This window comes from Edaphosphingomonas laterariae (assembly GCF_900188165.1).
Lineage (GTDB): Bacteria > Pseudomonadota > Alphaproteobacteria > Sphingomonadales > Sphingomonadaceae > Sphingomonas_E > Sphingomonas_E laterariae.
The window spans coordinates 1-112,687 of sequence record NZ_FZOS01000008.1; the positions used below are offsets into that span (position 1 = coordinate 1).

Annotated in this window: 106 protein-coding genes, 1 tRNA gene and 2 pseudogenes (1 of these 109 cut by a window edge); 39 read left to right on the top strand and 70 right to left on the bottom strand. The window is 66.7% G+C overall.

The genetic code is table 11. The features are described 5' to 3' along the window. Together CHB74_RS21600 and CHB74_RS08970 are read right to left on the bottom strand one after the other, a co-directional pair. Nucleotides 1-110, bottom strand: a pseudogene (locus CHB74_RS21600) (IS5/IS1182 family transposase); the annotation flags it as partial. Between the two features lie 133 nt (nt 111-243). Next, entirely contained in the window at nt 244-588 is a 345-nt protein-coding gene (locus tag CHB74_RS08970; protein WP_089219306.1) for a hypothetical protein, read from the bottom strand. 289 nt (nt 589-877) lie between these two features. Here CHB74_RS08970 and CHB74_RS08975 point away from each other — a divergent pair, with 289 nt between their 5' ends. Then, nucleotides 878-1,579, top strand: coding sequence for a TorF family putative porin (locus CHB74_RS08975; RefSeq protein WP_089219447.1), 702 nt, complete (start codon nt 878-880; stop codon nt 1,577-1,579). 63 nt (nt 1,580-1,642) lie between these two features. On the opposite strand, the gene CHB74_RS08980 is transcribed toward CHB74_RS08975, so the two are convergent. Genes CHB74_RS08980 through CHB74_RS09020 form a run of 9 tightly spaced genes read right to left on the bottom strand, consistent with a single transcriptional unit; the run spans nt 1,643 to nt 11,061 of the window. After that, on the bottom strand, nt 1,643-3,193 hold the full coding sequence (locus CHB74_RS08980; protein WP_089219307.1) for an ATP-binding cassette domain-containing protein: 1,551 nt from the start codon (nt 3,191-3,193) through the stop codon (nt 1,643-1,645). Next, nucleotides 3,190-3,975, bottom strand: a complete 786-nt coding sequence (locus CHB74_RS08985; RefSeq protein WP_089219308.1) for an ABC transporter permease — start codon at nt 3,973-3,975, stop codon at nt 3,190-3,192. Before CHB74_RS08985 ends, CHB74_RS08980 begins: the two co-directional genes overlap by 4 nt. Then, nucleotides 3,975-4,940, bottom strand: coding sequence for an ABC transporter permease (locus CHB74_RS08990; protein WP_245842770.1), 966 nt, complete (start codon nt 4,938-4,940; stop codon nt 3,975-3,977). Before CHB74_RS08990 ends, CHB74_RS08985 begins: the two co-directional genes overlap by 1 nt. A gap of 46 nt (nt 4,941-4,986) precedes the next feature. Next, the gene (locus CHB74_RS08995; RefSeq protein WP_089219309.1) at nt 4,987-5,409 is read right to left on the bottom strand and encodes a DUF3035 domain-containing protein; all 423 of its coding nucleotides are present in this window, start codon (nt 5,407-5,409) and stop codon (nt 4,987-4,989) included. Then, the gene (lspA, locus tag CHB74_RS09000; protein WP_089219310.1) at nt 5,402-5,923 is read right to left on the bottom strand and encodes a signal peptidase II; all 522 of its coding nucleotides are present in this window, start codon (nt 5,921-5,923) and stop codon (nt 5,402-5,404) included. The genes CHB74_RS08995 and lspA overlap by 8 nt, the downstream gene beginning before the upstream one ends. Beyond that, nucleotides 5,916-8,777, bottom strand: a complete 2,862-nt coding sequence (gene ileS / locus CHB74_RS09005; RefSeq protein WP_089219311.1) for an isoleucine--tRNA ligase — start codon at nt 8,775-8,777, stop codon at nt 5,916-5,918. Before ileS ends, lspA begins: the two co-directional genes overlap by 8 nt. Before the next feature lie 36 nt (nt 8,778-8,813). Continuing rightward, on the bottom strand, nt 8,814-9,755 hold the full coding sequence (locus CHB74_RS09010; RefSeq protein ID WP_089219312.1) for a bifunctional riboflavin kinase/FAD synthetase: 942 nt from the start codon (nt 9,753-9,755) through the stop codon (nt 8,814-8,816). A 38-nt stretch (nt 9,756-9,793) separates the two neighbouring features. Continuing rightward, nucleotides 9,794-10,270 (bottom strand): dihydrofolate reductase, encoded by a 477-nt coding sequence (locus tag CHB74_RS09015; RefSeq protein WP_089219313.1) that lies wholly within the window; start codon nt 10,268-10,270, stop codon nt 9,794-9,796. After that, complete coding sequence (locus tag CHB74_RS09020; RefSeq protein WP_089219314.1) at nt 10,267-11,061, bottom strand: thymidylate synthase; 795 nt, start codon at nt 11,059-11,061, stop codon at nt 10,267-10,269. The genes CHB74_RS09015 and CHB74_RS09020 overlap by 4 nt, the downstream gene beginning before the upstream one ends. Before the next feature lie 37 nt (nt 11,062-11,098). Between CHB74_RS09020 and CHB74_RS09025 the strand changes: the two genes are divergently transcribed. Next, nucleotides 11,099-11,602 carry a JAB domain-containing protein gene (locus CHB74_RS09025; RefSeq protein ID WP_218821411.1) on the top strand — a complete coding sequence of 168 codons (504 nt, stop codon included), beginning with the start codon at nt 11,099-11,101 and terminating at the stop codon, nt 11,600-11,602. A 3-nt stretch (nt 11,603-11,605) separates the two neighbouring features. Here CHB74_RS09025 and CHB74_RS09030 read toward each other — a convergent pair whose 3' ends face one another. From CHB74_RS09030 to CHB74_RS09045, 4 genes are all read right to left on the bottom strand, one after another. Beyond that, nucleotides 11,606-12,364, bottom strand: coding sequence for a class I SAM-dependent methyltransferase (locus CHB74_RS09030; RefSeq protein WP_089219315.1), 759 nt, complete (start codon nt 12,362-12,364; stop codon nt 11,606-11,608). Beyond that, on the bottom strand, nt 12,364-13,491 hold the full coding sequence (gene prfB / locus CHB74_RS09035; RefSeq protein WP_089219316.1) for a peptide chain release factor 2: 1,128 nt from the start codon (nt 13,489-13,491) through the stop codon (nt 12,364-12,366). Before prfB ends, CHB74_RS09030 begins: the two co-directional genes overlap by 1 nt. Before the next feature lie 142 nt (nt 13,492-13,633). Beyond that, nucleotides 13,634-16,144, bottom strand: a complete 2,511-nt coding sequence (locus CHB74_RS09040) for a penicillin-binding protein 1A (RefSeq protein ID WP_425442258.1) — start codon at nt 16,142-16,144, stop codon at nt 13,634-13,636. A gap of 37 nt (nt 16,145-16,181) precedes the next feature. Further along, nucleotides 16,182-17,489: an N-acetylmuramoyl-L-alanine amidase gene (locus CHB74_RS09045; protein ID WP_089219317.1), complete on the bottom strand. Its 1,308-nt coding sequence runs from the start codon at nt 17,487-17,489 to the stop codon at nt 16,182-16,184. Nucleotides 17,490-17,946: 457 nt separating this feature from the next. Here CHB74_RS09045 and CHB74_RS09050 point away from each other — a divergent pair, with 457 nt between their 5' ends. The 3 genes from CHB74_RS09050 (at nt 17,947) to CHB74_RS09060 (ending at nt 22,890) form a co-directional block, all read left to right on the top strand. After that, nucleotides 17,947-20,601, top strand: a complete 2,655-nt coding sequence (locus CHB74_RS09050) for an Rne/Rng family ribonuclease (RefSeq protein WP_179220777.1) — start codon at nt 17,947-17,949, stop codon at nt 20,599-20,601. Between the two features lie 124 nt (nt 20,602-20,725). Beyond that, nucleotides 20,726-22,117, top strand: coding sequence for a M48 family metalloprotease (locus CHB74_RS09055; RefSeq protein WP_089219319.1), 1,392 nt, complete (start codon nt 20,726-20,728; stop codon nt 22,115-22,117). Between the two features lie 50 nt (nt 22,118-22,167). After that, nucleotides 22,168-22,890 carry a DsbA family protein gene (locus CHB74_RS09060; RefSeq protein ID WP_089219451.1) on the top strand — a complete coding sequence of 241 codons (723 nt, stop codon included), beginning with the start codon at nt 22,168-22,170 and terminating at the stop codon, nt 22,888-22,890. Here the strand turns inward: CHB74_RS09060 and CHB74_RS09065 are convergent. The 3 genes from CHB74_RS09065 to CHB74_RS09075 form a co-directional block, all read right to left on the bottom strand. After that, entirely contained in the window at nt 22,883-23,698 is an 816-nt protein-coding gene (locus CHB74_RS09065; RefSeq protein WP_089219320.1) for a hypothetical protein, read from the bottom strand. The genes CHB74_RS09060 and CHB74_RS09065 overlap by 8 nt on opposite strands. A 78-nt stretch (nt 23,699-23,776) precedes the next feature. Then, nucleotides 23,777-24,472, bottom strand: a complete 696-nt coding sequence (locus CHB74_RS09070) for an RlmE family RNA methyltransferase (RefSeq protein WP_089219321.1) — start codon at nt 24,470-24,472, stop codon at nt 23,777-23,779. 10 nt (nt 24,473-24,482) lie between these two features. Next, nucleotides 24,483-25,529, bottom strand: a complete 1,047-nt coding sequence (locus CHB74_RS09075) for a Ppx/GppA phosphatase family protein (RefSeq protein WP_089219322.1) — start codon at nt 25,527-25,529, stop codon at nt 24,483-24,485. 151 nt (nt 25,530-25,680) lie between these two features. Between CHB74_RS09075 and CHB74_RS09080 the strand changes: the two genes are divergently transcribed. Together CHB74_RS09080 and CHB74_RS21960 are read left to right on the top strand one after the other, a co-directional pair. Then, a tRNA-Gln gene (locus tag CHB74_RS09080) sits at nt 25,681-25,754 on the top strand. 139 nt (nt 25,755-25,893) lie between these two features. Next, nucleotides 25,894-26,067: a hypothetical protein gene (locus CHB74_RS21960; RefSeq protein ID WP_179220778.1), complete on the top strand. Its 174-nt coding sequence runs from the start codon at nt 25,894-25,896 to the stop codon at nt 26,065-26,067. 3 nt (nt 26,068-26,070) lie between these two features. Here CHB74_RS21960 and CHB74_RS09090 read toward each other — a convergent pair whose 3' ends face one another. Both CHB74_RS09090 and CHB74_RS09095 read right to left on the bottom strand, forming a co-directional pair. Next, entirely contained in the window at nt 26,071-27,075 is a 1,005-nt protein-coding gene (locus tag CHB74_RS09090) for a hypothetical protein (protein ID WP_089219324.1), read from the bottom strand. Beyond that, nucleotides 27,072-28,475: pseudogene (locus CHB74_RS09095) on the bottom strand (glycosyl transferase family protein). Before CHB74_RS09095 ends, CHB74_RS09090 begins: the two are co-directional and overlap by 4 nt. 148 nt (nt 28,476-28,623) lie before the next feature. Between CHB74_RS09095 and CHB74_RS09100 the strand changes: the two are divergent. Then, nucleotides 28,624-34,362 (top strand): alpha-2-macroglobulin family protein, encoded by a 5,739-nt coding sequence (locus CHB74_RS09100; protein ID WP_089219325.1) that lies wholly within the window; start codon nt 28,624-28,626, stop codon nt 34,360-34,362. Between the two features lie 72 nt (nt 34,363-34,434). After that, nucleotides 34,435-36,495 (top strand): penicillin-binding protein 1C, encoded by a 2,061-nt coding sequence (gene pbpC / locus CHB74_RS09105; RefSeq protein ID WP_089219452.1) that lies wholly within the window; start codon nt 34,435-34,437, stop codon nt 36,493-36,495. 3 nt (nt 36,496-36,498) lie between these two features. Here the strand turns inward: pbpC and CHB74_RS09110 are convergent, their stop codons facing one another. From CHB74_RS09110 to CHB74_RS09170, 13 genes are all read right to left on the bottom strand, one after another. Next, a complete protein-coding gene (locus CHB74_RS09110; RefSeq protein WP_089219326.1) occupies nt 36,499-37,131 on the bottom strand; it encodes a glutathione S-transferase family protein in 633 nt (210 codons plus the stop codon). A 15-nt stretch (nt 37,132-37,146) separates the two neighbouring features. Beyond that, nucleotides 37,147-37,983 carry a 2,3,4,5-tetrahydropyridine-2,6-dicarboxylate N-succinyltransferase gene (gene dapD / locus CHB74_RS09115; protein WP_089219327.1) on the bottom strand — a complete coding sequence of 279 codons (837 nt, stop codon included), beginning with the start codon at nt 37,981-37,983 and terminating at the stop codon, nt 37,147-37,149. Continuing rightward, nucleotides 37,980-38,651 carry a pyrimidine 5'-nucleotidase gene (locus tag CHB74_RS09120; protein WP_089219328.1) on the bottom strand — a complete coding sequence of 224 codons (672 nt, stop codon included), beginning with the start codon at nt 38,649-38,651 and terminating at the stop codon, nt 37,980-37,982. The genes dapD and CHB74_RS09120 overlap by 4 nt, the downstream gene beginning before the upstream one ends. Before the next feature lie 155 nt (nt 38,652-38,806). Continuing rightward, nucleotides 38,807-39,160, bottom strand: coding sequence for a HesB/IscA family protein (locus CHB74_RS09125; protein ID WP_089219329.1), 354 nt, complete (start codon nt 39,158-39,160; stop codon nt 38,807-38,809). Continuing rightward, a complete protein-coding gene (locus CHB74_RS09130; RefSeq protein WP_089219330.1) occupies nt 39,160-39,630 on the bottom strand; it encodes an SUF system Fe-S cluster assembly protein in 471 nt (156 codons plus the stop codon). Before CHB74_RS09130 ends, CHB74_RS09125 begins: the two co-directional genes overlap by 1 nt. Further along, nucleotides 39,627-40,841 (bottom strand): cysteine desulfurase, encoded by a 1,215-nt coding sequence (locus CHB74_RS09135; protein WP_089219331.1) that lies wholly within the window; start codon nt 40,839-40,841, stop codon nt 39,627-39,629. The genes CHB74_RS09130 and CHB74_RS09135 overlap by 4 nt, the downstream gene beginning before the upstream one ends. Then, nucleotides 40,838-41,590 carry a SufD family Fe-S cluster assembly protein gene (locus tag CHB74_RS09140; protein ID WP_089219332.1) on the bottom strand — a complete coding sequence of 251 codons (753 nt, stop codon included), beginning with the start codon at nt 41,588-41,590 and terminating at the stop codon, nt 40,838-40,840. The genes CHB74_RS09135 and CHB74_RS09140 overlap by 4 nt, the downstream gene beginning before the upstream one ends. After that, nucleotides 41,587-42,330 (bottom strand): Fe-S cluster assembly ATPase SufC, encoded by a 744-nt coding sequence (gene sufC, locus CHB74_RS09145; protein WP_089219333.1) that lies wholly within the window; start codon nt 42,328-42,330, stop codon nt 41,587-41,589. The genes CHB74_RS09140 and sufC overlap by 4 nt, the downstream gene beginning before the upstream one ends. A gap of 5 nt (nt 42,331-42,335) precedes the next feature. Beyond that, a complete protein-coding gene (locus tag CHB74_RS09150; RefSeq protein WP_089219334.1) occupies nt 42,336-42,686 on the bottom strand; it encodes a hypothetical protein in 351 nt (116 codons plus the stop codon). Then, nucleotides 42,683-44,155: a Fe-S cluster assembly protein SufB gene (sufB, locus tag CHB74_RS09155; protein ID WP_089219335.1), complete on the bottom strand. Its 1,473-nt coding sequence runs from the start codon at nt 44,153-44,155 to the stop codon at nt 42,683-42,685. The genes CHB74_RS09150 and sufB overlap by 4 nt, the downstream gene beginning before the upstream one ends. Continuing rightward, nucleotides 44,152-44,565: an SUF system Fe-S cluster assembly regulator gene (locus CHB74_RS09160; protein ID WP_089219336.1), complete on the bottom strand. Its 414-nt coding sequence runs from the start codon at nt 44,563-44,565 to the stop codon at nt 44,152-44,154. The genes sufB and CHB74_RS09160 overlap by 4 nt, the downstream gene beginning before the upstream one ends. A 102-nt stretch (nt 44,566-44,667) precedes the next feature. Then, the gene (locus CHB74_RS09165; RefSeq protein WP_245842772.1) at nt 44,668-45,534 is read right to left on the bottom strand and encodes a helix-turn-helix domain-containing protein; all 867 of its coding nucleotides are present in this window, start codon (nt 45,532-45,534) and stop codon (nt 44,668-44,670) included. A 219-nt stretch (nt 45,535-45,753) separates the two neighbouring features. Beyond that, nucleotides 45,754-47,586: a DUF885 domain-containing protein gene (locus CHB74_RS09170; RefSeq protein WP_089219338.1), complete on the bottom strand. Its 1,833-nt coding sequence runs from the start codon at nt 47,584-47,586 to the stop codon at nt 45,754-45,756. Nucleotides 47,587-47,716: 130 nt separating this feature from the next. Between CHB74_RS09170 and CHB74_RS09175 the strand changes: the two genes are divergently transcribed. Both CHB74_RS09175 and CHB74_RS09180 read left to right on the top strand, forming a co-directional pair. Continuing rightward, nucleotides 47,717-48,751: a quinone-dependent dihydroorotate dehydrogenase gene (locus tag CHB74_RS09175; protein WP_089219339.1), complete on the top strand. Its 1,035-nt coding sequence runs from the start codon at nt 47,717-47,719 to the stop codon at nt 48,749-48,751. Between the two features lie 88 nt (nt 48,752-48,839). Further along, nucleotides 48,840-49,052: a DUF2061 domain-containing protein gene (locus tag CHB74_RS09180; RefSeq protein WP_089219340.1), complete on the top strand. Its 213-nt coding sequence runs from the start codon at nt 48,840-48,842 to the stop codon at nt 49,050-49,052. Between the two features lie 7 nt (nt 49,053-49,059). On the opposite strand, the gene CHB74_RS22415 is transcribed toward CHB74_RS09180, so the two are convergent. The 4 genes from CHB74_RS22415 to CHB74_RS09200 all read right to left on the bottom strand — a co-directional run bounded on the left by CHB74_RS22415 (nt 49,060) and on the right by CHB74_RS09200 (nt 54,049). Beyond that, complete coding sequence (locus CHB74_RS22415; RefSeq protein WP_089219341.1) at nt 49,060-49,710, bottom strand: PEPxxWA-CTERM sorting domain-containing protein; 651 nt, start codon at nt 49,708-49,710, stop codon at nt 49,060-49,062. A 126-nt stretch (nt 49,711-49,836) separates the two neighbouring features. Then, nucleotides 49,837-51,627: an AMP-dependent synthetase/ligase gene (locus CHB74_RS09190; RefSeq protein WP_089219342.1), complete on the bottom strand. Its 1,791-nt coding sequence runs from the start codon at nt 51,625-51,627 to the stop codon at nt 49,837-49,839. A 137-nt stretch (nt 51,628-51,764) separates the two neighbouring features. After that, nucleotides 51,765-53,432 (bottom strand): gamma-glutamyltransferase, encoded by a 1,668-nt coding sequence (gene ggt, locus CHB74_RS09195; RefSeq protein ID WP_089219343.1) that lies wholly within the window; start codon nt 53,430-53,432, stop codon nt 51,765-51,767. A 50-nt stretch (nt 53,433-53,482) separates the two neighbouring features. After that, the gene (locus CHB74_RS09200) at nt 53,483-54,049 is read right to left on the bottom strand and encodes an HNH endonuclease (protein ID WP_089219344.1); all 567 of its coding nucleotides are present in this window, start codon (nt 54,047-54,049) and stop codon (nt 53,483-53,485) included. A 174-nt stretch (nt 54,050-54,223) separates the two neighbouring features. On the opposite strand from CHB74_RS09200, the gene gluQRS reads away from it, so the two are divergent. The 9 genes from gluQRS to CHB74_RS09245 all read left to right on the top strand — a co-directional run bounded on the left by gluQRS (nt 54,224) and on the right by CHB74_RS09245 (nt 60,860). After that, nucleotides 54,224-55,084, top strand: coding sequence for a tRNA glutamyl-Q(34) synthetase GluQRS (gluQRS, locus tag CHB74_RS09205; RefSeq protein ID WP_089219345.1), 861 nt, complete (start codon nt 54,224-54,226; stop codon nt 55,082-55,084). A gap of 12 nt (nt 55,085-55,096) precedes the next feature. Next, nucleotides 55,097-55,324, top strand: coding sequence for a twin transmembrane helix small protein (locus tag CHB74_RS09210; RefSeq protein ID WP_089219346.1), 228 nt, complete (start codon nt 55,097-55,099; stop codon nt 55,322-55,324). 27 nt (nt 55,325-55,351) lie between these two features. Further along, a complete protein-coding gene (locus tag CHB74_RS09215; RefSeq protein WP_089219347.1) occupies nt 55,352-55,924 on the top strand; it encodes a cob(I)yrinic acid a,c-diamide adenosyltransferase in 573 nt (190 codons plus the stop codon). Nucleotides 55,925-55,968: 44 nt separating this feature from the next. Next, on the top strand, nt 55,969-57,282 hold the full coding sequence (gene egtB, locus CHB74_RS09220) for an ergothioneine biosynthesis protein EgtB (RefSeq protein WP_089219453.1): 1,314 nt from the start codon (nt 55,969-55,971) through the stop codon (nt 57,280-57,282). 1 nt (nt 57,283) lies between these two features. Continuing rightward, a complete protein-coding gene (egtD, locus tag CHB74_RS09225) occupies nt 57,284-58,258 on the top strand; it encodes an L-histidine N(alpha)-methyltransferase (RefSeq protein WP_089219348.1) in 975 nt (324 codons plus the stop codon). Nucleotides 58,259-58,314: 56 nt separating this feature from the next. After that, entirely contained in the window at nt 58,315-59,691 is a 1,377-nt protein-coding gene (gene der, locus CHB74_RS09230; protein WP_089219349.1) for a ribosome biogenesis GTPase Der, read from the top strand. Next, a complete protein-coding gene (locus CHB74_RS09235) occupies nt 59,688-59,894 on the top strand; it encodes a sulfurtransferase TusA family protein (protein ID WP_089219350.1) in 207 nt (68 codons plus the stop codon). The genes der and CHB74_RS09235 overlap by 4 nt, the downstream gene beginning before the upstream one ends. A gap of 105 nt (nt 59,895-59,999) precedes the next feature. Further along, nucleotides 60,000-60,419: an Hpt domain-containing protein gene (locus tag CHB74_RS09240; RefSeq protein WP_089219351.1), complete on the top strand. Its 420-nt coding sequence runs from the start codon at nt 60,000-60,002 to the stop codon at nt 60,417-60,419. A 69-nt stretch (nt 60,420-60,488) separates the two neighbouring features. Next, on the top strand, nt 60,489-60,860 hold the full coding sequence (locus CHB74_RS09245) for a DMT family transporter (protein ID WP_089219352.1): 372 nt from the start codon (nt 60,489-60,491) through the stop codon (nt 60,858-60,860). Here the strand turns inward: CHB74_RS09245 and CHB74_RS09250 are convergent. The 5 genes from CHB74_RS09250 to zwf all read right to left on the bottom strand — a co-directional run bounded on the left by CHB74_RS09250 (nt 60,827) and on the right by zwf (nt 66,461). Then, a complete protein-coding gene (locus CHB74_RS09250) occupies nt 60,827-61,696 on the bottom strand; it encodes a 3-hydroxybutyryl-CoA dehydrogenase (RefSeq protein ID WP_089219353.1) in 870 nt (289 codons plus the stop codon). The two genes, CHB74_RS09245 and CHB74_RS09250, sit on opposite strands and share 34 nt — an antisense overlap. Nucleotides 61,697-61,789: 93 nt before the next feature. Further along, nucleotides 61,790-62,401, bottom strand: coding sequence for a bifunctional 4-hydroxy-2-oxoglutarate aldolase/2-dehydro-3-deoxy-phosphogluconate aldolase (gene eda, locus CHB74_RS09255; protein ID WP_179220779.1), 612 nt, complete (start codon nt 62,399-62,401; stop codon nt 61,790-61,792). A gap of 82 nt (nt 62,402-62,483) precedes the next feature. Then, nucleotides 62,484-64,304, bottom strand: coding sequence for a phosphogluconate dehydratase (gene edd, locus CHB74_RS09260; RefSeq protein WP_089219355.1), 1,821 nt, complete (start codon nt 64,302-64,304; stop codon nt 62,484-62,486). Beyond that, nucleotides 64,301-65,008, bottom strand: a complete 708-nt coding sequence (pgl, locus tag CHB74_RS09265; RefSeq protein ID WP_089219356.1) for a 6-phosphogluconolactonase — start codon at nt 65,006-65,008, stop codon at nt 64,301-64,303. Before pgl ends, edd begins: the two co-directional genes overlap by 4 nt. Further along, a complete protein-coding gene (gene zwf, locus CHB74_RS09270; RefSeq protein WP_089219357.1) occupies nt 65,001-66,461 on the bottom strand; it encodes a glucose-6-phosphate dehydrogenase in 1,461 nt (486 codons plus the stop codon). The genes pgl and zwf overlap by 8 nt, the downstream gene beginning before the upstream one ends. Before the next feature lie 137 nt (nt 66,462-66,598). Between zwf and CHB74_RS09275 the strand changes: the two genes are divergently transcribed. Further along, on the top strand, nt 66,599-67,987 hold the full coding sequence (locus CHB74_RS09275) for an MATE family efflux transporter (protein ID WP_089219358.1): 1,389 nt from the start codon (nt 66,599-66,601) through the stop codon (nt 67,985-67,987). A 7-nt stretch (nt 67,988-67,994) separates the two neighbouring features. Here CHB74_RS09275 and CHB74_RS09280 read toward each other — a convergent pair whose 3' ends face one another. Together CHB74_RS09280 and CHB74_RS09285 are read right to left on the bottom strand one after the other, a co-directional pair. Further along, nucleotides 67,995-68,912 (bottom strand): transporter, encoded by a 918-nt coding sequence (locus tag CHB74_RS09280; RefSeq protein ID WP_089219359.1) that lies wholly within the window; start codon nt 68,910-68,912, stop codon nt 67,995-67,997. A 72-nt stretch (nt 68,913-68,984) separates the two neighbouring features. Continuing rightward, a complete protein-coding gene (locus tag CHB74_RS09285; protein WP_089219360.1) occupies nt 68,985-70,262 on the bottom strand; it encodes an MFS transporter in 1,278 nt (425 codons plus the stop codon). 182 nt (nt 70,263-70,444) lie between these two features. On the opposite strand from CHB74_RS09285, the gene CHB74_RS09290 reads away from it, so the two are divergent. Then, nucleotides 70,445-70,924 carry a hypothetical protein gene (locus tag CHB74_RS09290; protein ID WP_425442259.1) on the top strand — a complete coding sequence of 160 codons (480 nt, stop codon included), beginning with the start codon at nt 70,445-70,447 and terminating at the stop codon, nt 70,922-70,924. Nucleotides 70,925-71,156: 232 nt separating this feature from the next. Here CHB74_RS09290 and CHB74_RS09295 read toward each other — a convergent pair whose 3' ends face one another. From CHB74_RS09295 to CHB74_RS09305, 3 genes are all read right to left on the bottom strand, one after another. Continuing rightward, nucleotides 71,157-71,561, bottom strand: a complete 405-nt coding sequence (locus CHB74_RS09295; protein ID WP_089219361.1) for a DUF4345 domain-containing protein — start codon at nt 71,559-71,561, stop codon at nt 71,157-71,159. Next, the gene (locus tag CHB74_RS09300) at nt 71,558-72,043 is read right to left on the bottom strand and encodes a DUF2721 domain-containing protein (RefSeq protein ID WP_089219455.1); all 486 of its coding nucleotides are present in this window, start codon (nt 72,041-72,043) and stop codon (nt 71,558-71,560) included. The genes CHB74_RS09295 and CHB74_RS09300 overlap by 4 nt, the downstream gene beginning before the upstream one ends. Before the next feature lie 81 nt (nt 72,044-72,124). Beyond that, the gene (locus tag CHB74_RS09305; RefSeq protein ID WP_089219362.1) at nt 72,125-73,201 is read right to left on the bottom strand and encodes an alkene reductase; all 1,077 of its coding nucleotides are present in this window, start codon (nt 73,199-73,201) and stop codon (nt 72,125-72,127) included. 55 nt (nt 73,202-73,256) lie between these two features. On the opposite strand from CHB74_RS09305, the gene CHB74_RS09310 reads away from it, so the two are divergent. Further along, nucleotides 73,257-74,183, top strand: coding sequence for a DMT family transporter (locus tag CHB74_RS09310; protein ID WP_089219363.1), 927 nt, complete (start codon nt 73,257-73,259; stop codon nt 74,181-74,183). Between the two features lies 1 nt (nt 74,184). Here CHB74_RS09310 and CHB74_RS09315 read toward each other — a convergent pair whose 3' ends face one another. Then, the gene (locus CHB74_RS09315; RefSeq protein WP_089219364.1) at nt 74,185-74,715 is read right to left on the bottom strand and encodes a urate hydroxylase PuuD; all 531 of its coding nucleotides are present in this window, start codon (nt 74,713-74,715) and stop codon (nt 74,185-74,187) included. A 174-nt stretch (nt 74,716-74,889) separates the two neighbouring features. Between CHB74_RS09315 and CHB74_RS09325 the strand changes: the two genes are divergently transcribed. From CHB74_RS09325 to feoB, 3 genes are all read left to right on the top strand, one after another. Further along, a complete protein-coding gene (locus tag CHB74_RS09325; RefSeq protein ID WP_089219366.1) occupies nt 74,890-75,552 on the top strand; it encodes a COQ9 family protein in 663 nt (220 codons plus the stop codon). Between the two features lie 63 nt (nt 75,553-75,615). Continuing rightward, nucleotides 75,616-75,864: a FeoA family protein gene (locus CHB74_RS09330; protein WP_089219367.1), complete on the top strand. Its 249-nt coding sequence runs from the start codon at nt 75,616-75,618 to the stop codon at nt 75,862-75,864. After that, nucleotides 75,861-77,714, top strand: coding sequence for a ferrous iron transporter B (gene feoB, locus CHB74_RS09335; RefSeq protein ID WP_089219368.1), 1,854 nt, complete (start codon nt 75,861-75,863; stop codon nt 77,712-77,714). The genes CHB74_RS09330 and feoB overlap by 4 nt, the downstream gene beginning before the upstream one ends. 53 nt (nt 77,715-77,767) lie before the next feature. On the opposite strand, the gene clpS is transcribed toward feoB, so the two are convergent. The 3 genes from clpS to CHB74_RS09350 all read right to left on the bottom strand — a co-directional run bounded on the left by clpS (nt 77,768) and on the right by CHB74_RS09350 (nt 81,120). After that, nucleotides 77,768-78,121, bottom strand: coding sequence for an ATP-dependent Clp protease adapter ClpS (clpS, locus tag CHB74_RS09340; RefSeq protein WP_425442261.1), 354 nt, complete (start codon nt 78,119-78,121; stop codon nt 77,768-77,770). A gap of 163 nt (nt 78,122-78,284) precedes the next feature. Further along, the gene (locus CHB74_RS09345; RefSeq protein ID WP_089219369.1) at nt 78,285-79,190 is read right to left on the bottom strand and encodes a phasin family protein; all 906 of its coding nucleotides are present in this window, start codon (nt 79,188-79,190) and stop codon (nt 78,285-78,287) included. A gap of 148 nt (nt 79,191-79,338) precedes the next feature. Next, the gene (locus CHB74_RS09350) at nt 79,339-81,120 is read right to left on the bottom strand and encodes a PHA/PHB synthase family protein (RefSeq protein WP_089219370.1); all 1,782 of its coding nucleotides are present in this window, start codon (nt 81,118-81,120) and stop codon (nt 79,339-79,341) included. Between the two features lie 95 nt (nt 81,121-81,215). Here CHB74_RS09350 and CHB74_RS09355 point away from each other — a divergent pair, with 95 nt between their 5' ends. Continuing rightward, nucleotides 81,216-82,424 (top strand): LL-diaminopimelate aminotransferase, encoded by a 1,209-nt coding sequence (locus tag CHB74_RS09355; RefSeq protein ID WP_089219371.1) that lies wholly within the window; start codon nt 81,216-81,218, stop codon nt 82,422-82,424. 115 nt (nt 82,425-82,539) lie between these two features. Beyond that, nucleotides 82,540-83,490 carry a choice-of-anchor A family protein gene (locus CHB74_RS09360; RefSeq protein WP_179220780.1) on the top strand — a complete coding sequence of 317 codons (951 nt, stop codon included), beginning with the start codon at nt 82,540-82,542 and terminating at the stop codon, nt 83,488-83,490. Between the two features lie 42 nt (nt 83,491-83,532). Here CHB74_RS09360 and CHB74_RS09365 read toward each other — a convergent pair whose 3' ends face one another. The 6 genes from CHB74_RS09365 to purD all read right to left on the bottom strand — a co-directional run bounded on the left by CHB74_RS09365 (nt 83,533) and on the right by purD (nt 89,919). Continuing rightward, nucleotides 83,533-84,336 carry an MJ0042-type zinc finger domain-containing protein gene (locus CHB74_RS09365; RefSeq protein ID WP_089219373.1) on the bottom strand — a complete coding sequence of 268 codons (804 nt, stop codon included), beginning with the start codon at nt 84,334-84,336 and terminating at the stop codon, nt 83,533-83,535. A 137-nt stretch (nt 84,337-84,473) separates the two neighbouring features. After that, nucleotides 84,474-86,120, bottom strand: coding sequence for an ATP-binding protein (locus tag CHB74_RS09370; protein ID WP_089219374.1), 1,647 nt, complete (start codon nt 86,118-86,120; stop codon nt 84,474-84,476). Nucleotides 86,121-86,299: 179 nt separating this feature from the next. Further along, nucleotides 86,300-87,055 carry a TIGR02186 family protein gene (locus CHB74_RS09375; protein WP_089219375.1) on the bottom strand — a complete coding sequence of 252 codons (756 nt, stop codon included), beginning with the start codon at nt 87,053-87,055 and terminating at the stop codon, nt 86,300-86,302. Then, complete coding sequence (locus CHB74_RS09380; RefSeq protein ID WP_089219376.1) at nt 87,052-87,966, bottom strand: sulfite exporter TauE/SafE family protein; 915 nt, start codon at nt 87,964-87,966, stop codon at nt 87,052-87,054. The genes CHB74_RS09375 and CHB74_RS09380 overlap by 4 nt, the downstream gene beginning before the upstream one ends. A 63-nt stretch (nt 87,967-88,029) precedes the next feature. After that, on the bottom strand, nt 88,030-88,581 hold the full coding sequence (locus CHB74_RS09385; RefSeq protein WP_089219377.1) for a hypothetical protein: 552 nt from the start codon (nt 88,579-88,581) through the stop codon (nt 88,030-88,032). 51 nt (nt 88,582-88,632) lie between these two features. After that, nucleotides 88,633-89,919: a phosphoribosylamine--glycine ligase gene (gene purD, locus CHB74_RS09390; RefSeq protein WP_089219378.1), complete on the bottom strand. Its 1,287-nt coding sequence runs from the start codon at nt 89,917-89,919 to the stop codon at nt 88,633-88,635. Between purD and xseA the strand changes: the two genes are divergently transcribed. The 3 genes from xseA to CHB74_RS09405 are packed head-to-tail and all read left to right on the top strand — an operon-like array spanning nt 89,918 to nt 92,489. Further along, nucleotides 89,918-91,354 (top strand): exodeoxyribonuclease VII large subunit, encoded by a 1,437-nt coding sequence (xseA, locus tag CHB74_RS09395; protein ID WP_089219379.1) that lies wholly within the window; start codon nt 89,918-89,920, stop codon nt 91,352-91,354. The two genes, purD and xseA, sit on opposite strands and share 2 nt — an antisense overlap. A 23-nt stretch (nt 91,355-91,377) precedes the next feature. Beyond that, the gene (locus CHB74_RS09400; RefSeq protein WP_089219380.1) at nt 91,378-91,575 is read left to right on the top strand and encodes a DUF2093 domain-containing protein; all 198 of its coding nucleotides are present in this window, start codon (nt 91,378-91,380) and stop codon (nt 91,573-91,575) included. 2 nt (nt 91,576-91,577) lie between these two features. Next, nucleotides 91,578-92,489, top strand: a complete 912-nt coding sequence (locus CHB74_RS09405) for a M23 family metallopeptidase (protein ID WP_425442262.1) — start codon at nt 91,578-91,580, stop codon at nt 92,487-92,489. A 6-nt stretch (nt 92,490-92,495) separates the two neighbouring features. Here CHB74_RS09405 and CHB74_RS09410 read toward each other — a convergent pair whose 3' ends face one another. Further along, the gene (locus CHB74_RS09410) at nt 92,496-93,419 is read right to left on the bottom strand and encodes an NAD-dependent epimerase/dehydratase family protein (protein ID WP_089219381.1); all 924 of its coding nucleotides are present in this window, start codon (nt 93,417-93,419) and stop codon (nt 92,496-92,498) included. A 157-nt stretch (nt 93,420-93,576) separates the two neighbouring features. On the opposite strand from CHB74_RS09410, the gene CHB74_RS09415 reads away from it, so the two are divergent. From CHB74_RS09415 to CHB74_RS09425, 3 genes are all read left to right on the top strand, one after another. Beyond that, entirely contained in the window at nt 93,577-93,978 is a 402-nt protein-coding gene (locus tag CHB74_RS09415) for a hypothetical protein (protein WP_089219382.1), read from the top strand. Nucleotides 93,979-94,069: 91 nt separating this feature from the next. Further along, nucleotides 94,070-96,079, top strand: a complete 2,010-nt coding sequence (locus tag CHB74_RS09420; protein ID WP_089219383.1) for a TonB-dependent receptor family protein — start codon at nt 94,070-94,072, stop codon at nt 96,077-96,079. A gap of 54 nt (nt 96,080-96,133) precedes the next feature. Beyond that, the gene (locus CHB74_RS09425; RefSeq protein ID WP_089219384.1) at nt 96,134-99,076 is read left to right on the top strand and encodes a DUF2339 domain-containing protein; all 2,943 of its coding nucleotides are present in this window, start codon (nt 96,134-96,136) and stop codon (nt 99,074-99,076) included. Nucleotides 99,077-99,236: 160 nt separating this feature from the next. Here CHB74_RS09425 and CHB74_RS09430 read toward each other — a convergent pair whose 3' ends face one another. The 3 genes from CHB74_RS09430 to CHB74_RS09440 form a co-directional block, all read right to left on the bottom strand. After that, nucleotides 99,237-100,724 (bottom strand): arylsulfatase, encoded by a 1,488-nt coding sequence (locus CHB74_RS09430; RefSeq protein WP_218821413.1) that lies wholly within the window; start codon nt 100,722-100,724, stop codon nt 99,237-99,239. Nucleotides 100,725-100,970: 246 nt separating this feature from the next. Further along, nucleotides 100,971-102,467 (bottom strand): arylsulfatase, encoded by a 1,497-nt coding sequence (locus tag CHB74_RS09435; RefSeq protein ID WP_089219386.1) that lies wholly within the window; start codon nt 102,465-102,467, stop codon nt 100,971-100,973. A gap of 149 nt (nt 102,468-102,616) precedes the next feature. Beyond that, on the bottom strand, nt 102,617-103,681 hold the full coding sequence (locus tag CHB74_RS09440) for a phosphotransferase (protein WP_089219387.1): 1,065 nt from the start codon (nt 103,679-103,681) through the stop codon (nt 102,617-102,619). Between the two features lie 312 nt (nt 103,682-103,993). On the opposite strand from CHB74_RS09440, the gene CHB74_RS09445 reads away from it, so the two are divergent. From CHB74_RS09445 to CHB74_RS22420, 4 genes are all read left to right on the top strand, one after another. Further along, nucleotides 103,994-104,869 (top strand): LLM class flavin-dependent oxidoreductase, encoded by an 876-nt coding sequence (locus CHB74_RS09445; RefSeq protein ID WP_089219388.1) that lies wholly within the window; start codon nt 103,994-103,996, stop codon nt 104,867-104,869. A 232-nt stretch (nt 104,870-105,101) separates the two neighbouring features. After that, nucleotides 105,102-105,296 (top strand): type II toxin-antitoxin system HicA family toxin, encoded by a 195-nt coding sequence (locus CHB74_RS09450; protein ID WP_089219458.1) that lies wholly within the window; start codon nt 105,102-105,104, stop codon nt 105,294-105,296. Between the two features lie 42 nt (nt 105,297-105,338). Continuing rightward, a complete protein-coding gene (locus CHB74_RS09455; RefSeq protein WP_089219389.1) occupies nt 105,339-105,728 on the top strand; it encodes a type II toxin-antitoxin system HicB family antitoxin in 390 nt (129 codons plus the stop codon). A gap of 107 nt (nt 105,729-105,835) precedes the next feature. Beyond that, nucleotides 105,836-106,450 carry a PEPxxWA-CTERM sorting domain-containing protein gene (locus CHB74_RS22420; protein WP_089219390.1) on the top strand — a complete coding sequence of 205 codons (615 nt, stop codon included), beginning with the start codon at nt 105,836-105,838 and terminating at the stop codon, nt 106,448-106,450. Nucleotides 106,451-106,462: 12 nt separating this feature from the next. Here the strand turns inward: CHB74_RS22420 and CHB74_RS09465 are convergent, their stop codons facing one another. After that, nucleotides 106,463-108,043 carry a hypothetical protein gene (locus CHB74_RS09465; protein WP_245842773.1) on the bottom strand — a complete coding sequence of 527 codons (1,581 nt, stop codon included), beginning with the start codon at nt 108,041-108,043 and terminating at the stop codon, nt 106,463-106,465. Between the two features lie 147 nt (nt 108,044-108,190). On the opposite strand from CHB74_RS09465, the gene CHB74_RS21615 reads away from it, so the two are divergent. Beyond that, the gene (locus CHB74_RS21615) at nt 108,191-108,463 is read left to right on the top strand and encodes a hypothetical protein (protein ID WP_144033759.1); all 273 of its coding nucleotides are present in this window, start codon (nt 108,191-108,193) and stop codon (nt 108,461-108,463) included. A 1-nt stretch (nt 108,464) separates the two neighbouring features. Here the strand turns inward: CHB74_RS21615 and CHB74_RS09470 are convergent, their stop codons facing one another. The 8 genes from CHB74_RS09470 to CHB74_RS09500 form a co-directional block, all read right to left on the bottom strand. Beyond that, a complete protein-coding gene (locus CHB74_RS09470; RefSeq protein ID WP_089219391.1) occupies nt 108,465-109,955 on the bottom strand; it encodes a GDSL-type esterase/lipase family protein in 1,491 nt (496 codons plus the stop codon). A gap of 4 nt (nt 109,956-109,959) precedes the next feature. Continuing rightward, nucleotides 109,960-110,106, bottom strand: coding sequence for a hypothetical protein (locus tag CHB74_RS21965; RefSeq protein ID WP_179220781.1), 147 nt, complete (start codon nt 110,104-110,106; stop codon nt 109,960-109,962). Further along, complete coding sequence (locus CHB74_RS09475; protein WP_179220782.1) at nt 110,106-110,648, bottom strand: DUF2514 family protein; 543 nt, start codon at nt 110,646-110,648, stop codon at nt 110,106-110,108. Before CHB74_RS09475 ends, CHB74_RS21965 begins: the two co-directional genes overlap by 1 nt. Further along, a complete protein-coding gene (locus tag CHB74_RS09480) occupies nt 110,645-111,019 on the bottom strand; it encodes a ubiquitination-like system serine protease family protein (protein ID WP_089219393.1) in 375 nt (124 codons plus the stop codon). Before CHB74_RS09480 ends, CHB74_RS09475 begins: the two co-directional genes overlap by 4 nt. After that, nucleotides 111,016-111,492 (bottom strand): M15 family metallopeptidase, encoded by a 477-nt coding sequence (locus tag CHB74_RS09485; protein ID WP_089219394.1) that lies wholly within the window; start codon nt 111,490-111,492, stop codon nt 111,016-111,018. Before CHB74_RS09485 ends, CHB74_RS09480 begins: the two co-directional genes overlap by 4 nt. A 167-nt stretch (nt 111,493-111,659) precedes the next feature. After that, nucleotides 111,660-112,079 (bottom strand): hypothetical protein, encoded by a 420-nt coding sequence (locus CHB74_RS09490; RefSeq protein ID WP_089219395.1) that lies wholly within the window; start codon nt 112,077-112,079, stop codon nt 111,660-111,662. Nucleotides 112,080-112,110: 31 nt separating this feature from the next. After that, nucleotides 112,111-112,368, bottom strand: a complete 258-nt coding sequence (locus CHB74_RS09495; protein WP_245842774.1) for a hypothetical protein — start codon at nt 112,366-112,368, stop codon at nt 112,111-112,113. A 4-nt stretch (nt 112,369-112,372) separates the two neighbouring features. Continuing rightward, nucleotides 112,373-112,687: the 3' portion of a hypothetical protein gene (locus CHB74_RS09500; RefSeq protein WP_089219396.1), read on the bottom strand. It continues 66 nt past the right edge of the window; the window shows 315 of its 381 coding nt (coding positions 67-381); its start codon lies off the right edge, out of view; it ends in the stop codon at nt 112,373-112,375.

Consider the following 112,687-nt stretch of genomic DNA (forward strand, 5'->3'; position numbering starts at 1 on the left):
TCGAGAAACAGTCTGCCATCACTGCGCGGGCCGCGCTTACCCTTGCGGCCGCCCGGAACAAACTCTCGCAATCGCTCCCACTGATCGTCCCGCAGCACTTCCCCTTCCACGCCAACCTCCAAAAGCCAGCGTTGAATCAGAAATCCAGTCCAACGTGAATCCCTAAAATGTCACTACAGCCTAAGCTCTTTGTTTACCGCATTTTCCGAATCAGCAGGTGATTCCACCTGCTTGGAAAGCGCTCTAGCGGGGGCCGACCAAAGCGATCATTTCGGCAATCGCCGCGCGCATTTCGTTGGCAAGGCGCGCGGCGGCGACCCGGCATTCGCCGCGTCCCTGACGCTGGCGCAGCAATATTTCGATGCCGGCGGCGGCGAAGGCGGCGGTCTCTGCAATCAGCGCGTCGAAGCGGCGGCGCGCGATCGGCCCCGCCTGCCGATAACCGGCGGCGATGGCGATGGGATCGGCGGGCAGCTCATGCGATTCACCGGCCAGTTGTTCGACCAGGCCAAGCGCGCCGACCAGCCGCCCGAGCCGTTGCGCGGCGTCGTCGGTGCTCGCGGCGGATCGCTGCGCGGATTGAAACAATGGCTCCGTCCCCGGTGTCGAAAATCAACCGGATGTTAGCGGCCGACCGCTAAGGAATGGCTAACCACCGGCACTGTCCAGGGCGGCAAAGGGGTCATCATCTGTTGCGATGCAGCAACAGTTTGTCTCACTACCGCAATGTAACTGGCGATTTTATTTGTGCAGCGCCGGGGGAGTGGGCACAAACAGGCCGTTCAGAGGAAGTCCGCCCGCCGCGCGATCGCGCGAAAATGAGGCCGGACGCCGACGGCGCAGGATGGAACGCGAGCACAAGAAGGGGACACGTTTCATGCGCAAATTCGTAATGGGTCTTTCGGCCCTGGCGCTTACCGTTGCCGCCGCGCCGGCATTCGCCGCTGATGAAGCCGAATCGACGAGCGACTGGGCGCTGAGCGGCGGTGTGACCGCGGTTTCGGACTATCGCTTCCGCGGCATTTCGCTTTCGGATGAAGATCCTGCCATCCAGCCGACGCTCACGCTCAGCCATTCGAGCGGCTTTTACGGCGGCACCTGGATGTCGAACCTCGACGACACCGACACCTATGGCGAATGGGAAATCGATCTTTACGCCGGCTGGACCGGCGAGGTCGCTTCCGGCACCACGGTCGATGCGGCGGTCGTCTATTATTATTATCCCGGCGGCCATGGCGACAGCGACTATTTCGAGCCCTATGTCTCGGTCGCCCACACCTTCGGCCCGGTCACGGCCAAGGGCGGCGTGAACTGGGCGCCGTCGTCGGATGCCACCGGCAACGAAGACTATGTCTATCTTTACGGCCAGCTTTCGGCGGCGATCCCGAACACGCCGGTCACGCTGACCGGCCGTCTCGGCAACCAGGATCTCGGCCCGTCGAGCTATACCGAATGGGCGATCGGCGCGTCGGCCACCTTCGGCGCGATCACGGCCGGCATCCAATATGTCGACACCGACCTTGGCGACCTGCCGAACGTCGATGCCGGCGTGGTCTTCTCGGTCGGTTTCGCTTTCTAAGCACGACCCCGAAGCAGTTCGCGAACAGGAAGCAGGGGCTGCGGGCGACCGCGGCCCCTATTTTCATGGGCTGGCGGCCACCAGCGCCTGCGTGACCGGATGGCGGGGCGCGCGCACCACGTCGTCGAACGCGCCCTGTTCGACGATATGGCCGGCGTCCATCACTGCGATCCGTCCGCACAATCGCCGCGCGACGGCAAGATCGTGGGTGATGAACAGGATGGCGAGCTGGCGGGCATGCTGGAGCCGTTCGAGCAGATCGAGCACGCGCCCGGCGACCAGCACGTCCAGCGCCGAAGTTGCCTCGTCGAGCAGCAGCGCCTCCGGGCTCGCGACCAGCGCGCGGGCAATGGCGACGCGCTGGGCCTGCCCGCCCGACAATTGGGCCGGTTGCCGGGTGGCGAAGTCGGACCCCAGTTCGACGTCATCGAGCGCGCGGGCAACATGCTCGGCCCGCGTCGCGGTATCGAGATCGGGGCGCAGATGCCGAAGGGGCTCGGCAATGATGTCGGCCACCTTCCAGTGCGGATCGAGGCTGGCGATCGGATCCTGAAACACCGGCTGGATCAGGCGGCGATGCTGCGCGGTCATGTCGCGCCGTGACGGCCAGGGCTTGCCGCGCCACGTGATCTGCCCCCCATCCATCGGGCCGAGCCGCGCGATGGCGCGACCGAGCGTCGACTTGCCCGATCCCGATCCACCGACGATGGCCAGCCCCTCGGCGGCGCGCAGATCGAGCGAAACGCCGTCGACGGCCGCCAGCCGCCCGCGCCGCCAGCCGGGCAGCGGGAAGCTGACGGCGATGTCGCGCGCGGCGATCAGCGGCGCGCCGGGGGCGGGCAAAGCGGGGGCGGGATCGGCGAGGCGTGGGCTCGCCGCGATCAGCGCGCGGGTATAATCGGCCTGGGGCGCGGTGAACACGCGCGCCGCCGGTCCGGCTTCGGCGATGCGCCCCGATTCGAGCACGACCACCCGATCGGCATGTTCGGCAACGGCCGGCAGATCGTGGCTGACGAGGAGCAGCGCCAATCCATCCTCGGCACGCAATTGGGCAAGCAGCGCCAGCACGCCGCGGCGCAGGCTGGCATCGAGCGCGGTGGTCGGTTCATCGGCGACGAGCAGTTTCGGCCGATGGGCGATCGCGGCGGCGATCATCGCCCGCTGGCGCTGCCCGCCCGACAGGCGATGGGGATATTGATCGAGGCGCTCGTCAGCACGATCGAGCCCGACGCGCGCGAGAAGAGTTGCGAGCTCGCGCCGATCGGGCCGCGGCGCCCCGGCCTGCGACCATGCTTCCGCCAGTTGTGCGCCGATCCTGAGATGCGGGGTCAGCGCGGTCAGCGGCTGCTGGAAGACGAAACCGGCATGGTGGCCGCGCAGCCGACGGAGCGTCGCTTCGTCGGTGCCGATCAACTCCTCGCCACAAAGCCGGGCCGAACCATGAGCGCGGAGCGGGGACAGGCCGAAGGGGGCGAGGCAGGTCTGGCTCTTGCCCGATCCCGATGCGCCGACCAGCGCGACGCATTCGCCCGCCGCGATCGTGAAGCCGACATCTTCGACGATGGTGTGATCGCCCGCCCGGATAGCCAGCCGTTCGACCGCATAGACGGTCATGCGAAGCGGTCCCGCAGCCGTTCGCCAAGCAGGGTGAGCGAGACGAGGATGGCGACGAGGATACCGCCGGGCAGCAGCAGGGCATGCGGCGCGATATCCATGTCGTCGGCGCCTTCCTTGACGAGGATGCCGAGCGATGTCGCAGGCTCCTGCACGCCGAGGCCGAGGAAGGAGAGGAAGCTTTCGATCATCACCACCTGCGGGATGGTGAGCAACAGATAGGCGATGGCGATGCCGGCGAGATTGGGGAGGAGATGGCGCAGGATGATGGTGATCGGCGGCGCGCCGGCGGCTTCGGCGGCGAGGACGAAGGGGCGTTCGCGCAGCGCCAGCACCTGCCCCCGCACGACGCGCGCCATCGTCAGCCATTCGACCGCGCCGATGCCGAGAAAGACGAGCAGGATCGACCGGCCGAACAGCACCATCAGCAGGATCACGACGAACATGAAGGGGAGGGCATAGAGCCCGTCGACGATGCGCATCATCACTTCATCGACCTTGCCGCCCCGCCAGCCGGCAATCGCGCCCCAGGCGACGCCGAAGATGAGCGACACGATCGCGGCGGCGGCGGCGACCAGCAGGGTGATCCGCGTGCCGGCAAGCGCGCGGGCAAGCAGGTCGCGCCCCACCGCGTCGGTGCCGAGCCAATGGCCGGGGCTGCCGGGTGGCACGCGGACAGCGGACCAGTCGATGACGTCATGCCGCCACGGCAACGCCCATGGCCCGAGTGTCGCGGCCAGCAGAATCAGGGCGAGGAGGATGATCGGCAGCCGCGTGAACATCAGCCGCGGATCCGGGGATCGAGCCAGCCGTAGATCAGGTCGGCGAGCAGGTTGAACAGCAGGATCAGCCCGGCGTAGAGCGTGACGACGCCGAGCACGAGCGGGTAATCGCGGTTCAATGCGCCCTGCACGAAATAGCTGCCGAGGCCGGGCAGCGCGAACACCGTTTCGATCACCACCGCGCCCGTTAGCAGGCCCGCCGCCGCCGGGCCAAGATAGCTGGCGACGGGGACGAGCGCCGGGCGCAGCGCATGGCGGACGAGGACGGTGATGGGGGCAAGCCCGCGTGCCCGCGCGGTGCGGACATGATCCTGCGCGAGCGTCGTAGCGAGCCCCGCGCGGGCCAGCTTGGCGATTGCACCCGCCACGGGAAGCGCGAGCGCGATCACCGGCAGGACGAGATGGGCGGCATCGCCATCGCCCCAGCCGGAGACGGGCAGCCACCCGGCCCACAGCGCGAAGACGAGCGCGAGCAGCGGCCCGGTGACGAAGCTGGGCAGCGCGGTCAGCAGCGTCATCGCCAGCATCAGGGCATGATCGAGCGGGCGACCGGCGCGCGACGCGGCCAGCAGCCCGGCGCCGATGCCGAGGACGAGCGCCACCGCCAGCGCCAGCGCGCCGAGGGTGAGCGAGACGGGCAGGCCCTGTCGGACGAGATCGGTGACGGAGAAATCGCGATAGACCAGCGACGGGCCGAAATCGCCGACCGCCAGCCGCGATAGATAGCGCCAGATCTGTTCGTGCAGCGGCAGATCGAGGCCATAAGCGCGGGCGAGCGCGGCCTGGGTGGCGGGATCGAGCGCGCGTTCGCCGTCGAACGGCCCCCCCGGCGCGAGCTTCATCAGCACGAAGGAGAGGATGACGACGGCGAGCAGCGTTGGCACCGCCGAAACGAGGCGGCGGAGGATCAGCCGGCGCATCGGGCGCTGTGTTGGTCCGGCGGTGGCGGCGCGGGCCGCCCGCATCCGCCGGAGCGAGGGTGGAGGGCCGCCGGGTGCAGCGCCCTTGCCCTTATTGCGGCGTCGTGGCCGTGGCTTCCTGGCCCGGGCCTTCCGGGGCGGCGAGGATGTCGCGCGTCACCGCGCCCTTGTCGACCACGGTGGTGGCGGGATCGGCGACCTGCGAACGGATCGCCGGGGCGCCCGACTGGCCGGCCTGGTTGACGAGGCCGCTTTCCGCGCCGCTGCGCGGGGCCTGGCCGCCGAACATCGCCTGCAGCGCCTGGGTGGACGAATCCGCCTCCATCGGGCGCGGCGCGCCGGGCTTGGGCGGAACCATCGCGAAATCGGGCGGGATCACCAGCGGCGCCTGCCGGGCGACGGCGAACTCGTCCGGCCCGCTGCGCCCCGCGAAAACGCCGCCCTGCTTGCCGCCGCAGGCGGAAAGCGCCAGCAGCGAGGCGGTGGCGGCCGCAACGAGGACAATCTTACGCATTCAATTTCTCCGCAGGATCGGATCGGTCACGCGTCAGGAAGGCGCGCAGCACGAGGAGCAGGACACCGATGGTAATGGCGGCATCGGCGACATTGAAGACCAAAAACGGATACCAGTCGCCAATATGCGGCCCAAGGAAATCGACGACATAGCCGAAGCGTGCACGATCGACGATATTGCCGAGCGCGCCGCCGAGGACGAGGCCGAGCGCGATCGTGTCGGGCCGGCTCTTTTCGCGCCACATCCACACGAGGACGACGGTGGCGATGGTGGCCGTCATGCCGACGAGCAGCCAGCGTTCCAGCGCGCTGCCGGCGGTGAGAAAGCCCATCGAAACGCCGTAATTTTCAACCCAGCGCAGGTTGAAGAAGGACGTCAGCTCGATCTCACGCACGGTTTGCAGGTCGAGCGGGCCGATCATCACCCATTTGAGCAGCTGATCGAACAGGAAGATGATCGCGGCCGTGATCAGCCCGAGCTTGCGGCGGGAACGGGACGCGCGTTGTTCAGCCATTCACCACCTCGTCGCAGCGGGCGCAGAGCGTGCCGTCCTGCGTCACTTCGGGCAGATGGCGCCAGCAACGGCCGCATTTGTGGCGCGCGGTGACGGCGACGGCGACGCCTTCGGCGGCTTCGGCAACAGCAAGTGCGGAGACGATGCAGATCTCGTCGAACGGCACCGAGGCGACGAGCGCGCGATCGCCGGCATCGCCCAGCGCCAGCGTGATCTCCGCCTCAAGGCTGGAGCCGAGCTGCTTTTCGCGGCGGAGCGGTTCGACCGCTTCGGTGACGAGCGCGCGCAGCTGGCGCAGCCGATCCCATTTCGCGCCGATCGCGTCATCGGCCCAGCCGGCATCGACCACGGGCCATTCCTGCAGATGGATGCTGGCCGCGTCCGGATAACGCGTCGCCCACACTTCCTCTGCCGTGAAGCACAGGATCGGTGCGGCATAACGGACGAGCGCGTGGAACAGCGTGTCGAGCACGGTGCGATAGGCACGGCGCTTCACCGATCCTGCGGCATCGCAATAGAGGCTGTCCTTGCGGATATCGAAGAAGAAGGCCGACAGATCGTTGTTGGCGAAATCGGTCAGCGCGCGGGCATAAGCATTGAATTCGAAGCCATCGGTGGCGCTGCGCAGTTCGGCGTCCAGGCTGGCGAGGAGATGGAGCACATAGCGTTCCAGCTCCGGCATCTCCGCCACGGGCACGCGCTCGGCATCGGTGAAGCCGTCGAGCGCGCCGAGCAGGTAGCGGAAGGTGTTGCGCAGCTTGCGATAGGCGTCCGACGTGCCCGACAGGATCTCCTTGCCGATACGCACGTCCTCGAAATAATCGGTCGAGGCGACCCACAGGCGCAGAATGTCCGCGCCGCTTTCGTTGATGATCTTGAGCGGATCGACGACATTGCCGAGGCTCTTGGACATCTTGCGGCCCTGCCCGTCGAGCGCGAAGCCGTGGGTGAGCACCGCTTCATAAGGCGCGCGGCCACGCGTGCCGCAGCTTTCGAGCAGGCTGGACTGGAACCAGCCGCGATGCTGATCCGAGCCTTCGAGATAGAGGTTGGCGCGAACGCCCTCGCCATAGCGCGCCTCGACCGTGAAGGCGTGGGTGGAGCCGGAATCGAACCACACGTCGAGAATGTCGTTCTGCGGCTCATAATCGGCGGCGGCGTGATCGGGGCCGAGCAGCGCCTGATGATCGGCGGTGAACCAGGCATCGGCGCCGCCCGCCTTGAACGCTTCGACGATGCGGGCGTTGACCGCCGGATCGCGCAGATATTCGCCCGTCTTGCGGTTCGCATAGAGCGCGATCGGCACACCCCAGGCGCGCTGGCGGCTGATCACCCAGTCGGGCCGGCCATCGACCATCGCGTGGATGCGGTTGCGCGCCTTCTCCGGCACCCAGCGCGTCCGTTCGATCGCGTCGAGCGCGGTTTCGCGCAAGGTCGCGGCGTTGGACTGGCGGGCGAGGATCGCCTCCTCCTCCGCGCAGCGCGGGATGGCGGTGTCCTTGATCGGCCGGTCCATCGGGATGAACCATTGCGGCGTGCAGCGGAAGATCACCTTCGCCTTGGACCGCCAGCTATGCGGATAGCTGTGCTTATAGTCGTAGCTGGCGGCGAGCAGCGCGCCGGCTTCGCGCAGATCCGAACAGATCGGACCGTCGGGTGCGTTGAACTTGGGGTTGATGACCGATCCCTGACCGCCCAGCCACGCCCAGTCCTCGCGATACTTGCCGTCATCGGCCACCGCGAACACCGGATCGAGGCCATTGGCCTTGCACAGCAGGAAATCGTCCTCGCCATGATCCGGCGCCATGTGGACGAGGCCGGTGCCGGTATCGGTGGTGACGAAATCGCCCGCGAGGAACGGACGCGGCTTCGCGAAGAAGCCGCCGAGCTTGTGCATCGGATGGCGGGCGACGGTGCCGGCGAGATCGGTGCCTTTGCCCGACCAGACAACAATATGATCGGCGATACCGAGCCGCGCGCAGACGTCATCAATGAGAGCCGTTGCGACCAGCACGTGGCTGACCTCGCCCCACCCGGAGCCCTGCTTCTGGTCCACACGATTGAGGTGAAGCAGCGAGTAGTCGACTTCCGGCCCGTAGGCGATCGCCTGATTGACCGGGATCGTCCACGGGGTGGTCGTCCAGATTACCGCGTGAGAATTTTCGAGGTCGGCCAGCGGTGTCGAAACGATCTCGAACGCCACGTCGATCTGGGTCGAGGTGATGTCCTCATATTCGACCTCGGCTTCGGCCAGTGCGGTCTTTTCGACCGGCGACCACATCACCGGCTTGGCGCCGCGATAGAGCTGGCCGGATTCCGCGAACTTCAAGAGTTCTCCGACGATCGCCGCCTCGGCATCGAATTTCATGGTGAGATAGGGATCGTCCCAATCGCCCATCACGCCCAGCCGCTTGAACTGTTCGCGCTGCACGCCCACCCATTTTTCGGCATAGGCGCGGCATTCGGCGCGGAACAGGACGGGATCGACCTCATCCTTGTTCAGCTTCTTCGCGCGATAGGCTTCCTCGACCTTCCATTCGATCGGCAGGCCGTGGCAGTCCCAGCCGGGAACATAAGGCGCATCCTTGCCGAGCAGGGACTGGCTGCGGACGATGATGTCCTTCAGCACCTTGTTCATCGCATGGCCCATGTGAATGTCGCCATTGGCATAAGGCGGGCCATCGTGGAGGATGAAGCGTTCGCGGCCCTCGCGCGTCTTGCGGAGCTGGCCGTAAAGATCGTCCGCCGCCCATTTCGCCAGAATCGCCGGTTCCTTCGCGGCAAGGCCGGCCTTCATGGGGAAGGCGGTCTTCGGCAGGAAGACGGTTTCGCGATAATCGGGTGCGTCGGACATGGGGGTTTCAGGCTCAGCGAAAAGGAAATGCTGGCACTAGGGCACCGTTGGTGCCGCCGCAAGACGGCGTTCGGCTTCGGCGCAATCGGCGTCGATCTGGGTGCGCAGCGCCTCCAGGCTGTCGAACCGGGCCTCGGGCCGGAGGAAGGAGACCAGCTCGACCGCGATCGTATCGCCATAAAGGCTGCCGGCGAAATCGAAGAAATGGGGTTCGAGCAGTTCCTTGGGCGGATCGAAGCTCGGCCGGATGCCAAGGTTGGCGGCCCCGCCGACCACGCGGCCATCGGGCAAATGCCCGCGCACCGCATAGATGCCATAAGCCGGGCGCAGATAATTGCCCATGTCGAGATTGGCGGTCGGAAAGCCGAGCTGGCGGCCAACCTTGTCGCCATGGAGAACCGGGCCCTCGATGGTGAAGGGGCGGGTGAGGAGCGCGGTCGCCGTTTCGCAATCGCCCGCCTTCAGCGCGTCGCGAATCCGGCTGGACGAAATCGGCCCCGTCGCGTCGGCCACCGGCGCCACCGCTTCGGTGGCGATGCCGTGCGCCGCGCCGAGCGTGGCGAGCACGGCGGTGTTGCCGCCGCGGCCCCGGCCGAAGGTGAAATCCTGCCCGGTGACGAGCGCCGCCGCGCCGGTGCGGGCGGCGATCCGTTCGGCGACGAACTGTTCGGCCGTCTCGCTCGCCAGCTCCGCATCGAAGTGGAAGACCAGCATCGCATCCGCGCCGGCGCCGGCGAACAGCCGTTCGCGCTGGTCGAGCGTGGTCAGCCGGAAGGGTTCCGCATCGGGCTGGAAGAAGCGCACCGGATGGGGATCGAAGGTGGCGACGATCAGCGGCCGGCCATCCGCCCGGGCAAGATCGCGCGCGCGCGCGACCACGGCCTGATGGCCGCGATGAAAGCCGTCGAAATTGCCGAGCGCAATCACGCCCCCGCGCAGGCGGTCGGGCAGGGGCGCATCGTTGGTCAGCCTTTCCATCGCGCGAGGGCTATAGAAAAGCGTGGCCGATGGCACAATCAGCGGTTGCGTTCGATCGTCACGAAATCGAAATCGGGGCCGCCCATTTCGCGATCGGTGACGCGCCAGCCCGCACCCAGCGGCGGCATTCTGGTATCGCCGTCGATCGTGCGATGAACCTCGGTCAGCTCGATCCGATCGGCATAAGGCATGAACAGCGCATAGATTTCCGCGCCGCCGATCACCGCGATCTCCTCGACATCGCCGGCGATCGCGATCGCTTCGTCAACCGAATGCGCGGTTTCCGCGCCTGCGGCCGCCCAGCCGGTGTCGCGGGTCAGCACGATATGGCGCCGGCCGGGCAGCAGGCCGGGCAGGCTTTCGAACGTCTTGCGGCCCATCACCATCGGCTTGCCCATGGTGCGTTCCTTGAACCGCTTCAGATCCTCCGGCAGCCGCCAGGGCAGCTTGCCGTCCTTGCCGATCATATTGTTATCCGATCGGGCAACGAAGAAGGTGATGCGCGGCCGCGTCATATCGCCACCGGCGCCGCGATATGGGGGTGCGCTTCATAGCCTTCGACGGCGAAATCCTCATACTCATAGGCGTCGATCGATTCCGGCCGGCGCTTGATGACGAGCTTGGGGAGGGGCTTGGGATCGCGGCTCAATTGTTCGCGCGCCTGTTCCAGATGGTTGGAATAAAGATGGCAATCGCCGCCGGTCCAGATGAACTCGCCCGGCTCCAGCCCGCATTGCTGGGCGAGCATATGGGTGAGCAGCGCATAAGACGCGATGTTGAACGGCACGCCCAGGAACACGTCGCAGCTGCGTTGATAGAGCTGGAGGCTCAGTCGCCCGTTGGCGACATGCGTCTGGAACAGGCAGTGGCAGGGCGACAATGCCATTTTCGGCAGGTCCGCCGGGTTCCAGGCGGAAACGATCTGGCGGCGCGATCCGGGGTCGCGGTTGATCAGGTCGATCAGCGCCGCGATCTGGTCGACATGAACGCCGCCCGGCCCCTCCCAGTCGCGCCACTGCTTGCCATAGACCGGGCCGAGATCGCCGTTCGCGTCGGCCCATTCGTCCCAGATGCTGACCTTGCGGTCCTTCAGCCAGCGGGTGTTGGTATCCCCGCGCAGGAACCACAGAAGCTCGATGATGATCGAGCGCAGGTGCAGCTTCTTGGTGGTGACGAGCGGGAATCCCTTGGCGAGATCCCAGCGCATCTGGTGCCCGAAAACCGATAGCGTGCCGACGCCGGTGCGGTCGGCCTGTTCGGCGCCTTCATCGAGGATGCGGCGGATCAGCGCGAGATAATTGTCCATCGCCGCCGCTTATGGCGGGTGCGGTGGCCATCGCCAAGTGCCCCGTTTCTCCGCCGAGGCACTTCCGGGCTTCATCCAAAGCGGTGCGAATCCGGATCAGCATGGCGTGGACGGCGACGCAGGGCTGATCGAATCATCGGCCATGGGAGCGACAAGGCCATGGCCCGCGCCGATCGGGACGAGCGACGATGCGGTCGCGCTGTTCGCGTCGGTGCTGGCCGATGGCGGTCGCGAGGTGCTGCACGTGGCGCATCTCGACGCCGCCGGGCGGCTGCTTGCCCGCTCGACACCGGCACCGGGCGATGCGGAAACGGTGGACGTGCCGATTCGGGCGATCGCGCGCGACGCGATCCTTGCCGGCGCCTGTGGCGTGATCATCGCGCACAACCATCCCAGCGGCGATCCGACGCCGAGCCGGGCGGATCTGTGCGCGACGCGGCGGCTGGCCGATGCGCTGGCGGTGCTCGATATCCGCCTGATCGATCATCTTGTGCTGGGCGGCGGATGCTGGCGCAGCTTCCGCGCGATGGGGCTGCTTTAGCGCCTAGCGATCATGCGGATTGCCGGCCGTCGGCGCGGCGGGGGCGGGTTCCTTCAGCACGCAGGGCTTGATCATGTCCGGCTCTGGGCGTGGGCCCTGCGCTTCATACATGGCGAGATAGCCGCCCGCCTGCGGCATCGTCACCTGTTCGACGCGGACATAACCCACCGCCTTCATTTCGCAGTCGAGCAGCGCGGGCGGGGTGCCATGATCGCTGGTCGCCCGATCCGAATCGACCACGACGACCCGGCCGCCCGGGCGCAGCGCGGGGCGCATCCGCCACAGGAACTCATAAGGCGCGCCGATCTCGTGATACATGTGGACAAGGAAGATGCGGTCGAAGCTGGCCGCCGGCAGCTTGGGATCGGCGGGTTCGCCCAGCCGCACGCTCACATTGTCCAGCGCCTCGCGGTTGACGCGCTCGGCCAGCGCATCGCGCACCTCGGGAACGATGTCTTCGGCCAGCACCCGGCCGTCCTCGCCAACGCGGGCCGCCAGGCGGATGGTGTAATAGCCTTCGCCGGCGCCGATATCGGCCACCGTCATGCCGCGTGCGACGCCCGATCGGGTCATCACATTATCCGCCTCGCGCAGCCGGTCGCGCGCTTCCTCGGTCGAATAGCGGCTGGAGACGATTGGGGCGACGGGGCGGTGCGCGGCCGGAAAGGCATCGCTGCGCACGTCCGAATCCTCGCGCGGCGCAGCCGGGGTGCAGGCCGCAAGCAATGCGGCCAAAAGCCCCCCGGCAAGCGCCAGGCGCATCAGTCGACATCCTCCACGTCGACCTTCTCGCCGGTCACGCGCTGCGACAGCGCGGCGGCCATGAAGCTGTCGAGATCGCCGTCGAGCACGTCCGACGGCGAGGTCGAGGTGACGCCGGTGCGCAGATCCTTGACCAGCTGATAGGGCTGCAGGACGTAGGAACGGATCTGGTGGCCCCAGCCGATCTCGGTCTTGGCTTCGTAGCCGGCCGTGGCTTCGGCCTCGCGCTTCTGCAGTTCCTGCTCGTAGAGGCGCGCCTTCAGCTGCTTCATCGCTTCCGCGCGGTTCTTGTGCTGCGAACGCTGGTTCTGGCAGGCGACGATGATGCCGGTGGGGACGTGGGTGATGCGCACCGCCGAATCGGTGGTGTTGACGTGCTGGCCGCCCGCGCCCGACGCCCGATAGGTGTCGATCTTCAGATCCTTGTCGAGCACCTCGATATCGATATCGTCGTCGACTTCCGGGTAAACCCAGACGCTGGCGAAGCTGGTGTGGCGGCGCGCGGCCGAATCATAGGGGCTGATGCGGACGAGGCGGTGGACGCCGCTTTCCGTCTTGGCGTGGCCATAGGCATTTTCGCCGCGGATCATCAGCGTCGCGGATTTGATGCCCGCCTGTTCGCCGGCATGGAAATCGACCAGTTCCACCTTCATGCCATGGCGTTCGGCCCAGCGCGCATACATGCGCTGGAGCATGCCGGCCCAGTCCTGGCTCTCGGTGCCGCCGGCGCCGGCATTCACCTCGATATAGGCGTTGTTGGCGTCCGCCTCACCGGCGAGCAGCGCCTGCACCTTGTCGCGCTCGGCCCGTTCGGCGAGTGCGGCAAGCGTCGCGACGCCATCGTCGACGAGCGCGCTGTCGCCCTCCGCCTCCGCCATTTCCATCAGTTCGATCGTGTCGTTGAGCTCGGTCTCGATCGCGCGCGTGGCGGTGATCGCCTCGTCCAGCCGGCGGCGTTCGCGCATCACTTCCTGCGCGGCCTTGGGATCATCCCACAATTTGGGATCCTCGACGCGGTTGTTGAGCTCGTCGAGCCGCCGGAGCGCGCGATCCCAATCGAGAAAGCGACGGAGCAGCGCGAGCGCGTCGTTGATCTGGTCGGCATAGGCTTGCGCTTCGGCGCGCATTATCGGTCTCCGAGTGTCTGCAGGCCGCCATGCCAACGCAGGTTGGCATCAATGTCTCCCTGCCCAGGCGATGGCATCGCGTGCGGAAGGAACCATGGCCCCGGCACTTGCCGGGACGACGGAGATAATTTTGGCGGACGGGTTAGTAAATCCCGCCCTCTCTTTGCAAGAAATCGCTGTCGGCGCTGCGCGTGGCCTGTTTGGTTTCGGCAGCGCGCTTGTCGATTTCCTCGCGGCGAATGGTGCGGCGCGGTTCGCTTTCGGGCTTGAAGGCTTCCCAGATGATCGCCGCCTTGGGTTCGGACGTCGGCCAGCCGGCGAAGACCTTGCGGCCCGACTTGCGATCGATGCGCACCATGCGGATGCCCGGCGGCGCGCGGAAGGGAACGACCGGCATATCCTTCATCGCGGCCTGGGCGAACTGGCGGAAGATCGGTGCTGCCACCGTGCCGCCCTGGGCATAGCCGCCCAGCGAACGCGGCTGATCGTAGCCCAGATAGACGCCCGCCACGAGATCGGCCGAACCGCCGACGAACCACACATTGGTCGGCCCCGTCGACGTGCCGGTCTTGCCGAACATCGGGCGGCCGAGATCGCGCAAGATGGTGGCGGTGCCGCGCTGGACCACGCCTTCCAGGATATGCACGGTCTGATAGGCGGTCATCGCGTCCATCACCTGCTTGCCGCGCGGGCGCGGGCGGGGCATCGCGCCGCCATCATAATCCTTGGCGTTGCAGCCTTCGCAGGGCCGCGTATCGGCCCGCCAGATCGTCTTGCCGTCGCGATCCTGGATATAATCGATCAGCGTCGGCTTCAGTTCGCGGCCATTATTGGCGAGGATGGCGAAGGCGTTGGTCAGCTTGAGCACGGTGGTTTCGCCGGCCCCTAGCGAGATGGCGAGGACCGCCGGATAATCGCCGATGCCCAGCGCCTTGGCGGTCTTGACCACCTTGTCCATGCCGGTCTGGCTGGCCGCGCGCACGGTCATCAGGTTGCGCGACTGTTCGACGCCCCAGCGCATCGTCTGCGGGCCGGCATTGCCGCCCGAGAAATTGCGGAAGCATTTCCGGCCGAGGCGCGCCGACTGATAAACGCAGAACGGGCCGTCGACGATGATCGAGGCCGGCGTCATCCCGGCATCGAGCGCCGCGGCATAGACGAACGGCTTGAAGCTGGAACCCGGCTGCCGCATCGCCTGCGTGGCGCGGTTGAACGAGGAGCCGCGCACGTCGAACCCGCCCTGCATGGCGAGCACACGGCCATTATGCGGATCTTCGGCGACGAAGCCGCCCGAAACACTGGGGATGTTGCGCAGCGCATAGCCCGCGCCCTCGCGCTTGACCACGATCACGTCGCCCGGCGCGATGAAATCGAAAGCCTGGCCGCCGACGCCGCGCTTGGGCATGGCGGCGGCGCCCGCGTAAAGCGTGCCCGTTTCGCCGCTGGTGAAGCCGATCTCCGCGCTGCCGCCCGATTTGGACAGGACGACGGCGGCGAGCCAATCGGCATAGCCGGTGCCGACGCGCGCCGCGGCCAGCCGGCCGGGCCAGCCATCGCCGAGGTCGATCTTGCCCGAAGGCCCGCTCCACCCCTTGCCGCGATCATAGCGGACCAGCCCGTCGCGCAGCGCGGTTTCGGCCGCTGCCTGCACCTTGGGGTCGATCGATGTGCGGACCCACAGGCCGCCCGAATAGACGCTGTGCGGGCTGTCCTTGGCGCTTTCGCCATAACGCTCGATCAGTTCGCGGCGGACCTCTTCCATGAAATAGCCGCCAATATCGCGCCGCACGACGGCGGCGCGGTGGACGGTGCCGAGCGGCGCGGCGGCGGCTTCGGCGCGCTGAGCGTCGCTGATCCAGCCATTGGCCTGCATCTGGGCGAGCACATAGCCGCGCCGTTCGAGCGCGCGGGTCGCGAAACGATCGGGGTTATAATTGGCCGGTGCCTTGGGCAGGATCGCCAGATAGGCCATTTCGGGCAGGCTGAGCTGATCGACATCCTTGTCGAAATAGGCGCGCGCGGCCGACTGGACGCCATAAGCGTTCCGGCCGAGGAAGATCTGGTTGAGGTAGAGTTCCAGAATCTGCTGCTTGGTCAGCGCCTGTTCGATCCGGTAGGCGAGGATCATCTCCTTGATCTTGCGGGTCGGCGAATATTCGTCGCCAAGCAGGAGATTCTTGGCGACCTGCTGGGTGATGGTCGACCCGCCCTTGGCGCGCTCGCCCGAGCCGAGCTTGGAGGCATAGTCGATCACCGCGCCGGCAAGGCCGGTCAGGTCGACGCCGCTGTGCGAGAAGAAGGTCTTGTCCTCGGCGGCCAGAAAGGCGTGGATCAGCTGCTGCGGATATTCGTCATAGGCAAGCTCCACGCGCCGTTCGCGGGCGAAGCTGTGGACGGGCATGCCGTTGATGTCGCGCACATTGGTCGGCAGTGGCGGTTCGTAAGCGAGCAGTTGATCGGCGTCGGGCAGGTCGCGCGCGAAGACCAGCCAGATGGCCAGCCACAGCACGAGAATCGCGCCGACGAAATAGCTCGCCCAGCGGACGGCGCGTTGCTGCCATAGCGCACGAATCGCCGGGCCGATGCCGTCGCCCGTGCGCCGGAGCTTCATGTGCAAATTCTCGGGCGACCCGTCTTCCATCTTGTGCGCCATCTAGCAGGTTAAGGCGGCTTTGCCAGCAGGGAGGCGATCAGTTGCTGGCCAGTTGCCGGGCGAAGTGCAACTCGACCGCGCGGCGCACGCCCTGGGCAACATCGCGTTGATAGCCCTTTGAAAAGAGCAGCTTCGCGTCGTCGTCATTGGAGATGTAGCCGGTTTCGAGCAGCACCGAGGGCACATCGGGCGCCTTGAGGACGATCAGCCCGGCAAAGCGATGAAATTCGTCCTTGAACGACACCTTGGTCGCCATTTCGCGCTGGAGCAGGGTGGCGAAATCGGCCGAGATGTTCATCGTTTCGCGCTGGGCGAGATCGAACAGGATCGACGACACGTCCTCATTCTCGCCGCCGAGATTCACGCCGTTGAGCACGTCGGCGCGATTTTCGCGCGCGGCGACCGCAGCGGCCACGCGGTCCGACGCGACTTCGGACAGGGTGTAGATGGTGGCGCCGCGCGCGGCCGTGTTGGCGGCGCTGTCGGCATGGACCGAAAGGAACAGGTCCGCACCCAGCCGCCGCGCGATTTCGCGCCGCTCGCCGAGCACGAGGAAGCGATCGCGATCGCGCGTCATGGCGACGCGGACACGGCCGGATTCGACCAGTTCGTCGCGGATGGCGAGGGCGATGGCGAGCGCGGCGTCCTTTTCCTGCCGGCCGTCGGCGGCGATGGAGCCGGGGTCGTGGCCGCCATGGCCGGCATCGATCACCACCAGCGGCCGGCCCGTGCCCCGGGCGCCGATCACGCGCGGCAGGGGCGGCCCGCCAGCGCGGTCGCGGTCGAGCGGAACGCGGACGGCCGAACGGTCGCTGCGCTTCGGCGCGGCGGCGCGGACCGCCACGGGGGGCTCGAAGACGCGGCGTGCGGCCTTGGTGCTGCGGGTGAAGGCGGCGGGCGTCGTGCGATCGATTTCGAGCACGAGCGAGCGGCCGTCGGTGGAAAAGCCCCCGCCCTTGACGATGGCGGGGCTGGTGAGATCGAGCACGACGCGCGCCGTGTTGGCATCGAACTGCGCCTGCCGGATCGTCGCGACGCGGCCCCCGGCCTTGCCGCCGGTGCCGGCATGCGCGCCGACGATATCGATCGCGATCCGCCGGGGATCATCGACGGTGAAGGCGGAGGCGCGCTCAACCGGGGCGTCGAAGCGCAGCGTGATGCTGTCGCCGACGATCTCGACGTCACGAACCGACGCCGCGTCGATCGGCACGGCGACGAACAAGGCAAGCAGCGCAAGGCAGGCGATACGCAACAAGGCGGAAATCGGCCGGGTCTCCCCTTCTTCTTCTGGTGCCGGGCGGCGGCCCAACGTGCGGCCGATGCCCTGCGCGATGCGCGAGATCATATGTCGTGCCCGCCCCGTAGCGCGTTCTTCGTCAATCTTGAAGCATAGGCACTAACACTTACTTTACCAAAGGTCTCGATTGTGCGTCGTGCTGAACGCGCGCGGGTTGCCCCGCGCTTATGCAGATGCTAGCAGCGAACAATCCGCACGGCTGCCCGCATTCCGGCATGGAAGGGCCCGTTCGGAACAGGGCCGCATCCGCGGCCACATTTAGGTTGACGCTGCATGAGTCATGATTTCCCGAACCTCCGCCGCACCTGGGAAGGTGCTGGCGCGTCGGTTTGGGGCGCCTTCCTGTCGCACTGCGACGGACGTGACGATGCAGCAGAGGCAATGTCTTACGTTCGTAACCGGGCGCCCGGGCGCGGCATCAACATGATGCCGCTGCCGGCGCCCCTTTCATATCGCGCGCCGCGCCGTGGACTAGCGGAGAGCGGACGCGCCCGGAGAATAATAAATGACCATGCGCATGCTGATCGACGCGCGCCACCGGGAAGAAACCCGCGTGGCCGTCGTCAAGGGAAACCGCATCGAGGAATTTGATTTCGAGTCCGCTGAGCGCAAGCAGCTCAAGGGCAATATCTATCTGGCGAAGGTGACGCGCGTCGAACCGTCGCTGCAGGCGGCCTTTGTCGATTATGGCGGCAATCGCCACGGCTTCCTGGCGTTTTCGGAAATCCACCCGGATTATTATCAGATCCCCAAGGAGGATCGCGACGCGCTGCTCCGCGAGGAAGCCGAGCACGCCGCCGAGGAAGAGGCGCTGCGCCAGCGCGAGGAAGCCGAATACGATCATCATGATGACGAGGATCATCATGACGACGACCATGCCGATGATGGCGAACATCATGGCGAGGACGGCGAGGAAACCCCGCGCCGCAAGCCGACTTCGGCTGGCGGTGGCGACGAGAACGCCGTGGAGGCGCTGCGCACCAAGCGCATGAACCTGCGTCGTCGCTACAAGATTCAGGACGTCATCCGCCGTCGCCAGGTGCTGCTGGTCCAGGTCGTCAAGGAAGAGCGCGGCAACAAGGGCGCGGCGCTGACCACCTATTTGTCGCTTGCTGGCCGCTATTGCGTGCTGATGCCCAACACCGCCCATGGCGGCGGGATCAGCCGCAAGATTTCGAACGCGGCCGATCGCAAGCGGCTGAAGTCGATCATGGCCGAACTGAACCTGCCGAAGACGATGGGCTGCATCGTCCGTACGGCGGGGCTGCAGCGCACCAAGACCGAGATCAAGCGCGACTTCGATTATCTCGCCCGGCTGTGGGACGAGATTCGCGAAAATACGCTGAATTCCGAGGCGCCGGCGCTTGTTTATGGCGACAGCGATCTGATCAAGCGGGCGATCCGCGACATTTATAACCGCGACATCGACGAGGTGATCGTCGAGGGCGAGGACGGCTATCGCGCGGCGCGCAGCTTCATGAAGCTGCTGATGCCGAGCCACACCAAGAAGATCGCGGCCTATAGCGACGCGGTGCCACTGTTCCAGCGCTTCGGGGTGGAGGATCAGCTGGCGGCGATGTATCAGCCGATCGTGCAGCTCAAGTCGGGCGGCTATCTGGTGATCAACCCGACCGAGGCTTTGGTGTCGATCGACATCAACTCGGGCCGATCGACGCGCGAGCATAATATCGAGCAGACCGCGCTTTCGACCAATCTGGAGGCCGCGCACGAGATCGCCCGCCAGCTGCGCCTGCGCGACATGGCCGGCCTGGTCGTGATCGACTTCATCGACATGGAGTCGAACTCGAACAACCGGAAGGTCGAGAAGGCGATGAAGGAGGCGCTGAAGAACGATCGCGCCCGCATCCAGGTCGGCCGCATCTCCAGCTTCGGCCTGTTCGAAATGAGCCGCCAGCGCCTGCGCACCGGCGTGCTCGAAGCATCGACCCGCCAGTGCCCGCATTGCGAAGGCACCGGGCTTGTCCGCACCGCTTCGTCGGCCGGCCTGTCCGCGCTGCGCATGCTGGAGGACGAGGCCGCGCGGGGCCGTGGTTCGCGCCTTGTGCTGCGCGCCAGCCAGGAAGCGTCGCTTTACGTGCTCAACCGCAAGCGCGCCGAAATCAGCGAGATCGAGGAGCGTTATGGCGTTCTGATCGAAATCCTGTCGGATGGCTCGCTGGAAGGCGCGCGCATGACGGTCGAATCCTCGGGCCCGCCGCCGGCTTATGCGCCGCGCCTGCCCCAACCGATCGCGATCGAGCCCGAGGATGACGACATCCTCGATATCGAGGACGAAGAGGAAGAAGAGGAAATCGGCGAGGAGGCCGATGCCGAAACCGCGCGCGACGCGCGTGATGGTGGCGAGGAGCGCAATGGTCGCCGTCGCCGTCGCCGTCGCCGTCGTGGCGGCCGCCGTGAGGATGGCGAAGGCGTCGAGCGCGAGGCCGAGGCCGAGGCCGGTGAAGCCGACGAAGCTGGCGAAGCTGAGACCGCCGAAGACGAAGCCGAACTGGCGGCGGATGCCGCTGACGACGCGGAAGCGACGGCGGATGCCGAGGGCGAACGGGGCGATGGCCGCCGTCGCCGTGGCCGCCGTGGCCGTCGTGGCGGCCGTCGCCGTGGTGGCGAGGAAGGCGTGACCGCCGAGGGCGAAGCGACCGAAGCCGTCGAGGATGAAGCTGCGGTGGAGCCGGCCGAAGCCGTGGCGGTCGAAGAACCCGCCCCGACGGTCGAGGAAGCCGCTCCTGCGCCGGCCGAGGCCACCGAGGAGGAAGCGCCGGCCAAGCCGCGTGCCCGTCGTCGCCCCCGTGCGCGCAAGGAAACCGAGGCCGAAGTCGCGGTGACCGAGGCGCCCGTCGAAGTGGCACCCGAGCCGGTGGCCGAGGCGGAGCCGGCCGAAAAGCCGAAGCGCACCCGTCGCAAGGCCGCGCCGAAGAAGGCCGAGGTCGTTGCCGAGGCAGCAGCCGAAGCTGAGGCGCCGGCCGCAACCGAGGAAGCGCCGGCCAAGCCGAAGCGCCGGACGACGCGGGCCAAGGCGGCGGCTGCGCCGGCCAAGGCCGAGGCCGTGGCCGAAGCGCCCGCCGAGCCGACGCCGGAGCCGGTGGCGGCCGAAGCGGGAGCGCCGCGCCGTGGCTGGTGGCAGCGGACCTTCGGGAACTGATCGCCTGAAGGCGACGGCCCTCGGGCAGGGAAGGGGCCGGGATGCGTTGCGTCCCGGCCACCCCGGCATCGGGGCCGTCGCCATTTCATCTTTTGTTCAGGCGGATAAAGGGAGACCCGGCGGGATGCGCCGCACCCTTCGCCTGATCCCCGCAACCGCCGCCGCATGCGCGCGCTGGCTGGTTGCGCTGCTGCTTTCGCTGTCGTTGCTGGTGCAGCCGGCGATGGCGCAATCGATCCTGCGCGATGCCGAGACCGAGGCACTGCTCAACGATCTCGCCCGCCCGATCGTGATCGCGGCCGGGCTGGAACCGGGCAATGTCCAGATGGTCCTGATCCAGGATCCCGAGATCAACGCCTTCGTGGCCGGCGGACAGATCGTCTATATCCATTCCGGCCTGATCACGGCCGCCGACAATGCCAATGAAGTGCAGGGCGTGATCGCCCACGAAGTCGGCCACATCACCGGCGGCCATATCGTGCGTTTTTCCGAAGGGGCGAGCGCCGCCAACGGGATCAGCATGTTGTCGCTGCTGCTGGGTGCTGCCGCCATCGCAATGGGCGCGGGCGAAGCCGGCATGGGCATCCTTTCGGCCGGCCAGCAGGCGGCGATGAGCAAGTTCCTCGCCTTCACCCGCACGCAGGAATCGAGCGCCGACGCCGCCGGTGCCAGCTTCATGAAGAAAGCGGGCGTTTCGGGGAAAGGCTCGGTCTCCTTCTTCCAGAAGCTGCGCAAGGAGGAGTTCCGGCTGTCGTCGAGCTACGCCGACGTCGATCCCTATGCCCGCACCCACCCGATGTCGGCCGATCGCGCGGCGGTGATGGAAAATGAGCTGAAAAGCGATCCGGCGTGGAGCCGGCCCACCGATCCCACGCTGGAGGCGCGTTTCCAGCGGGTGAAGGGCAAACTTGCCGGCTTCGTCAACGAACCGAAGGTGACGCTCGCCAAATATCCCGAAAGCAACCGCAGCGTGCCGGCGCATTATGCGCGCGCTTATGCGTGGCATAAGGCTGCCTATCCCGACAAGGCGGTGGCGGAGATCGACAGCCTGGTCGCCGGCGCGCCGCACGACCCCTATTTCCTTGAGCTCAAGGGGCAGGTGCTGCTCGAATCGGGCCGGCCGGCCGATGCCATACCGCCCCTGCGCGAAGCGGTGGCGGCGACGCGCGGCAACCCGCTGATCGCGTCGCTGCTGGGCCATGCGCTGATCGCCACCGAAAATCCCGCCAACCGGGCGGAGGCGCGGACTGTGCTGCGCAATGCCGTGGCGCGCGACAATGACAATCCGTTCGCCTGGTATCAGCTCGGCATCGTCTACAGCCAGGAAGGCGATATCGCGCGCGCGGCGCTGGCGACCGCCGAACGCTATTCGATGATCGGCCAGCCGCAGCTGGCGCTCAGCAATGCCGAAACCGCGATGCGCGGCATTCCGCAGGGAACGCCCGATTATGTGCGGGCGGAGGATATCGCGTTGACATCGCGCCAGGCGATGGAAGATCGAAAGCGGAAACGGTGAACGAAGAAAGGGCGCCCGGCGCCATGCAAGCGAATATGAAGGGATATGGGGTGGCGGGGATCATCGGTGCGCTGACCGGCGGCGCGATTGTGGCCATTGCGGCGATGCAGGGGGCGGAGACGCCCGCCGGCAAGGACCGCGCGGCGATCGAGACGATCGTGCGCGAATATATCCTCGAGCATCCCGAGATCATTCCCGAGGCGATGGAAAGGCTGCGCGGCAAGCAGACCGCCCAGCTGATCGACGCCAACCGCAAGGCGCTGGAAACGCCCTTCGCGGCCGCCTGGGCCGGCGCCCGTGACGGCGATGTCGTGATCGTCGAATTCTTCGATTATTCCTGCGGTTATTGCCGGCAAAGCGTTGCCGAGGTCGATCGCCTGATCAAGGAGGATCCGAAGCTCAAGGTCGTCTTCCGCGAATTGCCGATTCTGGGCGATGCCAGCGATGCCGCCGCGCGGGTCAGCCTGTCGGCGGCGCGGCAGGGTGCCTTCTATCCCTTCCACTTGAAGCTCTACGCCGCCGGGCGGCCGACGCCGGCGACGATCGCGCGCGTGCAGAAGGAGGTCGGTCTCGATCCGGCCAAGGTGGCCAGCGACGGCAAGGCGGCGGAAGTGCAGGCCGAACTCGATGCCAATCTCGAAATGGCGCGCACGCTCCAGCTGAGCGGCACGCCGGCCTTCATCATCGGCGATCAGCTGCTGCCCGGCGCCGTGGGCTATGAGACGCTGAAGAAGGCGATTGCCGACGCGCGCAAGGCGAAGGCGGTCAAGTAAAGTCGCCGAGCGGGAAGAGGTCTGCCTCGGCCCAGCCATCGGGCATGAACACCAGCGCGCGTGATGGCGGCAAATGCCACATCACGCACTGGGCGAAATATTGGGCGTCGGCTTCATCGGCGAAGCTGGCGAGCCGGCGGTTGATGACGAGCGATCGCGTCGGCCGCATGGCCGGGTTTGCCAACAATGCCACGCGCGGCCGGGCCATGTTCCATTTCCCGGCCAGATGCGCGGCCATCGCCCGCGCCGCCGCTGGCGAAAGATAATCGGACGAAGGCGCGCCACGGAGTATCGTTTCGCCTGCCTTCAACGTCATCGGGCCGCTCTCCCCGCCGGCGCCGTGTCCTTGTTCGGCAAGGTCGACCGGGTCGCCACGCCAATCGCCGTAGCGCAACAGGCTCTCCAGCAAGCCCATCGACATCACGAAGACGGGGCGATCGGCGGCGGGATGCGGGAACAGCGCGACGCCGCTGGCACGGTCGACGCAATCCTGCGCGAGATGGGCGAGCGACTGGCTGTCGAACACGGTGCCCGGTTCAGGGATGTCGATCCGCAGATAGGCAAAGCCGTCGGGTCCGGTTTCCGGTGCGGCCGCCGGCAGCGCGATCGCCGCATTCCATGCGGCTGCGAAGAAACTGTCTGTCCAGCTATCGTCGCGCACATCGATGGCGGCAAGTTGCGCGAGACGCGACGTCAACGTCAGATCGAACATCCGTGCGGGATCGACGGAAAAACGAGGGGCCGGCCGCGGATCGATCGGGTCCGCCGGGGGCTGCTTGCCCGAAAAGAGGCGCCGTAGCAGGCTCACGCCCGCATGTTTACACGGGCATGTTAAAGATATCTATCGATCTTGATTTGGCCGGACGCGTCGTTGGTCGTGCTAAAACTATGACGCGTCGCTATTCGTCGGTTCGGGCTTGGCGCGCCCCTTGAAGCCCTGGGCAATGACATACCATTCCGACGAATCCTTGCGGCTTGCCGGCGGCTTGGCGTGCTTGACCGTGGTGAACAGGCGCTTGAGTTCGGCCACCAGATCATGGTCCGCGCCGCCCGCCAACACCTTCGCCACATAGGCGCCGCCCGGTTTCAGCACGTCGGCGGCGAAGGCGCAGCCGGCTTCGACCAGAGCCATGGTGCGCAGATGATCGGTCTGCGGGTGGCCGACCGTGTTGGCCGCCATGTCGGACAGGACGAGATCGGCTTGCCCGCCCAACTCCTCGGCCAGCCGCTCAGGCGCGGTATCGTCCATGAAATCCATCTGCAGGATGGTGACGCCGTCGATCGGATCGACCGGCAGCAGATCGATACCGACGATCGCCGCCTTGGGCACCTTCTTGCGGACGACCTGGCTCCACCCGCCCGGCGCGATGCCGAGATCGATCACGCGGCTGACGCCCTTGAGCAGGTGGAAGCGTTCGTCCAGCTCGATCAGCTTATAGGCCGCCCGCGAACGATAGCCTTCCGCCTTGGCGCGGCGGACATAGGGGTCGTTCAACTGGCGTTCGAGCCAGCGGGTCGATGCCGCGCTGCGGTTGCGCGCGGTCTTCACGCGCTGGCGACCGCCGGATCCGCCACGGCTCATTGGAAAGTCCTCATGCGCGCCCGCTCTCACGTGCCATCAAGGAACGCAAGATGCCTTCGCGAATTCCGCGATCGGCCACGCCCAGCCGTTCGGCCGGCCAGATGTCGATGATCGCCTCCAGAATGGCGCAGCCCGCGACGACCAGATCGGCGCGTTCGTGGCCGATGCAGGGCAGGCCGGCGCGTTCCGCCACCGACATTTCCGAAAGGCGCGTGCTGATGTTGCGCATGGACTGTGCCGGCACGATCAGCCCGTCGACGGCGCGGCGATCATAAGTGGAAAGGCCGAGATGGAGGCTGGCGAGCGTCGTCACGGTGCCGCTGGTGCCCAGCAGCCGCGTGCGCTGGTGATTGCCGTTCAGCGCCACCGCAAAGGGCGCGAAGGCATTGGCGACGCGTTCGCGCATGCGCTGATAGGCCGCCAGCCGCTGATCGCGGCAGGCCCATTCATGCGGTTCGCTTTCGGTGAGGGAAACGACGCCCCATGGGGCGGAAAACCATTCCAGGATGCGCGGCGCCGGGCCGCCGGACTCGATCAGCACCAGCTCGGTCGAGCCGCCACCGATGTCGAAGATGAGGGCGGGGCCTTCTCCGGGTTCGAGCAGGACATGGCAGCCCAGCACCGCGAGCCGCGCCTCCTGTTCGGCGCTGATGATGTCGAGCGCGATCCCGGTTTCGCGATAGACGCGATCGACGAATTCGCGGCCGTTGCTGGCGCGCCGGCACGCTTCGGTCGCGACCGAGCGGACCAGCGTGACCTGGCGGCGCTGCAGCTTGTCCGCGCAGATCGACAGGGCGGCGACGGCGCGGTCCATCGCGGTGTCGCTCAAGCGTCCGGTTGCCGCCAGCCCTTCGCCCAGCCGAACGATTCGCGAAAAGGCGTCGACGACGACGAATCCCTCGTCGGCGGGCCGTGCGATCAGCAGGCGACAATTGTTGGTGCCGAGATCGAGCGCGGCATAGGTGCGGCGATGGTGCCGCCGGAAGGGCGCGTTGGGGGCCGCTCCGCGCGGAAGGATTCCGCGATGCGGCGCCGCCGTTTCGGGCTGCTGCGCCATGGGCATTCACTCTTATCTTTCCGGTCGGGCCGATGCCGCCGGGACTTGCCAGCGAGACTATCGGGACATCGGGCCGGCGGCAAGCGTGACAGAAGTGCATGTTCAGGCGTTGACAGCGCGGATCGGCGCTTCTATCTGGCGCGCCTGCCGTTGCCCCGTCGTCTAAAGGTAAGACTACGGACTCTGACTCCGTCAATCGAGGTTCGAATCCTCGCGGGGCATCCAAACCGAGGCAGAGGGTCGCGTTTTCGACCCCATTTCTCCCCAGATTCCGCTGCATTCGCGGTTGGCATTCGGCCAACGGCCGATAGAATGACGGCCGAGGCGTGTTCCGTTTGCATCGCCCGAGTTGAGGAGATTGTTCGTGTCCGATTCCGAATCCACGCCCGATAAGACGAAGCCGGCCGCCAAGTCCAAGAAGGCGCCGCTCATCTCGCCGGCGGCGGGCGTCGGTGTCGGCGTTGCGATCGGTTCGGCTGCGATCGTCGCGGCGCTTCTCTATGCCAATCGCTCGAAGAAGGCCGACAAGAAGGCCTGATCGTCAGAAATCGCTGGCCAGCGTGAGTGCCGCGCCCGATCCGGGGGCGGCATCACCCGCCACGCGGAAGCGGCCTTCGATCGCGGCAGTGATGGCCGTGCCGCCCACGGGCAGGCTGAGCGCCACGCGCGGGCCGATGTCGAGCCGCTCGACGCCGGGCTGGGCACCACCCCAGACGCCGCCGCCGATGCGCAACGCGGTCGCCGGTGCGATATCGCGGCGATGGACGACGCGCAGGGCGCCATCGGCGAACAGATCGGTCGATCGGGCGCCGACCATGCCCGCTTGCGCATAGCCATCGGCCTCCAGCCCCTTGCCGAGATCGCGCCAGAACCCGCCCGCCGCATAAGCCGACCACGCATTGCGGCCGTGCCCGCCAAGATCGAAGCGCCGTTCGACCGAAAGGCGCAGCGGCTGGCCCGGCAGCGGATGAAAATCCAGGCCGACCGCACCTTCGGCGGCCTTGGCGTCGTCCAGCGGCAGATAAGCGCGCGTTGCGATGGCGGCGCGGCTCGGGCCGCCGCGGTTGATCCGCCACGCGATTCGCCCGCCGATCTGGCCTCCGCCCAATTGGCCCCCTGCCGCCAGCGCGTCTCCACCGCCATCGCGCGCGAAGAGGTAGATGTTGCCCGACCAGCGCGATGGCGAGGGGGCAGCGCCGGCGATCGCGGGTGTGGGGGCTGGAAGGTCGGCGATCGGTGGCGGTGATGATGCTGGTATGGCGGCGGGCGGCGCGAACATGGCTTCGCGGGGTGTGTCCGCTGCGGCGAGAAGGATTGGCGCGCGCGGCGGCCGGTGTTGTGCGGAGGGCGCGACAGGGCGAAGCGGGACCGTGATACTGCCCGCAGCCACCGTGGCCGCCGCCGCGGCCAGCGTATCGGCCCGAGCCTGTTCAGGCAGGATGATCGTCTCGCGCGTGTCCTCCGGCAGCAGCCACCAGATGCGCGTTCCGATCCACAGCAGCGAAATGGCGGCCAGAAACCGGATCGGCGGCGATGCGGCTTTCACTCGGCCTCGCCCGTCGGGAAATGGTGGCGGGTCTTGTCCCAGCGGACGGGGCGGTTGGCGCTGCTGGCGAGATAGGCGAACAGCGCACGCCGCGCCGCAAGGATGGCGATGATGTTGCCGACGAACATGCGCGCCGGCGCGTGCATCGTCGCGCGCAGGCCATAGACCCGCTGGACCATCCAGCAACGCATCACCAGGCGCCAGCCCAGCAAGGCAAGGTTAGCGAGGCACAGCTGCCAGAGGATCGGGTCGAGCGGTGCGGCGGGACGGGCGATTGCCCAATGAAATGCCTGCGATGCGACCCATAGCAGCAGCGCGGCATAAGCGGCGGTCAATATGATCGCGGCCAGAATCGCGCGGCGATCGCGCAGCCGCATCCAATGTTCGGCGATGCCGCCCTGCCAGCCCAGCCGATCCCAGCCGGCCAGCGCGATCCCGGTCAGCCAGCGGGCTTTCTGGCGCACGGCGGCGTGGACCGTTGCGGGAAAATAGGCCCGGACCGCGACCAGCGCACCGCCCTCGTCGGCCGGCATGCGGACGAAGACCCCCCGGCCGCCAAATTCGCCGATGCGCAGGCCCAGTTCATAGTCCTCGGTCAGGCTGTCGGCATCGAAGGGCGATCCGTCACGGGCATCGGCCACGCGTTGCATGGCATCGCGCGCGATGGCGCAGCCGACCCCGGCCGATGGCATCGCCGCCCCGATCGCTTCACGCACAACCAGCATTTTTCCGTGGTTGTCTGCGAACTCGTCGCAATAATGTCCGCTCACATATGGCGAGCCGGGAACGACCAGCGGCATCACTGGCAGCTGGACGAGATCGAAGCGTTCGATCAGCCGGTCGAACAGGCGCAGTTCGGCGGGGTGCACCACATCCTCGGCGTCGTGGAGGATGATGGCCTTGAACCGGACGCCGCTGGCCGCTTCCTCGGCCAGCAGCGCGTGCTACAAGCGGTTGAGGCATTCGGCCTTGGTGGTCGGCCCGGCGCGTTGCCCGCCGACCATGTGGACGAGACGCCCGCGCGGGTGATGCGCCTGGATCGCGGCAACGGCATCGCGTGTCGCGGGATCATTGGGATAAACGCCCACGAAAATGCGGAAGTCATGATGGTCCAGCCGGTCGAGCGCGTGGCCGAGCATCGCGCCGATGACATCGCCTTCATCCCACGCCCCGATCAGGATCGCCATGCGTCCGGGGCGATCCGGCGGCGGCAATGTCGCGGCAGTTGTCGGGCGGTGGCGGCGGTAGATGGTCAGTCGTCGGGTGGCGCTGCGCAGCAGCCACAGCATATCCATGGCGAAATCGTCGATCCCACCCAGCAACAGGCCGACAGCGGCGAACAGCGCAACTTCGCGCAGCGCCATATCCAGCAGCCACGATATTGTGCCGGGATCCAGCATCCCCATTTTCCCCCGAACGGGGAACATGTCGCCTACGTAATGGTTGTGCAAGCATATTGTATATTGGCGCTTTATTGGGCCGATTGAGGGTGGACTCTCCGGCTGCTAGGCTTTCCTTGCGGTGGATGCCGGCGAAAGGGAGCGGGACATGCGGCTTTTTCGGATGCGCTGGGCGGCGCTGGCGCTGGCGTTGGCGCCGGTTGCGGCGGCAAGCGACGTGGCCCCGCAGGTGGTGATGGCGACGCCGGGCAGCGCCGGCGGGGCGATCGAACGCTTCACCGTCCGCTTTTCGGAACCGATGGTGCCACTGGGCGATCCGCGCGCGACGGGGCCGTTCGCGGTCGCCTGTCCGGTCGGCGGCACCGGTCGCTGGGTCGACCAGACCACCTATGAGCATGCGTTCGAAACCCCCTTGCCGGGTGGCATCGCCTGCAGCTTCACATTGCGCGACGGCCTGAAAACGCTGCGCGGCGCCACGCTGACCGGGCAGCAGCGTTTCACCGTCGATACCGGCGGCCCTTCGGTGCGCGCGATATTGCCTTCGCGCTATGGCGGCGACGTTGCCGAGGATCAGCTGTTCCTTGTCGCCGCCAATGTCGCGCCGGATCGCGCCTCGGTGGCGGCCGTCGCTTATTGCGCGGTGGACGGCATCGGCGAGAAGATCGCGGTCGATCTGCTGCCGCCGGAGGTGGCGGGCGACGTGCTGGAAGGCGTGGGCGCCGATCGCTATCAGGTGCAAAATTTCCTGGCCGAAGCCGGCCTGCCGCAGGTGCTGGCGCCCAAGGGACGCGAACGGGCGGCGATGCTGGCGAATGTCGTCGCGCTCAAATGCCGGCGGCCCCTGCCGCCAGGACGCGACATGGCGCTGGTGTGGGGCGCCGGCGTGCGGGGCCCGGGCGGCCGCACCGCGGGGACCGACCAGCGTTTCGATTTCACGGTGCGCAAGGCGTTCGAGGCGCGGTTCGAATGTTCGCGCGTCAATCCGCAAGCGGGATGCAGCCCGGTCGAGGCGGCGCATGTGCGCTTTTCCGCGCCGATCGGCCGGGCGGCGGCCGAAGCGATCCGCATCAAGCTGGCGGACGGCAGCGAGATTCGCCCCGAAATCGCCGATGCCGGGGCGCAACAGGTCAGCGCCGTGCGTTTCAAGCCGCCCTTCGCCGAGGCCGTTGCCGGTGAATTGCTGTTGCCCGAACGGCTGGTGGACGATGGTGGCCGGCCGCTTGCCAACGCCCAGCGCTTTCCGCTCGCCATCCGCTTCGATGCCGCGCCACCGCTGGTGAAATTCGCCGCCCCGTTCGGCATTCTCGAGGCGAAGGAAGGCGGCGTGCTGCCCGTCACCGTCCGCAACGTCGAACCGGCGCTGCAGGGGCGGACGCTCAGCGTGGGTGGCAAGGTCGCCCGCATCGGCGACGACGACAAGGCGGTCGCCAATTGGCTGCGCCGGCTTGACGACGCCGACGACAATGATTTCCGCGAGGAGAAGCGCGGCGCGAAATCGGTGACGGTGAACCACACCGGCGCGACACCGCTGTTGACCAAGGTCGCCGACGCGCGGCCGATGGACGTCGCGTTGCCCGGCAAGGGACGCCAGTTCGAAATTGTCGGCATCCCGCTGGCCAAGCCGGGCTTCTATGTCGTCGAACTGGCCAGCCCGGCGCTCGGCCGGGCGCTGCTCGGCCGCGATGCGACGCGCTATGTGGCGGCGGGCGCGCTCGTCACCAATCTTGCGGTCCATTTCAAATGGGGCCGCGAGGGATCGATGGTCTGGGTTACCGCGCTCGACAGTGGCGAGCCCGTGGCCGGGGCCGACGTCAGGATCAGCGACAGCTGCACCGGACGCCTGCTTTCGCAAGGCAAAAGCGATGCGCGCGGGCGGCTGGCGGTCAGGCCCGGCCTGCCGGAACCCGAAACCTATGGATCGTGCGACGATGGCGGCGCGCATCCGCTGATGGCGTCGGCGCGCAAGGATGGCGATTTCAGCTTCACCCTGACCGATTGGGCCAAGGGCATCCGGCCTTATGATTTCGACCTGCCTTATGGCTGGAACGAGCGGACAGACATATTCCACACGGTGTTCGACCGCAGCCTGATGAAGGCGGGCGAAACCGTCCACATGAAGCATATCCTGCGCAAGCCGGTGGCGGCGGGCTTCGCCTTCACCGGCCAGCTGGATGGCCGCCTGCGGCTCACCCATCGCGGCTCCGACACGCAGTTCGAACTGCCTTTGGCGGTGGGCGCGGATGGCATTGGCGAAACCGCGTGGACCGCGCCCGCAGGCGCGCCGCAGGGCGATTACGACCTGACGATCGTTTCGGGTGACGAGACGATCTTCACCAGCCAGTCGATCCGCGTCGACGAATATCGCCTGCCGACGATGCGGGCGAGCGTCACCGGCCCCAAGGCGGCCGCGATCCGGCCGAAGCTGCTGCCGCTCGATCTGTTCGTCGGCTATCTGTCCGGCGGCGGCGCATCGAACATGGGCGTTACCGTGCGCACCGCCTTCACCATGGCCGAACCGACGCCGAAGGGCTGGGAAGGCTGGAGCTTCGGCGGCGCGAAGATTGTCGAGGGCGTGACGCCGCTGGACGGCGATGGCGAGGAGATCGGCGCTGCGGCCGTGCCCGCCACCCAGATGCTGCCGGTCACACTCGACGGGCAGGGCGCGGCACGGACCAGCGTGGAGATTCCGCAGAGCTTCGACCAGGCGATGATGGTCGCGGTGGAGATGGATTATCAGGACGCCAATGGCGAGGTGCTGACAGCATCGCGCCGCATTCCCGTCTATCCCTCGGCGGTGCGGGTCGGCCTCAAGACCGACGGCTGGATGATGAAGGATGACGATCTTCGCCTGAAGATGGTCGTGCTCGATGCCGAGGGGCGCCCGGTGCGGGGCCGCAAGGTGAAGGTCGAATTGTTCAGCCGTGAAATATTGTCCGCGCGGCGCCGGCTGATCGGCGGCTTCTATGCCTATGACAATAACGCTCGGACGACGCGGATCGACGCGGGCTGCACCGCCACGACGGACAGTCTGGGGCTTGCCGAATGCGCGATCGAGCCGGGTGTCTCGGGCGAGGTCTATGCGGTGGCCACGGCCGAGGATGATGACGGCAATGTCAGCCGCGCGGTGCGTTCGATCTGGCTCGCGGGGGAAGAGGATTGGTGGTTCGGCGGCGACAATGGCGACCGCATGGATCTGGTGCCCGAACGGCTCGACTATAAATCAAACGAAACCGCGCGCTTCCAGGTGCGGATGCCGTTCCGCGAGGCGACGGCGCTGGTGACGATCGAGCGTGAGGGCGTGATCGGCAGCTTCGTCACCAGATTGTCCGGCAAGGATCCGGTGATCGAAGTGCCGCTGCAGGGCTATCATGCGCCCGACATCTATGTGTCGGTGCTGGCCGTGCGCGGGCGTGTCGGCGGGTTTCGGCTGTGGCTGGCCAATCTTGCGCGCGAATGGGGCCTGCCCTTCTTCGCCCGCGATGCGGCGCGGCCGACGGCCTTGGTCGATCTCGCCAAGCCGAGTTTCCGGCTCGGCATCGCCAAGATCAATGTCGGCTGGGAAGCCCATCAGCTTGCCGTCGATGTGAAGCCCGATCGCGACAAATACAGCGTGCGCGATGTGGCGCAGGTGGCGGTGCAGGTGAAGGATGGCGCGGGTGCCGCCCCCCGTTCGGCCGAAATCGCCTTCGCGGCGGTGGACGAGGCGCTGTTGCAGCTTTCGCCCAATCCGAGCTGGGACGTCATCGACGCGATGATGGGCGAACGGCCGCTTTCCGTGCTCACCTCGACCGCGCAGATGCAGGTCGTCGGCAAGCGTCATTATGGGCGCAAGGCGCTGGCCGCCGGCGGCGGCGGCGGCGGTGACCTTGCTGCCGTCAATCGGGAGGATTTCCGGCCCGTCCTGCTGTGGAAGGGGCGCGTGCCGCTCGATCCGCAGGGGCGCGCGAAGGTGGCGGTGCCGCTGGGCGATTCGCTGTCGTCGTTCAAGCTTGTCGCGATCGCGACGGCGGGCGCCGATCGGTTCGGCACCGGCGTCGCGACGGTGCGAACGGCGCAGGATCTGACGCTATATGCCGGCCTGCCGCCACTGGTGCGCGAAGGCGATTTCTATGGCGCGAGCTTCACCCTGCGCAACGGATCGGACCGGCCGATGACGGTGACGGCCACGGCGGAGGTGGCGCCACGGATCGGCGCCGCGCGCCCGCTGACCGTGACGATCCCGGCCGGCGGTGCCGCGCCGGTGACATGGAACCTGCCGGCGCCGCAGGGCATCGGGCGGCTGGCATGGACGGTTTCGGCCCGCTCGGCGGATGGCCGCGCGGTCGACAAGCTGACGGTCTCGCAGGAGGTCGCTCCGGCCGTTCCGCTGGAAACCTGGGCGGCGACGCTGGCGCGGGTCGGTCAGGCGACCAGCGTGATGCTGACGCCGCCCGCCGGGGCGCTGCCCGGCCGGGGCGAAGTGACCGTGCGGCTGAGCGATAGTCTGGCGCCACCGCTGGACGGCGTGGTCCGCTACATGACCGCTTATCCCTATGATTGCTTCGAACAGCGCCTGTCCAAGGCGGTGGCGACGCAGGATGCCGGGGCGTGGGGGCGGCTGGCAGGCGAGATTCCGGCCTATCTCGATGGCAATGGGCTGCTCCGCTACTTCCCGGTCGACAGCATGGAAGGCAGCGAGGCGCTGACCGCTTATGCGCTCCACATCACGGCGGAGGCCGGGCTGGCCATTCCCGAAACCGCGAAGGCGCGGATGATCGAGGCGCTGAAGGGCGTCGTCGACGGCCGCGTGGCCAGTGGCGGGCAGGGCATTGGCGAACGGCGCTATCTGCGCCTCGCCGCGCTTGCGGCGCTTGCGCGCAATGGCCTCGCAAGCTCCGCCATGCTCGGCCAGATCGGCCTTGCCCCTGCCGACATGCCGACATCGGCGCTGGCCGACTGGCTGGTCGCGATCGACCGCACCGGGGGCGACGCGGCGCTGCGGGCGAGTGCGGAGGCGGAACTGCGCCAGCGCCTCGTTTATGAAGGATCGCGCCTCGATCTCGTCGATGCCGGCCGTGCGCCCTGGTGGATGATGACGAGCGGGGACGAGATGGCGATCCGCGCGCTGCTTGCGGTGCTCGGCCGGCCGGGCTGGCAGGATGATACGCCCCGGATGATGGTGGGCGTGGCACTCCGCCAGCGTCGCGGCAGCTGGGATACGACGCCGGCCAATGCCTGGGGCGTCATCGCGGCGAAACGCTTTGCCGGCCTCTATCCGCCCGGCGCCGTCGCGGGCGTCACCACTGCGCGCCTTGGCGACATCCAGCGCAGCCAACCCTGGCCGCGCGCTGCGGATGCAGGGCTGCTGCGCCTGCCGCTGCCGACGGCGCAGGCCCCGCTGCTGCTCGCGCAGAATGGTGGCGCGGGCCCGTGGGCGCAGATCTCGCTCACCGCCGCCGTGCCGCTGCGCCAACCGCTGTTCGCGGGCTATCGCGTCGAAAAATCGGTGACCGCGATCCAGCAGAAGGTGAAGGGCCGGTTGACGCGCGGCGATGTGCTGAAGGTTCGGATCAGCGTCGACGCGACGGCCGAACGCAATTGGGTGGTGGTCAGCGATCCGATTCCGGCGGGCGCGACGATCGTCGGCAATCTCGGCGGCCAATCGCAGCAGATCGCCGATCAGGCGTCCGGCGGCGAAGGCGTGCAGCCATCCTATGTCGGCCGGGGGCTCGATGCGTGGCGCGGCTATTTCGAATGGGTGCCGCGTGGTCGCTTCACCGTTGAATATGCGGTGCGGCTGAACGGTGTCGGCACCTTCCAGCTGCCGCCGACCCGGGTGGAGGCGATGTATTCGCCCGACATCCGCGCGGCGATCCCCAACCGGCCGGTGACGGTCGCGCTGAGATAGGCCGTGCGCCTTCGCCACCATCTCACCGGAACCAACATCGCGCTGGCGACGATTGGCACGCTGGCGGCGGTGATGCTGGCGCTGTGGCTGTGGACGCTGCCGCCGGCCATGCCTTCCTTTGCCGCCGCGCGCGAAGCCTATCGGCCGAGCGAGGCGTGGCTGAAGGATCGCAACGGCCGGCTGCTCGATGCCGAGCGCGTCGATTTTCATGCGCGGCGACTGGCATGGACCGAATTGTCGGCCGTGGCGCCGGCCGTGCGCGATACGGTGGTGGCGGCCGAGGACCGGCGCTTCGCCCACCATGACGGGGTGGACTGGTGGGCACTCGCCGGCAGCCTGCGCGACAAGCTGGCCGGCCGGCGGCCGCGTGGCGCCTCCACGCTGACCATGCAGCTCGCCGCCTTCCTCGCGCCCGAACTGGCGAGGCCCGGCGCGCGCAACTGGCGGGACAAGCTGCGCCAGATGCGCGCTGCCCGTGCCATCGAACAGCATTGGTCCAAGGACGAGATTCTCGAAGCCTATCTCAATCTCGCCGGTTTCCGGGGCGAGGCGCAGGGCATCAGCGCAGCCGCGCTCACCCTGTTCGGCAAGGCGCCGGCGGCACTTTCGCCCGATGACGCGCTGTTGCTCGTCGCGCTGCTGCCGTCCCCACAGGCGAGCGCGGCGGAGGTGGCGCGGCGGGCCTGTGCGATCGGGCGTCGCGCGCAATGCCTGCCGCTCGAATCGGCGGCGGTGGCGATGCTCGGGCCGGCGCGGCGGCTGGCGCTCGATCCGGGGCTGGCGCCGCATCTTGCGCGGAAGCTGCTGCGCACGCCGGGCGCGACGGTGGCGACGACGCTCGATGCGGCGATCCAGAAGGCCGCCGCCGCAGCCCTCGTCCGCCAGTTGCGTGGGCTGGGTGCGACGCGCGCGCGCGATGGCGCGGTGATCGTGGTCGATAATGAAAGCGGCGATGTGCTGGCCTATGTCGGCGGTGTCGGCGGCCCATCGACGGCGGCGGCGGTGGACGGGGCGGACGCCTATCGCCAGGCCGGATCGACCCTCAAGCCCTTCCTTTATGCGCAGGCGATGGAAAAGGGCTGGATCACGCCCGCATCGATCATCGACGATTCACCGGTCCAGCTCGACACTGCATCAGGGCTCTACGTTCCGCAAAATTACGATCGCAGCTTCAAGGGGCCGGTTTCGGCGCGCACGGCGCTTGCCGGATCGCTCAACGTGCCGGCGGTGCGCACATTGCTGCTGACCGGCGTCGAGCCGTTCCGCGACCGGCTGTTCGATGCGGGCTATCGCGGTCTGACCGAGGATGGCGATTATTATGGCTTCAGCCTCGCGCTTGGATCGGCCGAGGTGACGTTGCTGGAACAGGCCAATGCCTTCCGCATGCTGGCCAATGGCGGCCGCTTCACGCCGCTGCGCATTCGCGCCGATGATCCCCGTGGCGCGGCGCGGCGCATCTACAGCCCCGAAGCCGCCTTCCTGATCGCCGACATGATGGCCGATCCCGGCGCGCGCGCGGTGACCTTCGGCCTCGACAGCGCCCTGCGGCTGCCCTTCTGGGCGGCGGTCAAGACCGGCACGTCAAAGGCGATGCGCGACAATTGGTGCATCGGTTTTTCCGATCGCTTCACGGTTGCCGTCTGGGTCGGCAATCTCGAGGGCGATCCGATGCGTGGCGTATCGGGCACCAGCGGCGCGGCGCCGGTGTGGCGCGATGTGATGCTGGCGCTCCATCGCGATCGGTCCAGCCGGGCGCCAGCCCCGCCCGCCGGTGTCGAGCGTCGTTCCGTTCGCTTTGCCGGCGGGATCGAACCGGCGCGGAGCGAATGGTTCCTGAAGGGGACCGGCCAGACGGCGCTTGCCGCCGCCCCGCCCGAAGCGCATCGCCCGCGCATCGCCGATCCGGTGGCGGGCGCCGTCTATGCGGTAGATCCCGACATCCCGTCCGATCGCCAGCGCATCCGGGTGGCGACGCGCGGTGCGGTCGCCGGCCACCGGCTGATGCTCGACAGGAAGGATCTCGGGCCGGCGGATGGCCAGCCATTGATCTTTGCGGGCCCCGGCCAGCACCGCCTGCTGCTGGTCGATGCCGCCGGGCGCGCGGTGGATCGCGTGCTGTTCAGCGTGCGCTGATAGTCATGCCCCGAAGCCGAGGTTGAAGGGCCCGCCGCGCGCGACGGCGCGTTGCCAGGCGGGGCGCGATTCCATCCGGTCGACGAAGCCGAGCAGGGTCGGGCGATCATCGATCTGGCCCTGCGCCTTCAGGAATTGCAGTTCATGGGTCAGTTGCAGGTCGGCGGCGGTGAAGGCGTCGCCGATCAGATAGTCGCGGCCGCCCAGCATGGCATCGAGATGATCGAGCTGCACGCCAAGGCCGTGCGCGGCATAGCCTTCCAGCATCGGCGCGCTCACTCCGAACAGCCGGATGAACAGCGGCAGCAAGGTGCGCAGCGCCAGCGAGGATTCGGGATAATGGAGAAGTTCCAGGAACTTCGCATAATCGGGCGAGTCTGCGGGCGGGGCGAGGCGGCCTTGCCCGAAGCGCATCAGCACATATTGGATGATGGCGGCGGATTCGGCCATCACCAGCCCGTCAATCTCGACCGAGGGCGCCTTGCCGAGTGGATGCACCCTGGTCAGTTCGGGGGGAGCCGCCCCCATCATCCGCTGATAGCGAACCACCTCATAAGGCAGTTCCAGTTCCTCGAGCAGCCACAGGATACGCTGTGATTTCGAGTTTTCGAGATGATGGACGGTGATTCCCCCCACAGGCTCTCCCCTGAATTAATCCCTCAGCAGTTCGTTGATCCCCGTCTTGGCGCGGGTCTGGGCGTCAACGCGCTTCACGATAACCGCGCAATAGAGCGACGGTCCAGCCGTGCCGTCGGGCAGCGGCTTGCCGGGCAGCGATCCGGGCACGACCACGGCATAATCGGGCACCCGGCCGACGAACACCTCGCCCGTCGCGCGATCGACGATCTTGGTCGACGCGCCGAGATAGACGCCCATCGACAGCACCGCGCCGGTGCCGACGATCACGCCTTCGGCCACTTCGGCGCGCGCGCCGATGAACGCGCCGTCGCCGATCACCACCGGATTGGCCTGCAGCGGTTCGAGCACGCCGCCAATGCCGGCGCCGCCCGAAAGATGGACGTTGCGGCCGATCTGCGCGCAGCTGCCCACCGTCGCCCAGGTATCGACCATCGTGCCTTCACCGACATAGGCGCCGATGTTGACGAAGCTCGGCATCAGCACGACGCCCTTGGAGATGTGGGCGCCACGGCGGACGACCGCGCCCGGCACCGAACGGAAGCCGGCGGCGCGATATTCCGCCTCGCCCCAGCCCGAAAACTTGCTGGGCACCTTATCCCACCAATTCGCTTCGCCCGGCGCACCGGCGATCAGCGCGTTGTCGTTGAGGCGGAAGGAGAGCAGCACCGCCTTCTTCAGCCACTGATGGACGATCACTTCGCCATCGACCGTTTCGGCCACGCGCGCGGTGCCGGCATCGAGCGCCGCCAGCGCCGCGTCGACGGCGGTGCGGATCTCACCCTTGGTGTCGAAACCCAGCGTGTCGCGGGCTTCCCACGCGGCTTCGATCGTCTGCGCCAGATCGCTCATCTTGTCGTCCCCAATATCTGTTCCAACCATTCGCCGACCTCGGCGATCTCATAATCGATGAAATCGGGATGGTGCTCGTGCGCGCCATGGTCCGATCCGTTGTTCACCCACACCGTCTTCATGCCCAGCGCCTTGGCGGGGCGCAGGTTGCGGGCCATGTCCTCGACGAACAAGGCGGTCTGCGGCCGCACGTCCAGCGCCCGGCACATCGCGTCATAGCTCGCCGGGTGGGGCTTGGGTTGATAGGCGCAGGCGTGGATGTCGTGCACCGCCTCGAAACTGTGCGACAGGCCAAGCCGGCCCAGCACGCGCCGCGCATAGGCCTCGTCGCCATTGGTGAAGATCAGCTTGCGCCCGGGCAGGCGGGCCACCGCCTCGACCAGCCGGCGATCCTCGGCCAGCGCGTCCATCTCGATATCGTGGACGAAATCGAGGAATTCGCGCGGTTCGATGCCGTGCGCGGCCATCAGCCCGTTCAGCGTCGTGCCATGCTCGACGAAATAGCTTTTCTGGATGCGGCGCGCTTCTTGTGCGTCGACGCCGAGCAGGTTCTGGATGAACAGGCCCATCTTGACGTCGATGCGGCCGAACAGGTCCGCTGAGGCCGGGTAGAGCGTATTGTCCAGATCGAAGATCCAGCAATCGACATGGGCGAGCGCGGGCAGCATGGCGCGCGGTCTAGCGACGGGGGAGGGCGGGGGCAACCTCGCCCGCACGCTTCGTCATTCCAGAAAAAGCGGGAATCCATCGGCGCTCCGATGCGGAACGAAAACGACCGCTCCGCCCATGGATTCTGACCTTCATCAGGATGACAGCGTCCGTCTTATACCGTGAAGCTCTCGCCGCAGCCGCAGGCGCCCTTGGCATTGGGGTTCTGGAAGACGAAGCCGGCGGAAAAATCATCCTCCACCCAGTCCATCGTCGAACCGATCAGATAGAGCACCGAACCGCCGTCGACATAGAAATCGCCGCCCGGCGTCGCGATCTTCTCGTCGAACGGATCGGCCTCCGTCACATAATCCACCGAATAAGCGAGGCCCGAACAACCCCGGCGCGGGGTGGACAGCTTGACGCCGATCGAACCTTCGGGCGCGCGCGCCATCAGATCGGCGATCCGCTGTTCGGCGGACGGCGTCAGGATGATCGCGGCCGGGCGCTGGCGGGTGGTCGTGCTCATCACAGCATCCCCAGTTCGAGCTTCGCCTCATCGGACATCTTCTGCGGATCCCATGGCGGATCCCAGACCAGATTCACTTCGGCCACGCCGACACCCGGCACCGAGCCGACGCGCAGCTCGACCTCGCCCGGCATGGATTCGGCGACCGGGCAGTGCGGCGTGGTCAGCGTCATCGTCACCACCACATGGCCGTCGGTGTCGACGTCGACGCCATAGATCAGCCCGAGATCGTAGATGTTCACCGGGATCTCGGGATCGTAGATTTCCTTGAGCGCGGCGATCACGCCTTCATAGACGTCGCCGCCCGGCTCGCCGGCGCCCTGCGGCACCGGGGTCTGCGCCAGAAAGCCGTCCAGATAATCGCGCGGACGCGTCGTCGCCGGCTCGTCCGTGGCATCTTCCACGCGGGCGCGCGGCGGCGTCGGCACCGTGCTGACCTCTTCGGTCTGGATCTTGGTTTCCTCGTTCATCCGAAAATTCTCGTCACGCGTTCGATACCCTTCGCCAGCGCCGCGACATCGGCCAGCCCGTTATAGACACCGAAGCTCGCCCGCGCTGTCGCCGGCACGCCCAGATGTTCCATCAGCGGTTGCGCGCAATGGTGGCCAGCGCGGATCGCCACATGCGCCTCGTCCAATATGGTGCCGACATCGTGGGGATGCACCCCCTCGACCGCGAAGCTGACGATGCCGGCCGAATCCGCCGGGCCGAACAGGCGCACCGAATTGATCCCAGACAGCGCCTCGCGCGCGGCCGTCACCAGGGCGGTTTCGTGCGCGTGGATCGCATCGAGGCCGATCGCATCGACATAATCGATCGCGGCATGCAGGCCGACGACGCCCACGACATGCGGCGTCCCCGCCTCGAACCGCGCGGGCGGCGGGGCATAGGTGGTGCGCGCGAAGCTCACCTTGTCGATCATCGCGCCGCCGCCATGCCAGGGCGGCATGGAATCGAGGATGTCGGCCCGCGCCCACAGCACGCCGATCCCGGTCGGGCCATAGAGCTTGTGGCCTGAAAAGACGTAGAAGTCGCAATCCAGCGCCGCGACGTCGACGGGAAGGCGCGGCACCGCCTGGCAGCCATCGACCAGCAGCCGCGCGCCGACATTGTGCGCAAGATCCGCCGCGCGGCGGACATCGAGCACCGATCCCAGCACGTTGGAAACATGGGCCAGCGCCACCAGCTTGTGCGCCGGGGTCAGCATCGCTTCCACCGCGTCGAGGTCGATGCGGCCATCGGCGGTCAGCGGGGCGACGTCGATCTCCACGCCGATGCGATCGCGCAGCAACTGCCAGGGCACGATATTGGAATGATGTTCCAGCGTCGAAAGCAGGATGCGGTCGCCGGCCTTCAGATGGGTATCGCCCCAGCTTTGCGCGACGAGATTGATGCCTTCGGTCGCGCCGCGCACGAAGACGATTTCGTCCGCCGATCCCGCGCCGATGAAGCGCGCGACGCGCTGGCGGGATGCCTCGAACGCGACCGTCATGTCGGCCGAACGCTGGTAAACGCCGCGATGGACGGTGGCATAGGTTTCGCCATAAGCGCGGGCGATCGCGTCGATCACGACCTTGGGCTTCTGCGCGGTCGCGGCCGTATCCAGATAGGCCCAGCCATCGGGAATCGCGGGGAAATCGGTCAGCCAGTCGAGCGGGCGGGTTTCGGTGAGCAGGTTCACAGCAGCGCCTCCAGCGCGGCGAGCGCGCGGCCTTCCAGCATCTCGCGCGCGGCATCGTCCGCCAGGTCGACGAATGCGCCGGCAACAAAGGCCTGCAGCAGCAGCGCCTTGGCTTCCGCCGGCGGCAGGCCCCGGCTTTCAAGGTAGAACAGCGCCTGCTTGTCGAGCTCGCCAACGGTCGCGCCATGCGCGCACTTCACGTCGTCGGCATAGATTTCGAGTTCGGGCTTGGCATTGGCGGTGGCCGTGCGGTCGAGCAGCATCGCCTTCACCGATTGCGCGGCATCGGTCTTCTGCGCGTCGCGGGCGACCGCGATCTGGCCGAGATAGCTGCCGGTCGCCTGCGCCGCGAGCACCGAACGCACCACCTGGTTGCTGGTCGCATGGGGCTCGACATGGCGCACGATGGTCACGATCTCCAGCGTCTGCGTGCCTCCGCCGATGATCGTGCCGCCCAGTTCGAAATGGGCGCCGTCGTGCAAGGTCACGTCGATGGTGATCCGGCCCAGCCGGCCGACGGTGTTGAGGATGAAGAATTCGCAGCGTCCGCCCGCGGCCACATCCACCACATAATCCGCGATCACCACCGCATCCGCGCCGCCTTCCGGCGCGATCACACGGACCAGGCTTTCGCCGGCGGCGACATGAATTTCTTCGGCCGGCGGCGTCGGCCAGACGCTCGCGACCGCATCGAGATCGCTATAGCGCCAGGCTTCCTGCTTCGCGGTGGGGATGGGCAGGCTGCTCACGCGGCGATCGCTCCATAGCCCTCGCGCTCAAGCTCGAGCGCCAGTTCCGGTCCGCCCGAACGGACGATCCGGCCCGCCGCCAGCACATGCACGAAATGCGGCTGCACATAATCGAGCAGGCGCTGATAATGGGTGATCAGCAGCACGCCCTTTTCGGGCGTCCGCATGATGCGGTTGATGCCTTCGCCGATCACGCGCAGCGCATCGATATCGAGGCCCGAATCGGTTTCGTCGAGGATCGCCAGCTTCGGATCGATGATGCCCATCTGCACCATCTCGTTGCGCTTCTTCTCGCCGCCCGAAAAGCCGACATTCACCGGCCGCTTCAGCATGTCCATGTTGAGGCCGAGGCCATCGGCCTGCGCGCGCGCGACTTTCAGGAACTCACCGCCCGAAAGCTCCGCCTCGCCCCGGCTCTTGCGCTGCGCGTTGAGCGCGGTGCGCAGGAACTGGAGGTTGGAGACGCCCGGAATCTCGACCGGATATTGGAAGCCGAGGAACAGGCCGGCGGCGGCGCGTTCATGCGGCTCCAGCGCCAGCAGATCCTCGCCGTCGAGCGTGGCGCTGCCTTCGGTCACCTCATAGCCGGGCCGGCCGGCCAGCACATAGCTCAGCGTCGACTTGCCCGCGCCGTTCGGCCCCATGATCGCATGGATCTCACCCGCGTTGATGGTGAGATCGACGCCCTTGAGGATCGGCTTGCCGTCGACTTCGGCGTGGAGGTTATTGATCTTTAACATGCAACTCACTCTGCTGCCGCCCCGGCGCTGACTTCAGACCGAACGGGATTGTTTCGTTCAATGGTGTTGAAGATGCGATCCAGCCGCTTGCCCTCCTGAAGCATATCTCCGCTTCCAGATGATCGAACAGCGTCAAGGGCCTGTTTATAGAGCCCCTGACGGAGCGTCCGGCAGTAAACGGGCAATTGTTCAGCAGCGATGTTCTGACCATTCATCACATTCTTCGCGACGTCGCTGTTTTCGTTAAAGCAAGACGAATAAAAGAGCACATGCGGCATCGCCGGCAAACTGACCTGACCCATGTTGTAGCTGCCGTCGGCAGCGAACATGAGCGCAACGGTTACGGCTCCGATCACCCCACGCTCCCCTCAAGGCTGATCCCCAAAAGCTTCTGCGCTTCGACCGCGAATTCCATCGGCAGCTGCTGCAGCACTTCCTTGGCGAAGCCGTTGACGATCAGCGCCACCGCATCCTCCTGATTGAGGCCGCGCGACATGGCGTAGAAGAGCTGGTCGTCCGAAATCTTGCTGGTCGTTGCCTCATGCTCGATCTGGGCGGAGGGGTTGCGCACCTCGATATAGGGCACGGTGTGCGCGCCGCATTTGTCGCCGAGCAGCAGGCTGTCGCACTGGGTGAAGTTGCGCACGCCTTCCGCCGTCGGCCCGACGCGGACGAGGCCGCGATAGGTGTTGTTCGAGCGGCCGGCGGAAATGCCCTTCGACACGATCGTCGAGCGCGATCCCTTGCCCAGATGGATCATCTTGGTGCCGGTATCGGCCTGCTGCATGTTGTTGGTGACGGCGACCGAATAGAATTCGCCCACCGAATTCTCGCCCGCCAGCACGCAGCTCGGATATTTCCAGGTGATCGCGGAGCCGGTTTCCACCTGCGTCCAGCTCACCTTGCTGTTCCGGCCCTGGCAGAGCGCGCGCTTGGTGACGAAATTATAGATGCCGCCCTTGCCCTCGGCATCGCCGGGATACCAGTTCTGGACGGTCGAATATTTGATTTCGGCATCGTCCAGGGCAACCAGTTCGACCACGGCGGCGTGGAGCTGGTTCTCGTCGCGCATCGGCGCGGTGCAGCCTTCGAGATAGGAGACATAAGCCCCCTTGTCGGCCACGATCAGCGTGCGTTCGAACTGGCCCGTATTCTCCGCATTGATGCGGAAATAGGTCGACAGCTCCATCGGGCAGCGCACGCCTTCGGGGATGTAGACGAAGGTGCCGTCCGAAAAGACCGCGCAGTTGAGCGTGGCGAAATAGTTGTCGTGCATCGGCACGACCTTGCCGAGCCACTTCTTCACCATGTCCGGATATTCGCGGATCGCTTCGGAGATGGAGAGGAAGATGACGCCGGCCTTCTTCAGCTCGTCGCGGAAGGTGGTGGCGACCGAAACCGAATCGAACACGGCGTCCACGGCGACCTTGCGGCTGCCTTCGACACCGGCGAGCACCTTCTGCTCCTCGATCGGGATGCCGAGCTTCTCATAGACCTTGAGAATTTCGGGATCGACCTCGTCGAGCGAGCTGAGCTTGGGCTTGGCCTTGGGCGCGGCGTAATAATAAGCGTCCTGATAATCGATCGGCGGCACGTTGAGCTTCGCCCAGTCGGGCGGCGTCATCGTCTGCCACAGGCGGAACGCCTTCAGCCGCCATTCCAGCATCCATTCCGGCTCGTTCTTCTTGGCCGAAATGAAGCGGACGGTATCCTCGTTCAGCCCCTTGGGCGCGAAGTCCTGCTCGATATCGGTGGTGAAGCCCCATTCATAGGTCGACGCCTTCTGCGCCGCCTCGAAGGCTTCCCGGTTGCGGACTTCACTCATGCGGGCACTCCTGCAAGCGTGGCGAGGCTCACCCCGCCGAGCGCGCCCTTTACCGCGCCGTTCACCGCCGTCCAGTGCGGGCGAACACGGCAATCGGCTTCGAGCGCGCAATCATGGCGGCCATGTTCCACGCAGGCCGTCATCGCGATCGGCCCTTCGACCGCCTCGATGATCTCGGCCAGGCTGATTTCAGCCGGCCCCCGGGCGAGGCGGAAGCCGCCGCCGGTGCCGCGCGCGGAGGTGAGCAGGCCGGCGGATGCGAGCTTGCCCATCAGCTTCTGCGCGGTGGGCAGCGGCACGCCGGTTTCCTCCGAAAGCAGGGTGGCCGACAGGCGCGTCTCCGCGTCACTGTGACGCGCAGCCGCGGTCAGCATCACGACCGCATAATCGGCAAGGCTCGAAAGGCGCATGGTCTCCAAATCGGACTGATTCGTTCCGATTGGCAATTGGGGGCGCGATGCGTGCGCGTCAAGGGCAGGATCGCTTGGCTGGCTTAAAGCGTGGCGGGGGCTTCAGCTCAACAGGGTGAGGCGCGGCAGCGTGGAAAGCTTGCCGCGTTCCAGCGTCAGCTTGGTCACCGGGGTCGGCGTGCGCTGGAACTGCAGCGGTGTCAGCCCGGTGAACGTCTTGAACTCACGAATGAAATGCGACTGATCGTAGAAGGCGTCGCCGGCCGCGTCGGCCCAATGGGTGCTGTTCACGAATCGCGCAGCGGCGCGCAGCGCGCGATATTTGCGGGCCAAAAGCTTGGGCGGCGCGCCATAGATCCGCCGGGCCAGCCGCTCGACCTGCCGGCCCGAAACCCCGGTGGCCTTCACCAGCGTGTCGACGGCGGGTGACAGCGCGTCGGTCAGCCAGCGATCGGTGAGATGGGTGAACCAATATGGCGCATCGGCGGCGTCGGCCAGCAAGCCGCGCATGATGGCATCCACCACCGCGATCATGCGCGACGGGCGGTCGTCGAATCGCATCGCGTCGAGCGCGTCTTCCAGCATGCCGCCGAACACATCGACCGCGTCGACCACCAGATCGGCGAACAGGCTGGCATCGTCCTCCACCAGCGAGGCCCAGCCGGCGGGCAGGATGCCGACACCGAAGACGAGCACGGGGCCGACGACATCGAAACGGGTGGCGGCGGTGGTCGGGCCGAGCAGCGAGATTTCCGGCGCGCCGATCACGCGCCCGTCGCCAAAGCCATAGCTGCCCGCGCCCGAGATCATGAAGCGCAACTGCGCGGTGTCCGCCCGCACCAGATCGGCCATCTGCGGCAGATCGGCACGGAAGATATAATAAGCGGAAAGATGACGACGCAGATCGGGGGCCGGCGCGAAATAGCGCAGGCTGACGGCCTGGTCGTATCCGGAACCCCTGTTCCCCACGTCCGTCCAACTCCCCACGTCGTCCGCGACGCACCATCGGTCGCATCATCGACGGGGGTTGTCACGCCCAAAAAAAGGCCCGGCCGGTAAGTGCCGGCCGGGCCAAAGGAAAAGGTCTCTCCATCAATCGATGGTGAGCCCTTCGGGTCGCAAGAAAGGGCCTAGCGCACAATCCTTTGCAGTTATTGGATGGAATCGACTCGATTATTGCGGAAAGGGTCAGCCCGCCTTTCGCGATGCGATCCAGGCATCCACCTGTTCCTCCAGAACGTCGAGCGGAACGGGCCCGCTCTTGAGGACGACGTCGTGGAAACCGCGCACGTCGAATCGGTCGCCGAGCGCCTTCTGTGCCTTGTCGCGCAGCTCGCTGATCTTCAGGCGGCCGATCATGTAGGCCGTCGCCTGGCCCGGATAGACGACATAGCGTTCGATCGCCTTGACGATGCCGCCCGGCGCGTCGGCCGAATTATCCTCGACATATTTGATCGCCTGTTCGCGGGTCCAGCGCTTGTGGTGGAGGCCGGTGTCGACGACGAGGCGGATGGCGCGATGCAGTTCGAGCTGGAGCCGGCCGAAATCGCGATAGGGATCGGTATAGAGGCCCATGTCCTTGGCCAGCTTTTCCGAATAGAGGCCCCAGCCTTCCGAATAGGCCGTCACGCCGCCGAACTGGCGGAAGGGCGGTACGTCCTTCAATTCGGTCTGGATCGTGCGCTGAAGGTGATGGCCGGGCAGGCCCTCATGGTAGAACAGCGCCTCCACCTCGAACAGCGGCATGTCCGCCATGTCGTAGAGGTTGGCATAATAGGTGCCGGGCCGCGAACCATCGGGCGCGGGGCTCTGGTAGAAGGCCTTGCCGGCCGATTTCTCGCGGAACGGCTCGACCCGCTTCACCACCAGCGGCGCCTGCGGCAGCACGCCGAACCACTGCGGCAGCTTGGCCGTCACCCACTGCTTGGCCTTTTCGGTTTCCGCCAGATACAGCGCGCGGCCTTCATCGGTGTTGGGCGCATAGAATTGCTTGTCGGTGCGCATGAACTGGAAGAAGGCCTGCAGGTCGCCCTTGAAGCCGGTCTTGTCCATGATCGCCTTCATCTCGCCATGGATGCGGGCGACATTGTCGAGGCCGATCTGGTGGATCTGATCGGGCGTCAGCGCGGTCGTCGTATAGTTGGACAGGCGCTCGGCATAATAAGCCGCGCCGTCCTTGAAGCGCCACACGCCGTCATCGGTGCCGGCCAGCTTCTCCTGCGCGCCCATTTCGGCGATCAGCCGCGCATAAGCGGGCTTCACCGATGTCGTCAGCGCCTTGGCGCCGGCGGCGACGAGCGCATCCTTTTCGGCCTGCGGGATATCCAGCTTGGCGACCTTGGCCTTGAGATCCGCATAAAGCGGCGCATCGGCGCCCGCATCGAAGGGCGCGCCCTTGATCACGTTCTGCGCGTCCGAGATCACATAAGGATAGACCCATTTCGGTGGCGTCAGCCCCTTGGCGGCGCGCGTCTTCGATTCGGCGATGATCTGGTCGATCGCGGGGCCCAGGCCCTGAAGGCGGCTGACATAGGCTTCGGCGTCGGCCTTGGTCATCACCCGATGGATGTTGATCAGGAAGGCCGGCAGCTGGCTCTGCGCGCCGTTCATCTGGTCGAACGCATATTCATGGTCGCGATAGGGGAAGGCCCGGTCGCGCCGTTCGATCATCTTCTCGAACAGATGGAAGGACAGGCGGTTATTCTCGTCCAGCCTGGCCGGATCGAAGCGCTGGCGCATCTGGGCCACGGCGGCCTGCTGGAGCGCGTGCTGGCGCACCTCGGCGGCATCCGAAAAATCGTTCCACTTGCCATAATCGCCGTCGCGGATGCCGCGATAGGATTTGGTCATCGGCGACAGCGCCAGTTCCGCCTTGTCGAACTCGATGAAGAATTGCTGGATGGCGGCATTCTGGTCGGCCGGGGCCACGGCTGCCGGCGCGGCGGCGGGCGTCTGGGCGGTGGCCGGAACCGTGCCGGCGGCGGCGATCGCGGTCGAAAGGAAAAGCAGCGTGCGGAACATGTCAGCTCCCTGAAGAGATGTTTCGTGTTTTTCTGGTCTGCGGGTGTGTTAGCGCGATGCCACGGCACGTCAAATGGCCGGGCGGCGTAAATTGCATGACGTTGCTGCGATCAGGCGCTAGGCGGCGGCCATGGCCCTTTATCCGATGCTCCGCCCGCTGGTGTTCCGCATGGACGCCGAAACCGCCCATCGCGCGACGATCAGCGCGCTCCGGCTGAAGCCCGCGGGCGCGCGCCCGGCGTCGGACCCCCGGCTGGCGGTGTCGCTGGCGGGGTTGAATTTCCCCAGCCCGGTCGGCCTCGCCGCCGGGTTCGACAAGGATGCGCAGGTGCCCGATGCGATGCTGTCGCTGGGCTTCGGCTTCGTCGAGGTGGGCACGCTCACCCCCTTCCCGCAGGATGGCAATCCACGGCCCCGCTTGTTCCGGCTGGCGGAGGACCAGGCGGTGATCAACCGCATGGGCTTCAACAATGGCGGGCAGGCGGCCGCGCTCGAACGGCTGCTCAAGCGGCGCCATCGCCCCGGTATCGTCGGCGTGAATATCGGCGCCAACAAGGACGCGGCCGATCGCATCGCCGATTATGCCAAGGGCGTGACGGTGATGAAGGGCGTTGCCGATTATCTGACGGTCAACATCTCGTCGCCCAACACGCCGGGGCTGCGCGCGCTGCAATCGCGGCAGGCGCTGGATGAGCTGCTGGCCGGCGTGATGGAAGCACGCGGCGCCGCGCGGCCCCCGGTTTTCCTCAAGGTGGCGCCCGATCTCGAACCCGCCGATATCGATGATATCGCGGCGGTTGCGCATGATCGCCAGCTCGATGCGCTGATCGTCGCCAACACCACGATCACCCGGCCGCCGCTCCGTTCGGTCCATGCCGGTGAAACCGGTGGTCTTTCCGGCGCGCCGCTGCACGATCTCGCCACCCAGCGGCTCCGCGATTTCCGTTCGGCGACCGGCGGCGGCATCCCGCTGATCGCCGCCGGGGGCATTGCCAGCGCCGAACAGGCCTATGCCCGCATCCGGGCGGGGGCGCGCCTCGTCCAGCTCTACAGCGCGATGGTCTATGAAGGGCCGGGCCTTGCCGCGCGGATCGTGCGCGGATTGCCGGCCCTGCTGGCGCGCGACGGGTTTGATCGGATCGAACAGGCGGTCGGGGTCGATTGATCGTTTCTGGCGATCATTATCAGTGGAATGATCGCCTTGACCTTATTGCGAATGGTTCGCATATTGGCGGCGAGAAGGAACCGCCGCCATGTCGCTCGAATATATCAAGACGCTCACCTACCTCGCCATCCACCTGACGGTCGGCTTCACAGTCGCCTATCTGCTCACCGGTTCTGTCGAGATCGCGGGCGGGATCGCGCTGATCGAACCCTGCGTCAACGCCGTCGCCTTCTTCTTCCATGAACGCGCCTGGGCAGGCCGCCTGCACCTGCCGGGTTTCGGCGGGCCAGCGGCGGCCTGAGGGGCGTTCAAGTGGTCAATAGGCGACGGCGCGGGAGGCGGATGGCACCGCCCACTAGGCCAAAGCCGACGATCAGCATCGCCCACGTAGTCGGCTCCGGCACGGCGGCAGGTGAAGTGCGGGTGATTGACAAAAGCGTGGCATCGAACCCCGTCCCCGCGTTCAAATCATAGTAAGTGAACTCACCGCTGGGGCCAGTCGGGCCCACGTCGTCCTCGTCATCAAAATATGAGTATCGAATGAGTTCTGGAAAATCCGTCGGCAATGACGATGTGTTCAGGAAAGATACCAGAGGATCCCAAAGGTAGATTGCAGCGTTCGCCTGAGGCGTCATCGCGATCAGGTAAAAATCTCCACCATCCTCGGTGAAAATATTCACGCCAGAAAAGGCTCTCGCCGAGAAGTCGATGTCTGCAGCACGAAAAGCGAGGTTGATTGATGCGTCCTCAAATGTCGAACCGAACGAGCCTTCGTAGACGTAAGTGGAAGAGGCGTTGAGCTCCTCATCGTATCGGAACTGCCCCGTCACCAGCGTCCCGGTGGGGAGTAACGCATTCGCAACGTCGATTCTCGCAACGAAATCAAATGTTGCGGCAACTGCCGGAACACTGGCGCCAATAAGGCCGAACAAAACGCCCGCAAACACCAAGCCGCGCATGGCATCCCCCCCCCGGATAGCACCTCACCGCACCGCGAGCAGGCACCAACGATGACGGTGCTTAAAGGCAATTAACGATAATAAGCAACTGGCATTCTGGTATTTTCTTGTTACCTTAGCGGATCATCATCGCCCGTAAAGCGCGTCCAGCCCTTCGCCATAGACCTTGCGGATCGCGTGGCGGCGGATCTTGAGCGAGGGCGTCAGCATCTCGTTCTCGATCGTGAAGGCGTCGTCGGCGATCAGGATGCGGCGCACCTTCTCGATCACCGAAAGGCTGGTGTTGACCCGGTCGACGGCGGCCATCAGCGCCTTCTGGAAGCGCGGATCGGTGCGCAGCGCCGCCGCGTCATAAGCGATGCCCTGCGCCGCCGCCCATTCCTTCGCCCAATCCGGATCGGGCACGATCAGGCCGACGAGATGCGGCCTCCGATCGCCGGTCACCATCGCCTGCAGGATTTCGGGTTCGAGCGTCAGCATCCCTTCGACCTTCTGGGGCGCGACATTGTCGCCCTTGTCGTTGACGATGATGTCCTTCTTGCGATCGGTGATGACGATCCGCCCGCAGTCGTCGATATGGCCGACATCGCCGGTGTGGAGCCAGCCATCCTTGAGGACGCGCGCCGTCTCCTCCTCGTTGCGCCAATAGCCGTGCATCACCAGTTCGCCGCGCACCAGGATCTCGCCATCCTCGGCGATCTGCACTTCGACATCGGGCAAAGGCGGCCCCACGCTTTCCATGCGGATGCCCGCCGACGGCCGGTTGCACGATATCACCGGCGCCGCTTCCGTCTGGCCATAGCCTTGCAGGAAGGTGATGCCGAGCGAGTGGAAGAACAGCCCGACTTCGGGATTGAGCGGGGCGCCGCCCGAAACCATCGCCTTCATCCGCCCGCCGAACCGCTTGCCCACCTTGGGCTTCAGCGTGCCGCGCAGGATCAGTTCCATCGGCCAGTCGGCCAATGCCATGCGGCCGGCATAATCCTTTTCGCCGATCGCCAGCGCGCGGCGCAGCAGATAGCGCGAAAGCCGGCCCTGCTTGTCGATCGCCTTCAGCACGCGGGTGCGCAGCACCTCGAACAGGCGGGGCACGACCACCATGATCGTCGGCCGCACCTCCTCGATATTGGAGGCGAGCTTTTCCAGCCCTTCGGAATAATAGATCTGCGCGCCCAGCCCGATCGGGAAATGCTGGCCGCCGGTATGCTCATAGGCATGGCTGAGCGGCAGGAAGGACAGGAAAACCTCGTCCTCCCAGCCGAAATCCTCCGAAATCACCGTCGTGCAGCCGGCCACATTGTGCAGGATCGCGCCATGGTGCTGGCGCACGCCGCGCGGGGCGCCGCCGGTGCCCGATGTGTAGATGATGCAGGCCAGATCCTCGCGCGTGAAATCCGCCGCCGCCTCGGCCGTCGCCACCTCGGTCGGGTGGGCGGCGATCAGGCCGGCCCAATCATGGAAGCGGGCATCGCCCGACTGGCCGATGCGCAGCGGCTCGATGCCGATCACATGGCTGCACGCGGTCGATCGCATCACCGCGGGCATCAGCGCCTTGGCCAGCCTTGCGGTGGAAACGATCACCGCGCGCGCGCCGCTATTCTCCAGAATATGGGCGTGGTCGCGCTCGGTATTGGTGGTGTAGGTCGGCACCGTCACCAGCCCGGCGGTCATGATCGCCAGATCGGCGATGCACCATTCGGGGCGGTTTTCGGATACCAGCATCACCCGGTCGCCCCGCTTGAGGCCGAGGCCGCCCAGCGCCGCCGCCAGCGCCGCGACCTGCCGGGCGGCCTCCGCCCAACTGGTCGCCTGCCATGCGCCGTCGCGCTTCGCCCACAGGAAAGGCGCGTCGCCCTTCACCCGCGCGCGGGTGAAGAACATCGTCACAAGATTGGGGAAATGTTCCAGCTTGCGCATGGCCAAGGCGTGCCTTTTCGGGGGCGTTCATTTTCGCCCCTTGTAACTTGGAATGGTGCCCGGTCCAGTTACGGAAAGCGTGGCTTTGCGATAATAAGCGCGTGGCGGGGCCGGTCGATGCCGGCCGCCCTGATCGCCTATTCCGTCAGGGCCACGCCCTCGCTGCGCGTGTCGGCGGTGCCGCGCCAGCCATTGCCAACGCGTTCGACCGCGTTCAGCTTCGATGCCAGGTCGGCGGGCGATACCGGCTGGCCCAATTTCTCCAGCGCGGGGCGCATCGCATCCAGGCTGGTGCCCTGTTCCACCTGCAGCGCGCCGCCGCCGAAATAGATATTGGGGAGCGCGATCGCCTCGGCCGCGGGCAGCTTCCAGTCGATAAAGCCGACCAGCGCCTTCATCACATGCATGATGATCCGCTTGCCGCCGGCGGAACCCAGCGCCAGCACCACCTTGCCATCGGGGCCGTAGACGATCGTCGGCGACATCGAGGATAGCGGCCGCTTGCCCGCTTCCACCCGGTTGGCGACGGGCGCGCCATTTCTTTCGGGCACGAAGGTGAAATCGGTCAGTTCGTTGTTCAGCACCATGCCGCTGGCGACCAGCTGGCTGCCGAACGGCCCTTCCACCGTCGACGTCATCGACACGACATCGCCATTGCCGTCGACGGCGACGAAATGGGTGGTGCCCGAAACTTCGCCCGAAATCCCCGCGGTGCGCGGCTCGGCACCCGGCGGCGTGCCCGGTTGATAGCGGCCGAGCGAGCGGACGGGCGATATCAAGGCGGAACGCTTGGCCAGATAATTCCGGTCGATCAGTCCGGCGAGCGGAACCGAAACGAAATCCACGTCGCCCAGATAGGTTTCGCGATCGGCATAAGCGAGCTGCATCGCTTCGCCGATCAGGTGCCAGGCGGTGGGGCTGTCCTTGCCGAGCTTCGCCATGTCGAAGCGCTCGATCATGCCCAGCATCTGCAGGATCGTGACCCCGCCCGATGATGGCGGCCCCATGCCGCAGACGCGATAGCCGCGATATTCGCCGCAGACTGGCGCGCGTTCCTTGGCCTGATAGGCGGCAAGGTCGGCCAGCGTCAGCGGCACCGGATGGCGCGGGGCGTTGGTGACGGCGGCGGCGATCGCCGCGCCATGCCGGCCGGCGTAAAAGGCGTCCGGCCCGCCCGTCGCGATGTCGCGCAGCAGGCCGGCAAGCGCGGGGTTGCGGATGATCGTGCCGGCGGGCGCGGCCTTGCCGTCGCGGGTGTAAAGGGCAGCGATCTCGGGGAAATCCTGCCACAGCGGCGATACATAGCCCATGAATCGGGCCATGCGCGGGCTGACGGCATAGCCGTTTTCGGCAAGCCGGATCGCGGGTTCGAACAGCTTTGCCCAGGGCAGCTTGCCCCATTTGCGGTGCGCGTCCGCCATCAGGCGGATATTGCCCGGCACGCCGACCGATTTGCCGCCGGGAAAGGCCTGGCCATAGGCCATCGCCTTGCCGTTCGCCATGAAGCGATCGGCGGTCGCGGCGGCGGGTGCGGCTTCGCGCCCGTCGATGGTGGAAAGCGTGCCCGTCCCGCCGTCATGGTGGACCAGCAGCCCGCCGCCGCCGATGCCCGATGATTGCGGTTCGACCACGGTGAGCGCCAGCATCATCGCCATTGCGGCATCGGTGGCGCTGCCGCCGGCGCGCAGCATTTGGCGCCCCGCTTCCGCCGCACGCGGATCGGCGGCGGTGACGACGCCACCGGCGGCGTTCGCGGCAATCGGGGTGAGGATCAGGGCGAGGAGGAGACAGAGACGGGCGACCATGCGGCCAGCCTTAGAACAGGGGGCGCCGAAAGCGAACCCCGCGCGCGCCGTCATGCTTCCAGTTCGATGTCCCAATAAAGCCAGTCGCGCCAGCTGGTGTGGAGGTAATTGGGCGGGAAGGAACGTCCATGCTCCTGCAGCTGCCAGCTTGTCGGGCGGATCGGTTCCTCGGCCAGCGTCATATGGGCTTCGCGCGGCGTGCGCCCGCCCTTCTTGAGGTTGCAGGGCGCGCAGGCGGTGGCCACATTCTCCCATGTCGTCCGCCCGCCCTGCGCGCGCGGGATGACATGATCGAACGTCAGATCGCTGGTCTTTCCGCAATATTGGCAGGCGAAACGATCGCGCAGGAACAGGTTGAATCGGGTGAAGGCGGGATATTCGGACGGCCGCACATATTGGCGCAGCGCGATCACCGATGGCAGCTGCATGGTGAAATTGGGGCTATGCACTTCGCGCTGATAATGGGCGACGATATCGACGCGTTCGAGGAACACCGCCTTGATCGCGGTCTGCCAGGACCAGAGGCTGAGTGGATAATAGCTGAGCGGCGTGTAATCGGCGTTGAGCACAAGCGCCGGGCAACTGTCCGGATGGCGCAGGAGATCGGGATGATACATGGAACGGACTGTCCTCCCTCTGGTGGAAGACCAGCGGGCGGCTTCGGTCCCGTCGCACTCGGGACGCGATGGCCGAACCGGCTCGCGTCTCCCGACGTCCCGCTTCTACCTCATGATGCGTGACGGGGGCATGACAGCATTGTTCGCGACTCATGGTCAAGAGCCAGTTTTGCCATGAGCGGCATCACCTCGCGTTTCGCGCCCAGCCCCACGGGCGCGCTGCATCTCGGCCATGCCTATTCGGCGATCCGCGCGCATGATCTGGCGCGCGCGGCGGGCGGCCGGTTTCTGCTGCGGATTGAGGATATCGACCCCGGCCGCACGCGCGAGGCGCATATCACGGCGATCATCGAGGATCTCGCCTGGCTCGGCCTCGGTTGGGATGGCGAAGTTGTCCGCCAGTCGGCGCGGCTGGGCCTTTACGCTGCCGCGCTCGATCGGCTGAAGGCGATGGATCTCGTCTATCCATGTTTCTGCACGCGCGCCGAAATCGCGGCGAGCGCGGCGGCGCCGCATGGCGACGAGGCGCCCGTCTATCCCGGCACCTGCCGCCATCTCGATGCCGCGACGCGCGCGGGGCGCATGGCGGCGGAACCCCATGCCTGGCGGATCGCGATGGATGCGGCCGTGGCCCGCGCGGGGCCGCTGGCCTGGCGTGACGACATCGCCGGGGCGGTCGTCGCGGTGCCGGAAAAGCAGGGCGATGTCGTGCTCGCCCGCAAGGATGCGCCGGTTTCCTATCATCTCGCGGTCGTGGTCGACGATGCCGCGCAAGGGATCAGCGATGTGGTGCGCGGGCAGGATCTGTTCGCCGCCACCCATGTCCATCGGCTGCTGCAGGCGCTGCTCGATCTGCCGACGCCGCTTTATCATCACCATGCGTTGCTGGTCGGGCCGGATGGGCGCCGGCTGGCGAAGCGCGATGGCGCGCCGGCGCTTGCCTTGCTGCGCCACGATGGTCAGGACGGCCGCGAACTCGCCGATGGCCTGCGCCGGGGGCAATTCCCCGCTGGCATTTTTGACCAGAAGGCATAGACTAAACCCATTATGGCGGCATTCCTCATCTTCCTCCTGGTGCTCGCAATGGTGGCCACGGTCATCGCGCTGAGCCGCGGTGTCATCACCTTTGCCAAGACCACCGAGGCCGATGTCACCGGCGAAGGCCCCAATCTCAACGGGCAGCGCCAGAACAAGCTGATGCAGGCACGCATCGGCTTTCAGGCGCTGGCGATCATCATCGTCATCCTTTTCCTGCTGATGGCGCGCGGCGGCTGAGGCCGAAGCGGGCGGCGCAGGCGGGCGATGGTTAAGCTCAACAAGATTTATACGCGCACGGGCGACGCCGGCATGACCGGGCTGGTCGATGGGTCGCGCGTGTCCAAGGCCGATGCGCGCATGGCGGCGATCGGCGACGTCGACGAAGCCAATTCGGCGATCGGCGTCGCGCTCCAGCATGTCGCCGATCCGGCCCATGCCGCCTTGCTGTCGCGCATCCAGAACGAATTGTTCGATCTCGGCGCCGATCTCGCCACGCCGGGCGAGGGCGATTTCACGCCGGGCGAAATGGAATTGCGCATCACGGCGTCGCAGGTCGAGCGTCTGGAACGCGAAATCGACATGCTCAACGAAAGCCTCGCGCCGCTGCGCAGCTTCATCCTGCCAGCCGGTCCGGGGCCGATCGCGCTGCTCCATCTGGCCCGCGCCGTGGTCCGCCGGGCCGAACGCTCGGCCGTGGCGGCGGCACGGGATGTCGCGCTCAATCCGCAGGCGCTCGCTTATATCAACCGCCTGTCGGATCATCTTTTCGTTCTCGCCCGGCTGATTGCGTCGCGTGGCGCGGGCGATGTGCTGTGGCAGCCGGGGGCCACCCGCTGAACTGAACCGATGCAACCATGGCGGCGCTGATCCGTTGGGCGGCCATGGCTTTTCGGCGATCCGAGGCGGTGGAACAGGCCGAGGCGGTGGAACAGGTCCGGCCACAGGCCGGGCTGGCCAGTCGCTACACCGCCACCCGCGCGCTGTCGGTCGCGTTGGCCGCACCTTTGTCCGATGCGGATGCGACCGCGCAGTCGATGCCCGATGCCTCGCCCGCCAAATGGCATCTCGCCCACACGACCTGGTTCTTCGAAACCTTCGTGCTGCGCGATCATGCGCCGGGCTACTGCGTCCACGATCCGCGCTGGGCGCATCTGTTCAACAGCTATTATGAAGCGGAAGGGCCGCGCCATCCGCGCCCGCACCGGGGGCTGCTCACCCGCCCCAGCCTGAGCGAGATCGTCGAGTGGCGCAGCTTCGTCGATTATGCGCTTACGGTGGCATTGCCCGCCTTCGACGCGCCGGTCCGCGCGCTCGTGGAACTCGGCATCCAGCATGAACAGCAGCATCAGGAACTGCTGCTGACGGACATCCTCAACCTGTTCGCCGCCAATCCGCTGCTGCCGCCGATCTGGGATGCCGCGCGTGCGTCGGCCCCCGCACCGTCGCCGCAGCCACTGCGTTGGTTCGCGGGGCGGGAAGGGCTGGTCGAGATCGGCCGCGACCAATCCGATCAGGGCTTCGGCTTCGATTGCGAAGGGCCGCGCCACGCCGCCCTGCTCACGCCGCATCTGCTGGCCGAGCGGTTGGTCACCAACGCTGAGTGGCAGGATTTCATCGCCGATGGCGGCTATGTCCGGCCCCAGCTCTGGCTGTCGGATGGCTGGGCCTGGGTGCAGGCGAACGCGATCGACGCGCCGCTCTACTGGCGCCGGGCCGAACCGCGTGGCCCGTGGCGCAGCTTCGCGCTCGATGGCCTGCACAGCCTTCGCGATGGCGATCCCGTCACCCATATCAGCTATTATGAAGCCGATGCCTTCGCGCGCTGGGCTGGCGCGCGCCTGCCCACCGAGGCCGAATGGGAAAGTGCGGGCGCCAACCATGATCCGGCTGCCGGCAATCAGCTCGATGCGGCGGGCGCGGTCCGTCCGCTGGCGGCGGAGGGCGATGGGGCGCTGCGCCAGATGTTCGGCGATGCCTGGGAATGGACGGCCAGCGCCTATCATCCCTATCCGGGCTTCCGCCCGGCGGCGGGGGCCGTCGGCGAATATAATGGCAAGTTCATGAGCGGGCAGATGGTGCTGAAAGGCGGCAGCTGCGCCACGCCGCGCGGCCATGTCCGCGCCTCCTATCGCAACTTCTTCTACCCCCATCAGCGCTGGCAGTTCACCGGCGTCCGGCTGGCGCGGGATCGGTGAGATGGCCGATATAGTCGCGCTCGATCGGCCGTCGGCGACGCTGGCGGCGTTCCGCGCCGATGTGCTGGCGGGGCTTGGCGCGCGGCCCCGGGCGATACCGGCGCGATGGTTCTACGATCGGCGTGGCTCCGAACTGTTCGAGGCGATCACCCGCCTGCCGGAATATTATCCCACCCGCACCGAAACCGCGTTGCTGGCCGAGCGGGCAGGGGAGGTCGCGGCGATCGTCGGGCCGGGCCGCGCGGTGATCGAATTCGGTTCGGGCTCGTCGGCCAAGACGCCTCATCTTCTCGCCGCCATTGCCCCCGCCGCTTATGTGCCGATCGACATATCGGGGGATTTCCTGCGGCAGTCTGCGGATGCGCTGGCAGGGCGTTTTCCCGGCCTGCCGATCCTGCCGGTCGAGGCCGATTTCCTGAAGGCGATGCCGATGCCCGCCGCCGTCGCCGGGCTGCCGCGACTGGGTTTCTTTCCCGGATCGACGATCGGCAATCTGGGCGCCGCACCGGCGGTCGATCTGCTGCGCCGCATGGCCGATGCGCTGGGCGAAGGCGCGATGCTGCTGATCGGGATGGACCGGGTTAAGGCGCCCGAAATCCTGATTCCCGCCTATGACGATGCCGCCGGCGTGACGGCGGCGTTCAATTTCAACCTGCTCCACCGCATCAACCGCGAGCTGGATGGCGATATTCCGGTCGCCGCCTTCCGCCATCGCGCGCTCTGGAACGACTGGGCGGCGCGGATGGAAATGCATCTTGTGGCGGCCGATGACGTGGCTTTCACCGTCGCTGGCCGATCGTTCGAGATCGCGGCGGGCGAGACGATTCATACGGAAAACAGCCATAAATACGGCCCACGGGGCGCCCGCCTGCTGCTCGCGGCCGGTGGGTGGACGCCATTGCGCGAATGGGTGGACGGCGAAGGCCTGTTCGCGCTGCTGCTGGCCGAGGCCCGCCCGCCCGCTTCGGCGCCCTGAACATCCGGGCGCATAATAGAGTCCCGCAATTGCGCGAATGACGATAAGGGGGCGTCATGTCCAAGCTCCCTGTGGTCGCGATCGTCGGCCGGCCGAATGTCGGCAAGTCCACTTTGTTCAATCGCCTCGTCGGCAAGAAGCTCGCGCTTGTCGACGATCGGCCCGGCGTGACCCGCGACCGGCGCGAAGGCGACGCGACGCTGCTCGGCGTGGAATTCCGCGTCATCGACACGGCGGGTTTCGAGGATGACGATCCCGATACGCTGCCCGGCCGGATGCGCCGGCAGACCGAGGCGGCGGTGGAAACCGCCGACGTCGCCCTGTTCCTGATCGACGCGCGTGCCGGCGTGATGCCGCTCGACGAAGAGATCGCCCGCTGGCTCCGCGGCGGCAACACGCCGGTGGTGGTGCTGGCCAACAAGGCCGAAGGCAGGGCCGGCGAAAGCGGCGTGCTCGAATCCTTCGGGCTCGGCTTCGGCGATCCCGTGCCGTTCAGCGCCGAACATGGCGAGGGCCTGGCCGATCTGTTCACCGCGCTCCTCCCTTATGTCGATCGCGACGAAGAGGATTTCGAGGAGGAGATCGAGGAGGATGAGGAGGGCCGCCCGACCGGCCCGCTCAAGCTCGCCATCGTCGGCCGGCCCAATGCCGGCAAGTCGACGCTGGTCAACCGCATGCTGGGCGAGGAACGGATGATTACCGGCCCCGAAGCCGGCATCACCCGCGATTCGATCGCCATCGACTGGGAATGGACCGACAAGGACGGCAATGTCCGCCCGGTCCGCCTGATCGACACCGCCGGCATGCGCAAGCGCGCCCGCGTGCAGGACAAGCTGGAAAAGCTTTCGGTCGCCGATGCGCTGCACGCCGTCGATTTCGCCGAGGTCGTGGTGCTGCTGCTCGATGCGACGCTGGGCCTGGAGGCGCAGGATCTGCGCATCGCCGACAAGGTGCTGCAGGAAGGGCGCGCGCTGATCATCGCGCTCAACAAATGGGACGTGGCGGATAATCCGCCGGCCCTGTTCCAGGGCATTCGCACCGCGCTCGACGAAGGGCTGGCGCAGGTGAAGGGCCTGCCGCTGCTTACCGTCTCGGCGGTCACCGGGCGTGGCATCGACCAGTTGATCGAAGCGGCGTTCGAAACCCGCGAAGCCTGGTCGAAGCGGATCTCCACCGGCCAGCTCAACCGCTGGTTTGAAAAGGCGATCGAGAAGAATCCGCCGCCCGCGCCCGGCGGCCGGCGGATCAAGCTGCGCTATCTGACCCAGGCCAAGACGCGGCCGCCCGGCTTCATCCTGTTCGGCACGCGGGTGGATGAATTGCCCGAAAGCTATCGCCGCTATCTGGTCAACGGCATCCGTCGCGATCTCGGCTTCGGTGCCGTACCGGTGCGGTTGACCATGCGCGCCCCCAAAAACCCCTTCGATTCCTGAGCGTGATCGTCGTCGATGCCCGGGGGATGCGCTGTCCCTGGCCTGCCTTGCGCCTGGCGAAAGCCGTGCGGGAGGCGGGCGCGGGCGCATCGGTGCGGGTGCTGGCGGATGATCCCGCCGCGCCGCGTGAAATCGCGGCGCTCGCCGGCCAGCATGGCTGGCGGATCGAGGAAGAGGACGCGGCGCTGATCATTTTCGCCTGATCCGTTGGCCGCCGCGTCAACGCGGCCTTTACGATTTTCGGGCAATGGACGCTGGCGTGAATATGGCAGCGGCCAGTGCAAGGGGAGCGGAAATTGGCCAGTGATATGGGCACCTTGGTCGATTGGGGGGTCTTCTCTCGCACGCGGACCGAGCTTGGCGCGGGCTTTGTGCGGATTCTCGGCTATTTCCGGGAAGACGGCACCAAGGCCATCGGCGCGATCGAGGATGCGATTCGCGCGCGCAACGCCACCGCCATCGTCATCCCGGCGCATACGCTGAAGGGCGAATCGCTCCAGTTCGGCGCGCAGCCGCTGGCGGAACTCGCCGAACATATCGAAAAGGTCGCGCGTCGTTGCGTCGAGGCCCGCAACGAGCCGGATGAACTGCTGCCCGACGTCGTTCGGCTGCGCCCGCTGTTCGAACAGACCATGGCCCAGATCGACCGCGAGGCGAGCCCGCTGATGCAGCGGCGCAATGCCGCCGGCTTCGGCCGCCGCACGCCCACCACCTTCGGCCAGGGCTGAAGCCGGCGCAGGGCTTGCCAGCGCCAGGCCGCGATGCTCAGACGGGCCGTCGATGACGGAGCACGGCCCATGACACCCTGGATATGGCTTGGCGGTTCGATCGCGCTGGAAATCGCGGCGACGTCGTTTCTGAAGGCATCGGAAGGCTTTTCGCGCCCGGCTTATGCGGTGGCGGCGCTCGCGCTCTACGGCGCCTGTTTCTGGCTGCTGTCGTTCACGCTGATGCGGATTCCGGTGGGGGTCGCTTATGCGATCTGGTCGGGCATCGGGATCGTCGCGATCGCGTTGATCGGGTTGGTCGCGTTTCGCCAGCCGCTGGCGCCGCTGCAATGGGGCTGCATCGCCCTGATCGTCGTGGGCGCGGTGGGGTTGAACCTCACCACGCCGCACGATGCGAAAGCTGCCGATCAGCGCGTCGGAACCGGCTCCGGCCCCGAATAATCGTAGAAGCCACGGCCGGTCTTGCGGCCCAGCCAGCCGGCTTCGACATATTTCACCAGCAGCGGGGCCGGGCGATATTTGGGATCGCCGAAATCGTCCTGCAGCACCTTAAGGATCAGCAGGATCGTATCGAGGCCGATCATGTCGGCCAAGGTCAGCGGGCCCATCGGGTGGCCGAGGCCGAGCTTCACGCCCTTGTCGATATCGACGATCGAACCGACGCCTTCACCCACCGCGAAAAAGGCTTCGTTGAGCAGCGGCAGCAGGATGCGGTTGACGACGAAGCAGGGCGAATCCTGCGCGATCACGGTTTCCTTGCCGACGCGCTTGGCGAAGTCCTGCGCCACCGCGACGCTGGCATCGGACGTGGCAAGGCCGCGGATCACCTCCATCAGCGGCATCAGCGGCACCGGATTGAAGAAGTGCATGCCGATGAAGCGCGACGGATCGACCGACGCCTGCGCCAGCCGGGTGATCGAAATCGACGAGGTGTTCGACGCGAGCACCGCATCGGGGCCCATCACCTTGCCGACATTCTGGAAGATCACGCGCTTGATGTCCTCGCGCTCGGTCGCCGCTTCGATGACGAGGCCGGCCGTCGCCATCGGGGCGAGATCGCCGATCGCCTGAATCCGCGCCACGGCGGCGTCGGCGTCAGCGGCGTCGAGCTTGCCCTTCTCGACCTGCTTGCCAAGGATCCTGGCGATGCCGGCCTTGCCCTTGTCGGCCAGTTCTTGCGACACGTCGGACAGGAAGACGGTGTAGCCCGCCTGTGCCGCCACCTGGGCAATGCCCGCCCCCATCTGGCCCGCGCCGATCACGCCAATGCTGTCCATCGTCCTGTCCTTCCGTCGCTTGATCGCGGCTGCGGATAAGGGAGGATGCGGGCGAAGGGAAGCTGGCGATCGATCGGGGCGGGGGAAAGCGTTTCAGCCGCGCAACTGCGCGGCCGCCCGCGCGGCGGCTTCGATCTTCGCCTTGTCCGGCGCCCCCTTGGGCACCACCCAGCTTCCGCCGACGCACTTCACCGCCGGGATCGCCAGCCAGTCGGCGGCGGTCGCTTCGGTGATGCCGCCGGTGGGGCAGAAGCGGGCGGTGTGGAACGGTGCGGCCAGCGCCTTCAGCGCGGGGATGCCGCCATTGGCCTCGGCGGGGAAGAATTTGAAGCGGGTCAGGCCAAGGTCGAGCCCGCGCATGATGTCCGCCGCGGTGGCGATGCCGGGCAGGAAGGGGACACCGCTCTTCACCGCGGCCTTGCCCAGCGTCTTGGTCAGCCCCGGCGACACGATGAAGCGCGCGCCGGCATCGACCGCGGCTTCGAGCTGATCGGGATTGAGCACCGTGCCGGCACCCACCACCGCGCCGTCCACCTTCGCCATCTCGCGGATCACATCCAGCGCGGCCGGCGTGCGCAGGGTCACCTCCAGCGCGCGCAGCCCGCCGGCGACGAGCGCCTCGGCGATCGGCCGGGCATCCGCGATATTGTCGATCACCAGCACCGGCACCACCGGGGCGAGTTCCATCACCTCGTCGATCGTCATGTTCGGTCCCATATTTGGAGCGATTTCAAAGCCGATGGCATCCTCTGCCGGCTCGGAAATCGCGGCCTGATATCCAATCTCTTCAGAGCCCTGCGCCCGCCAGCATCGCGGAGGCGCCCTGTTCCGCGCCGTCGGCGGTGTGGCGCATGAAGGCGAACAGTTCGCGCCCCGTGCCGATCGGCGGCGGCGGCGGCACCACATCCTCGCGGGCATTCCATTCGGCGTCGTCGACCAGCGCGACCAGCGCGCCGGTGGTGGCGCAGACGCGCACCATATCGCCATCGCGCAGTCTGGCGAGCGGGCCGCCGCCCAGCGCCTCGGGCGTGATGTGGATCGCGGCCGGCACCTTGCCGCTGGCGCCGGACATGCGCCCGTCGGTCACCAGCGCGACCTTGAAGCCCTTGTCCTGCAATACGCCCAGTGGCGGGGTCAGCTTGTGCAATTCGGGCATGCCGTTGGCGCGCGGCCCCTGGAACCGCACCACCACCACCACGTCGCGATCGAGTTCGCCCGCCTTGAACGCGCGGTTCACGTCGTCCTGATCGTGGAACACGCGCGCCGGCGCCTCGATCGTCCAGCGTGACGCGTCGACTGCGCTGGTCTTGATCGTCGCGCGGCCGAGATTGCCTTTCAGCAGCCGCATGCCGCCGTCGGGCTGGAACGGGCTGGCCACGGGGCGCAGCATCCCTTCATCCAGCGGTTCGGCCGGGGCCGGCTGCCAGCCAAGTTCGTCGCCGGCCAGCACGGGATCGGCCGCATAGGCGGCAAGGCCGCCCTGCCAGATCGTCAGGATGTCGCCATGGAGCATGCCGGCGTCGAGCAGGGTCGAGATGACATAGCCCATGCCGCCCGCCGCCTGGAAATGGTTCACGTCGCCCGATCCGTTGGGATAGACGCGCGCGACCAGGGGCACGGCGGCCGAAAGCCGGTCCATATCCTCCCAGTCGATGATGATCCCTGCCGCCCGCGCGATGGCGGGCAGGTGGATGGCGTGGTTCGTCGAACCGCCGGTGGCGAGCAGGCCGACGGCGGCGTTGACGATCGCCTTTTCGTCGATCACCCGGCCGATCGGACGGTAATCGTCGCCATTCCAGCCGATTTCGGCGAGCCGGTGGACGGCGGCGCGGGTCACTTCCTGTCGCAGCTTGGTGCCGGGGTTGATGAAGGCCGCGCCGGGCACATGCAGGCCCATCACTTCCATCATCATCTGGTTCGAATTGGCGGTGCCGTAAAATGTGCAGGTGCCCGCGCCATGATAGGATGCCGCTTCGGCCTCCAGCAATTCCTCGCGGCCGACCTTGCCTTCGGCGTAAAGCTGGCGGACGCGCTGCTTCTCCTTGTTGGCAAGGCCCGATGGCATCGGCCCGGCCGGCACCAGCAGCGTGGGCAGATGGCCGAAGCGGAGCGCGCCGATCAGCAGGCCGGGGACGATCTTGTCGCAAATGCCCAGCAGGGCCGCGCCTTCGAACATGCCGTGGCTCAGCGCGACGGCGGTCGAAAGCGCGATGACGTCGCGGCTGAACAGCGACAATTCCATGCCGCGCTGGCCCTGCGTCACCCCGTCGCACATCGCCGGCGTGCCGCCCGCCACCTGCGCGGTGACGCCAACCTCGCGCGCCCAGATCTTCATCCGGTCGGGATAGCCGGCATAAGGCTGATGGGCGGACAGCATGTCGTTATAGGCGGTGACGATGCCGATATTCATCCGCCCGCCCGCCCGGATGACGCCCTTGTCCTCACCCGCGGCGGCGAAACCGTGGGCGAGGTTGCCACAGGATAGCAAGGGCCGGTCCACCCCGCTGTCGCGCTCGCGCTCGATCAGGTCGAGATAGGCCCGCCGGGTCGGCGCGGAACGCTCGACGATGCGGGCCGTGACGGCGGCGACTTCGGGGTGGATCGTCATTCGGCGGACCAGTGGATGTCGATGGGGAGTTCGGTATCGGCGAGCACGCGGCCGATCGGCACGGACGACAGGGGGCCGTCCTCGATCGCCTTTTCCAGCACCTTGCGCTTGGCGTCGCCGTTCACGGTGATCAGCAGGGTGCGGGCCGAAAGGATCGCCGCGCGGGTCAGGCTGACGCGCGCCACCGGCGCTTCCTTGGGCAGCGGATCGGGCATTACGCCCACGGCGCGGCGGGCATTGGGGCCGTTCAGCGCCTCGTCGAGATCGGGGCCGGGGAAGATCGAGGCGGTGTGCCCGTCGGCACCCATACCCAGCCACACCAGATCGGGCGGCCAGTGCAGTTCCTGGAGCCGCGCGTCGGCCGCCTTGCCGGCCGCGTGGTGATCGGCCGCCGCCTCGCTGACGATGGGCAGCACGCGCGCGCCCAGCGGCAGGAAGGTCTTGGCGATCGTCGCGACATTGCTCAGCGGGTCGCTCACCGCGACCAGCCGGTCGTCGGTGGGGATGATGGTGACGTTCTTCCACTTGATCTTCGCCGCGGCGAGCTTGGCGAAGATCGGCGCGGGGGATTTGCCGCCCGGCAGCGCGATCAGCGCCTGCCCGCGCGCATCCAGTGCGCTTTCGATGATGAAGCCGACGTCGCCCGCGACGGCCTCGGCCATCTCGTCTGCGTCGTCATACTCCCACCATTCCGCTTCAATCATGCCAACTCACTCCATCACGTTCGGTCAGCGCGATCGCTGCCGACGGGCCCCAGGTGCCCGCCGGGTAGCTCTTGGGCGTCATCCCGTTCGCCGTCCAGCCATCGCGGATCGCATCGATCCATTCCCATTGCGCTTCCACCTCGTCGCGGCGCACGAACAGGGTGGGATCGCCTTCGATCAGGTCCAGCAACAGCCGTTCATAGGCGATCCGGCGGCGGTGCCCGGCAAAGGCGGTCGTCAACGACAGATCGAGCGGCACTTCGCGCAACCGGATGCCCTCGCGGTCGAGCCCGGGCTCCTTCGCCATCACCAGAAGCCGGATCTCTTCTTCCGGCTGCAAGCGGATGACGAGCTTGTTGGCCTGCAGCCGCCCGCCGCGTTCGGCGAACATCGAATGCGGCACCGGGCGGAACTGGATGATGATTTCCGATTGCCGCGTCGGCATCCGCTTGCCGGTGCGCAGGTAGAAGGGCACGCCCTTCCACCGCCAGTTATCGACATGCGCCTTGATCGCGACGAAGGTTTCCGTGTCGGATGGCTTGCCCAGTTCGTCCACATAGCCCGGCACCGGCGCGCCGCCGACGGCGCCCTTTGTATATTGGCCGATCACGGTGTGGGCCGTGGCGGTCTCGCGATCGATCTTGCGGAGCGAGCGCAGCACCTTCACCTTCTCGTCGCGAACGGCGCGCGCGTCGAAATGGGCGGGCGGCTCCATCGCCACCAGTGCGAGCAGCTGGAGCATATGGTTCTGCACCATGTCGCGCAGGCTGCCGGCGCCATCGAAATAAGCGGTGCGGCCTTCCAGCCCCACCGTTTCCGATACGGTGATCTGGACATGTTCGATCCCGCTCGCATTCCACAGCGGTTCGAACATCAGGTTGGCGAAGCGCAGCGCCAGCAGGTTCTGTACGGTTTCCTTGCCGAGATAATGGTCGATGCGGAAGGTCCGCTCCTCGGGGAAGACCGCCGCCACGGCATCGTTGATCATGCACGAGGATTGCAGATCGGTGCCCAGCGGCTTTTCGAGGCCGATGCGCACATGGTTGCCGGCGAGCCCGGCGGAGGCGAGGCCCGCGATCGTCGGCTTGAACAATTGCGGCGCGGTCGACAGGAAGATGGCGAGATCGCCGTCGCGCGCGGCGCCCACCCGTTCGCCGAGCGCGGCGAAGCCCGACGGGTCCGACGCGTCGAGCGAGACATAGATCAGCCGTTCGAGAAATCCGTCCAGCGCGGCCCGGTCCATCCGGTCGGTGGGGACATATTTCTCCAGCGCGTCGGCGGCCAGCTTGCGATAGGCGGCGTCGTCCAGGTCGCTGCGGGCGGTGCCGATAATGGTCAGGTCGGGCGCGATCAGCCCTTCGGCATGGAGTGCAAAGAGCGACGGCAGCAGCATCCGCTGCGCCAGATCCCCCGTTGCGCCGAACAGCAGCAATCCTTTCGCCCCGCCTGTCATATGAGTCCTTTTCGGCTATCGCGGCCATTATGCCGCGGGGCGGTATGTCTGCGCGTTCCGGGCGCGTCCGTCAAAGCCCAAACCACGATATTCAGGCGATTGATGACAATTTTCGCGGGCAGGATAGAAGCGCCCGGATGAGCCGGTCTCCCCTCCGCTGGCGCGACGAGATTCGCGCAACCCTGGCGCTGGCCTGGCCGCTCGTGCTCACCAATCTCGCGCAGGCGGCGATCCATGCCACCGACGTGATTCTGCTCGGCCGGCTCGGCGCGCGCGAACTCGCGGCGGGCGCGCTCGGCACCAATCTGATGATGGCCTGCGTGGTGATGGGCAGCGGGCTGGTGATGGCGGCGTCGCCGATGATCGCCAAGGCGGTCGGCGCGCGGTTCAACGCGGTGCGCGACGTGCGGCGCACCGTGCGTCAGACGATGTGGGCGGTTGTCGTCGCCGTGTTCCCCCTGTGGATCGTGCTGTGGCATGGCGAGGCCGTCTTGCTATTGCTCGGCCAGGAACCCGGGCTCGCGGCGGCCAGCGGCGATTTCCTGCGCGCGATGATGTGGGGCCTGCTGCCCTATATGTTCTATCTCGTGCTGCGCGTGTTCGTCGCCGCGCTCGAACGGCCGGGCTGGTCGCTGCTGATCGCGCTGGGCGGCGTCGTCGCCAATGCGCTGATCAATTATGGCCTTGTGCTCGGCGGGTTCGGCATGCCCCAGCTCGGGCTGGTCGGTGCCGGCATCGGATCGTCGATCGCCAACTGCCTGATGTTTCTGGGGATGACGGTGGTCGTCCTCACCCATCCGCGTTTCCGCCGCTTCCACCTGTTCGGCAATTTCTGGCGGCCGGATTGGGTCCGCTTCCTCGCAGTCTGGCGGCTCGGCCTGCCGATCGCGGTGACGCTGGGGCTGGAAGTGACGGTGTTCAACGCGGCGATGTTCCTGATGGGGCTGCTCGGCCAGGACGCATTGGCCGCCCATGCCATCGCCATCCAGATCGCCAGCGTCAGCTTCATGGTGCCGCTCGGCCTTGCGCAGGCGGCCACCGTGCGCGTCGGGCTGGCCGTCGGGCGGCAGGATGCGGCGGCGATCGGCCGGGCTGGCTGGGCGGCATGGGCCCTCGGCGTCGGTTCGATGGCGGTGATGGGGCTGGTGATGATCGCGGCGCCCCATATGCTGATCGGCGCCTTCATCGATGCCGACAATCCCGCCAATGCCGAAGTGGTGCGGCTGGCGGTGACCTTCCTCGCGCTGGCGGCACTGTTCCAGATCGTCGATGGCGCGCAGGCGGTGGGCGCGGGCATGCTGCGCGGCCTGCATGACACCACCGTCCCCATGATCTTCGCCGGTGTCGGCTATTGGCTGATCGGGCTCGCCTGCGGCGCCTGGCTGGCGTTTCGCGCGGGCTGGGATGGTGTCGGCATCTGGGCCGGGCTGGCGCTTGGCCTTGCCATCGTCGCGGTGCTGATGACGGGGCGGTGGGCGCTGCGCGAACGGATCGGGCTGGTCGATCCGAGCTGGGGGAGAGGCTAGGCGCCGCCTAGAAGCCGCCGCCCCAGCGATATTGCAGCGCCAGGCCGATCAGGTCGAAATTGTTGCCGGTGCGTGCCGAAACGCCCGTGCTGGCATTGGCCTTGATCGAAAAATGGCGGGTGACGGGCAGTGCGCCGGTGAGCCCCACGCGCCAGTTGCGCTGCAGGTTGCGGTCGGAAATGCTGTCGATCCGGGTCGTGCCGCCGGTGAAATAGGTGGCGTCGGCGGCGATCCACGGGCCCGATGGCAGCGCATGGACCAGATGGGCCTGCGCCGCATAAAGCGTATCCTGGCTGCGCGTCCGGCCGCCGTTGAAATCGTCATTGTCGCCATAGAAGGTGGCGGCGGCCGAAAATTCGGTGATCCAGCGGCCCCATGTCTTGGACATGCCGATCTCCGGCTTCACCGACCAGCGGTTCGCGCCAAGGTTGATCAGGCGTCGGCTGTCATATTGCCCGGCGGGAATCGCCACCTGCACGCTGGCCGCCACCAGAAAATCCTGCCGATACTGGCGGAACGCCGCCATATCGAGCGCGGGGGCGCCATGCAGGAAAACCGAAACCCGCATTGTCGGGTCGCCCAGGCCGTCGACCCGGCGGTCGACCGGCGCGCCGTCGAAGCGGGCTGAGCCTGAAAGCCGGCTATAGGGCAGCACGACATCGACCTTGCCCGACGTCCCCCAGAAATCGAGCGTCCGGGCATAAGCGAGTGCGACGCTGCGGACCTTCAACCGGGCATTGGTGACGGGCAGGGACGGATCGATCGAAAGCCCGCCATCGCTGTCGCTCAGCCCGAGGATGAGGAAGTTCACCCCCACCGGGCCGGGGGAATAAGCGCGTGGCTCGATGCTCTGCGCCTGCGCGGGCAGGCCATGCAGGACGGCGCATCCCGTTGCCAGCGCGATTGTGCGGATGCCCCTGCCCATGATCGCGCGATGGTAGATGGCGGCGCGATATGCGCCATCGGGTTTTATCCCGACCGCCCTTGCGGCGGCGCGTCAATCGTCGCTGATCTGGCTGATCCGCTTGGTATCGGGCAGCGCGATGAAGGCGGCCAGCGCCACCGCGATGCCGGCGCTGACATACCAGTAGAACGCGGCTTCCATCCCGGCATTTTTCAGCCACAGCGCCACATATTCGGCCGTGCCGCCAAAGGCGGTGTTGGCGATCGCATAGGGCAAGGCGACGCCCAGCGTGCGGATATGCGCGGGGTAGAGCTCCGCCTTGGTGATCGGCCCGACCGACGTGTAGGCCGACATCAATGTCATCGGGATCACGGCCAGCGCGAACGCGATCAGGGCGTCGCTGGTCGTTGCCAGCGCATGGAATACCGGCACGGTCGCCAGCATGCCGGTGAGGCCGAAGAAGATCATCTGCGGCTTGCGGCCGAACTGGTCCGACAGCCAGCCCCAAAAGGGCTGCTGGAGCATGAAGACGGCGAGCGCCGCTGCGGTGATCGCGGTCGCCTGCGGGCGGGTGAAGCCGCTGGTGTTGACCAGGAATTTCTGCAGATAGGTGGTGTAGGCATAGAAAGCGAGCGTGCCGCCGATCGTCATCGCGACGATCATCAGCGTCGCCCGGCGGTGCCCCGCCCACAGGTGGCGGGCCGATGACGGTGGCGTCGCGCTGCGGTCGATCGCGGCGAATTGCGCGGTTTCGGCAAGGCCGCGCCGGAACAGATAGACGCCGGCGGCCAGAGCGGCGCCGATGGCAAAGGGAATCCGCCAGCCCCAGGCTTCCAGCGCCGTCTCGCTCAACAGCATCTGCAGCACCAGCAGCACGCCCAGCGCCGCCAGCTGCCCGCCGATCAGCGTGACATAATGGAAGCTCGACCAGAAACCGCGCCGCTCCCTTGTCGCCATCTCGCTCAGATAGGTCGAGCTCGCGCCGAATTCGCCGCCGACGCTCAGGCCCTGCAGCATCCGTGCGAAGACCAGCAAAGCGGGGGCCGCCCAGCCGGCGGTGGCGTAGGTGGGGGCGATGGCGATCAGCAGCGATCCCGCGCACATCAGCCCCACCGAAAGTGCCAGCCCCGCCTTGCGGCCGTGGCGATCGCCATAGATGCCCATCACCCATGCGCCGATCGGGCGCATGATGAAGCCGACGGCAAAGATCGCCGCCGTGTTCATCAATTGTATGGTCTCGTTGTCCTCGGGAAAGAAGGCGGGCGCGAAATAGATGCTCAGCGAGGCATAAGCGAACCAATCATACCATTCGACGAAATTGCCCGCCGACCCGCCGATGATCGATTTGAGCCGCTTCGTCGCTTCCGCCATGCGCCCGTCTTTCCCCGTGAACCGATGATTTTTCCTTTGGATGCTTGCCGGTATGGCGGCAGCGGGCCGGGTCGGCAATCGAACGGTTGATCCCGCCCGAAGGCGCAGGGGGGCTTTTCACGCGCGGCGCGATCGACCATGCCGTTGCCATGGCTGGATCTTCGCTCCCTATCCGCGCCGCGTTGACGGTGTCCGCTGTGCTCCTCCTTGCCGGCTGCGTCGCGCCCGCGCCGCCGCCCGCACCGCCGCCGCCGCCCGCACCCGTGGCCCCGCCGCCCGCGCCGGCCGTGCCGTGGGAGGATGCCCCGCTGACGCCGGGCACATGGACCTATGCGGGCGGCACCGCGCGCTTCGGCGTCGCGGGGCAGGCACCGCTGGCGAGCCTTGCCTGCGATGCCGCATCACGCAGCCTGATCCTGTCGCGCCACGGCACCGGCGCCACGGCCGCCGCGATCCAGGTGACGACCAGCTATGGCCGCCGCCAGCTCGCCGGCGCCGCCTCCACCACCGGCGTGTCGGCGCGGATTGCCGGATCGGACGGGCTGGGCGACTGGATGGCCTATAGCCGTGGCCGCATCCGCCTGGATGTCGCTGGCCAGCCGCCGCTGACCCTGCCGTCCTGGGCGGAAATCAGCCGCGTCGTCGATGATTGCAGAAAATGAAAGCAGCCAGGGCTTGCGTCGCGATTCGCGATGATTCAAGCTCTTGCTTGCCCATCAACTTGGCGAAAGGAGGTGATCCGATGTCTCATGGTTCAGCAGAGAGGTCGGTTCGGTCCGTTCGGGGGCTGCGGGGCTAACCCGCGCCATTACCCGGGCCGGCACTTCCGGCCGCTGACCATGTTAGGGGATCGCCGGGTACGCCCGGCGGTCCTTTTTCATGTCCGCACGCCGCTCAGGCGCGGCCAAATCGCCGCGCGACCCGGCGCTGCCACAGCATCAACAGCGGCACGACGCCCAGTTCCATGACGAGCCCGATCTGGTGGCCGGTGCTCGGCGAGCCGGCGACGCCCAGCGAAAGCAGCCGGGCGAGGCCGCCGGCAATCACCATCGCGCCGAGCAGGCGGAAACGGCCGCCGCGCGCCTCGATCGCCGGCACGCAGCTCGCAAAGGCGATGCCCAGCGCGAGGAATATCCCCGAAAGATAGCGGAAATGGCTGTCGAGGCTGGCACTGTCCGGCAGCCCCCGGGCGATGATTGCAGGGCCAAGGGCGACGCTGATCGCGCCTATGCCCAGCGGGATCAGGCAGGCGAGCGCCACCGCGCCCTGCAGCAGGCGGCGTTCGGCAAGCGGGGTCATCGCCGCCAGCTGCGGCGCTGCGTGCGTTGTTCCAGCAGCTCCTCGCGCACGCGGATGGTGGCGAGCGCGAAGCGGACTTCGATCAGGAACAGCCCAAGCCCGGCGATCAGCAGCAGCATGGCGATCACGAAGCCCACCGCCATCGACCGGGCAAAGCCAAGGCTGGTCAGATCGGCGATGAACAGGCCGGCGACGACCGCGCAGATCAAAGCGGCGCTTGCCGTGCACAGGAAGATCGCCCAGTTCGCCAGCATGATCCTTTTGTCGAGCAGGCGCAGTTCGTGGACCTGGGCGGCATGGTCGGGGTGGTCGGCGGGGGTGAATTCCCGCGCGAGCTGGCGGGCGCGATCCACGACGCGGGCCAGTCGCCCGGCCAGCACGTTCAGGATGCTGCCAATGCCGGCGAGCAGGAAGACCGGCGCGATCGCCAACTGGATGGTGTGGGCGATTTCGGAAGCACGAAGCTCGGGGATCGGTGGCATCGCGCAAGGATTGCGGCGCGGCGCGAATCCCGTCAAGCGCCGTCGCGAACGGGATCGCGACGGCGCCGGAACGCGCGCGGCTCAGGCCGCGGTCGGATAGTCGATATAGCCTTCGCGGCCCTGGCTGTACCAGGTGCGCGGGTCGTCCTTCTGCAACGGCAGGCCGTTGGCCAGCCGATAGGGCAGATCCGGGTTGGCGAGGAAGGTCCGCCCGAAGCTCACCGCATCGGCGGTGCCGGTGTCGAGCAGCGCCTGCGCGGTATCGCCCACATAATCCGAATTGAGCACCAGCGGCCCGGCAAAGGCCTTGCGGATCAGCGGCGCGACGGCGGGCCGGTCGGACGATCCGAAGGTGCCGGCGGGTCCGGGCTCGCGCAGTTCAAGGAAGGCGAGGCCCAACCCGTCCAGCGCGCGCGCGGCGGCGGTGAACAACGCTTCCTGATCGCTGTCGTCCACCCCCTGGATTTCGCCATTGGGGGACAGGCGAACGGCGGTGCGGTCCGCCCCGGCGATGTTCGCCAGCGTTTCGGTCACCTCGGTCAGCAGGCGGATGCGGTTGGCGATCGATCCGCCATAGCCATCGTCGCGATGATTGGAATTGTCGCGCAGGAACTGGTCGATCAGATAGCCGTTCGCCGCGTGCAGCTGCACCCCGTCAAACCCGGCGGCCAGCGCGTTGCGCGCGGCGCGCGCATAATCGTCGATCAGGCGGGGGATCTCGCCGATCGGCAGCGCGCGGGCCTCGGCATAAGGCTGCTTGCCGTCATAGGTGTGGGCGTTGCCCGGCGCGGTGGTGGCGGATGCCGAAACCGGCGCGGCGCCGTTCAGGAAGCTCGGATGGACAACGCGGCCCATATGCCACAGCTGGGCGAAGATCCGCCCGCCGGCCTTGTGCACCGCTTCGGTCACGGGTTTCCACGCTTCCACCTGCGCGTCGCTCCACAGCCCGGGGGCGAAGGGCCAGCCGGTGCCTTCCTGCGAAATGCCGGTGGCTTCCGAAAGGATCAGCCCGGCGCTGGCCCGCTGGGCATAATATTCGGCCATGATCGGGGTCGGAACATGATCGCGGGTGGCGCGGGCCCGGGTCAGCGGGGCCATCAGGATGCGGTTCGGCGCCTCGATGGCCCCCAGCCGGATCGGATCGAACAGCGTGGGCATGGATCAGTTCCTTTTTGCAACTGGACTGCGCCGAGATAGGCAGCCAGATGGCGCCATGCACGATTCGGACTCCGAAATATTAACTTCCGACGCTGAAAGCCACGACAAGGGCGGCCTCGCGCTCGCCTTCGCGGCGATGGTGGGCGCCAATATCGCGCTCGCCTTCGGCCCCCTGTTCGTCCGGCTGTCCGATGTCGGTCCGGTCGCGGCGGGTTTCTGGCGCCTTGCGCTCGCCGTGCCGCTGCTCCTGCTCCTGTCGTTCGCGGCGCGCCAGCACCTGCCGCTGCGCTCGGGCCGGATGTGGGCGGTGCTGGCGCTCGGCGGCTTATTTTTCGCGGCGGATCTTGGCGCCTGGCATGTCGGCATCCTCCACACCACGCTCGCCAACGCCACCCTGTTCGGCAATATCGCCAGCCTGACCTTCCCGATCTACGGCTTCATCGTCGCGCGGATGATGCCGGGGCGGGTGCAGGCCTTCGCGCTCGGGCTTGCCGCCGTCGGCGCGGTGCTGCTGATGGGCCGGTCCTACCAGCTTTCGCCGCAGAATCTGGTGGGCGATCTGCTCTGCATCGCGGCGGGCATCCTCTACACCTTCTATCTGGCGGCGATCGGCATGGCGCGTGGGCGGTTGCAGCCGCTGCCGACGATCGCGGCGGCCACGGTGTTCGGCACGTTGCCGCTATTGGTCTTCGCCTGGGCCACGGGAGAGGTGATCTGGCCGGACAAGTGGACGCCGCTGCTGCTGCTCGCCATCGGCAGCCAGGTCATCGGGCAGGGGCTGATGGTCTATGCCATCGGCCACCTGCCGCCGCTGGTGATCGGCATCGGCTTGCTCATCCAGCCGGTCGTCGCCGCGATCGTCGGCGTCACCGTCTATGATGAACGGCTTGGCGCGGTGGACATGATCGGCGCGGCGGCGATCGCCATCGCGCTGGTGCTGGTAAGGCGGCCGGACCGCAAATCAGCGCGGCCCGGCCAATAGATCACAGGCCGCCGAGCGCGCCCTGCGTCACCATGCAATACAGCATCGGAATCGAAAGCAGCGTGTTGGTCCGCGAAAAGATCATCGCGGTCGTCGCCGATTTCGCCTTCACCGCGTCTTCGGCGGGAACGATGCCCAGCGCGCGCTTCTGGTTGGGCCAGATCACGAACCAGACGTTGAACGCCATGATCAGCGCCAGCCACATGCCGAGCCCGATCAGCCGGAAACCCGCGCCCAGCGTCAGCGCCTCGATCAGATAGCCGTTCAGATGGGCCACGATCAGGCCGGTCAGCACCGTGACCAGCGCGCCATAGCGGAACCAGAACAATGCCTCGGGCGCGATATATTTTGATACACCGGGCTTCAGTTCCGCCGGCACCTTGGGCATCGTCGGAATCTGCACGAAGTTGAAATAATAAAGCAGCCCGATCCACATGACCCCCGCCAGCACGTGGAGGAAGCGGAAGAAGCCGTTATAATATCCGGCCGGGTTGCCATAAGTGCCGTGCGCCCAGAAGGCGATGGCCACCATGATCGCTACGCTGACGGCGATAACCGCCCACAAGTTGCTGAAGAATTTTGTCAATCTGGCCTCCCCTATTATCTTGCGGAGCAGGCCAACGCCCCGCGGGGCGGGAGCCTATACGCGGTCGTTACGGCTGTCACGGATATTGGCCGATGGCGCCAAGGCGCTTATGGTCGCCCGATGACCGATACCGCGCCCGACCTCACTCTCGATGAACTGCGTGCCGCCCTTGCCCCCATCGTGCCCCGCCACGCGGCGTTCGACGGGTGGAGCGTGGCCGCGCTCGATGCCGCCGGCGCCGAACTGGGCCTGCCGCCCGGCCGCGCGGGCCTCGCTTTTCCCGGCGGCGCGGTGGACATGATCGATGCCTGGTTCGCGCATGTCGATCAGGCGATGGTCGATCGGCTGGGCCGCGATCGGCTGGCGGCGATGAAGATTCGCGAACGCATCACCGCACTCGTCGTACAGCGGCTCGAACTCGTCGATCGTGATCGCGAGGCGCTGCGCCGGGCGCTCACCATCCTCGCCAAGCCGTCGAACGCGGCACGCGGTGCGCGGCTCGCCTGGCGGGCGGCCGATGCGATGTGGCGCGCGGCCGGCGATACGGCCGCGGATTTCGCGCATTATTCGAAGCGGACGACGCTGGCGGCGGTCTATGGTTCGACTCTCCTCGTCTTCCTGGACGACGAGACCGATGATTTCGCCGAAACCCGCGCGTTCCTGGCGCGGCGGATTGAGAATGTGATGCAGTTCGAGAAACTGAAGGCGCGGCTGAAGCCCGATGCCGATCGCATGTTCAGCCCGGCGCGCTTCTTCGGCCGGCTGCGCTACCCCGTGCGCTGACGATCGGGCTGGCCTTTTGATGTCACTATTGATAATCAATCGCATAATGCTTGTCTTCAGGTGATGTCCTTGCGTCTCGATGAATTGCCGCTGCGGCGGCGCGCCATGATCTCCGCGATCGATTGGGATGGTATCGGCCCTGCCGAAGCCAAGCGGTTGCGCGAATTCGGTTTCGATGAAGGTGTCGCGGTGGAAAATCTCCACACCGGCCCGATCGGGGGCGATCCCATCGCCTGCCGTGTCGGCCGGATGACGATCGCGCTGCGTCGCCGCGTCGCGCTGGCGATCAGCGTTGTCGAGGCCACGGCATGAACCAGGCTCCGCTCGTCGCGCTCGTCGGCAATCCCAATGCAGGCAAGAGCGCGCTGTTCAACGCGCTCACCGGCGCGCGGCAGAAGGTCGGCAATTATCCGGGCGTCACCGTCGAACGGAAATCCGGCCGCTTCTCGCTCGATGATGGCCGGCCGGTCGAACTGGTCGACCTGCCGGGCACATACAGCCTCGATCCCGCCAGCCCCGACGAAGCGGTGACCCGCGATGTCGTGACGGGCCACCAGACGGGCGAAAGGCCACCAGCCGCGATCGTCGTCGTCGTCGATGCCGGCAATCTCGACAACCATCTCCGCTTCGCGCTGCAACTGATCGGTCTCGGCCTGCCAACGGTGGTCGCGCTCAACATGATCGACATGGCCGAACGGGACGGGCTGACCGTCGATGCCGAGGCGCTTGCGCGCGAACTGGGCGTTCCGGTGGTGCCGACGGTCGCCGTTCGCCGGCGTGGCATCGAAGATCTGCGCGTGGCGCTTGGCGGCATCATCGGGGCGACGCCGCCCGCGCCGCGTGGTGATACGCCGCCGGCCGACCTTGTGGCCCTGCAGCGCCGCGCGCGCGCGATCGCCGCCGTGACGACCACCAAGCCCGAGGTGCATCGCAGCCTCGAGGAAAAGATCGATCGCGTGCTGCTGCACCCGGTTGCCGGCCTCGCCATCCTGCTCGCCCTGCTGTTCGTGATGTTCCAGGCGGTGTTCGCCTGGTCGGAAGCGCCGATCGGCTGGATCGAGGATGGGTTCGGTGCCTTGCAGGTTGCCGTGGCCGATACGCTGGCGCCGGGCATCCTGCGCTCGCTGATCGTCGACGGGCTGATCGCGGGTGTGGGATCGGTGGTGGTGTTCCTGCCCCAGATCCTGATCCTGTTCCTGTTCATCCTGCTGCTCGAAGCGTCGGGCTATATGGTGCGCGCAGCCTTCCTGATGGACAAGCTGATGGCGGGCGTGGGGCTTTCGGGCCGTGCCTTCATTCCTTTGCTGTCCTCCTTCGCCTGCGCCATTCCCGGCATCATGGCGACGCGCACGATCGACGATCCCAAGGATCGGCTGACGACCATCCTGATCGCCCCTTTGATGACCTGTTCGGCGCGTCTGCCGGTCTATGCGGTGATCATCGGCGCGTTCATCCCGGCGCGCGACGTGGGCTATGGCATCGGCCTGCAGGGGCTGGTGCTCTTCGGCCTCTACCTCACGGGCATCGTCGGCGCGATGCTCGCCGCCTTCCTGCTCCGCCGCACGGTGACCAGGGGTGCGGCCGGCACCTTCATGATGGAATTGCCGCGCTATCAATGGCCCGATCCGCGCGACATCCTGATCGGCCTCGTCCAGCGCGCCTGGCTCTTCCTGCGCCGCGCCGGCACCTTGATCCTTACGGCATCGATGCTGTTGTGGCTGCTGCTCACCTTCCCGCAGGCGCCGGAAGGGCAGAGCCAGGTGGAATATTCCGCCGCGGGCCGCGTCGCCTCGGTGATCGAGCCGGTGGTGCGCCCCATTGGCTTCAACCACGAAATCGCGCTGGCGATCATCCCGGCGATGGCCGCGCGCGAAGTGGCGGTGGCCGCGCTCGGCACGGTCTATTCGATCGAATCGGATGACGAGGCGGTTCTCGAGCAGTCGGTGACCGAACGGCTGAGCGGGCGCTGGCCGCTGCCCACTGCGCTCGCCTTCCTGATGTGGTTCGTGTTCGCGCCGCAATGCCTGTCGACGATCGCGGTCATCCGCCGCGAAACCAACAGCTGGCGCTGGCCGCTGTTCGCGCTCGGCTATCTGTTCGTGCTCGCTTATGTGGCGGCGGGCATCACCTATTGGTCGGCGATGGCGCTGGGCTGGGCGTAACAGCGAACCGGCCCTGCGGCGCAAGCGGCCGGGGCCGCCGGATCGTCAGGCGATCAGGCCTTTTCCAGCGTGCATTGCAGCGGATGCTGGTTCTGCCGGGCGAAGTCGATCACCTGGCTCACCTTGGTTTCGGCGACTTCGTAGCTGAAGATGCCGCAGACGCCGACGCCCTTCTGGTGGACGTGCAGCATCACGCGGGTCGCATCCTCCAGGCTCATCCGGAAGAAGCGCTGCAGGCACAGCACCACGAATTCCATGGGCGTGTAATCGTCGTTCAGCATCAGCACCTTATAGGGCTGGGGCTTCTTGGTGCGCGTGCGGGTGCGGGTGGCAACGCCAAGGCCGGTGCCATTCTCCTCATCCTTGCCCGCCATGGCGCGGATCGGGTTGTGCGCGCCTGCGGCCATCACGTCGTTCTTGTTCTGCATGATGAGAGAATATGGCACGCTGTCGGCGAAGGGCAAGGGTTGGACATGGTATCCGAACCGATAAGCCCCCATGGCGAAACGGCCGCCCCGGAGCTTCCGGGACGGCCGTTCGATCTGGTGTGGCTCTGTGCCGGTCCGGCGATCAGAACGCGGCGGACTTGAACTTCTCGGCCGCGACCGCATAGCGGTTGGACAGCGGCTGGAAGACATCGCCGGCGAGCTTCATCCAGGCTTCGCTGAACTTCGACGCTTCGGCGACGGCATTGTCGAACGACGACTTCGCGAATTCGCTCTGCAGCTGGAACAGCTCGGTCGGGCTCTTCACGCCGGTCATGCTCTTGAAGGTCGACGAAGCGTGCTCGAAGGTCTTCTTGCCATATTCGGCGGCTTCCTGGCCCAGCGTCTCGGCACCCTTGGCGGCCACCTTGCTCGATTCGACGAACGCCTCGACATTGCCCTTGGTCAGCGCGGCGAATTCCTCGCCCAGCTTCGCGCTCTTCTCGAACGCGGCCTTCGCCTTGTCGTTCGCGTCGACGAAGAAGGCCTGAACTTTCTCGGCAGCCTGCTTGGTGGTCTCGGTCGGGTTCAGCATATCCAAATATCCTTTCTGCGCCGCCGCCGGCCGTTTGGCCGCAGCGGGAATAGCCTTGTTCTTGTTGGGCAACGATTTCAGGACCGGCTTGCTGGGGGCCTTCGGTGCCGGAACACTGCGGGCCTCGCGGGGTGCGGCGGCCGGAACCGCGGGCTTTTCGACGGCTTTCGCCGGCGAGACGCGCGCTGCGGCCTTGGCCTTGCGCGCAGGGGCGGCCGCCACCGGGGCGGGGGCCGTTTCTGGGGCAGCGACAGCCATCGGGGCAGTCGCGGGTAGTGCCGCGGGCACTTCGCTGGCGACGATGGTCTCGGCCACGGGTTCGACGGGCGCCTTCACCGCCGGCGCTTCGCCAACCAGCGCCGCGACCGGCGGCGTCGCCGGGCCGGTAGCGGCCGGGGCAGTCGCCGCCACGGCCTTGGTTGCACGCTCACGCTTGACGGGGGTCGTATCGCTCATCACGCATTGGTCCCGATTGCAATGTTGCGATGCACAATAAGCAATCGCGTCGCTGCAATCAAGTCAAATTGTGCGGTGCAGCAAAACTGTCATGCGGAACCGCGACGGGCCGTGCCGCTGGCCCGTCGGGGCGACGTCCGGCGGCGTTTCAGCGCATCCGCACATAGCGGCCGGGGGCGTCCTCGATCGCCTTCAGTCGGCCCTTGCCGGGGGTGCGGGCGCCGCTGGACTTGGTTTCCCCGGCGCCGTGACCGCGAATCCATTCGATCCAGTCGGGCCACCAGCTGCCTTTGGTCTCCTGCGCGCCGCCGATGAACGCGTCGAGCGTCGCGGCCTGCCGGTCGTTGGTCCAATATTGATATTTGCCGGCGGACGGCGGGTTGACGACGCCGGCGATATGGCCCGATCCGGCGAGCACGAAGCGCAGCGGGCCGGCGAAATGCTCGGTCATCTTCCACACGCTGTCCGGCGGCGCGATATGATCCTCGCGGCCGGCCTGCACATAAGCCGGGGTGCGCACCGAACGCAGGTCGATCGGCACGCCGCCCACCGCCAGCGCGCCGGGCTGCACCAGCTTGTTGTCGCGATAGAGATCCTGAAGATAGGCGCGGTGCCAGGTCTGCGGCAGGTTGGTCGTGTCGCCGTTCCAGAACAGCAGGTCGAACGGCGGATAATCCTGCCCCAGCAGATAATTGTTCACGACGTAGGACCAGATCAGGTCGCGCCCGCGCAGCAGGTTGAAGGTCAGCGCCATATAGCGCCCGTCGAGATAGCCCTTGTCGCCGGCAAGCTGGCCGATCAGTTCGAGCTGCTGGTCGTCGACGAACAGCTGAAGCTCGCCCGATCGGCTGAAATCCACCTGCGCGGTGAAGAAGGTCGCGCTCTTCACCTTATCGGCGGTGCCGGTGGCCGCCAGATAGGCCAGCAGCGCGGCCATGTTGGTGCCGGCCACGCAATAGCCGATGGTGTGGACGCTCTCGACGTTCAGCGCGCCGCGCACGGTGTCGATCGCGTTGAGCATGCCGTTCAGCACATAATCGTCCATCGTGGTGCCGGCGAGGCTCTCGTCGGCGGATTTCCACGACACCACGAACACCGTCAGCCCCTGTTCCACCGCCCAGCGGACGAAGCTCTTCTCGGGGTTGAGGTCGAGGATGTAGAAGCGGTTGATCCACGGCGGGAAGATGATGAGCGGCGTGTCCAGCACCGTCGCCGTCGTCGGCGTATATTGGATCAGCTGATACAGCGGCGTTTCGTGAATCACCTTGCCGGGGGTCGCGGCGATGTTGCGGCCGACCTCGAACGCCTGCGTGTCGGTGTGGGTCAGCTGGCCCTTTTCGAGATCGGCGAGCATATGCTCCAGCCCCTTGAGCAGGCTCGCCCCGCGCGTCTCGATCGCTTTTTCCATCACCTGCGGATTGGTGAAGGCGAAGTTGGACGGGCTCATCGCGTCGACGAAGGTCTGCGTGGCGAAGCGCAGTTGCTCCCGCTGGCGGGCGTCGAGCCCGGCGAGCGAATCGACCCCCTTCAGCATCTGGTCCGAAATCAGCAGATAGGATTGGCGAATCAGGTCGAACAGCGGGTTGTCGCGCCATTGCGCGGCGGCGAAGCGCCGGTCCTTGTCCGCGGCGGCCGTCTCGCCGGGCTTCTCGCCAGCCGCCTGCGGGGTCAGGAAACGTTGCCAGAGACCAAGGCTCTGCGACCAGAAATCGCCCGGCGCGCCTGCCTTGCCCAATGTCTCGCCGAACATCGCGGGCATGCCGCCAACCGCCTGTCCGCCCGCTTCCGCGGCCGTCATCGCCTCGCTCATCTGCTCCAGCATCATCTGCTGGGCGCGCCCGATCACGCCGGTCCAGTGCTGCATGTCTTCCAGCCCGAAGGACGGAAACCAGGATGTGCCGTTAGGGCCTGACGTGTTTTGGCTCGCCATGCGTCGCATCCTTTCTTTTGGTCGCGGCTCATCCGGCTTATAGGCCGATACGGCGATAGTGGGCGATCCCCGCCCGGCCGCCAATAGAGGAAGACATGTCCGAGGAATTTTACCGCATCAAGCGCCTGCCGCCTTACGTGATCGCCGAAGTGAACGCGATGCGGGCAGCAGCGCGAGCGCGCGGCGAGGACATTATCGACCTCGGCATGGGCAACCCCGATCTGCCGCCGCCGCAGCATGTGATCGACAAGCTGTGCGAAGTCGCGCGCAACCCCAGCGCGCACGGCTATTCGGCGTCGAAGGGCATTCCGGGCCTGCGCAAGGCACAGGCCAATTATTACGGCCGCCGCTTCGGCGTCGATCTCGATCCCGATTCGGAAGTGGTGGTAACGCTCGGCTCGAAGGAAGGGCTCGCCAACCTCGCCCAGGCGATCACCGCGCCGGGCGATGTGGTGCTTGCGCCCAACCCGTCTTATCCGATCCATACCTTCGGCTTCATCATCGCCGGTGCCACCATCCGTTCGGTGCCGACCACGCCTGACGAACGCTATTGGGAGGCGCTGGACCGCGCGGTGAAGTTCACCGTGCCCCGGCCTTCGGTGCTGGTCGTCGGCTATCCGTCCAACCCCACGGCGGAAGTGGTCGACCTTGCCTTTTACGAACGGCTGGTCGCCTGGGCGAAGGAGCACAATGTCTGGGTGCTTTCCGACCTCGCTTATTCCGAACTTTATTATGATGGCTGCCCGACGCCCTCGATCCTGCAGGTGCCGGGCGCCAAGGATGTCGCGGTCGAATTCACCAGCATGTCGAAAACCTATTCGATGGCCGGCTGGCGGATGGGCTTCGCGGTCGGCAACAAGACGCTGATCGCGGCGCTGACGCGGGTGAAGTCCTATCTCGATTATGGCGCCTTCACGCCGATCCAGGCGGCGGCGGTGGCGGCGATCAATGGCCCGCAGGATATCGTCGAGAAGAATCGCGAACTCTACAAGCGGCGCCGCGACGTGATGGTCGAAAGCTTCGCCCGTGCCGGCTGGGATATTCCCACGCCGCGCGCGTCGATGTTCGCCTGGGCACCGCTGCCGCCGGCGCTGGCGCATCTCGGCAGCCTCGAATTTTCCAAGCAGCTGCTCACCCATGCCGGCGTCGCCGTCGCGGCGGGCGTTGGCTATGGCGAGGAAGGCGAAGGCTATGTCCGCATCGCGATGGTCGAGAATGAACAGCGCATCCGCCAGGCGGCGCGCAACGTGAAGCGTTATCTGCAGAGCATGGGCGTCAACACGGGGGCCAAGGCCGGCGGCTGACGCGCTTCGTCTCGCTGCGGGATGACGTTAACGTTAAGTTATTCTCGCAAGCGCAGCAAAATCTGCTATGGCCCCGCAAGTTCCGCTTGTGGGGCCATTTTTTCTTGAGGACGATATGGCGTTGACGGTGATTCGGCGCGCGGCGATGGTGGCCTGCGCGGCAACGGCGATGATCGGGGCCACGGCGGCGCAGGCGGCGCTGGTCGATCTTACCGGCTACAACGCCTTCGTCCTTGGCAGCTATACCGGCTTCAACAGCGACGTCGAAGGCCGTCTGGCGGCCGGCGGTTCGGTCAGCCTCACCAACTATGCCGTCGGCTCGGCGCTCGGCAGCGCGGCGAACGGCACCAATTCGCTGATCGCGGGCGGCGGGCTTGCCGCGACCAACGGGCAGCTGTTCAACGGCAATGCCGTGGTCGCCGGTGGTTCGTCGCTGACCAGCTTCAACATCGCCAACGGCACGCTCAGCAATGGTCCGTCGCCGATCGATTTCACCGCGCAGGGCGTGTCGATCAACGCGCTGGCCGATCAACTCGGCACGCTGGGCGTGAATGGCAGCACCGTCGCTCAATGGGGCGGCGTCACCCTCACCGGCGCGCAGTCCGGCCTCAACATCTTCACGCTCGATGCCAGCGTGCTGAGCGGTGCCAACAATTTCACGATCATCGCGCCCACGGGCTCGCAAGTGCTGGTCAACGTCACCGGCGGCGCGGCCAGCCTGCAGAATATGGGCTTCAACCTGAATGGCGTCGCGGCGAGCAATGTGCTGCTCAACTTCTATGAAGCCGGTTCGCTCAGCATGAACGGCATCGGCATCCACGGTTCGGTGCTGGCGCCGGGCGCCGCGGTCAATTTCAACAATGGCCAGCTCAATGGCCTGCTCGTCGCCGGCAGCTTCTACGGCAGCGGCGAACTGCACAATAAGGGCTATACCGGCGGCCTGCTCACGTCGAACACCGCGCCGGTGCCCGAACCGGCGAGCTGGGCGATGATGATCGCGGGCTTCGGCCTGATCGGCACCGCGATCCGCCGCGCCCGTTTCACCGAGCGCACGATTTTCGTCTGAACCGCGCCATGCTTCCGGGTGCGCGCACCCGGAAGCGCAAGCTCAGCGCGTTCCTGCCGGCGCGTCGAGGCTGAGGTCGAGATTCTTGGCGTTCTGCGGCACGTCCAGCACCGCGCCATTGAACTCGACCGACTGGCCCGGCTGCAGGCGGGCGATCGGCCGCGCGATCGTCCAGGCAAAGACCACGCGATCCTGCGCATCGAGAAGGTTGGCGCGGATATCGGGCACCGATTGCACCTGATCGGTGGGGTTGGTGATCCGGCCGGTCACCGAAAACAGCTCATTGCCGCTCGCCATCGGCCGCCGTTCGGGCGTGCGGGTGGATTCGATGATCAGCGGCACGCCGGTATCCGCCGCGCGGGCGATGCCCAGCCGCTGGGCGATGTCCGGCGGCCCGAAGGCGATCAGCGCGCCCGTGGCGGCCAGCATCAGCACCGCCGCGACAACGGCGAGCAGCGTCCACAGCTTCGCCGGGTTGCGGCGCGGGGCGAAGGGCGGTTCGTGCGCGAAGGCGTCGAATTCGTTCTCGCTGCCGGCCCGCTCCTGCCCGTAAGATCCGGCCTCTGGCGCAGCTGCGTCCGCCTCCGGCGCGCGTACGGGCGGGGCATCGGCGAAGGGCGGGGGCGCGGCTTCGGTTTCCGTGGGGGCTGCAGCCGCCGGTTCCGGTTCAGCGGCGATCGGGGCGGGATCGGTGACCACCGCCGCCACTTCGGCGAGGTCCATCACCGGCGCCTCTTCGAACCAGCTGTGTCGGCAGGATGCGCACCGCACCTGCCGCCCTTCCGGGCCGATCGCCGAGTCTGGAACCAGATAGCGGGTCTTGCAGGCGGGGCAGATCAGGATCATCGTTTCGGGGCGCTTGCCTTATGGTTAGGAACCGCGTCCGACTAGACACGCGCGCGACGCCGCTGGCAAGCATTTAGCCGGCGGCGAAGCAACGCGGTTGTGGATGATTTGGCGCGAAGGCCATTTTCTGCGCGGGCTTATTTGCCCTGACTGCGCCAACGCTTGATGACGCGGGCGAGAATCTGGTCCTCGCCGCCCACCTGCGTCCACAATTCGGAGAAGATCGGATCGGTCGACGCCGGCCGCTTTTCGGGTTCCAGATCGTCCAGCGCGACGCGGATCGGGATGGCGACGCCCTCGCCGCAGATGATCGCCTCGCGGTTGCGCAGCGCCGGGATGGAATCGAGGAAGCCGCGCGCGCCTTCGGGCATGGCCGATTTCACATAAGCCTGGTCGCGATCATTGTTGAGGCGCATCGCGATGATCGTGCCGCACTGGGAAAGCACGCCTTCGGCAAGGTCGGACGGGCGCTGCGTGATCAGCCCCAGCGACACGCCATATTTACGGCCTTCCTTGGCGATCCGTTCGAGGATCTTGCGCACCGACGATCCCGTCGTCACCCGATCGGACGGGATGTAGCGATGGGCTTCTTCGCAAACGAGCAGGATCGGGCGCTGGGCTTCGCCGCGCGACCAGATCGCATAGTCGAAAACGGTGCGCGCCAGCACCGCCACCACGGTCGACGTGATCTCGTTGGGCACGCCCGAAACGTCGATGATCGAGATCGGCTTGCCATAGCCCGGCAGACGGAAAATCTTGGACAGGAACTGCGCCATCGTATCGGCGACGAGCATGCCCGAGAACATGAAGGCATAGCGCGGATCGGCCTTGATCTCCTCGATCTTGGTCTTGACCCGCAGATAGGGGGCGGTGCCGCCCGCTTTGTCCATCTTGCCCATCTCGGTCTGCAGGATGTTGAGCAGATCGGACAAGAGATAGGGGATCGGGCTGTCGACGGTCAGCTTCGACACGCCTTCGGCCGCGCGATTCTTGGCGCGCGCGGCGAGCAGGCACTTGGCGAGGATGTCGGAATCCATCTGGCGATCGGCGCCGGTGGACGTGATGAACACCTCGGCATGTTCCTCGAAGTTCATCAGCCAATAGGGCATGGCGAGGTTGCCGACGTCGAAGATCTCGCCGATGCCCTTGAACGCGGCGGAATATTCGCCGTGCGGGTCGATCATCACGACATGGCCTTCGGGTGCCGAACGGCAGATGCGGTGGAGGATCAGCGCCGCCGATGTCGATTTGCCGGTGCCGGTCGATCCGAGCAGCGCGAAATGCTTGCCGAGCAGCGCGTCGATATAGAGGGCGCCGCGAATATCCTCGGTCGGATAGATGGTGCCGATCTCGATATGGGCGCGCTCGTCGGCCGCATACATCTGCTTCATGTCGTTGCTCGACACGGGATGCACCCGGCTGCCCGGCGTCGGATAGCGGGTCACGCCGCGACGGAAGTTGAGCAGGCGCCCGGTGAAGCGGTCTTCCTCGCCCTCGCCCAGAAAGTCGATATGACCAAGAATAAGGTCGCTGTCTGCATCCGCCAGCCGCAGCGAGCGGACATTGGCGATCAGCCAGCGCTGCCCGACGCGGATCTTCACCTGGCTGCCCACCTGACCGGACATCGCGATGCTGGGGTCGGCGCTTTCCTGCAGCGATGCCAGCATCTGGGCATCGAGGCTGATCTGCGACGACGAGCCGGCGATTTCCATCAGCCGGCCGATCTGCACGGCGGTTTCGTCGGGGGCCTTTTCCAGCGGCCGGAACATCGACATGTCATTCATGCGGGCAACGCGCTCCTGTAGCGAACGCCCGGAGATTGAACGCCAAAGATTAAGGAAATGCGGCCGCTAGAGCAGTTTGCGATCCGACTGCGTCGGTTCGCAAACTGCTCTAAGCTTTTGGTTTGCCGAGTTTTCCGAGTCAGCAGGTGATTCCACCTGCTTGGAAAACGCTCTAGCGATCAGAGCCGGCGGAAGGCCGCCGCCGCTGCCCAGCCCAGCGCCAGCGAAATGGCGACGGCTGCGAGCCCGTAGGTGAACGACCAGCGATCGGCCACCGTCGCCACGAACCGCTCGAAACCCGATTTATCGATTTCGATCTCGCGCACGGCCGCTGCCACGACGCGCTTGTTCTGAATCAGGAAGGTTTCGGCCGTATAGGTGCCCACCGGCACGCGCGCCGGGATGGCGATGCGCGCGCGATAGAGCACGCCCTCGCTCACCTCCACGCCATCGGGGCTTTCGACATACAGGCCGCCGCGCCGCTTGAGATCGACCAGCCCGGCCTCGAACCGGCGCTGCATTTCGGGCGTCGCGCCGCTGGCGGGCGAAAGCTGGATATTCTGCAGGCCAAGTTCGTAGATCGCGGCCGTGCGATCGTCGACCAGCCCCTTCAGCGGCCGGGACGATGCGACGGCGTAGAAGGCCGGCACCGAACGGAAGCGGGCATTTTCGGCATTCACCCAGATGCCGGCGATCTTCTGCTTCTCGCGCAGGATGATCGGCTCGGTCGGCCCCTTGACGACGACCACGATGTCGGCCGGTTCTTCGGGGCGGATGCCGCCGGGATAGACGATTGCGCCGAACAGCAGCAGTTCCGCGCCGGTGAAGCTGTAGATGATATCGATCCGCCGCTGCGACACGTCGGGCACCAGCGCCGGCTTGGCCGCGCCACCCAGCAGCAGCGCCATCAACAGAAGGGGGATCAGGCGTTTCATAGCGGCTGGACGGTGAAGATCTCGTCGGGCCGCCAGCCCAACCCCAGCGCCATGCGGATGGCGACGGTCAGCACGATCCCGGCCAGCGCCAGGCGCAGCCATTCGGGGCGCATCTTCATCGCGAAGCGGGTGCCGACCTGCGCGCCGACGACGCTGCCGATCAGCAGCAGCACGGCCAGCACGATATCCACCGCCTTGGTGGTGGTGGCGTGGACCAGCGTGGTCGCCGCCGTCACGAACAGGATCTGGAAGGATGAGGTGCCGACGACGACACGGGTCGACATGCCGAGAATGTAGATCAGCGCCGGCACCAGCACGAACCCGCCGCCGACGCCGAGCAGCACGGTCAGCAGGCCCGTGCCGAAGCCGAGCGCCAGCGGCGCCAGCGGCGAAATATAGAGGCCGGAGCGATAGAAGCGCCAGCGCATCGGTAGCATGGCGATCAGCGGGTGGTGGCGGCGCGCACGCGGCGGCGCCACTGCCTTGCCCCACAATACCGCCAGGCTCTGCGCCGCTTCCTTGGCCATCAAAATGCCGATGCCGCCGAGCAGCACGACATAGAGCACGCCGACCACGGTATCGATCTGGCCGCTATCCTGCAGGGCGCGGAAGGCATAGCCGCCGACGATTGTGCCGATGGCGCCGCCCGCCACCAGCACCGCGCCCATCTGGATGTCGACGCCCTGGCGGCGATGATGGGCGAGCACCGCCGAAACGCTGGTGCCGGTGATCTGCGTCGCGGCCGATGCGACCGCGACGGCAGGCGGGATGCCGTAGAAGATCAGCAGCGGCGTGGTCAGGAACCCGCCGCCGACGCCGAAAATGCCCGAAAGCACGCCGACCAGCCCGCCCAGGCCGATGATGACGAAGATGTTCACCGAAAGGCCGGCGATGGGCAGGTAGAGGTCCATGCGTCTGGGCTAGCCGATTTCGCGGCTCAGGTCATGCCGGTTGCGCCGCTTGGGTCGATCCGGTCAGCCGAGCTTGCCGAACTTGGCTTCGAAGCCGGGGATATCGCCGCTCGCCAGGAACTTGGCCTGCTCTACCCACTGGTCGCGGTTGATGCGGCCGGCAAAGGTGCCCATCGCGGCATCCACCTTGGCCACCTGCGCGGGGCTGAGTGCGGCGAGCTGAGCGAAATGGGTCACGCCCATGCCGTTCAGCACGCCCTGCGCCTTGGGGCCGAGGCCCTTCAGCCGGGTCAGATCGTCCGGCGGGCCGGGGTTGATGTCGATGCCCAGGAACTGGCCCGCCACGTCGATCGTCGCCACGGCGGCGGCATCGGTGATGCGGTCATGCGGTTCGGCAGCGGGGGCCGCCGCTGCCGCTGGCGCCACAGGTGCCGCCGGCGCGGTGGGCGCTATCGGGGGCGGGGTGGGGGCAGGCGCCGCCACTTTCGGCGCGGCGGCCTCGGCGGGCGGCGCCGGCATCTGTTCGGGCGGCTTGGCGCGGCCGCGCAGAACCATCACGATCGCCGCGATGGCGATCAGGACCGCGACGATCGCGACGAGATAATATTGGTCCATGGCCAGTCCCTCCTGCCCCAAGAAGCGCTACCGAAACGAACGTGTCGAAGCTCAGGCTGTTCCCTCGGCCTCGCGCGCAACCTCGCGCCAGCCGATGTCGCGGCGGCAGAAACCGCTCGGGAAATCGATGGCATCGACGGCGCGATAGGCGGCGGCCTGCGCCTCGGCAACGCTGGCGCCGGTCGCGGTCACGTTCAGCACGCGGCCGCCATTGGCGACGATCGCGCCGTCCTTGTCCGCCGTGCCCGCATGGAACACCTTGGCACCGCCGGCGTCGGCCGCCGCGATGCCAGTGATCGTGCCGCCCTTTTTCGGCGTGCCCGGATAGCCCTTGGCGGCCATCACCACCGTCAGCGCCACCGTATCGGCCAGCCGGGGCGGGGCGGTTTCGCCCAGCCGCCCTTCGGCCACCTTGAGCAGCAGGTCGAGCAGGTCGTCCTCCAGCCGCATCATCAGCACCTGGCATTCGGGGTCACCGAAGCGGGCATTATATTCGATCAGCTGGGGGCCGCTTTCTGTCAGCATCAGCCCGGCATAGAGCACGCCCGAATAAGGCGTGCCCGCCGCCGCCATCGCGCGGACGGTGGGCTCCACGATTTCGGCCATGGCGCGGGCTTCCAGCTCCGGCGTCAGCACGCGCGCCGGGCTATAGGCGCCCATCCCGCCGGTATTGGGGCCGGTATCGCCCTCGCCCACGCGCTTATGATCCTGCGCCGAACCGAACGGCACCACCGATTTGCCGTCGGTGATCGCGAAGAAGCTCGCTTCCTCGCCGGTCAGGAACTGTTCGATCACTACCTCGGCCCCGGCATCGCCAAAGCCGCCGTCGAACATGTCGGCGATCGCGGCTTCGGCCTCGGCCGTATCCTGCGCGATCACCACGCCCTTGCCGGCGGCGAGGCCATCGGCCTTGATGACGACCGGCAGGCCGAAGCCCGGCAGCGCCGCTTTGGCGGCTTCGGCATCGGTGAAGCGGGCATAACCGGCGGTCGGGATATTTTCCCGCGCGCAAAGATCCTTGGTGAAGCCCTTCGATCCTTCCAGCTGCGCCGCCGCCGCATCCGGGCCGAACACCAGCACGCCGTTCGCGCGCAGCAGATCGCCGACGCCGGCGACCAGCGGCGCTTCCGGCCCGACGACGACGAGGCCGATGGCCGCCGCGCGGACGAAGGCGAGCACCGCTTCCGGGCTGGCCGGGTCGAGCGCCACCATTTCGGCATGCTCGGCTATTCCCGGATTGCCCGGCGCGGCATAAAGCTTGGTGAGGCGTGGCGATTGCGCCAGCTTCCATGCCAGCGCATGTTCGCGCCCGCCCGAACCCAGCAACAGGACTTTCATGACCGATCTTCCCTTCGAACCTGCGCGGCTGTTAGCCGAGGAGACGCCCGGGGACAATTCACCGGCGATGAGCGTGTCCGAACTGTCGGGCGCCTTGAAGCGCAGCGTCGAGGAACGTTTCGCCCATGTCCGCGTCCGTGGCGAGATTTCGGGGTTCAAGCGGGTGGCGTCGGGCCATTGCTATCTCGCGCTCAAGGATGACAAGGCGGTCATCGACGGCGTGATCTGGAAAGGCACGGCGGGCGGCCTCGCTTTCCGGCCGGAAGACGGGATCGAGGTGGTCGCGACCGGGCGGCTCACCACCTATCCGGGCCGGTCCAAATATCAGATCGTGATCGAACGGATGGAGCTGGCCGGGCAGGGCGCGCTGATGCAGCTGCTCGATCAGCGCCGGCGCGCGCTGGCGGCCGAAGGATTGTTCGATCGCGAGCGCAAGAAGCCGCTGCCTTTCCTGCCGCAGGTGATCGGCGTCGTCACCTCGCCCACGGGGGCGGTGATTCGCGACATTCTCCACCGCCTTGAGGATCGCTGCCCGACCCGCGTGATCGTCTGGCCGGTGCTGGTGCAGGGCGATGGCGCGGCCGAACAGGTGGCGGCCGCCGTGCGCGGGTTTGACGCCATGGCGCCGGGCGGCCCGGTGCCGCGCCCCGATCTGGTGATCGTTGCGCGCGGCGGCGGCTCGATCGAGGATCTGTGGGCATTCAACGAGGAAGTCGTGGTCCGCGCCGTCGCCGGCTGCTCGATCCCGATCATTTCCGCCGTCGGCCACGAGACGGATACCACGCTGTGCGATTTCGCCGCCGACGTCCGCGCGCCGACGCCCACCGCCGCCGCCGAGATCGCGGTGCCGGTGCGTGCCGAACTGCTCGGCTCCCTGCGCGAACTTGGCCTGCGCGCCCAGCGTTGCGCCAACCGCTACCGCGAACGCGCCGGCGAACGGCTGGACGCCATGGCCCGGCGCCTGCCGACGCCCGATCGTCTGCTCGGCCCCCAGCAGCAGCGCATGGACGATCTGGGCGATCGCCTGCCGCGCGGGCTTTCGCGCCGGCTGGCGGTGGCGCGCGGCGATCTCGCCCAGGCGGCGGGCGCGCTCCGTCCGTCGCTGCTCAACGCGCGGATCGCGCGGGCCCGCGAACGCCTCGCGGCGGCGCGCTTCCGCCCGGCGCTGATCGAAACGCAGGTGCGCGAGGCGGAGGCGCAGGTGCAGCGCCTGTGGCGGCTGGCCGAAGGGCTCAACCCCGAACGTCCGCTCGCCAAGGGCTATGCCTGGGTTGGTCGCCGCCCCGATGGCGGGGTGGTGACGACGGCGGCGCAGGCGAAGGCGGCGGGCGCGCTGACCCTGCATTTCGCCGACGGCGCGGTCGACGCGCGGGTTGAGCGCAGCGGCCGCCCGGCTTATCCTCAGGAGAAACCCGAACAGCCGAGCCTGCTCTAAGCGCCGGTCACGAAGGATAAGATATGCTGATGTCCCAGGGCCGCGCCGCCCGCCTCCATTATATGGCCAACGCCTTCCGCGTGCTGTCGTCCGGCGATCATGTCGTCTGCGCCGTTTCGGGCGAGCGTATCCCGCTCGACAATCTCCGCTACTGGAGCGTCGCGCGGCAGGAAGCCTATGCCACCGCCGAAATCTCGACGAAGGCGGCGCTTTCGGAGTGACGATCCGTGGCCGCGCGGCCGGCCTGATCCTGCTGCCGCTGATCCTGCCGTTTTCGCTTCTCGCCGGCTGCGCGGTGGTGCCGCCGGCCACCGCCGAAACCGGTGCGGTGCCGCCATCGCCGCCGCCCGCACCCGTGGTGACGCCGCTCAGCGGCGATTTCGCCTTTCAGGGGAGCTTCCAGCAGGGCGGGCTGGTCCTGGGCACCGCGCCCGTCGGCACGGTCCGCCTGCTGCTCGACGACAAGCCGGTGCGGATCGCCCCCGGGCGCCGTTTCATCATCGGCTTCGGGCGCGATCATGGCGGCCAGGCGATGCTGGAGGCGCGCGCCGTCGATGGCACCGCGCTGCGCAAGCCGCTGGCGATCGCGCCGCGCGCCTGGTCCATCCAGTCGCTGCCCACCTTGCCGCGCGGCACCAGCCCCACGCCCGAATATCAGCGTCGCCGCGCCGCCGAACTGGCGCAGATCAACGCCGCACGCGAGGTGCAAAGCGACACGCAGGGGTGGCAGCAACGCTTTCAGTGGCCCGTCAGCGGGCGGATCAGCGGCGTGTTCGGATCGCAGCGCATTTATGCCGGCGAACCCGGGGCCTTCCATTCGGGCGTCGATGTCGCCCGGCCCACCGGCACGCCAATCGTGGCGCCGGCCGACGGTGTCGTCATCCTCGCCGCATCAGCGCCCTTCTCGCTGGAGGGCAATCTGCTGATGATCGATCATGGCATGGGGCTGAACAGCGCCTTCCTCCACCTCTCGCGGATCGACGTGAAGACGGGCGATCGGGTGGTGCGTGGCCAGCCGGTCGGCGCGATCGGCGCCACCGGCCGCGCCACCGGCCCGCATCTCCACTGGAGCATGAAGTGGCAGGACGAGCGCATCGACCCGGCGCCGCTCGCCGGGCCGATGCCGGGGCGCTGACGCGGCTCAGGCCGCCGTCTTGATCGCGTCGGGGGCCAGCGCCTGGATCATGCGGCGCATGCCGTCGCGCCAGTCGACCTTCGTCTCGCCGATCAGCTGGTGCATCCGGCTGGTGTCGATGGCCAGCGCGCCGAACGCCGCCACATCTTCCTGGAACACCGGCTTCAACCCGGTCAGTTCGCCGATATAGGCGCACCATTCCTCCACGCTCGCCGCCTGCGATCCGCCGAAATTGGTGGTCACCACATCGGTCGTCGCGGCGCCCAGCAGATAGGGGATCTTCTCGGCATAATCGTCGACGTGCAGCGGGTTGTAGAGGTTGGGGCCTTCCGGGTGGATGGTGATCGGAACGCCGCCCTGCATCATCAGCAGGTGGTAATAAGGCCAGCCGCCATTATCGCCATAAGGCACGCTCATCCGCGCGATCGTCGTCGGCACGCCATAGCTCTTGGCGGCGAAGCGGCACACGGATTCGGCGGCGATCTTGGCGATCGAGTAAGTCGGGAACATCGACCGGTGATTGTCGCCCAGCGGGTCGCTTTCCTTGCGCGGCACCGGGCCCTGATAGTCATAGACGCCGGTCGTCGAAATATGGACGAACGCCTTGGCGTCGCGGCACTTGGCGATCAGGAAGCCGACGCCCTCGGCATTTTCCCTGAGGTCGCGATCGAAATCGCCGGTCTTGGCGACGGCGGCGTTGACCACATAGTCGACGGTGGGGATGGCATCGAGGCTCGACGGGTCGGACAGGTCGATGCGGACCGGTGTCGCGCCCATCGCCTCGATCTCGGCGCGGTCCTCCGGCTTGCCGAAGCGCGCGGCGGCAAACACCTCGGCCTTGCCGGCATAGGCTGCCACCAGCGGCTTGGCGAACTGCCCCGTCGCGCCCGTGATCAGGATGCGCTTTCCTTCGATATCGGCCCGCTTCATCGTTCCACTCCTTGGATCTTGTCTGCTGGATTTGAGCTAAGCGTCGCCGGCGCGCACGGGCAAGGGCAGCGCCGGACGAAGCGCCACTTTTCGGCCGTCGCACGGGCGATGGCCGGATGGATCGACAGCGCGGGGCGAACGGGCTAGGGCGCTGCCCATGCGGGGCATGGCATCAGCACAGGCAGCAGGCGGGCGCGGCGGGTTTGCCGTGATGCTCGTCGCGCTCGCTCTGCTCATGCGCCTCCTCGTTCCCGCCGGCTGGATGCCGGCGACCGACGGGCGCGCGATCACGCTCTGCACCGGCATGGGCGCGGTCGAGATGTGGGTCGCGGCCGACGGCACGATCCACGAAAAGGCACCCGTCCAGCCGGGCAAGACCACCGAAAATTGCGTGTTCGCAGCCCTCGGCGTGGCGATCCTCGCGCCCGATACGGGCACCGTCGTCGCGCCGCCCGCGATCGCCGCCGCGCCGGCCGTGGCGTTGCTTGCCGCCGTCGCGATCGGCCGGGGCCTCGCCGCACCGCCGCCGCCGCCCACGGGGCCGCCCGTCCGCTTCTAATCCCGTCATTGCCGCGCGCCCGCATTCGGGGCGCGTGGCCGCTTTGCATGGGCCGCCCGTTCGCGCGCGGCCGGGTATCAGAGGTATTCGCATGTCCGTTTCGTTCCACGCGCTTGGCCGCGCGTCGCTGTTCGCCGTCGCCACGTCCTTCGCCGCCCCCGCCTTCGCGGAGATGGCGGCGCCCGATACCATCATCGTCACCGCCGCCGTGGAAACGGCGCGCGATCGCGTTGCCCGGACGGCCGGGGGCAGCGATGTCGTGGCCGCCGCCGAGTTTCAGGATCGGCTGGCCGTGTCGCTCCGCGACGCGCTGGCTTTTTCGCCCGGCATCTACACCCAGCCGCGTTTCGGCCAGGAGGTGCGGATTTCGGTGCGCGGATCGGGGATCAGCCGGGGCTTCCACATGCGCGGGCTGATGCTGTTTCAGGATGGCGTGCCGATCAACCTGGCCGACAATAATGGCGATTTCCAGGAACTCGATCCGCAGATCTTCCAGCATATCGAGGTGTTTCGCGGCGCCAATGCGCTGCGCCTCGGTTCATCCACGCTGGGCGGCGGGATCGACGCGGTCACGCCCACGGGGCGCACCGCGCGCGGTGTGGAGGTGCGCGCCGATGGCGGCAGCTTCGCTACGTTGCGCGGCAAGGTGGCGGCGGGCTTCACGGATGGGCGCGGCGACGGCTGGTTCGCGCTGACGGGCGATCGTTCGGATGGCGATCGCGATCATGCGAAGCGGTCGGCGATCCGTTTCAACGGCAATATCGGTCTGCAGCTGAGCGATCGGATCGAGACGCGCTTTTATGCCAGCCTGAATCATATCGATCAGGAACTGCCCGGCGCGCTCACCATGGCGCAGGCGCTCACCGATCCGGGGCAGGCCAATGCCGGCAGCGTCGCGGGCGATCAGGCGCGCGACATCGAATCGCTGCGCCTCCAGAACCGCACGACCGTTGATCTCGGCACCGCGACGCTTAGCGCCGGGCTGTTCTTCAATGCCAAGCAATTGATCCACCCGATCTTCCAGCTGATCGACCAGAAGTCCGAAGATCGCGGGCTGTTCGCGCGGGTCGATTGGGCGGGCGATCTCGGCACGCTGCCGGTGGAAGCCAGCCTCGGCACCACGGCGCGCTTCGGCACGGTGGATGCGCGCCAGTTCCTCAACCTCGCCGGCAAGCGCGGCGCGCAGACGGCGGACGCGCGACAGACGGCGCAGACGATCGACAGCTATGGCGAGGTGCGGGTGGCGCCGGTCGATCACCTCTGGCTGATTGCCGGGGGCGTCTATACCCATGGCGAACGCCGGATCGACAACCGCCTCGCGCCGCAACGCAGCGGCCGCGCCAGCTTCGATCCCTTCGCCCCCAAATTCGGTATCCTGTGGCAGCCGCGGGCGGACGTACAGGTCTATGCCAATTACAGCCGTTCGGTGGAATTGCCGGGCTTTTCGGAACTCAGCCAGACGCCGGCCACGGGGCTGCCGGGCTTCGTCGACGTCGATGCCCAGCGTGCCTGGACGTTCGAAATGGGCACGCGTGGCCGCGTCGGCATCGCGCAATGGGATGTCAGCCTCTATCGCGCGGACATAACGGGCGAGATGCTGCAATTCACCGTGTCGCAGGATATTCCGGCAGCTACCTTCAACGCCGATCGCACCCGCCATCAGGGGATCGAGGCGGCGCTGACGCTGGACCTCGCGCCCTGGGCGCGGCTGCGGCAATCCTATCAGCTCAATGATTTCCGTTTCCGCAACGATGCCGTCTATGGCGACAATCGCCTGCCGGTGGTGGCGAAGCATCTCTATCGCGCCAGCCTGCGGCTCGGCACCGATCGGATCAGCGTGACGCCCAATATCGAATGGATGCCCGACGGCGCCTGGGCGGACTATGTGAACGCCACGCGCACAAGGGGCTATGCGCTGCTCGGCCTCGGTGCGGAGGCGGCGGTGCGCGACGATGTCACCCTGTTCCTCGACGCCCGCAACCTGACGGGCAAGAAGGCGATCGGAGACATCTCGGCCGTGGTGCGCGCCACCGATGCTTCGGCGATCTATTATCCGGTCGAACGCCGCGCCGTATATGGCGGGGTCCGCGCCCGCTTCTGATGGTGGTGGCGTTCGGCGGCGGAACGGGTTAGCCCCTGCCGATCAGGGGGGCGCATGATCGAGTTGCTAGCCATTGTCGGGTTGATCGCCGCCTTCGCCTCGCTGGCGGGGCGGGTACGGCAGGCCGAACGCCGGATCACCGAATTGCAGGATCGGATCGCCGATCTGGTTAGCATCCCGGCGGAGCCTCAGGTGGACACTGGCGGGGCGGTGGTGGCGCCGTTGTTGGATATCGCGGCGCCCCTGCCATCTGCGCCACCGGTGCAGTCCGCGCCGGTGCCCGAAGAGCCGGAGGTTCCGGCCACGCCGCCCCCGCCGCCCGCACCGCCCGCGCCCAAGCGGCCGCCGATGAGCACGCGGGTGTTCGAGGAACTGTTCGGATCGCGCCTGCCGATCTGGGCGGGCGGGGTGACGCTGGCGGTGGCCGGTTTCTTCCTGGTCAAATATTCGATCGACACCGGGCTGCTTTCCCCCGGCGTGCGTGTGGTGCTGGCGCTGATCTTCGCGGCGCTGCTGATCGGCGGGGCGGAGGCCGCGCGGCGCATCCCCGCTCTGGCGCGCGATCCGCGCGTGGCGCAGGCGCTGGCGGGCGCCGGCATCGCCACCGCCTATATCGCCGTGCTGATCGCGCATAATCTCTACGGCCTGATCCCGTCGCTGACAGCGTTTCTGGCGCTGGCAAGCGTGACGGCGGCGGCGATCGGGCTGGCGCTGCGTTTCGGCGCGCCATCGGCGGTGCTGGGGCTGATCGGCGGGCTTGCCGCCCCGGCGCTGGCGGGGGGCGAGGACGCCAATGCGCCGGTGCTGGCGCTCTATCTGATGCTGGTGATCGGCGCGATCGCCGGGGTGTCCAGGCGGCAGGGCTGGCTGTGGCTGGCGATCGCCGCGCTGGTCGGTGGTTTCGGCTGGGCGGGCCTGCTGATCGCGACCAGCGTGATCGACATCGCCACCGCGAGCGCGATCGGCCTGCTGCTGCTGGCGCTGGCCTTTGCCATGCCGATCCTGGCGGCAGGCACGGCCGCGATCGAACCGACCCGCTGGCTGCGCGCCGGCACGGTGATCGCGGCGGCGGTGCAACTGGCGCTGCTGATCGTGCAGGGCGGGTTCAGCCCGCTGGTCTGGGGTTTTTACGGGCTGCTGGCGATCGGCGCGGTGCTGCTGGCCCGCATCGATCCGCGCCAGTGGATGCTGCCGCCGATCGCGCTGGGCGTGGCACTGGTGACGATCGCCTTGTGGCCGACGCCGAGCCTGCCGCTGCTGGCGGCGGTGGGCGGCGGGCTGATCGCGATCCTCGCCGGGCCGGCGCTGGTCGACGCCTGGGATCGCACCCGTGGCCGGGTGGGCGTGGCCCAGGGATCGGCCGCGCTGATCGGCGCGGTCGTCATCGGCTGGCTGCGTTTCCCCGAATTGCTGAGCGGCTGGGGCTGGGGGCTGACCGCGACGATCTTCGCCGCCGCGCCGGCGATCGCGGCGGCGCGCGGCTGGACGCTGGTGGAACGCCATGGCGACTGGCGATTCGCGCTGCTCGCGACCGCATCGGCGACACTGGTCGCGATCGGCGCGGCCTTTGCGCTGCCCGATAGCTGGCTGCCGCCGGTGTACGCCGCCATCGCCTGCGCATTGGCGTATGTGGCGCGCCGGGCCGAGGACGATCTGCTCGCCTGGGCGCCGCGCCTGCTGGCGCTGATCGTCGCCGCGCATCTGTTGCTGCTCGATCTGGGCGGTGCGCTGATCGCGGGCTTCGGCAATATGCCGCGGCTGCTGGCGACGGCCATGCTGTTCGCCATCGCCGGCCATGTCGAACGGGGCCGCCTGTTCGGCGCCGGCTGGATGATCCTGGCGGCGCTGGTGACGGCGCGCCTGCTGTTCAACCTGTTGCCCGATGCCTGGGCGCCGACCGGCTTCGGCCTGCTGGCGCTGGGGCTTGCCTGGGCGGCCGATCGCCTGCCGGCCTTCCGGGGCCGCGCGGCGGCGCTGACCCTGGCGCTGCTCGCAACGCTGGGCGCGTGTGCCGGGCTGATCGTGTGGCTGGTCGAATCGGCGGCGGCGATCTTCGGCACCTTCGTGCTGGCCGGCGACCTGCCGACGCCGCTGCGCGCGATGCAGGGGATGGCGCTGCCGATGCTGAGCGTTGGCGCGCTGCTGCTGCTGACGCGGGCGGCACGTTTCCGGCCCCTGCGCGCGCTGCTGTTCGTCATCGCCGGTGCGGCGCTGGCGGCGACCGCGCATATCCTGTTCAAGCAGATCTTCGCGATCGACAGCACGGGCGGGATCATCGCTTATGCCTTTGCCGAGCGCGTGGTAGCGACGCAGGCGCTGGCCGCGATCGGCCTGATCGCGCTGTGGCGGCGCGATGGCCACGATCTGTTGCAGCCGATCGGCATCGCGCTGCTGGCGCTGGCGGCCTTCCGCCTCGTCTGGTTCGATCTGATCGTCTTCAACCCGCTGGCCCGCGATCAGGCGGTGGGGCCGTGGCCGATCGCGAACCTGCTGCTGCCGGCTTATGGCCTGCCGATCCTGTGGATCATGCTGTTCCGGCGGCTGGAGCCCGATATCGCCCGGCGGATCGACCGGCCGCTGACCGGGCTCGCCATGGCGCTGATCCTGATGCTGGCGGCGGCGAGCGTGCGCCAGATCTTCGAAGGCAGCATCCTGACCGGCGAGGGGGTGAGCCCGAGAGAGGATATCGCCCGCTCGATCGCGGGGATCGCGCTGGCCATCGGCTTCCTGCGCTACGGCATCATCCGCGAAGGCGGGGGCGAAGGCAGCGATGGCGGCGGCGGCAAGGCCTGGCGTATCGCCGCCTTGCTGCTGATGCTGGCGACGGCGGCCAAGGTGTTCCTGTGGGATGCCAAGGGGCTGGAAGGGCTGCTGCGCATTGCCAGCTTCGTCGCCCTGGGTTTCAGCCTGATCGGCATCGGCTTCCTCTATAATCGCTATCTGACGGGCGCGTCGGACAAGCGGGAAGAGGAAGGGGCGGAGGCGCCGGCCGCCTAGGCGCAGTGTCGGAACCCCCGCCTTCTTTGGCCGATCGCCGCCGTGTTGCCCTTGTGTCGACGAGGGCGATCAGGGGCGCCAGCGGCCTGCGCCGGAGCGGTGTCTTACCCTCTGTAATCGAGGGTAGACACCGCTCCGGACGATCAGCGCCCCTCGGTCCTTAGCTGCCCTTGCTGCCCATTGAGCCTTCGAGCGCTTCGAGGGCATCGCCCACCGTGAAGCTCGCCGGCTTCTGGCGTGGCGGGAAGTCCTTGAAGGTCTCCAGCACCTTGCCGACCGCTTCCTGGATCGGCACGAGCACATAGACGCGCCGGTAGGCCCAGTCGCCATAGTTCATGCCGTCGTCCCCCTTTTCGTAAGGGTCGATCTTCAGGTCGAAGATCAGCGGAACGCGCAGGGTCCGGAACGGATTGCGCCACACTTCGAAGCCCTTGGCGTCCTGCACCATGAAGTGTGCCTTCACCCGCTTGCTGCGCGCCGCCAGCAAGTCGCCATCGTCGCTGAAGTAGAGGAACCCCTTGCGGGCGCTTTCTTTCGACTTGCCGGCCAGATAGTCGCCCTGATCGACGCCATCGAGATGCACCTTGTAGGTCATGGAGCCGACCTTGGTGCCCTTGAGCAGCTGGTCCTTCACGTCGGGATTGCCGGCCGCAGCCACCAGCGTCGGGAACCAGTCTTCGGCCGACATCAGATCCTTGTAGACCGAGCCCGGCTTGACCACACCCGGCCAGCGGATCAGCGCCGGCACGCGCCAGCCGCCGTCCCAGTTGGTGTTCTTCTCGCTGCGGAAGGGGGTCGTGCCCGCATCGGGGAAGAGGCACTCCATCGGGCCATTGTCGGTGGTGTAGATGACGATGGTGTTCTCGGTCAGGCCCTGCTTGTCGAGGAAATCGAGCATCTGGCCGATGGAATCGTCATGCTCGACCATGCCGTCGGCGTAAAAGCCAAGGCCGGTGCGGCCCTTGTTCTTCGGGTTCGGGTGCGTGAAATTATGCATGCGCGTGGTGTTGAACCACACGAAGAACGGCGTATCGGCCTTGGCCGCGCGGGCGATGAAGTCCTGAGCCTTGTCGACCACTTCCAGGTCGATCGTTTCCATCCGCTTCTTGTTGAGCGGGCCGGTATCCTCGACCTTTTGTCCGCCCTTGCCGTCGGAATGGCAGTGCAGCACGCCGCGTGGGCCGTATTTCTTCTTGAATTCCGGATCCTTCGGATAGTCCTCATTCTCCGGCTCTTCCTCCGCATTGAGGTGGTAGAGGTTGCCGAAGAACTCGTCGAAGCCGTGCACCGTCGGCAGGAACTCGTCCTTGTCGCCCAAGTGGTTCTTGCCGAACTGGCCGGTCGCATAGCCGAGCGGCTTGAGCAGCTCGGCCATGGTCGGGTCTTCCTTCTGGATGCCGAGGTCCGCGCCCGGCAGACCCACTTTCGACATGCCCGTGCGGAACGGCATCTGCCCGGTGATGAACGCGGCGCGGCCGGCGGTGCAGCTCTGCTGCGCGTAATAGGTGACAAGCTTGCCGCCCTCGGCAGCGAGCCGATCGATGTTGGGGGTATCGTAGCCCATCACCCCGTTGTTGAAGCAACTGATGTTTCCATAACCAACGTCGTCACCGAACATGACGAGGATATTGGGCTTTCCTTTGGGCATGATCAGCTCCTGTCGCTCGCCCCCGGCGACGGTATAGGGAGGTGATCGGGCCGGGTGTATCGGGAGAAATCCCGACACGCCCACGTCCATTTCATCGAGCCGGTACTGGGTCTGGTGTCGTGGCAGTCCGAACAATCCGGCATTCAGCGTTCGACGACCTTCCGCCAAGGCGAGAAAAGGCCCCGGCCCGACGGGATCGGACCGGGGCCTTTTTTTCCGCAGGCGGCCGTCTGATGCCGCGCGGCGTCAGCCGGCCGGTGCGGTCAGCTTTTCCATCACCTGATCGAGCGAGAAGCTCGCCGCGTGCTGCGCCGGCGGGAATTCCTTGAACGTGGCCAGGAACTGCCCGACGATATTTTGCGCGGGCACCAGCAGATAGGCGCGATCGAGCAGCCAATCATAATAAGTGTTCGACGTGCGATCGGCCCGTTCATAGGGGTCGGTGCGCAGGTTGAAGATCTTGGGCAGGCGCAGCGGCACGAAGGGTTCGGCCCAGATACGCAGCGTGCCTTCGCAACGCTGTTCGAGGAAGACCAGCTTCCAATTGTCGTAGCGGACGGCGACGACATCGGCATCGTCGTTGAAATAGACGAAGCCGGGGCGCGGACTTTCCTTGGCCTTGCCGGTCAGATAGTCCGTCATGTCATAGCCATCGAGATGGGCCTTATACTTGATCCCATCCAGGGTGGCCCCCTTCTTCAGATCTTCCTTGACGGTCTTCGTGCCGGCGATGTTGGCGAAGGTGGGGAACCAATCGAGGTGCGAGATGATGCCCGTGCAGGTCGATCCCGCCTCGATCTGGCCGGGGAAGCGCACGATGGCAGGTACGCGATAGGCACCTTCCCAGTTCGTGTTCTTTTCGCAGCGGAACGGCGTGGTGCCGGCATCCGGCCACGAGTTCTGGTGCGGGCCATTGTCGGTCGAATACATCACGAACGTGTTGTCGGCGATGCCCAGTTCGTCGAGCAGATCGATCATCTCACCCATGTTGAGATCATGGTCGATCATCACGTCATGATATTCGGATTGCCAGCGGCCGGACTGGCCGAGGCTCGAATCCTTGGCGTGGGTGCGGAAGTGCATGTGGCTGGTGTTGAACCAGACGAAGAAAGGCTCGTCCGCCTCGACCGAGGCCTTGATGAACTTCTTGGCGCCGGCGAGGAATTCCTCGTCGATCGTCTTCATCCGTTCCTTGGTGAGCGGGCCGGTATTTTCGATCTTCTGGCCGCCCTTGCCGTCTGCCCAGCAGTGGAGAACGCCGCGCGGGCCGAACTTTTTACGGAAATCGGGAAAATCCTTCTCGGGCGGATAATCGCGGTTCTCCGGCTCTTCCTCCGCATTCAAATGATAGAGATTGCCGAAAAATTCGTCGAAGCCGTGCATCGTCGGCAGATGTTCGTCCCGATCACCCAGATGGTTCTTGCCGAATTGACCGGTGCGATAGCCCTGATTCTTAAGCATCCGCGCGATCGTCGGGATTTCCTTCTTCATGCCCAGTTCCGCGCCCGGCAGGCCAACCTTGGTGAGGCCCGTGCGCATGCCGGCCTGGCCGGTGATGAAGGACGCACGGCCGGCGGTGCAGCTCTGTTCCGCATAATAGTCCGTGAACTTCATGCCTTCCTTGGCAAGGCGGTCGATATTGGGCGTCGTGTAGCCCATCACGCCGTGGGAGTAGCAGCTGAGATTGTCTCGGCCGATATCATCCCCCCACAAGATAAGGATATTGGGTTGCTTGCCAGCCATGGGTGACTCCTCGCGGAAACGGGTCATGGCACGGAGACTCAGGAGACGTTCCGTGCATGACATGGGTCCGCCAAGGGAGGCTGGCCGGCAATCAGCACTAACCCCGAGGGCGGATCGGGATTCCCCTGAACCGCATCTCGGGTTGGTGGTCAGCCGCCCTGTGCGGCCAGCCAGCCGGCGGCCGCGAGGGCCGGGAATTTGGCGGCCATGTCGCGCGCATGGGCCGATGCCGCCGTGCCGCGCACCACCCGGCCCTTGATCCCGTGGATGATCGCGGCCAGCCGGAAGATGTTGAACGCGGTGTAGAATTGCAGGTTGCCGATTCCCGCCCGGCCGGTGCGCGCGCAATAAGCGGCGACATAATCGGCCTCGGACGGAATGTTGAGCGCGGCGAGATCGGCGCCGGCGATGCCGGTCGCGACCGGGGGGGCGAGCCGGTACATCATCAGGTGATAGGCGAAGTCCGACAGCGGATCGCCCAGCGTCGACAATTCCCAGTCGAGGACCGCGATGACGCGCGGTTCGGTGGGGTGGAAGATCATGTTGTCGCAGCGGAAATCGCCATGGGTGATGCGCACCTCGCCTGCTTGCGCGGGCATATGCGCTTCCAGCCAGCCGATCAGCGCGTCCATATCGGCATTGCGGCCGGCCTCGACATCGTCGTGATACTGCTTCGTCCAGCGGCCGATCTGCCGTTCGAAGAAATTGCCGGGCTTGCCATAATCGCCAAGGCCGATCGCTTCGGGATCGATGCCGTGGAGCTGCGCAAGCGTGGCGTTCATCGCGTCGAAATAGGCCGGGCGATCGTCGCGGCTGACTTCGGGGAAGGTGGCATCCCAGAAGATGCGGCCTTCCACCATGTCCATCACATAGAACCAGGTGCCGATCACGCTGTCGTCGGTGCACAGGCCGTGGACGCGGGCGACCGGGAAATCGACGGTGGCGAGTGCGCTCAGCACGCGGGCCTCGCGCTCGACGGCGTGGGCGCCCTTGATCAGCTGGCCAGGCGGCTTGCGGCGCAGCACATAGGACCGGCCCGGCGTGACGAGCTTGTAGGTCGGGTTGGACTGGCCGCCCTTGAACTGTTCGACCGTCAGCGGGCCGGCATAGCCCGCGACATTTTCCTCCATCCAGCGGGCGAGCCGCGCTTCATCGAAGCGGTGCTGTTCGCGCACGGCGGTGGTGCCGCTGTTCTGATCCTGCCGATTGCCCACGCGCCCGACCTCCCACGTTCCGGCCGTGCTCCGGCCATGTTCCGGCCCGTCACGTCCGGCCGTTGCGCCTGTCCTTGCCGCATGGCCCCGGCGGCGACAAGGCGGTTGCGACGGCCGACTGTGGCGAGGCAGCCAATTTGCCGGCGGGCCATGGCCTTCGGTTTTTCGGTGAACGGCCAAGGCCGCTGATCCGGCCGCAACCATGGGGCATCTGCATTGTGTGCGGCGCGGCAGGCGGCGCGGGGGTTTGACGGCCGGCCGGCACGCGCCTTAGCTCGGCCACCGGAGATGGATGGATAAGCGAGCCCAAGGATGAAGATCGGCCTGTGCATGCCCTATATGGTGCGCGACTATGATCGCGACCGCATGTTGACCTGGGCGCGGAAGATCGACGCCGGTCCGTTCGACAGCCTGTCCTGCGGCGAACGGATCACCGGCTACAGCTATGAGATGCATTCAATCCTGTGCGCCGCCGCGGCGGTGACGGAGCGGGTGCGGATCATGCCATCGCTCTACGTGCTGCCGATGCGATCGGCGGTGATGACGGCGAAGGAAGTGGCGACTCTCGACGCGATTTCGGGCGGGCGCGTCGGCATCACCGTGGGCGTGGGCGGGCGCGAAAAGGATTATCAGGCGGTCGGCGCGCCCTTCACCCACCGCCACCAGCGGCTCGACGAACAGGTGGCCGAGATGAAGCGCGTCTGGCGCGGCGAAACGCTGTTCGAGGGCATGGACGAGATAGGCCCGGCCTCGCCGCAGGGCGCCGACATCCCGATCTATGCCGGCGCGATGGGCCCCAAGGCGATCGCGCGCGCATCGGCCTGGGCGGACGGCATCTATGGCGCGTCGATGCTGGGCGATCGCGAGGGGCATCAGGCGATTTACGATATGGCGCGCACCGCCTGGGCCGAGCGCGGGCGCACCGACAAGCCCTATCTGATCGCGAGCTTCTGGTGTTCGCTGTCGCCCGACGCCGAGCAGGACCTGAAGGCCTATATCTACGATTACATGAAATATATCGGAGAGGATGTGGGGCGCGGCATGGCGGCGATGGCGACCTGCCACACGCCCGACGGCATCCGCCAGGCGATCGAGAATGTGCGCGCCGCCGGTGCCGACGAACTGCTGATCTGCCCGGCCACCGCCCATTATGACGAGATCGACCGGCTGGCCGATCTGATCGGCTGAGCGGAAGGAGCGCGCTGGTGGGCCCGGCAGGACAACACTTATCGTTCACAATCAATATGATGGGTTTGTCTAACCACCCCAAACCGGCGACGCAAAACCTAAGCGCAGCGGACGCAATGTCTAACCTTTGGGGCTGATCAACACACCCTAAAAAGTGTGTATGAATGTGTATTATCTCCTTGCGCTTGCCTTCGAGCGTGTGTATACGATACACACGAAGGGAGACGAGGGGATGAAGAGCCGTGAAGTCATCAAGATTCTTAAAAAGGCCGGGTGGATCGAGCAGCGGCAAAGCGGAAGCCACAAACAATTCCGCCACCCCGATCAACCCGAACGCGGCGTGGTCACCGTCCCCCACCCCAAGGCCGAAATGGCGATCGGAACGCTAAAGAGCATTGAGGACAAATCAGGGGTGGCCCTCCGGTAGGGCCACCACCCACACGAGTTTCAGGGCAAGGAGGCCCACACCATGGCAACCGTTTATTATCCCGCGATCATCGAGCGGGCCGGCGATACCTTCAGCGTTTTCTTTCCCGATCTGAAGGGCCTCGCCTCCGCCGGTGACACGATCCACGAAGCCGCGATCGCGGCCGAGGAAGCGCTTGGCGTCCACCTGCTCGCCATGGCCGAACACAAGGAGGATATTCCCGCCCCCTCCGAGCTTGATGCAATCGAGGCCGATCCCGAGGTGGACGAAGCCATCCGCATCCTCGTGCGGGGCGAGCGCCCCGGCCGCGCCGTGCGGCTGAACATCACGCTGGACGAAGGGTTGGTGGCTGCCATCGATCGGGTGGCGGGCAATCGTTCGCGCTTCTTAGCGGATGCCGCGCGCGTCGCTCTGGCCGGCCGCGCGCTGTGAGCGCTTGGCTCAACGTCCAACGCAACTCATTGGTTAATCGGAATTAACCTAGATTGACAGCGCCATGTCATCATGCTCACTCCCCCGCTTGGTTTAGGGGAGTGAGCATGAATAGAATTCTGGCTGTACTGATTTCAATTATGGCGATCTCGCCTTTCAGCGCCAAAGCGGCGCTGGTGGAATACCGCTTCGACGTTGAGGGTCATTACGTCTCTGGCAGCGACGACATGTCAAATTTCTGGCTACAGTCGGGCTACTATTTTGGGGCGATCACATTTGTCGCCGACCTTGATGACGCTATTTTCCAGTATGTGTCCCCGGAAGGATACGTCGATACATTGGACGAGGACTTTGCAACCATTGCTGTCCGGCGGCAGTCAGATGCGGCCCTTCCCCGAGAAGATTTTGTGGCATACATGGGATATGGCGCACCCGAGGCGAAAACCCCGCTCCGTGATTTTGAGAATCTCCGCTGGAGCGGTCACAACGCGTTCAGCTATAGCGCAGCCATGCCGGGAATTTGGCGAACCGAAGCCTTTGGCTCCATCACGAAATTCACCGCGCGGGAGGTCGAGACTGGCACCCCACTTGGCGTCCAGTTCTCCTACACTGCAGTGCCCGAACCAGCGAGCTGGGCAATGATGATCGGTGGATTCGGAATGATCGGAGCGACGATGCGGCGGCGGCATCCTGCACGCCACCGCATCGAGCAAGCTGCTTAAGAACCCGGGCGGCTACTTCGCCGCCCGCATATGATCGTCCACCGCCCGCGCCTTGGGCGCGTCGGCAACGGGCTGCCCGGCATATTCGCGCAGCCCCCAGGCACCAAACTGGCTGATTGGTCCGGTGGTGCTGAACAGCGCCATCACGTCGCCGAACTGGGCATCCCATGCCGATAGATAGCGGCGGTACATGTCGTACATGCGCGGATCGCGGTTGATCGCGGCCACGAGCGCGACATTGCTGGTGCTCACCACATGCTGCCCGCCTTCATAGGCGATGTACCGCTTGCCATAGCGGGCGGCGAGCGCCTTGTTCTTCGCGGCCAGAGCCAGCGTTTCATCAATATCCTTGGCCATGAAGGCGAAGATATTGTCGAGGTCCGTGATCGCGGCCCGGCTGCCGGTCAGCGTGCTGCCGCCGAAATAGGGCGCCGTCGCCAGCGCATCGAAATGCTGCGCGGTGTCGCGGAATGTGATCACCTGCTCGGCCGACCACGGGTTGGCGTTCTGCGTCGCGATCACGCGCACCAGCCGCTTCATGTCGGCCGCGAACACCTGCCCCCAAATCTTGTGCATCCACGTCGATTTCTCGGCATAGCGCCAGAGATAGGCCTGCGTAATATTGTCGGCCAGGCCGGCGGCCATCCCTTCATCCTTGGCCTGCGTGGTGACCTTGAAGCCCCAGTTCCACACCTCGTTCGCCATCTCGACATAGACCTTCCGGCCCGGCGCCAAATTGTCGCGGACATAGGTGGCAAAGCGCCGCTGATAATCCTCGTCGGCATTCCACGGCATGGCGAACCACGGATCGACGCCCGCCGCATTGGCCAGCGCCACCATCGCTTCTACCGACGCGCCCATCGTGCTCGCCTGATTCTGCGTCTCGGCCGTCGGCCGTGTCGCCCAGCTCACCGGCGCATTGGCATTGGCATTCTGCCAGTCCATGAACCGGACCACGCCATATCCCTTCAGCGATTCCAGCAGCACCGGCGACCAGACGGCATCGGCCGCCATCGCCTTCTCGCGGCAATCTACCTTGCGCACGGGATCGGCCGGGTCCGTCGCGCTCAGCGAAACCCATGCCGTTTCGGATTTCACGGCGCTGGAAGGCTTCCAGTCGAACTCCGTGGCCGATGATCCGGCCAGCTGATTGGTGATCCAGCCGCCGGCTCGCACCGTGCCACGGCCCTGCCAGGTGCAGCGGATGCGCGTCGGCTTGCTGCCATAGGCCGTTTCCGGCGGGATCAGCATGCGGTTGCCCGATTGCTGCGGCAGCAGATATTTTACCTCGCCATTCGGATCGAGCTGGACGGGATCGAACGCCTGCCAGCCGGCGATGCCGGGACGGGAACTCGCCCAATTGCCCGCCAACGCCAGATTGGCGAACGCCCGTTCTGTCGAATAATAGGTCGGCGCCGCCAGATTGACGCCCAGCTTCGGCGTCTCGGCCACTTGCGGCGGCGTCGGACGTGGCGTCTTCGTCACCGGCTTGGGCGATGGCAGACGCACGATGCCGCCGGGATTGATCACGATCGGGCCGGACGCGTTGGCCGTGCCGGCTGCCATCAGTGCAGTAACGATTAGTGTCAGCATCAGGCTATCCTTTGCATATCACTGCTTGCCAAGAAATTGCGGATCGCGCGGGAGGTGCGATTTTCGAGCAAATGTAGTGGCTTGACAGGCAGTGCCCGCCGCCAACAAATAAGTTCCGGGGAAGTTATGATTCAGGGGGGGGCTGGCGTGCCGGATCGGCTGGATTTCAACTTCAATGTTAAGGCATTGAATTTTCAGACGGAAGAAGAGTGGCTTGAACACGAAACGGGCGCACCGCCCGCGACCGCGCCTTCCGATCAGGGGCCACCCTCTCTTCTACGAAAAATCAGTCGCTTGCTGTCGTCGATGTTGGCAGCGATCTTCCCACGCGCTGATTGCGCCGACTGCGCGAATGCCCGGCACCGGAAAAGCAACCAGCACGAACAATGCGAAGATTGCTACCTGGCCCGCCAGTATTGACTTAACTCGCCACCGGGATCGGCCGCGCCTGGCTGATCCCCATGCCGAACAGATCGATTGAACCGCTCATCGCCATACCGGCCCGCCAGTTAATCCGAAGCTCCAGCGTGATATTGGCGGGATCGGCCGATGCGACCGAGGGCGCCGGCCGATGCGGAATGAGCCGGCCCGTCAGGGCTGGCAACAGCGTTGCATCGTTGCCGCCGATCGTCAGGCCGGAACCGCCGGCGCTCAGCACCAGCGACAGGCCGGCGCAGCCGGTCAGCGCGTTGCAATAGAGATCGGCGTCCCAATCGAGCGGGATCGTGTAATCCCAACCGCTCGGCTTCTGCGCCACCGCCGCAATCGCGAGCGATCCATTGGCAGATGGCGTCCCCGTGAAGGTGAGCCGCGTGGCCTTGTGATCGGGTCGGTCCTGATCGGCCATCGGCTGGTAGGCCACGGAACTGATCGCCACAGCCAGCGTGCCGGAAAGCGTGCCACCCAAATTGGGATAGGCACCGAACAGCTTGGCGGCGGGAAACTGATCGATGCCCGTCACGCCGCCGCCGCCGGTCAAGGCGACGTTGCCAGAGGTGCCGCCGGTCCCGCCGAACCGCGCCTCATTTCCAAGCACGTTGCCGCGCGGCTCCGTCGCGCTCCAGCCCGTGACGCCATTGATCATCGCGCCGGAGATTGCCGGCAGCGGCCGACCCACCAGGCGAAGCGCGTCGCCCAGCGCCTTGCTCTGCAACCATGCGCCATATTGGCTCTCGTGCAGGCCATCGAGCATCGAGGCAAAGCCGGCGGCCGAAACGCCGCCGATCGGATAGAACAAATCGTTCGTCGGGTCGGTGAGGGCGTTGTGGCTGTCGACCATGATGATATCGGGCGATGCCGCCGCGTAGGCGCGATAGGCCGCGTTGATCGCATGGCCGGCGCGGGCCACGGCGGACGACAGCGCCGGGGCGGCGCCGGCCGTGGCGACGCGCGGATCGACCGACATCAGCAGCAGTCGCACAGCGCCAGCGGCGCGCGCCGTTTCCCAATATCGACGGACATTCGCCAGCACGGTTTCGGGTGCAGTCAGCCCCACATCGTTGGCGCCGATCTTCAGGATGATGACGGGATCGGCACCCGTGGCGGCGACTGCCTGCACGCGTGCGATCATGCTGTTCAGGCGCCCGGCGGAGATCAGGCCTGTCACCGCGCCGCCATTGGTGCCGGATACGGTCGAACCGACCGCGAGACTATCGGTCGCCGGATTGAAGTTGGCGATGCGTCCCGTCCGCGCGAGCGCCCAGAACAGCGCCGATGCGTGGCTCATATTGCCAACCTGCACGCCCTTGCTGTCACCGTCGACGATCAGGTTCACCGGGCGCACGAAGCGGGCAAAGGTGCGCAGCTGCTCAGGCGTTGCGGCAGCGTTCGCGCCACCCTGCACCACCGGCACCTTCTCGGCCCCCGACAACGCTGCAGCTGCGCCCAGCTCGGAAATTTTCGCATTCGCCATGTGGTTACTCCGTCAGGAAAAGGTCGCCGGATTCGGTCAGCAGGTCGCCGCCATCTTCCTTGATGATGTGGTCGGGCTGGGCCGGCTCGGGCGCTGCCGCAGGTACCGGGCGCCAGGCAGCCAGCCCGATCGCGAATGGACTGAGCAGCATCAGGACTCTCCCGCCGTCAGCGCGTCATAGGATCGCTCGCAGGCGCGCCCGGCGGCGCGGGCGGCGTCAGCATGTCGAGCAATTGCGTCCGCAGCCTCGTCAAGCCGGCGCTGCAATTCGGGGAGCAGATCGAGGGCGGAGCCGGCTGCCGCCCCGCCGCCGGCAGGGGCGGGATTGCTGGCGGTGCGACAGGCAGCGATGATCCCGCCGATCTGTGCGCGCAGCCGGTCACCAGCAGCGACAGCGCCAGCAGCATCGCGGCGCGCCCCATCCATTTCTTGTGCATGTGCTTCAACCGCCTCCATTTGTGCGGCATGGCGCCGCGCTTCTTCCGCCCGGTTCGCTCGTTCGCCATTCAGGGCTTTCGTCGCAGCGGCGAGGCTGGCTGCGCCCCATTCGGCACGGACGTCATCAGCGCCGCGCTGATATCCACGATGATCGGCATAGGCCCACGCGCCCGCGATCAGGCCGACGGCCAGCGCATAGGGCCAGACGCGGCGGAGCAGTGTGGCCCCGCCGGCAAGGATGCTGCCGGGGATCATGCCCGTTGCTCCGGCCATTCCGGCAGGTCCACGGTCTGCCCAGCGAGCGCATGCGTGCAGTCGCCGAGAAACTGGATCCGGCCGTCGGTGACGAACGAGTGGCAGATACGGCACTGCAGATCGGGAAACTCGTCCTTGTCGTCCCAGTTGCACCAACACGTCCCACCATCATGGCCGGGTACGTGGTGCCCGCTGCGAACGAGAACTGATGGCGTGAACGTCGGAGCACTCGGGTTGCCGTTATAGCCCCAATTGATGCCGGGACTGTGCGTGTCCGCGACGGGGATGCTGTGCGCTTCATTGCAACCCGGGCACCAGAAGGCGACCCGACCGGCGGCCTGCTGGCGCAGGATCGGCGAAATCGCGCTCATGCCAGCAACTCGAAGTGCGGCCCGTCGATGAAGGCCGACTTCCCCGCCGCGCGGCGACGGCCGACATAATCAGCCACGGCACGTTCGCAGCCGGCGACCGTCGGCTCGATCGTCTCAAACGGGCGATCCCACACACCGCCCCAGATCAGCTTGACGCGCTGCTCCTGCGCCGCGATCCGCACAGCCGCCGCGATCACGTAGATCGCCGGCCACTCCCAGCGCAACTTGCCGTTGATGTAGGGCACGAGGTCCACGGCATGGCCGAACCCATCCGCCTGGCGCATGTGCTTGCTCGCCATCGTCTTGCTGACGCCGCGCAGGACATATTCGCGCTGCTCGGCTTCGGTGCGCAGGCCATCGTGGACGGTGAAATCCTGCCGCGTGATCTCGATCGCGCGCTTGACGACGCCGACGAGCAACGGGTGCACGCCAGCAAGCTCGGCGAGCGACGCTCGCCCGAGGGCATAGGCCATGGATTGTCCTTTCGGATGAGTGTGTCAGATCGAATGCGCGCTGGACGGGCGCATCGAGATTGGAGAGTTTCGTCGCTGAGTGTCGTGGTTGCTGCCGCGTTGCGGCATGCGTGGGGCCACGGCACGGGCGCGGGAGGCGGCTACCCCCCTTTAACCTCCCGCGCCCATCAGGCCGGGTCGATCCGGCCAAGCGTGGCCACCATGTCCGGCGGCGTTACGGGGTCGACGGCGAAAGCCTGCCGCAACAGATCGTCCGCCATCCGCAGCGCCGGGTTGTTCGGATCGAGCGCGCGGAGCGCACTGGCCAGCAGCTGCTGCGCGTTATGGAGCGCCCCATGCTCCCGGCGCAGCTTGGCGATATCCACCCGCAGTGCCGCGATATCGCCCGCGCGCTCGGCATCCATCCTCGCCTCGCGCGCTTCAAGCTCCTCGTGCCACTTTTGCAGCTTGGCGCTTCGGCTCTCCTCGCGCTTCTCGCCCCAGCGGAACAGCCAGGCGATGCCGGCGCCGGCCGTCGTGGCGACCGTGACAATGCCGGCCACCACGCCGCCCACCTCGCCCACCGAGATGCCCCCCGGGTCGTTCATTCGCGATCCTTTCGTTGGTCAGTCTGGCCGATCAGCGGCCGATATTGCGACGGCAATGGCCGGGCGCCTCGCCCAGCCGCTCGAACAGCCAGTCGATCACCCGCTCGGCGATCAACGCCCAGCGGCGCCCCCGCACCGCCATGCGGCCGACCTTGCTCGATATCGTCTCGTCAGGGTCGGGCACCGGCCCGCCAAGGATCAGATATTTCGGCGCGGCGAGGATGATGTGCGCCAGCTGGTCGATCGATACGGCCAGTGCCCAGGCGATGGCGCGCAGGCGGAGCAGCACCCCGTCAGACCGCGAGGATTTCGGCCGCCCGCCCGGTGCCGATCAGCCCGAGCGTTTCGAGGTAGTTGGTCCCAGCCACCACGTCGGCGTCGGTTAGGTCGATCTCCGACGCCAGCGCGGCGAGCTCACGCCAGTCGATCACTGCTGCATTGTCGGACGCCCGAATGGCGATGCGTTCCGCTTGGCTGAACCTGCGCTGGTAGGCGAGCGGCGTGATGGTCACTTCGTAAAACACGAACCCGCGACCAGCCGCGTCCCAATAGCATCGATCGGGATAGCCGGCCGCGACGAGGACGATTTCCTCGCCCGCACTGGGGAC

Excerpts from the sequence above, each read along its gene's own strand:
- CHB74_RS09455 (WP_089219389.1), top strand. The coding sequence starts at position 105,339 with ATGGCAACCGTTTATTATCCCGCGATCATCGAGCGGGCCGGCGATACC.
- CHB74_RS09170 (WP_089219338.1), bottom strand. The coding sequence starts at position 47,586 with ATGTTCCGCACGCTGCTTTTCCTTTCGACCGCGATCGCCGCCGCCGGC.
- CHB74_RS09120 (WP_089219328.1), bottom strand. The coding sequence starts at position 38,651 with ATGCTGCCCGCGCTCGCCCATGTCGATTGCTGGATCTTCGATCTGGAC.
- CHB74_RS09380 (WP_089219376.1), bottom strand. The coding sequence starts at position 87,966 with ATGGACCTCTACCTGCCCATCGCCGGCCTTTCGGTGAACATCTTCGTC.
- dapD (WP_089219327.1), bottom strand. The coding sequence starts at position 37,983 with ATGAGCGATCTGGCGCAGACGATCGAAGCCGCGTGGGAAGCCCGCGAC.
- clpS (WP_425442261.1), bottom strand. The coding sequence starts at position 78,121 with ATGGCCGCAGGCGCGCACAACCCGATCCGCGCCATGGCGGGCAAGGAT.
- CHB74_RS09275 (WP_089219358.1), top strand. The coding sequence starts at position 66,599 with ATGAGCCGGTCTCCCCTCCGCTGGCGCGACGAGATTCGCGCAACCCTG.
- sufB (WP_089219335.1), bottom strand. The coding sequence starts at position 44,155 with ATGAGTGAAGTCCGCAACCGGGAAGCCTTCGAGGCGGCGCAGAAGGCG.
- pbpC (WP_089219452.1), top strand. The coding sequence starts at position 34,435 with ATGCTGGCGCTGTGGCTGTGGACGCTGCCGCCGGCCATGCCTTCCTTT.
- CHB74_RS08985 (WP_089219308.1), bottom strand. The coding sequence starts at position 3,975 with ATGTTCACGCGGCTGCCGATCATCCTCCTCGCCCTGATTCTGCTGGCC.
- CHB74_RS09355 (WP_089219371.1), top strand. The coding sequence starts at position 81,216 with ATGTCCGAGGAATTTTACCGCATCAAGCGCCTGCCGCCTTACGTGATC.
- CHB74_RS09215 (WP_089219347.1), top strand. The coding sequence starts at position 55,352 with ATGGTTAAGCTCAACAAGATTTATACGCGCACGGGCGACGCCGGCATG.
- CHB74_RS09345 (WP_089219369.1), bottom strand. The coding sequence starts at position 79,190 with ATGAGCGATACGACCCCCGTCAAGCGTGAGCGTGCAACCAAGGCCGTG.
- CHB74_RS09210 (WP_089219346.1), top strand. The coding sequence starts at position 55,097 with ATGGCGGCATTCCTCATCTTCCTCCTGGTGCTCGCAATGGTGGCCACG.
- CHB74_RS09300 (WP_089219455.1), bottom strand. The coding sequence starts at position 72,043 with ATGCCACCGATCCCCGAGCTTCGTGCTTCCGAAATCGCCCACACCATC.
- CHB74_RS22420 (WP_089219390.1), top strand. The coding sequence starts at position 105,836 with ATGAATAGAATTCTGGCTGTACTGATTTCAATTATGGCGATCTCGCCT.
- der (WP_089219349.1), top strand. The coding sequence starts at position 58,315 with ATGTCCAAGCTCCCTGTGGTCGCGATCGTCGGCCGGCCGAATGTCGGC.
- CHB74_RS09075 (WP_089219322.1), bottom strand. The coding sequence starts at position 25,529 with ATGGCGCAGCAGCCCGAAACGGCGGCGCCGCATCGCGGAATCCTTCCG.
- CHB74_RS09475 (WP_179220782.1), bottom strand. The coding sequence starts at position 110,648 with ATGATCCCCGGCAGCATCCTTGCCGGCGGGGCCACACTGCTCCGCCGC.
- CHB74_RS09470 (WP_089219391.1), bottom strand. The coding sequence starts at position 109,955 with ATGGCGAATGCGAAAATTTCCGAGCTGGGCGCAGCTGCAGCGTTGTCG.
- CHB74_RS09305 (WP_089219362.1), bottom strand. The coding sequence starts at position 73,201 with ATGCCCACGCTGTTCGATCCGATCCGGCTGGGGGCCATCGAGGCGCCG.
- CHB74_RS09360 (WP_179220780.1), top strand. The coding sequence starts at position 82,540 with ATGGCGTTGACGGTGATTCGGCGCGCGGCGATGGTGGCCTGCGCGGCA.
- CHB74_RS09245 (WP_089219352.1), top strand. The coding sequence starts at position 60,489 with ATGACACCCTGGATATGGCTTGGCGGTTCGATCGCGCTGGAAATCGCG.
- feoB (WP_089219368.1), top strand. The coding sequence starts at position 75,861 with ATGAACCAGGCTCCGCTCGTCGCGCTCGTCGGCAATCCCAATGCAGGC.
- CHB74_RS09125 (WP_089219329.1), bottom strand. The coding sequence starts at position 39,160 with ATGAGCACGACCACCCGCCAGCGCCCGGCCGCGATCATCCTGACGCCG.
- CHB74_RS09045 (WP_089219317.1), bottom strand. The coding sequence starts at position 17,489 with ATGATCTCGCGCATCGCGCAGGGCATCGGCCGCACGTTGGGCCGCCGC.
- CHB74_RS09295 (WP_089219361.1), bottom strand. The coding sequence starts at position 71,561 with ATGACCCCGCTTGCCGAACGCCGCCTGCTGCAGGGCGCGGTGGCGCTC.
- CHB74_RS09330 (WP_089219367.1), top strand. The coding sequence starts at position 75,616 with ATGTCCTTGCGTCTCGATGAATTGCCGCTGCGGCGGCGCGCCATGATC.
- CHB74_RS09285 (WP_089219360.1), bottom strand. The coding sequence starts at position 70,262 with ATGGCGGAAGCGACGAAGCGGCTCAAATCGATCATCGGCGGGTCGGCG.
- CHB74_RS09130 (WP_089219330.1), bottom strand. The coding sequence starts at position 39,630 with ATGAACGAGGAAACCAAGATCCAGACCGAAGAGGTCAGCACGGTGCCG.
- CHB74_RS09020 (WP_089219314.1), bottom strand. The coding sequence starts at position 11,061 with ATGGACAATTATCTCGCGCTGATCCGCCGCATCCTCGATGAAGGCGCC.
- prfB (WP_089219316.1), bottom strand. The coding sequence starts at position 13,491 with ATGCGCGCCGAAGCGCAAGCCTATGCCGACCAGATCAACGACGCGCTC.
- CHB74_RS09485 (WP_089219394.1), bottom strand. The coding sequence starts at position 111,492 with ATGGCCTATGCCCTCGGGCGAGCGTCGCTCGCCGAGCTTGCTGGCGTG.
- CHB74_RS09190 (WP_089219342.1), bottom strand. The coding sequence starts at position 51,627 with ATGCGCAAGCTGGAACATTTCCCCAATCTTGTGACGATGTTCTTCACC.
- CHB74_RS09350 (WP_089219370.1), bottom strand. The coding sequence starts at position 81,120 with ATGGCGAGCCAAAACACGTCAGGCCCTAACGGCACATCCTGGTTTCCG.
- CHB74_RS09315 (WP_089219364.1), bottom strand. The coding sequence starts at position 74,715 with ATGGTGGCCATCGCCTTCTGGGCGCACGGCACTTATGGCAACCCGGCC.
- CHB74_RS21965 (WP_179220781.1), bottom strand. The coding sequence starts at position 110,106 with ATGCTGCTCAGTCCATTCGCGATCGGGCTGGCTGCCTGGCGCCCGGTA.
- CHB74_RS09200 (WP_089219344.1), bottom strand. The coding sequence starts at position 54,049 with ATGTATCATCCCGATCTCCTGCGCCATCCGGACAGTTGCCCGGCGCTT.
- CHB74_RS09175 (WP_089219339.1), top strand. The coding sequence starts at position 47,717 with ATGGCCCTTTATCCGATGCTCCGCCCGCTGGTGTTCCGCATGGACGCC.
- CHB74_RS08980 (WP_089219307.1), bottom strand. The coding sequence starts at position 3,193 with ATGACCGTCTATGCGGTCGAACGGCTGGCTATCCGGGCGGGCGATCAC.
- CHB74_RS09160 (WP_089219336.1), bottom strand. The coding sequence starts at position 44,565 with ATGCGCCTTTCGAGCCTTGCCGATTATGCGGTCGTGATGCTGACCGCG.
- CHB74_RS08995 (WP_089219309.1), bottom strand. The coding sequence starts at position 5,409 with ATGCGTAAGATTGTCCTCGTTGCGGCCGCCACCGCCTCGCTGCTGGCG.
- ggt (WP_089219343.1), bottom strand. The coding sequence starts at position 53,432 with ATGGTCGCCCGTCTCTGTCTCCTCCTCGCCCTGATCCTCACCCCGATT.
- pgl (WP_089219356.1), bottom strand. The coding sequence starts at position 65,008 with ATGATTGAAGCGGAATGGTGGGAGTATGACGACGCAGACGAGATGGCC.
- CHB74_RS09415 (WP_089219382.1), top strand. The coding sequence starts at position 93,577 with ATGCGGGGCATGGCATCAGCACAGGCAGCAGGCGGGCGCGGCGGGTTT.
- eda (WP_179220779.1), bottom strand. The coding sequence starts at position 62,401 with ATGACGATCGACGAGGTGATGGAACTCGCCCCGGTGGTGCCGGTGCTG.
- CHB74_RS09490 (WP_089219395.1), bottom strand. The coding sequence starts at position 112,079 with ATGAACGACCCGGGGGGCATCTCGGTGGGCGAGGTGGGCGGCGTGGTG.
- CHB74_RS09370 (WP_089219374.1), bottom strand. The coding sequence starts at position 86,120 with ATGAATGACATGTCGATGTTCCGGCCGCTGGAAAAGGCCCCCGACGAA.
- xseA (WP_089219379.1), top strand. The coding sequence starts at position 89,918 with ATGACCGATCTTCCCTTCGAACCTGCGCGGCTGTTAGCCGAGGAGACG.
- gluQRS (WP_089219345.1), top strand. The coding sequence starts at position 54,224 with ATGAGCGGCATCACCTCGCGTTTCGCGCCCAGCCCCACGGGCGCGCTG.
- CHB74_RS09180 (WP_089219340.1), top strand. The coding sequence starts at position 48,840 with ATGTCGCTCGAATATATCAAGACGCTCACCTACCTCGCCATCCACCTG.
- CHB74_RS09435 (WP_089219386.1), bottom strand. The coding sequence starts at position 102,467 with ATGGCTGGCAAGCAACCCAATATCCTTATCTTGTGGGGGGATGATATC.
- CHB74_RS08975 (WP_089219447.1), top strand. The coding sequence starts at position 878 with ATGCGCAAATTCGTAATGGGTCTTTCGGCCCTGGCGCTTACCGTTGCC.
- CHB74_RS09030 (WP_089219315.1), bottom strand. The coding sequence starts at position 12,364 with ATGCGCCTGGCGCTTGCCGGGGGGCTTTTGGCCGCATTGCTTGCGGCC.
- CHB74_RS09250 (WP_089219353.1), bottom strand. The coding sequence starts at position 61,696 with ATGGACAGCATTGGCGTGATCGGCGCGGGCCAGATGGGGGCGGGCATT.
- CHB74_RS09325 (WP_089219366.1), top strand. The coding sequence starts at position 74,890 with ATGACCGATACCGCGCCCGACCTCACTCTCGATGAACTGCGTGCCGCC.
- CHB74_RS09055 (WP_089219319.1), top strand. The coding sequence starts at position 20,726 with ATGCGCCGCACCCTTCGCCTGATCCCCGCAACCGCCGCCGCATGCGCG.
- CHB74_RS09410 (WP_089219381.1), bottom strand. The coding sequence starts at position 93,419 with ATGAAGCGGGCCGATATCGAAGGAAAGCGCATCCTGATCACGGGCGCG.
- CHB74_RS09050 (WP_179220777.1), top strand. The coding sequence starts at position 17,947 with ATGACCATGCGCATGCTGATCGACGCGCGCCACCGGGAAGAAACCCGC.
- zwf (WP_089219357.1), bottom strand. The coding sequence starts at position 66,461 with ATGACAGGCGGGGCGAAAGGATTGCTGCTGTTCGGCGCAACGGGGGAT.
- CHB74_RS09365 (WP_089219373.1), bottom strand. The coding sequence starts at position 84,336 with ATGATCCTGATCTGCCCCGCCTGCAAGACCCGCTATCTGGTTCCAGAC.
- purD (WP_089219378.1), bottom strand. The coding sequence starts at position 89,919 with ATGAAAGTCCTGTTGCTGGGTTCGGGCGGGCGCGAACATGCGCTGGCA.
- CHB74_RS09015 (WP_089219313.1), bottom strand. The coding sequence starts at position 10,270 with ATGACGCGGCCGCGCATCACCTTCTTCGTTGCCCGATCGGATAACAAT.
- CHB74_RS09240 (WP_089219351.1), top strand. The coding sequence starts at position 60,000 with ATGGGCACCTTGGTCGATTGGGGGGTCTTCTCTCGCACGCGGACCGAG.
- CHB74_RS09070 (WP_089219321.1), bottom strand. The coding sequence starts at position 24,472 with ATGAGCCGTGGCGGATCCGGCGGTCGCCAGCGCGTGAAGACCGCGCGC.
- CHB74_RS09010 (WP_089219312.1), bottom strand. The coding sequence starts at position 9,755 with ATGGAAAGGCTGACCAACGATGCGCCCCTGCCCGACCGCCTGCGCGGG.
- CHB74_RS09420 (WP_089219383.1), top strand. The coding sequence starts at position 94,070 with ATGTCCGTTTCGTTCCACGCGCTTGGCCGCGCGTCGCTGTTCGCCGTC.
- egtB (WP_089219453.1), top strand. The coding sequence starts at position 55,969 with ATGGCTTTTCGGCGATCCGAGGCGGTGGAACAGGCCGAGGCGGTGGAA.
- egtD (WP_089219348.1), top strand. The coding sequence starts at position 57,284 with ATGGCCGATATAGTCGCGCTCGATCGGCCGTCGGCGACGCTGGCGGCG.
- CHB74_RS09445 (WP_089219388.1), top strand. The coding sequence starts at position 103,994 with ATGAAGATCGGCCTGTGCATGCCCTATATGGTGCGCGACTATGATCGC.
- CHB74_RS09425 (WP_089219384.1), top strand. The coding sequence starts at position 96,134 with ATGATCGAGTTGCTAGCCATTGTCGGGTTGATCGCCGCCTTCGCCTCG.
- edd (WP_089219355.1), bottom strand. The coding sequence starts at position 64,304 with ATGACGATCCACCCCGAAGTCGCCGCCGTCACGGCCCGCATCGTCGAG.
- CHB74_RS09310 (WP_089219363.1), top strand. The coding sequence starts at position 73,257 with ATGCACGATTCGGACTCCGAAATATTAACTTCCGACGCTGAAAGCCAC.
- CHB74_RS09450 (WP_089219458.1), top strand. The coding sequence starts at position 105,102 with ATGAAGAGCCGTGAAGTCATCAAGATTCTTAAAAAGGCCGGGTGGATC.
- CHB74_RS09375 (WP_089219375.1), bottom strand. The coding sequence starts at position 87,055 with ATGAAACGCCTGATCCCCCTTCTGTTGATGGCGCTGCTGCTGGGTGGC.
- CHB74_RS09465 (WP_245842773.1), bottom strand. The coding sequence starts at position 108,043 with ATGCTGACACTAATCGTTACTGCACTGATGGCAGCCGGCACGGCCAAC.
- CHB74_RS09385 (WP_089219377.1), bottom strand. The coding sequence starts at position 88,581 with ATGGACCAATATTATCTCGTCGCGATCGTCGCGGTCCTGATCGCCATC.
- sufC (WP_089219333.1), bottom strand. The coding sequence starts at position 42,330 with ATGTTAAAGATCAATAACCTCCACGCCGAAGTCGACGGCAAGCCGATC.
- CHB74_RS09280 (WP_089219359.1), bottom strand. The coding sequence starts at position 68,912 with ATGGGCAGGGGCATCCGCACAATCGCGCTGGCAACGGGATGCGCCGTC.
- lspA (WP_089219310.1), bottom strand. The coding sequence starts at position 5,923 with ATGGCTGAACAACGCGCGTCCCGTTCCCGCCGCAAGCTCGGGCTGATC.
- ileS (WP_089219311.1), bottom strand. The coding sequence starts at position 8,777 with ATGTCCGACGCACCCGATTATCGCGAAACCGTCTTCCTGCCGAAGACC.
- CHB74_RS09040 (WP_425442258.1), bottom strand. The coding sequence starts at position 16,144 with ATGGCGCACAAGATGGAAGACGGGTCGCCCGAGAATTTGCACATGAAG.
- CHB74_RS09400 (WP_089219380.1), top strand. The coding sequence starts at position 91,378 with ATGCTGATGTCCCAGGGCCGCGCCGCCCGCCTCCATTATATGGCCAAC.
- CHB74_RS09480 (WP_089219393.1), bottom strand. The coding sequence starts at position 111,019 with ATGAGCGCGATTTCGCCGATCCTGCGCCAGCAGGCCGCCGGTCGGGTC.
- CHB74_RS22415 (WP_089219341.1), bottom strand. The coding sequence starts at position 49,710 with ATGCGCGGCTTGGTGTTTGCGGGCGTTTTGTTCGGCCTTATTGGCGCC.
- CHB74_RS08990 (WP_245842770.1), bottom strand. The coding sequence starts at position 4,940 with ATGCGGGCGGCCCGCGCCGCCACCGCCGGACCAACACAGCGCCCGATG.
- CHB74_RS09430 (WP_218821413.1), bottom strand. The coding sequence starts at position 100,724 with ATGCCCAAAGGAAAGCCCAATATCCTCGTCATGTTCGGTGACGACGTT.
- CHB74_RS09100 (WP_089219325.1), top strand. The coding sequence starts at position 28,624 with ATGCGGCTTTTTCGGATGCGCTGGGCGGCGCTGGCGCTGGCGTTGGCG.